The following is a 115,343-nucleotide window of genomic DNA, read 5'->3' as shown; positions in this document are numbered from 1 at the left end:
CGTCTTTACGCGTAAAGAAGTTCAGATGGCCTGGAGGCTGATGCCCAGTCCCCATCGCAATTAAGTCTTCAGCAGACGCTAATCCAGCATGAACGGATGCACTTGGATTTGCGTTGCGGAAATTGATTTCTGCATACAGCAGTTCCCCAGGCGCTGACTGAATTTGAATCGGGTCAAGCGTAATAGCATGAATGTTCTGCGATGCTAAAATGGCTAAAATGGCAAACTTTAATTTGTTGTACACATTCATCTTAATTTTGAGCTCAGGCGATGTTGCATAGCGAAAATGATAGATTAACGGCATGTTGAAGAATTGTAAAATAATTACAAGACCTCTACACAAAAAAGCCGATCAATTGAGATCGGCTTTTCATTTTTTAAATTATCTGCGCAAAATTAAGCACGCTGATCAGGCATTTTTAAAGTCAATGAGGATGCGCAGCATGCGGCGAAGCGGTTCAGCCGCGCCCCAAAGCAGTTGGTCACCCACAGTGAAAGCGCCAAGGTATTCTTTACCCATGTTCAGTTTGCGCAGACGGCCGACTGGAACACTTAGAGTACCTGTTACTGCAACTGGGGTCAGATCAGTCATCGATGCTTCACGCGTGTTTGGAATGACTTTTGACCATTCATTGGCGCTGCGCAGCATGTCTTCGATTTCGTCCAGCGGCACATCTTTTTTCAATTTCAATGTCAATGCTTGAGAGTGGCAGCGCATTGCGCCGATACGCACACAGTGGCCGTCGATAGGCACAATTTGCTGATTGCCGAGAATTTTGTTGGTTTCTACTTGGCCTTTCCATTCTTCTTTCGATTGACCGCTTTCCAGCTGTTTGTCGATGTATGGAATTAAAGAGCCAGCTAAAGGCACGCCAAAGTTTGCAGATGGAAAGCCTTCACCGCGCTGCAGCGCTGCAATTTTAGAGTCGATGTCTAAAATGGGTGAGCGCGGGTCATCCAGCAAATCTTTGGTATTGTTGTACAAGTAGCCCATGCCTGAAATCAATTCACGCATATTTTGCGCGCCTGCACCTGATGCAGCTTGATAAGTCATAGAGGTCGCCCATTCAACTAAGTTGTTTTGGAACAGACCGCCTAAGCCCATCAGCATCAAGGATACTGTGCAGTTACCGCCCACAAACGTTTTTGTGCCTTTGACAAGGCCGTCTTTAATCACGTTCATGTTGACTGGGTCAAGCACGATGATGGCTTCATCATCCATACGCAAAGTCGAAGCAGCGTCAATCCAGTAACCTTTCCAGCCTTCCGCTTTTAATTTAGGGAAAACTTCAGTGGTGTAGTCACCGCCTTGACAGGTAATAATGACATCCATTTGCATCAGACTGTTAATGTCTGATGCATCCATAAGTGCTGGGGCAGTTTTACCGCCAAACGCAGGCGCTTCACCGCCAGCATTACTGGTAGAAAAATAAAATGGCTCAAAATGAGCAAAATCATTTTCTTCAACCATACGTTGCATAAGGACGGAACCAACCATCCCGCGCCAACCGACCAGACCTACTTTCATGTCATTTTGCCTCGGTGCGTTAAAAAGTAAAAAGGGGTTCGAGTGTATCAAAAGAGCGCATAACTGCAAGCGCTGCATAATGAAAACATCAATTATATTGTGCAATATATCTTGTTTATGTTACATGCAAAATTGATATAAATTTATAAATCGATAAAAAATTAAGAATATGAAGCGGAGGCGCGAATGCTTTGGATTCAGGTGTTATCCGTTATGGTCATTTGGCTGAGTGCATGGTCATTAATCCGCCGTGATGAATGGTGGTTCCGCGGTACGGATTTTCCGCGGCTGCAGATTTTAGCAGTGGGCTTTATTGCTCTGGCTTTATTGGTGTTTTGGCCGCAGCCATGGGATCTGCGCCGTGAAATTATTTTGCTGGCGCTGATTGCAGCTGTGGCTTATCAGCTGAAAATGGTGCTGCCCTATACGTTTTTATGGAAGAAGCAGGTGAAAAAAGTCCGTCAGCATCAGCTGAACCCTGAGCGGCAGATTTCCTTGATTGTTTCCAATGTGTTAACACCCAATGACCAATATCATTTGCTGATTGCTGAAATTGAAAAATATCAGCCTGATCTGGTGCTGACGCTAGAGACAGATGCGGTTTGGCAGCAGCAGCTGGCTGTGCTTGAACAGGATTATCCTTACCGCGTGCCCGTGCCGCTGGATAATTTATACGGCATGCATTTATACAGCAGGCTGCCGCTGCAGGACACAGAGGTGAAATTCATTTTAAGCGATGAAATTCCGTCTATTCATACCACCGTGATTCTGCGTTCAGGAGAGCCTGTACAGCTGTATTGCCTGCATCCTAAACCGCCCAGTCTAACCGAAGCCAAAGACTCTACGCTGCGCGATGCAGAATTGTTGATTGTGGGGGATCAGATTAAAGATTTGGATGAAAGCTGTATTGTGATGGGGGACCTGAATGATGTAGCCTGGTCACGCACGACGCGTCTTTTTCAGCGCATCAGCGGGCTGCTTGATCCGCGTGTCGGACGGCACTATGTCAACACCTTTCATGCAGATTATCCGCTGCTGCGCTGGTCTCTGGACCATGTGTTTCACAGCACCGACTTTGCCTTGGTCAAGATGAAGCGCTTGCCGCATGTGGGTTCAGACCATTTTCCTGTATATGTGCATTTACAGACCGGCCGTGTTTTTGAGCAGATTCAGCAAGAGCTGGAACAAACAGATGCAGATGAGCAGGAAGCGCAGGAAGCAATTCAGGACGGCATTGAAAAAGCTGAAAAAGAAGAAAAGCCTGTGACTGATGAAATTACGCAAGATTATCAAACGGGTAGGAAGCAGCAATAAGGCCTCTGAATGAGGCGTGATGGAATTTAAGAGAAAAGTGTAAGAAATGGCTTACACTGATTTCGGCTGATGGCGCATAGGCAAGCGCAGGAAAACAGCCTATTCTACATTCATCGGCAAATGGAAACGGGAACGGATTATCCCACTAAGGAAGATGGCGCTGATGGTAATCATCATGGATATGATGCAGGAAAGGAAAGCCAACCGAAAAGAATAATAAGATTTGTGAAAGCACAACCTCATCAACCCGAGTTTTGCAGGATGCAGAACTCGGGTTTGGTTTATCTGTAGTTTGCAATCATGACTTTGCATTGCGTAAACGGCATTTTAGAGCAGTGCAAGAACAAATAATCTTAAAAAAAATACGTGAGTTTTATGGGCACTTCTATGCTTTTTGAATGGCGCAATACTTTTTTGCAAGTTACCCAATTGTCTGGTGATGCTTTGCTGATTTATGTAGGGTTGCTGCTGTTTTTTATTGCAGCATTCTTCCATCAGCGCCAATTGAAATCACACTATGCGATTTGGACGGTCATCATCTTTGCTATTGCGGTTGAAATGTTTGGCGCACGCCATGATATTTGGGATAGGGGGTATTGGCGAATCGGTGAAAGCCTGCGTGATATCGCCAATATGATTTTACTGCCGCTGATCATTTGGCTGATGGCAAAATATCGGGTTTGGAAAGGCTGAAATGATTATAAATAATGTAAATGAATCACATAAAATTACTGACCAATTAAAAGAATATATCGAATTCTACGAAATGTTATCTATGTCAATAATGAGATTTATTCCATTAGGTACCAAGGCACTTCTTAACTTCGATACTTATGTTTATGAAGCAATGAAAGGAACTTTAGAGTCCATTCTAGTATTAATCGAAAATGGACGAATAAACGATGCTTATGCTTTACTTAGGAAGTTTTTTGATATTTCTTTGATCAATGTGTATGTAAATTTATATTTAAAAAGGGAATGGAATTTAGATAAGTTTATTGTAGAAAAAGTACAAAATTGGTTATCAGGAAAAGAAAAAATTCCAGAATATAAGGAGATCAGAGAATATATAGCATCAAGCTCTTTGAAAGTTATTCAAAAAGAGTTATCAAAGTTTCCATATAAAGTAATTCGAGAAAGATGCAATGATCATATGCATTATAATTTCTTTGGTCATTTATTAATGAATACAAAAGTTATAGATAAAGACAGAAATATAAAGCTAGATCAACTTTCTCAAGATATTAGGTACGTTGTTTTATTGAATTTAAGTTATATATTTTTTCTTAATCCACATTCCATGTCTTCAGCTGATTATTTGGATTATCTAGACTTAGGTGAGAGGCCACCAGAGGGTTTGCAATACGAAGTTGCTCCATTTATCCAAACTATCTTTGAGACGTTGATAAGGGCTGAAGCACCTTCAATTGCAGAATTGATCAAAAATAATAGTGAAATGAAATTAGCCTAATATTTTTTTATATACACCTAAAGTCTGTTCACACATATCTTTCAAGCTGAACGCCTGCACAGGTGCAACCTGCTGCGGTGTATCGATATGCTGTTTTACCGTTTGCAGCAGCGCGCTTTGATCATCTGCTGCAATTAAACCCTGCGGATAAATTTTCGATAAAATTTCGGCTACGCCGCCACGGTTCCAGCCGATGACGGGTGTGCCGACAGACAGCGCTTCTAAAGCTGTACGGCCAAAAGTTTCCGCCTGATTGGATAATGACAGCACGATATCACTGAAAGCCAGCCATTCACGAATGTCAGAACGGTGGCCAACAAAAGTCATGTTTTCACTCAGGCCCTTAGCTTGAATACTGTCCTTCATTTCTTTTAAATAGGCTGCTTTTTTAGGATCTGCACCGCCAACGACTACAGCGTGCAGCTGTGGATATTGCTCTTTGAGCTGCTGTACCAGTGCAATGAGATTTTCATGGCCTTTCAGGCGGGTAATACGCCCTGGCAGGCAGATCAGGAATTTATTTTCCAGCTCAGGGAAATCTTTAAACGTTTGATTGAGCCATTGCGCAGACGGCTGATAGCCATGCGGGAATGCCTGCGGGTCAATGCCGCGGTAAATGCGCACAATATCTTCAGGCGGGCAGTTTTTATAGTGGTCTGTGATGTATTGCACCACGCTGTCCGAAACTGCAATGACTTTTTCCGCTTGGGTCATAATTTGGCTGTAGCGGTTAATGGAATAAAATCCGTGCACCGTGCTGATCAGATGCGGGCGCTGATTGGCGGGAATGCCTTTAAGCGCAAAATGCATGAGCCAGGCTGGAACACGAGAGCGTACATGCACAATGTCAGGGCGATGCTGCAGAATCAATTTGCGCAGCGGGCGGATCTGCCATAGCGATGACAGCGCTTTTTTATGAATCGGCAAGCTGAGGTGGGTCGTGCCTTCAGCTTCCAGCTGCTCCGTCATGCGCCCGCCATTGGAGACGACCAGTGACTCATGCCCCTCGGCAATCAGTGCGCGGGCAATTTCCAGCGTGCCCCGCTCTACGCCGCCGCTGTTCAGTTCGGGCAAAAGCTGCATAATCTTCATGGCATTTCCTCTTTTTGCTTTTGTAGCCAGCACTCAGTAAATTTTGTCGTAGCCTTGCGGGCGTGTTTTAAAACGGCGGTGGAACCACATATATTGCGTAGGCGCAATCCGCAGCTGCTGTTCGATAATTTGATTGCAGCGCGCAGCATCGGCTGCTTCATCTGCAGTTGGGAAGTTTTCTAAAGCGGGGCTGAGTACAACGTGATAATGCGGGTCTTGAATATCGCCGTCGCGGTAAAAATACAGCGGTACGGCAGCTGCATGGCTCATGTTCATTAAACGGCGGTGCGCAGTCACAGTTGCTGCCGGCACGCCAAAAAATGGCGCCATGACCCCTTGTTTTAAACCAAAGTCTTGATCTGGACTGTACCAGATTGCACGGCCATTTTTTAAATTTCGAACCAGTCCGCGCATATCATCATGGTCAATTTGATTGGCATAAATGGTGGCGCGGCAGCGGACAATCAGCATGTCCAGCAGTGGGTTATTCTGCGGGCGGTATACCACATCAGGATCAAAATACTGCGCGCAGAGATAGCCTCCTGCATCCAGCAAGGTAGAGTGCACACCTAATAAAAGCACTCCTTTACCATCCGCCTGCACACTTTGCAGATGCTCTAATCCATTGATGGTGACACGGCCTTTGAACCATTGCGGGGAATACCATGCATTTAAGGTTTCAAAAATACCAAGCATTTGGTCAATAAAGACTTGGCGTGCCTTGTCCTGCACTTGTTCAGGAGTCCATTCAGGAAAGCAGACTTCCAAGTTGCGCACCGCAGTTTTACGGCGTGATTTTAAATGTTTAAACGCGCTGTTGCCGATGGTGGCAGCCAAACGGTGCTGAATAGCCCACGGTAAAATGGCCAAGATCATCATGAATACAATGCCAATCCAAATGCCCCAATATTTAGGCAGTAAAAAAGACCATTGGAATGCGCCCGGCTGATAATCTGGCTTTTGACTCATAAGAACTAAATCAAATTTTAAAAAATAGCGCTCAGTTTAGCATGAAGCGGAATTAAAAAATAAAGTTCAAACCAATCTGAACAGGTGCTCAGCCTTTGACTAGACCGCCGTCTACAATGAGATTCTGACCTGTGACTGCGCGTGAATAAGGCGAGAGGAACATCAGAATGGCTGAGGCAAATTCTTCTGGCGTGGTGACGCGCCGCAGCGGAGTCGAGGCAGCAATCAATTCAAACACCGCATCAGGTGTGGCTTTGCTGGCATCCGTCGTTTGCAGCAGGCCGCCAGAGAGCATGTTGACATTAATGCCGTATTGCCCCAAATCATGCGCTGCAGTGCGGGTAAAGGCCAGCAGTGCGGCTTTAGCAGCCGTATAGTCATGATAGGGAACGACTGGGTTCTGTACTAAGTTTGTACCAATATTCACAATGCGGCCAAAGCCAGCTTGCTTCATATCCGCCAAGCCTGCCTGCATCGTATTGATGGCAGCCAGTACTGTGCCATCAAATTGCTGCAGCATGGTTTCAGCGGTTAAATCTTCAATTTTGGGCCGGGCATCGCCATTAAATTCAAATCGGATCAGTGCATTATTGACCACTGAAGTAATGGCTGCGCCAAAATGGCTTTTGGCCGCGGCAAATAGACGGCTGACTTGCACTTTGTCAGTAATGTCTGCTTGGCAGGCAAAGACTTGCTGCGGATGCAGCTGAGCCAATTGTTCCGCCTGAACTTTGCTGCTGTGATAATTTACGACAACACGCGCGCCTTCAGCAATTAAGCTTTGGCTGATGGCAAGACCTAGGCCGCGGGCGCCGCCAGTCACCAAGACAATTTGATCACGAATCTGCATTTGGATTATCCATATCAATGTACATGTGTATTTGCATAGAATCTTAGCTTGCACAGGCCTTAGCAAGCTTTTATTGCAAAAAACAAGCAGATCCAGGCCGAAGAATGCGAGGTTTTATTATGAGTAAAAAACTGCATGCGCAGTCAGTTTGGTGTTTGATATTTCTTAATTAAATACAGTGATGAATATTCGGCTGCATAGGCGGTTAAGCAGCCAGTGAGGCTCATAGTACAAAATAGGTTTTTTTATCTTTATCGAAAACCACCGCCAGCAGAACAGCAATAATCCTAAAGCAGAGAGTTTTGATCACATAGGCCGTATTGGCAAAGTCTTTTTATGCATGAAAATTATTTTCATGAGGAGAGAGGCATCAACGCAGGCTGTGCTTAGGCGCTGCAGATGGCATAAAGCGCATTTTATAAAATGCGTCAGGCGATGTCATCTAAGGCATAAAAAAATGCCGCAATCAATTGCGGCATTTTAAAATCAGCGTATTCAGCTGTTTAAGGCATTAGCCTTAGCTTAAATTTTCCAGCTCTTCCAGACGCTCCATTTTTTCCAGCATTTGGTCTTCAATTTCTGCCAAACGCTGTGTCGCTTTGGTGGCGGCATCGGCATCAGTCACAAACCATGAACCGTCTGCCAATTTCTCTGAAAGCTGCGCCTGTTCTTGTTCCAATGCGCTAATTTCCAGCGGCAGCTGGTCTAAAGCGCGCTGATCTTTATAGCTCAGTTTAGCTTTTTTCGGCACAGCCGCAGCAGCGCTCGCTTCTGCTTTTGCTAAAGCTTTTTTCACATCACTTTTTTGATCCACAGCAGTCTGATCAGGACGTTGCTCTAAGTAATCTTGGTAACCGCCGATATACTCATCGATCTGGCCTTTACCGTCAAACACCCAAGTTGAAGTCACAACATTGTCCATAAATGCACGGTCATGCGAGATCAAAAGCAAGGTGCCTTTATAGCCACCGAGCATTTCTTCTAACAGTTCAAGTGTCACCATATCCAAGTCATTGGTTGGCTCATCCATCACGATTAGGTTCGATGGTTTAAGCAGTAATTTTGCAAGCAAAATACGGTTGCGCTCACCGCCAGACAATGCTTTAACAGGGGTGCGTGAACGCTCAGGCGAGAACAAGAAATCTTGTAAATAGCTGTAAATATGACGGCGGCCACCATTCACATCAACGAAGTCAGAACCTTCTGATACGTTATCTTTGACTGACTTTTCAAGATCTAATGCATTGCGCAGTTGGTCAAAATAAGCCACTTCCAGCTGTGTGCCTGTTTTGACCTTGCCGCTATGTTCTTGCTCACCTAAGATGGCTTTAATCAGCGTGGTTTTACCCACACCATTATCGCCGACTAAACCAATACGGTCGCCGCGCAGCACAAGTGCAGAGAAGTCCTTAATAATCGGTGCATTATTGCCAAAGGTGACGCTGAGATTGTCGATTTCAAACACGACTTTACCTGAGCGGTTGGCATCTTGCGTTGCCATGCTGACCTTGCCTTGCTGTGAACGGCGCGCGCGTGATTCTTCACGCAATTCTTTTAAAGCACGAACACGGCCTTCGTTACGGGTACGGCGGGCTTTAATCCCTTGACGAATCCACACCTCTTCCTCAGCAAGGCGTTTATCGAATAAGGCATTTTGCTTTTCTTCCGCTTCCATTTGCATGGCTTTGAGCTCAAGGTAACGTGAGTAGTTGCCTTCGTAGCTGCGCAGAACACCGCGGTCCAGTTCCACAATGCGGGTGGCAATGCTGTCGACAAATGAACGGTCATGCGAAATAAACAGCAAGGTTAAATTGTTTTGATCGAGCAGGAATTTTTCCAGCCACTCAATGCTTTCAACATCTAAATGGTTGGTCGGTTCATCCAGCAGCAGGACATCGGGCTGGGTCAGCAATGCGCGGGCAAGCAGCACACGGCGTTTACGCCCGCCTGATAAATCCGCCAAATCCGCTTCTGGGTCGAGGCCCATTTTGCTTAAGATCGAATTGACTTTGGTTTCTAAAGCCCAGCCATCCAGCTGATCCATTTTATGCTGCAGGTTGCCCATGCGGTCACACGCATCCATATCGCCCAGCACACAGGTATCACTGGCTTCGTGATAGGCTCTCAGCACTTCAGAAGCTTCACCTGCGCCATCGGCGACAATGTCGGCAACTTTGCCTGAATCCATAGGCACATCTTGCGCCAGCATTGAAATGGTGATGCCGTTTTGTAAAGAGACTTCACCTGAATCAGGCAATAAGCTTCCCTCAATCAGTTTAAGTAAAGTAGACTTACCTTCACCATTACGGCCGATCAAACACACCCGTTCGCCGCGTTCTAAGCTAAAATTCGCGCCGTCGAGCAGGAACGGTCCACCAAACGCTAGTTGGACATCCCTTAAAGTAATATAGGCCATAATGTTTCCTGAAAATCTCAAATGAGGACTTAAAATGACTAAACAGCAAAATACCGATAATCAGGCGTCATTTTCCGCACCCATTGAAGATTTGCAAGTCCGAATTGCATTTTTAGATGATTTAGTTGATCAGCTGAATGATCAGGTTGCACGTCAAAGTGTTGAAATTGCAGATTTAAAGCAGCAAATGCAGCTGATTTACCAGCGTATTGAATCTGCAGATTTATCTGAAGGTATTGCCGCTTTTGATCCAATGACCAACCGTCCGCCGCATTATTGATGGCTGGATCTGCTATCGGATGAAATAGCTTTTTAGTTATTGACCTTTTCGATTTGACCCGCTGTAATGCACAGCATTCGCTTATTTGCCAAAATCTTCCCCATTTATGACTGCCAAAGCCGTACTGCTCGATCTTGAAAACAATATGCCGACTGCGCAATTGCTCAGAGATATTGTTGAACATTACCCTGTGCTGTATTTATTTAATTGCCAAGGGAAATTTGAATACTCCTTGGACGACTTAACTGAATTTTCCAGCTGGATCAGCAGTGGCCAAGTGGTGATTTTGGATATTCCAGAAACTCCGCAAAAAGAATTTGAATATGCAGTTATTGTTGGACAGCTGATGGCACTGCTTGAAGCGGAAACGCATGTTGAGCTTATTTCCGCAATGGACAGCAGTACGATGCTGCTGGAGATGATGCAGGGTTCAAATATCAGCTGCAGCCTGATTCAAATTCAGGCGGAAACAGAGCAGGCGGAGGAATCTGAGCGCCCAAAATACCGCATTCCAAGTCTGGAGAAAATTAAGCAGACGCCTTATCTGCACATGGTTAAAACATATTGTGATGCCATGGCCAAGGCGTCGGGCAAACCGAATACGCTTGAAACGCTGAAAAACTCGGTTGCTAATATTTTGCAGCTGCTGCCGGAACACGCTCAGCATGTCGTCGGTATGCTGATCAGTCTGAAAATCGTGAAGCGTGAAGAGCAGCGGGTCAATTTCCGCAAAAAAGTGCTGAAGCAATGGGCGCAGCTGAATTTACAGGAAGATGCCGCACCGTCCAGCAGCACAATGCAGGAAGCCTTCGCGCAGTTAGACAAACCGAAGCGTACGGCTGTAGAAGTTGCAGTTTCGGATCAGCATCCGCAGCAGGGACTATTCGCAGATTTTCAGACCATCGATCCTGTACAGCTGGAAGTGATTAAGAAACTGCATGATTTAAAACATGAAAAACCTAAAGATATTTATGCTTTGCGTGATTTGCTGGAACAGCTGTTTCCAAAATCCGACATTCGCCTGTTGCTGAAAGAATTAATCGATAAGGGCTATATTTACTGGAATGGTCACGAAGTTCTGTATAGCCACGAGATGTTCCTCAATTAATTTTTGTCGCGGTAACTTGCCTTTTATATTGAGCTTATGCAACTCTAATAAAGGAACATAAAGGTTGTACTATGGAAAATACTGGAATTTGGGTTGCAGTTGTCATTGTTGTTTTTGTCTTAGGCTCGATTTTCGGACTTCGTGTCAGCCCTAGAGAAAAAGCGCTGGGCATCATGCGCGATAAAGCGCGCAAGATGGGTTTGCATCCGCGTTTAGTGGTCGCGCCCGATTGGACAAAAATTCCGATGGCCACGGAGAGCCGCGCCAGCATGGTGGCGTATTACAGCATTTTACTTCCAGAAGCGCGTTTGCCTTTAATGCGGGCGCGTGTGTCAGAGCAAAAATTGGATCTTGTCTATGGTGATGACAAGTTCAAAGATTTGCCGATTGCATTAAAGGGCATTTATGCTATTGATATGCAGGCAAACTGTGTAGGACTCTATTGGGATGAAGAATCAGACCTTAGAGCCACTCAGCTGGATGATATTAAAGCCTATTTGAATTCTTTGGCTGAACTTTAATTTTAGACCCATTAAAAACAGGATTAACGGTTAATTATGGCGAACGCTCCTCGGTCCACATCCAAAAGCGCGGCAGCAAAATCTGATGCTGGGAAAAAACGTGCCTTAGTGATTGTGGAGTCGCCTGCAAAAGCGAAAACAATCAATAAATATTTGGGCTCAGACTACATTGTAAAATCGTCAGTGGGTCACGTTCGTGACTTGCCTACAGGCGGTTCAAGCAAGACTGCAGAGAAAAAACCCGCAGCCCGCACAAAATTGACCGATGAGCAGAAGGCTGAAAAAGCCCAGCAAGCATTGGTCAACCGTATGGGGGTTGACCCAGAACATGACTGGAAAGCGCATTATGAAGTGCTTCCTGGCAAAGAAAATGTTGTATCAGAACTGAAAAAGCTTGCTTCGCAGGTTGACGAGGTCTATCTCGCAACGGACTTGGACCGCGAAGGAGAAGCCATTGCCTGGCACTTAAAAGAAGTGATTGGCGGTGATGATTCACGCTATCAGCGCGTGGTGTTTAACGAAATTACCAAAAACGCCATTCAGGAAGCCTTTAAGCATCCTTCACGATTAGATACCAATAAAGTCAATGCACAGCAGGCGCGCCGGTTCTTAGACCGTGTGGTCGGCTTTATGATTTCGCCATTGCTGTGGGAGAAAATTGCCCGCGGTTTATCTGCAGGCCGTGTACAGTCGGTAGCAGTGAAATTGGTGGTCGAGCGTGAGCGTGAAATCCGCAAATTTATTCCAGAAGAATACTGGCAGGTTTTTGCAGACACCCAATCTAAAAAAGATGACATCCGCTTAGAAGCGGTGAAGCAGGGCGGTAAAACGCTGAAACTGCGAAATAAGGCTGAAACCGATGCGCTGCTGAACCTGATTCAGGATGCAGAATACAAAGTTTCAGTGCGTGAAGATAAGCCAACCAAGGTGAATCCAAGCGCGCCGTATATTACGTCTACATTGCAGCAGGCAGCCAGCACGCGTTTGGGCTACTCTGTGAAAAAAACCATGATGCTGGCGCAGCGTTTGTACGAAGCGGGTTTCATTACCTATATGCGTACTGACTCGACTTTCTTGAGTGACGATGCGGTGACCATGGTGCGTCATCATATTGAAACTGAGTTTGGCGCTAAATATATACCTGCCAAGCCAAACCGCTATGGCAACAAAGCTGGCGCTCAGGAAGCCCATGAAGCGATCCGTCCTTCGAATGTCGGCTTGAAAGGCGACAGTCTGGTTGGCGTAGAGCGAGATGCCCAGCGTCTGTATGACTTGATTTGGCGTCAGTTTGTCGCATGTCAAATGACACCGGCCGAATATTTGTCTTCAACCATTTTGGTGGATGCGAACGGCGTAGAGCTGAAAGCCAAAGGCCGTACACTGGTATTTGACGGCTTTACTAAAGTCCGCGGTCAAAATAAATCAGATGATGATGTGCTGTTGCCTGCTGTGAAAGTTGGCGAAGTGCTGAAACTGGAAAAACTGGATCCATCACAGCACTTTACCAAGCCACCTGCGCGCTTTACAGAAGCATCTTTGGTCAAAGAACTTGAGAAAAAAGGCATTGGCCGTCCTTCGACCTATGCTGCCATCATCTCAACCATTCAAGACCGTGGTTATGTGAAACTTGAAAACCGCCGCCTGTATGCTGAGAAGATGGGCGAAATCGTGACGGACCGCCTCGATGAAAGCTTCAATAACTTGATGAACTACGACTTTACCGCAGATCTTGAAGGCCAGCTGGATAAAGTGGCGGAAGGCGAGCGCAATTGGAAAGAGCTGCTGAACAGCTTCTATGGCGATTTCAAAACACGCCTGACCAATGCGCAAGGTGAGAACGGCATGCGCCGTAACTTACCAGTAGAAGTGGCGGCGGTTCACTGTAAAGAGTGTGAACGTCCAATGCAGATCCGTACCGGTACAACGGGCGTATTCTTGGGTTGTTCAGGCTATAACTTGCCGCCAAAAGAACGATGCAAAGGCACGCTGAACTTAACGCCAGTGGAATCATTGGCTGCACTGTCTGATGATGATGCTGCGGAAACAGCAGACTTGATGTCTAAAAAGCGCTGTCCAATTTGCGGCACAGCGATGGACAGCTACGTGATTGACGGCGGGCGTAAACTGCATATCTGCGGCAATAACCCAGACTGCAGCGGCTTTGAAGTCGAAGAAGGCGAGTTTAAGATTAAAGGCTATGATGGCCCGACCATTCCATGCGATAAATGCGATGGCGAAATGCAGCTGAAAAATGGCCGTTTTGGTCCATACTTTGCCTGCACCAGCTGTGACAATACCCGCAAAGTTTTAAAGAGTGGCCAGCCAGCGCCGCCGCGTGTTGACCCGATTAAAATGGAACATTTGCGTTCTGCGAAGCATGATGATTTCTTTGTACTGCGTGATGGCGCTGCAGGCCTATTCTTAGCAGCCAGCAAGTTCCCGAAAATTCGTGAAACCCGTGCGCCGAAAGTGGCAGAACTGCGCAGTGTTGCAGAGCAGCTGGATCCAAAATACCAGTTTATTTTGCAGGCGCCGGATACGGACCCTGAAGGCAATCCGTCGTTGGTGAAATTCAGCCGTAAAAACCAAGCGCAGTATATTGGTTCTGAAAATGCTGAAGGCAAGCAAACTAAATGGTCGATGGTGTATCAGGATGGCAAATGGGTTGAAGCTTAAGCTTTGATTTCTGAATCAATTGAAAAATGCTGGCAAATGCCGGCATTTTTTATGGACTGAAGATTAAACGGCATATCAAATGTTATCTGCATTGAAGTATTTCGAATACCGAGTCGTTTAGGTTTGTATTAATATCTTTTTAAATATTCCCAAAAAACGCATTCAGATAGAGAAAATATGTGGAAAAAAATTAGGGTTGCATGTCTGCTGCTGGTGTTGTTGATCGTGGCTGTAAACGCATGGAAAGATAAAAATCAGGATTGGAATAAGCCAGTTTTTGTGCTGCTGCATCCGATCAATGCGGATGGTTTGGCAACGACAGCGCACTACATTCAAAGCCTGACAGTAAGGGATTTAGATGGCGTACAGCAATACTTGCAGCAATCGGCGCAGCTGTACCGCAGCCAGCCAGTTTCTATTTATTTTAATGTCGGTCGTGAGCTGAAGACCTTGCCGCCAAAAGTGCCAGATCAAGCTCAGCTTTGGGATGTCATTGTGTGGAGTTTAAAGTTCCGCTATTACGCATGGCAGCAGCATGAAAAGATTGATGGCGCGCCAAGCCTGACCTTATTTTTAAACTATTATGACCCAGATAAAACCCGTGAGTTGAAGCATTCTACAGCGCTGGAAAATGGACGGATTGGGTCGGTCAATCTCTTTGCATCGAAAAAACAGGCGGCGCAAAATAAAATTGTGCTCACGCATGAAACCCTGCATGCCTTTGGCGCAAGCGATAAGTATGATTTGGCTACAGGCGTACCAATTTATCCAATGGGCTATGCGTATCCAGATCAAAAGCCATTATTTCCACAAGCCAAAGCAGAACTGATGGCGGGTCATATTCCTGAGTCAGAAAGTAAAAGTAAAATGCCGGATAACTTGGAGCAAACTTTAGTTGGCGCGCAAACAGCAAAAGAGATTGGCTGGCTGAAACCTTAAAGATGGGGATAACTTAAAACTTATCCACAAATGAGCCAGCCTATGTTAATAAGTTTGGCACTTTTGCTGTGTGCAGGAACGTGTTAAAACTAAGTTATCCCTATATAAGACTTGAGAATAAGTATGAAAACTGTAGGAAATGATTTAGTGCGCACTCAGCTGCATCAGAACCGAAAATGGTATATCGGCTTGGGTATCCTGCTGACAATTTTCGGGATCGTTTTATTAGCTTCGCTGCCTTTTGCCACACTATCGGTTGTGTTTATTTTTGGCGTGCTGATGATGCTGGGCGGTATTTTACATTTTGTGGCGGCGTTTAAAATTTTTGATGGCAGATTCCGCTGGCTATGGGCGCTGTTTGGTCTGCTGTATTTGGCGGCTGGGTATTATGCATTTACCACGCCGGTAAAAACCGCGATTGTGCTAACCAATCTGCTGGCCATTGTTTTAATCATTGCTGGCGTGATCCGCATTTTTAATGCAATTCTATTCCGTGCGCTGCAGGGCTGGGGCTGGACATTCTTTTCAGGCCTGCTGACCTTAGCAACAGGCATCATTATTTTAAAATCACCCGATGCACCGTTTTGGGTGCTGGGCTTATTCTTAGCAGTGGATATCCTGTTCCAAGGCATTAATTATTTGACCTTTGCGTCTTATATTAAAAAAGAAGTACCGCCAAGTTCTGCGAATGTTTAAAAACCCAAAATGATAAAAAGCCGAAGCATTTGTTTCGGCTTTTTACTGCTTTAATATTCAGCATTAATGTTCTTTAGCTTTTATGTTTTGAGCTTAAGGCTTTACGCTGTAGTGGCTGCTGATGGCAATTCGGTTCCATGCGTTAATTACAATCGCCAGCCATTCCACCGCGCTGATTTGCGCATCGGTCAAAAACGGCAGCGCATCTTCATAGATGGCATCAGGCACTTGATCTGCAGAGATTAAAGTAATGGCTTCCATCAAGCTTAAAGCAGCGCGTTCTGCCTGATCATAATATTCTGTTTCACGCCATGCGCTGAGCAGGGCAATCCGTTCAGCTGTTTCACCAGTTTTCAGCGCATCTTGAGTATGCAGGCGGATGCAGAATGCGCATTGATTAATTTGTGAGGCGCGCAGTTTCAAGAGGTGTGCGAATCCTTCACTCAGCCGAGCTTCCAGTACTTTTTGCATGGCCAGCGCATCCAGTTCGGCTACTTTTTTGTAGAGTTCTGGGGCAGATTGACCAAGATTAATTCGAGACATGAGCATTCTTCTGAAACTAAATTTGATATAAGTCTAAAGGAAAATTGTGCTCAAGCATGCTTAACTGGCAAGAATCAATGAAAAAAATACATCATGAAAACATTTGTTTTAGCGCCGGATTCATTTAAAGAAAGCATGACAGCCGTTCAAGCCTGTATGGCGATGCAGCGCGGTATTTTGCGTGTTTTACCCAATGCACGGTGCATTCATGCGCCGATGGCGGATGGCGGTGAGGGTACAGTGGATGCGCTCATTGCAGCCTTGGCTGGACAGCGGGTGGAATGTGAGGTGACAGGGCCTTTGCCGCAGCAGCGGATCAAGACTTATTTCGGGTTGATTGACGGCGGCAAAACAGCCGTGATTGAAATGGCTCAAGCCAATGGCATTCATTTGCTGCGCCCTGAACAGCGTAATCCCTTGCTGACTTCAACTTTTGGCACAGGTGAAATGATCATGCAGGCGCTGGAGCGAGGTGTAGCTAAAATCATACTGGGTTTGGGTGGCAGCGTGACCAATGACGGCGGTGCAGGTCTGGCAGAGGCGCTAGGCGCAAAGTTTCTCGATGAACAGGGTAATTCAGTACAGGCTTGCGGAGGCAGCTTGAATCAGATCCAGAGCGTGGATTTAAGCGGCTTAGATGCGCGTTTAAAGCAGACAGAGATCATTATTGCCAGTGATGTGAATAACCCGCTCTGCGGGCCAAAGGGCGCGTCTTATGTGTTTGGGCCGCAAAAAGGCGCAGATGCAGAGATGGTGAAAGTTTTAGATCAGAACCTGAGTCATTTTGCAGATGTCGTTGAAACAGAAATCGATGCTTCATATCAGCATATGGCAGGAGCAGGCGCGGCGGGCGGTTTGGGTTTTGGCCTCATGGCATTCGCAGGCGCATCCATTCAATCTGGTGTGGATCTGATTATTGAACAGACACAGCTGGCGGAGAAAATTGCACAGGCGGATTATATACTGACGGGCGAAGGCAAAATTGATTTTCAGACCCAATTCGGCAAAACGCCTTTTGGCGTGGCTCAGCTGGCAAAACGGTTGAATAAGCCTGTGATTGCTTTTGCAGGATTGCTGGGTGAGGGTTTTGATGAACTATACAATTTAGGCTTTGACCAGATCATTGGGATTAACCCGCCAAACTGTCCTTTGCAGGATGCTTTGGACAATGCTGAAAGAAATTTGCAGAAGGCTTGTGAAAATATAGCAGAACGATTGAAGTAATAAGGGATGGAAATCAAATTTGAAAAAAATAATCTTTTTAGCGGCGATGTTCGCTATGCAAAGTTTTGGCTTTGCTCATGCGGACGTCACTCATGAAGTCAAAGACAGATTAAAACAAGGAAATAAAATTTCTTTTCGATTTAATGATAATTCAATTCAAACGGCCGCATATCTCATTCAGCATGAAAAAGGCATTAAGGTCATAATTGATCAAAACGTGGATAAAAAAATGAGTTTTCCCATCAATTTAAGAGATCAAAGTTTTTTAACTTATCTTGATGTTACCACTCAGCGATTGGGGCTGAGGTATGAAGTTATAGACACTAAAACCATCAGGGTGTATCAATAATATTTTATGCTTATTTTTAAAATAAGCATAAACCTATTGAGCTATGACATCTGTCTGTCGAATCGGCTTATGCAAAATGAAATTCAGCCACTTCTGTACAGCTGCTGTTCCTTTACTGCGATATCAGCTGCGCTTTGTTCATCAAGTTTTCTGTGGCCAGCTCTGTTAAACTAGCCATCTCCCTAGCGCGATGAGACACCATGAGTTTAGCCAGCCTGATTGATGAATTAAACCCTCAACAACGACAAGCCGCCATTACAGAAACCCAGCACAGTCTGGTCTTGGCCGGCGCGGGCTGCGGCAAAACCAAAACCATTGTGGCGCGAGCAGCTTATCTTATTGATCAAGGCGTGCCGGCCAATCAAATCCAAATTTTAACCTTTACCCGCCGTGCTGCCAGCGAAATTGTGGCGCGGGTGGAATTGGCTTTAGGCGATCAGGCCAAAGGCCTGCGTGCTTCGACGTTCCATACTTTCTGCATGTATTTGCTGCGCCGCATTCCAAATGCTTTCGGGTTGGACCAGTTTTCGATTATTGACCGTGATGATCAGATGATGCTGTTCCGCCTGATCCGCGGCAAAGACGACAAAAAAAATCCCAATCAATTGCCGAAACCCAAAGAACTCTGCGATCTGTATTCTTTTGCGCGCAATACCCGTCAAAAACTCAGCCTAGCTTTAGAAAAACAGCTGCCTGAATTTTTGGATATGAAAGATGAAATTGCCGAGATCATGAAAGAATATGAGAAGCGCAAGCAGGAGCGCAGTTTCTTAGACTATGACGATATTTTGGCGGTGGTGGCATCGGCTTTGGCGCAGTCCGAAGGCTTAGTCGATTATGTGTCTTCAATTTGCCAGCACATGCTGGTGGATGAAATGCAGGATACCAATCCTTTGCAGTGGGCGTTGCTCGAGCCTTTAAAAGATAAAGTAAATCTATTTTGCGTAGGCGATGACGCTCAGTCGATTTACGGTTTCCGCGGCGCGGATTTTGAAAATATCCATCATTTTAAAGAGCGTGTGCCGAATGCGCAGATCTTTAAACTGGAAAAAAATTACCGTTCAACGCAGGAAATTTTAGACCTGTCGAACTGGCTGCTGGATCAAAGCCCAATCAAATATGATAAGCGTTTAGAAGCTTACCGCGGCGACGGCATCAAGCCGAAAATGCATATCTTTCCAAATGAATTTGATGAAGCCAAATGGATCGCGGTGGATATCAAAGAGCGCCATTACTTAGAAGGCGCCAAGTGGAATGAGCATATGGTGCTGGTGCGCTCCAGTTTTGCCGCGCGCCACATCGAGGCTGCCTGCATAGCCGGCAATGTGCCATACCGCTTTATTGGCGGCATGAAACTGTTGGAAACAGCGCATGTGAAAGACTTGCTCAGCCTGCTGCGTGTCATCGCCAACCCAATGGATGATATTGCGTGGATGCGCTTCTTAACGCTGTGGAATGGCGTGGGTGATGTCGGCGCCAGCAAACTGTCGCATCAGCTGCTGCAGGAACCGGAAATGGAAGCGATTGCGCAGAAGCTGGAAAAATTCGGCAAAGTGCCTGATCAGGCTATTCTGATGATGAAACAGATGATGGTGATCCGCCACGAAGTCAAAGAGTGCGTCAGCCTTGCGATTCAAGCGATTGAAGAGCAATTGTCGGAAAATTACAAAAAAGACTGGAACCGCCGTCAGGGTGATTTTGATCTGGTCAAACAGCTGGCGTCAAAGCATGGCCAGCTCAGTGAGTTTTTGGAAGAGTATGTGCTCGATCCAGTGTCGATTTCCGAAATTGAACGCCAGTCTGACGATGATGTAGTCACGCTGATTACGATTCACTCTGCCAAAGGTACGGAGCAGAAAGTCTGCTATGTCGCGAATGTCTCCGCGGGGCAGTACCCGCATGCGCGGGCGCAGGGCAATTTTGACGATGTGGAAGAAGAGCGCCGTGTATTGTATGTGGCCTTGACCCGCGCGAAAAATGAATTGATTTTAACCAAACAGAATCTCAATATGTGGGCGCGCGATACTGTGGATGAGCAGGGGCGCGATGTGCAGAGTTACTTTCTGAATGATTTGACCCGAAGCTTATGCACCTCAGAAACCCATTATAAACAGCGGGAACAGACGGTAAAAACGGCATTAATTGAGCGTAAGTCGATTAATTTAGATTTTGGCATCGATCTCGATTAAAATAGTTCTTTGACGTGATGTTTCACGCAAGTTCAAAAAGCAAAAATAGGCAAATGCTTTTTGATGACGCAGCCTATTTGGAAACATAAATGAATATTTTAGTACGTAACTTAGAGCGTTCGATTACAGATGCTGAATTGGCTGAATTGTTCAAGCCATTTGGCAAAGTTGAATCTGCTGTAGTTGTCATGGATAAGGAAACCGGCAAGTCGAAAGGTTTTGGCTTTGTTGATATGCCAAATGGACGTGAAGCGATTAAAGCGATTAAAGGCTTAAATACGCTCAAAGTGAAAGGCATGGGTATCCGTGTCAAATCGGCTGAAGATAAGCCTAAAGCTTAACGCCGCAAAAAAAGGAGCAATGATTGCTCCTTTTTTATGTCTAAAGCAGATAGGCTGAAATTTAGTTTTATAAATAGGGTTATTTAAAAATGGCAAAGCAGAATAATCACTATGAAAACTGAATTTCAGGCGCTGTCGATTGTGGCGCCAAGCGGGACACGCATTGCGCAAGGCGTGAAAAGCTTGGAAGTGCGTTCATGGATGCCAAACAGCTGCCGCTACACAACGTGGTCATTGTAGAAAATCAGCATTATTTAAATGATGATGGCGATGAACAGCAAGGGCAGGCTGTTGCAATTGTCGATATTGTCTCAGTGCATCCGTGGCGGCAAGACGAATTTGAAGCGGCATGCGCGAGCTATTGGGCAGAAGGCTATTTTGCGTGGGTGCTGGACAATGTGCGCCGCATTGACCCGCCGCTTGCTGCGCCAGCCAAACGCAAAATCTATTTAATTGAAATCGATCATCCATAATATTTATTGTGATTTAGGCAAAATTAAGTTTAAGCTTGATCCTGTACGAAAAGCCAAAATTTAGGAAATTCAGAATGTCCCGTGTCGCCCGTTTCCATGCTGACCGCACCAATCAAAAACTATATTTTGCCCGCCTTGCTTGCCAGCAGGCTGAGCAGGTTGATCATGTTCAGCAAGCGCAGGGGCTGCGTGAATCGGCAGTATTTCATTTGCATGGCGCAGTTTTGGCTTTTTTACAGGAGCTGGTGCGTTACTACCGCTTAAATGATTTGGCGCCGACTCTAAAGTCTGTTGAAGAAAATATGGCGGCTAAAGGTCAGGTTTCACCAGAAATTTCTGTGATGCAGCAGCTGGCGAAGCAGGGCTTTATTGCAGAATTGAAGCGCGCTTACCGCATGTGCCAGTATGCGCCTGAACCGACTACACCTGAGCCAGAAGATGAAACATCTTCGAATTTAATTATTAAAGTGACACAAACACCGCAAGCATGGCTGCCGGATACCAAAATTTTGCGAGAGTGGCACCGTGACTTAACTCAGCTGATCGATGGCTTTCGTAATGAGATGGTCGAATTTTAAGCTGATATGCGGTGCTTGAAATTGTATTGATGAGTCCCGATATATAATATCTAAGCAATGCAAAGCGCCTGTGCCTTTGCCACCATGTTGTGCATGGAGGAACTATGTCTATAGAGCAATTGAAAGAATTATTCGGAAATCAGGAAGCCATTTTAGAGCTGGTTCAGCTGGAAGGCGGTGAATTGGCATTGCGTAATGCTGGGTCTGAAAAAGCACCCTTGGTCACCATTCAGTTTAATGAAGAAGTGAGAGCTTTATTAGGGGATGAAATGCCTGTGGTTGCGCAGCAGATGATTCAGGCCGCCTTGTTCAGCCTGCTGGAAAAGCAGGTCAATGAATGGCAAGCGGAAGTGGTGGATGAGAAACCGCAGTTTGTGAGTTAAGGCATTAAATAAAAAAACGCGCTGAATAGCGCGTTTTTTATAGTCTGAACAAGATGAAGATTAGTGTGTCGGCGCTTCATGATGTGCAATTTGGATTTGGTTTAAAATATGATTGCTCATGTTTTTAGCCATTTCTTCTTTCGCATAATAGACTTCGCCAATATTATCTCTGCGGATCACTTCCGCTTCTTCTTTGCTTTCTGCACAAACCAATACTTGAATTTTAGGGTTCAGTGTTTTGGCAATATCAACAATCTTATGGATATCTAAAATATCCATAGGCGAGACCACCAGCAGCCGCGCATGCTGAATGTGCGCCTGAATCAATACGCCAGGCTCAGTTGCTATACCGCTGACTGCCGCAATGCCTTTTTCACGCAAGGTTTCAACAATCTCGCGGTTTTCTTCTGCGATGACGACTTTAATATCTTCATCCATCAGGCTGCGTGTAATACGCCGGCCAACCTCACCGTGTCCAATAATCACCACCTGATCACGCAGGTAATCCTGTGAGACCTCATCTGGCAGCATGGCTAATGGGTCACCGCTTCGCTCCAGCAAACGCGCCAAATTCGAGCGCTCACGAATCCATTTTTGAATCGGTTCGACTGCCGCAAAAATAAAGGTATTGAGAGTGATAGAAATTAAGGCACCTGCCAAAATCAAGTTTTGCCCTTCAATCGACAGCAGTTTCAGAGAAACGCCCAGTGCGGCCAAAATAAAGGAGAATTCACCAATTTGCGCCAAGCTTGCGCCTACAGTCAGCGCGGTATTGATTGGGTAGCGGAAGAACAGCACCAGCGCCATGGCTGCAATCGTTTTACCAATCATGATAATGGCAACGACAGCCAAAACATGCAGCGGCTGTTCAATGATAATGCGCGGGTCAAACAGCATGCCGACAGACACAAAGAATAGAATGGCGAAAATTTCACGTAAAGGCAGAGTCTCTTCTTCTGCTCGGTGACTGAAGTCTGACTCTTTCACCACCATGCCGGCAAAGAATGCCCCTAAAGCCATGGAGACGCCAAAGATTTTGTAAGCGCCAAAAGCAATAGAAACGGCTGCAGCAACGACTGTTAAAGTAAAGAGTTCACGCGAACCCAGGCGCGCCACAATCTGCATAATCATCGGCACAAGGCGCTTGCCGATAATCAGCATGAAGGCAATAAATCCGGCTACTTTCAGTAAGGTTGTACCCAGTGTCAGCCATATATTTTCATTGCTGTCTGCGCCTTCCAGCGCTTGGCCGCCCATCAGCACGGCAGTTGCCGGCAAAAGAACTAAAGCTAAGACCATGACCAGGTCTTCGACCAGCAGCCAGCCTACAGCAATTTTACCGTTGACAGAGTTAAGCAGGCCTCTGTCGCCTAAGGCTTTGAGCAGCACGACGGTGCTGGCGCAGGATAAACTCAGGCCAAAAACCAATGCAGAACCCAGACTCCAGCCCCACATCATGGATACGCCCATGCCGAGCAGTGTGGCTACGGCAATTTGCAGGATGGCGCCCGGCAAGGCAATGCGGCGGACTTGCATTAAATCATTCAGAGAGAAATGCATGCCGACGCCGAACATCAAAAACATGACGCCAAGCTCTGCCAGCTGATTGGCAAGGTGAATATCAGCAACGACGCCAGGGGTATTCGGGCTGATAATAATGCCGGCAACTAAATAGCCAATGAGGGGAGGAAGACGTAAGCGGGCTGCGACATAGCCAAAAATTAAGGCTAATCCAAAGCCTACAGCAAGCAATATTATGAGTTCTACATCATGGGGCACAAAAAACTCCTTAAGCCTAGGTTAAGGGTAATAAAAATAAGCACAAAATGCGCCAAAAGACTCAGAAAGTGTACCAAGCAGAGCAAAAAAAATGCAAAAAAAAACGGCCTGAATAGGCCGTTTTTTTCAAAAAGCTAAAATTATTTGATTTTAGCTTCTTTGAAGATTACGTGTTGACGGATTTTTGGATCAAATTTTTTGATTTCCATTTTTTCCGGCATAGTACGTTTGTTCTTAGTTGTGGTATAGAAATAACCTGTACCAGCAGTAGAAACTAGGCGAATTTTATCACGCATGGTTCAGACTCCTTAGATCTTTTGACCTTGAGCACGTAGGTCAGCAACAACCTTTTCGATGCCCAATTTGTCGATAATACGCATACCTTTTGTAGTTAGACGAAGACGTACAAAACGTTTTTCGCTTTCTAACCAGAAACGGTGGTGGTGCAGGTTCGGCTCGAACCGGCGCTTAGTTTTGTTGTTGGCGTGTGAGACGTTGTTACCAACGACTGGACGCTTGCCGGTAACTTGGCAAACCTTAGACATGGTGTAACTCCATTGATTTAGCCAACAGCAAATCTGTATGGCCAGTCAAAATAAACGGATGAATTCATTCAAGGGGCGTTTTATACCAAAAATACGCTTAAAAGACAAGCGATTTAATATAAAACAAAGCATCCACTGGTGTGAATGCTCATGACTTGATCATTTATCGAAGAAGAGTCTTCGAAATCAGTTTGTGAATCGGCTTATTGAACGGCGGAAGAATGAATTTCAAGCTGTATAGCTTTGGATTCGACATCACTGAACGTTCATGCGACAAACTGAAGAAACCTTCGGGACCATGATATTTCCCCATCCCAGATGCGCCGACACCGCCAAATGGCAGATCATCCTGTGCAACATGAGTGAGTACAGTATTTTGTCCAAAATGCCCTGAATGGGTACGCTGTGCGACATAATCTGCACGCGCCTGATCAAAGTCGAAGTAGTATAATGCAAGTGGACGCGGACGGCTATTAATAAACTCAATTACATCGTCTATTTGATCATATTCCATAATCGGAAGGACTGGCCCGAAAATTTCATTCTGCATAATCTGCATGTCAGGACGGATGCCTGTCAGCAGTGTTGGCGCAATTTTACGCACAGCTGCAACATCTTCATTCTTAGGATTGATTTCGATGATCTGCGCGCCTTGCTCACGTGCATCCTCTAAATAGCCTTGCAGACGGCTGTACTGTTTATCATTAATAATCGACGTATAGTCTTGGTTTTGGGCCAAATGCGGGTACATGTTTTCTGCACAGGCTTTAAAACGGTCAATGAATTCAGCAGATTTGCCGCGCGGCAGGAATAAATAGTCAGGCGCGACACAGGTTTGGCCTGCATTCCACAATTTTCCGACAGCAAGGCGTTCGGCCGCATCCTGCAGATCAATAGATGGATGCACCAGAACGGGAGATTTGCCGCCCAGTTCCAAAATAACCGGCACTAAATTTTCAGACGCTGCTGCCATAACAGTTTTACCGACATTGGTGGAGCCAGTGAAAATCATTTTGTCAAAAGGCAGATGGCTGAAGGCATCTGAAATTGGGCCGCCGCCATTAATCACGGCAACCAATTCTTGCGGAAATGCTTCGGCCAAGGCTTTTTCCAGCACTGCGCCAAACGCCGCAGAAGAGCTGGAAATTTTAATCATGGCGTGATTGCCCGCCGCCAATGCGCAAATTAGGGGGCCAATAGACAGTAATAAAGGGTAGTTCCATGGTGCAATAATGCCGACGACACCAAGCGGCTGGTATTGCACCCATGCTTTTGCTGGCTGGTGGATAATGCCGACATGGCGCTTAGACGGTTTCATCCACGCCGTTAAATTCTTGCTGTAATATTTAATGTGTTCCAGACAGGTCAGCAGTTCGCCAATTTTAGTTTCGCTGATCGAACGGTTGCCGTAATCTTGATTAATTGCTTCTGCAAATTGATCTTGATACTTAACTAAGATACGCTTAAGTCGCGCTAAACGGTCAATGCGCTCTTTTGCCGTTGGCAAAGGGTAGCGCAAATAGGCGTGTTTTTGCTGTTCCAATACTTGAGTCAAGTGCTGGATTTCAAAAGAATGTGGTGTCATCGATGTTGTTTTTGTTTGACTATTCATACCGTGCTGCCATTATTTGAATGAGCGATTAAATAATTTTTAGAGTAAATACTCTAATTAGTCAAGTTACTTTATGTGTTAGTTATTTAATGCATTGAATTTATGGTTATTTTAGGATGTCCCAAACTAAGACGCTGAAAACGAAAGAACGTATTCTGCAGCTCAGCCTGCAGCTGTTTAATGAGCGTGGAGAGCGTTCCGTTACGACCAATCATATTGCAGCCGAATTGGGGATGAGCCCTGGGAACCTGTATTATCATTTTCGCAATAAGAGCGAAATCATCAAGGAGCTGATGGAGCAGTATCAAAAGGAAACTTTAGAGATGCTGGCCTTGCCGGATGACCGCAAGCTGGATGCCAATGATAAAATCCGTTATTTTCAGGTGCTGAGCAGCCAGCTGTGGGCGTACCGCTTTCTGCACCGTGATGTTTATCATCTGGTTGAAAACAATATTGATTTCCGCAAGATGTATCCGCGCTTTGCCGGTCAGGTCATGCAGCAGGGGCAAAAAATCTATAGAGCCTTTGTTGAAGCGGGCTTGATGGAAATGACCAATTCGGAAATTGAAGCTTTGGTGATTAACCTGTGGATTGTGCTGACCAACTGGACTAACTTCCTGTATATGTCGGGGCATATTACCGACTCGAATACCTTGGAAGAAAAGTGGGTATGGCAAGCGCTGCGTCAAATGGTGTTCTTGGAAGGCGCTTATCTGCGCGGAGAAAGCCGTCAAACTTATGAAAGCTTGCTTGAAACAATGGGTGAGTCAGAATTGTTTGCCAGTTTGTCTTCGCATAAAGCAGATAATGAGGAAAATGACTGAGTATTCATCGAATACACTTCAGTCAGAGGCACTCCTGCATGATACCGCCAGATTTGGCGGTATTTTTATAGAATCGTGCATTAATAGATGGTCAGATCTATAAAGGGCAGTGCCTGAAAATGGTTTGAGCTGAGGCTGAAAATGATTGTTTTCCATCGGCTATTTAGTCTGGCTGGAAAACGCGTTAGAATGTTCGGCTTATTTTTTAATTTATGAATTTAGCGATACACACCAAAATGAATATGTCGACTGCAAATACTGCACGCTTGCTCATTACCTGCGAAGATAAGCCGGGTATTGTGCAAGCTGTATCGAGCTTTTTGTATCATCATGGAGCAAATATTACCGCACTTGATCAATACGCGACTGAAGCTCAAGGCGGACGCTATTTCATGCGTGTTGAATTTGAGCTGGATAGCCTGCAAAGCCGCAAAGATAACTTATTGCAGACTTTTGAAAACAATGTGGCAGCCCGCTATGGCATGCACTGGCGTTTGGCTTTGGTCAGCGATGTGAAAAAAGTCGGTATTTTAGTGTCTAAAGTGGATCACGCCTTGCTTGAACTGTTATGGCGCCATGCGCGCGGCGGTTTGGCATGTGAAATTACCAAAGTGGTGTCTAACCATGATACTTTGCGCGAAGCGGTTGAAAACTTTGGGATTCCATTTGAAGTGGTGCCGGTCAACAAAGAAAACAAACGCGAAGCGTATGCAAAAATTGATGAATTGATGCAAGGCAACGACCTGCTGGTGCTGGCGCGCTACATGCAGATTCTTGACGAAGAATTTGTACAGAAATGGGAAATGAAGATCATCAACATTCACCATTCATTCTTGCCGGCATTTGTTGGTGCAAACCCATATAAGCAAGCGCATGAAAAAGGCGTGAAGCTGATTGGCGCAACAGCGCATTATGTGACTGCAGATTTAGACCAAGGCCCAATCATTGAACAGGATGTAGAGCGTGTGAGTCATGACTTTACAGTTGAGCAATTGCGTGACTTAGGACAAGATGTAGAGCGCAATGTATTGGCGCGCGCTGTAAAATGGCATTTGGAAGACCGTATTATTGTTGATGGCAATAAAACTGTCGTATTCCAATAAGATTTTGAATACGCAATAGAAAAAGGCATACTAAGAGTATGCCTTTTTTATTTCTGAAATTAGCATTTAAAAAAGCCATTAAAATAGCCAAATTAATAGTTGCAAATGAAAACACTTCTCATTTATCATTATGCCACTTTATTGCGTTAATCGATGAGCTTGATTGCAAATCTGAATTTAGCCGCGGCGCAATTGCTTTTAAGGTAACTGATTTTAATGAGTCAATCTTCTGCTCCAATGATGCCAACTCCAAATCCAATGAAAAAGAAAGTAATCATGGCTTTAGCCGCGGTTGCGATTGGACACATGGGGGTATTGTGGGCAGTGGGCCAGATGAAAACACCTGAACTCAAACCTGTAGAAAAAGATCCGATTCAAGTCCGCTTTGTAAAATTGGAAGAAGCGCCGAAACCGCTTCCGCCAAAGCCAAAACCGCCTGAGCCAAAGAAAGAGCCGCCAAAGCCGAAAGAAGTTAAAATTGTAGATAAACCGCTGCCGCCGCCAAAAAAAGTAGAAAAAGTAGAGCAGGTGAAAAAAGCGGAAAAACCAAGAGCAGTTGAAAAACCGACAGAAACACCAACACCTGTGGTTTCTGCAACCATTTCTGAAACCAAGCGTCCAGTACCGGAAACGCCGGTACAGAAAGCAGAACCGCAGCCAAAAGCAGAACCGCAGCCAAAAGCCGATCCAGCGCCTAAAAACGTCTCTATCGGCGGCGGCGTATCATGGCTGAAAGCGCCAAACATCCGTTTCTCAGCAGGTGAGCTGAAATCTTCATGTTCATTAAATGTGTCGATTTCTGCGGATGAAAATGGTCAAGTGGTTTCAGCTATTGCAAAAAATTCCAGCTGCGGCGCAGCAGTAGACCGCAAAGTGACGGCTGCTGTTAAACGCGCTAAGCTGACAAAATATGTAGAAAATGGCGTGGCTTATCCAACAAAAGTTGAACAGCCATTCGATTTTCAGCTTAAATAACCGGCTAACCCATTAGGAGTTCGTATATGAACTTTTCAATTTATTGGCAGCATGCCGATGCAGTCAGCAAAACGTTGTATTTTGTTCTGCTGGCAATGTCGATTGCGACGTGGACGATCTTTGCTTTACGCATTATGGGCACGCGTCAATTGAAGCAAGTGGCTTATCAGCGCTTGTCAGATGCATTGAATGCATTGAAAGCTAAATTTGCGCCTTTAAACTTTGATCAGCGTAAAGCGGTTGCAGAACAAGCTTTACTGCGCCAAATTTCTGCTGAAAAGGCAAGTGCAGAGAAAGGTGTATCTGTTTTAGGTACGATTGCATCTTTAGCGCCATTTGTGGGTTTATTCGGCACAGTATGGGGTATTTTCCATGCGCTTGTGGCAGTAGGCAAAAGCGGTCAGGCTGGCCTTGCGCAAGTTGCGACTCCTGTGGGTGAAGCGCTGATCATGACGGGTTTAGGCTTAGCGGTCGCGATTCCAGCAGTATTGGCATACAACATTTGTATGCGTTTCAACCGCGGCCTTGCGCACGAACTTCAAGATCAGGCGCATGGCTTATTGATTGACACCATGCTGCAGCAGGATTCAGCAAAAAAGGCTGAAGTGCAGACTGCTCAGCAAGGTTTAGTTGGAGGTCAAGCTTAATGGCTTTTCAATTGGGTGAAGATAACGATTCGGGCATGAATGAGATGAACCTCATTCCGCTCATCGATATTATGCTGGTATTGATGATCATCTTTTTGGTGACAGCGACCGTTGCCAACCCATCAATTCCATTAACCTTGCCTAAAACCACTGCCGATATTGTTGATTTGCCGCCGCAAAAGGTGCAGGTCAGCATCAATGCCAATGGTGAAGTTGCCTGGGATGACCAAGTGATTACACTGGAAGAGCTGGAGAAGCGCTTTGCCGAAGCTGGAAAAGCGCCGCGTCAGCCGACAGTGGTTTTAAAAGCAGATAAAGAATCACGCTATGATACTGTAGCGCAGGTCATGTCTCGTGCGAGCGAAGCCGGACTCAGCGATATTGCCTTTGCAACAGACAATTAATAGATTCTGCAAATAAAAAAAAGTGGCTTAAAAGCCACTTTTTTTATGCCTTGGATTTTGTGCTTTATTCAGCTTTCATCAAGTCCTGAAATTTGCTGCGCAGTTTCATCAGCTTAGGCGGAATAGCAAAATTGCAGTAGCCTTGTGATGGATTGCGGGCAAAAAAGTTCTGATGATAGTCTTCGGCAGGGTAGAAAATTGGCGCAGGACTCAGCTCAGTGACAATATTCAGACCTTCAGCTTTCAATGCCTGAATGGCATGCTCAGCTTGCTGATGCTGCTCTTCATTCAGATAATAAATAACAGAGCGGTATTGCGTTCCGACATCATTGCCCTGACGGTTTAATGTAGTGGGGTCATGGGTTGCGAAGAATACATCCAGCAGCTGCTCGAAGCTGATCTGTGCATCATCATACTGAACTAAAATAACTTCGGCATGCTGCGTATCGCCATTGCAGATCTGTTCATAGGTGGGCTGCTGAACATGTCCTCCTGCATAGCCGCTGGTTACAGTGCTGACGCCTTTTAACTGCAGGAAAACGGCTTCTGTGCACCAGAAACAGCCGCCGCCGAATAATGCATGCTGCATAATTTTTTCCTATGGTTTATTGATGAGAAAGATATCGGGGCATTTTTTTCAGCTGCAATGCTGGAATGCCAAAAAAGCCTGCTTCGAAGCAGGCTTTTAGATGGGGCTAGCGCGGCTGTACGGCACTTTCAAACTGGATCAGCAGATTGCCGTGGTTATCCAGCAGCTTGAGAGTTTTGCCAAAAGTTTGGTAACGGCTCACCTTAGACAGTGCTTCATTAAATTTCACATCGGTATTGTTGGTATCTAAACAGGCCATGCGTGTGCTGACCAATTGGCTCAGCTGAAGGCTGTCTGTGCCAGCTGCATAGGCGCCTGCTAGGCGGTTGCAGCCATCTGAACCTGAAACATGCTGCGTTGCTCCATCAAAACGAATACTTGGAACGCTGTGGCTTGATGGGGATGTTTTAATTTCTGTATTGCCGATTTGTGTCGCAATCCAAGTTTTATTTTGCAGCAGCTGCAGATTGTTCGCGGTTTTTTGTGTGGTTTGAGCGCTTTCACATCCGCTGAATAGCGCTGCTGAAGCAAGGGCGGCAGCCAAAACTATTTTTTTTGACATCGTTGTGTTCTCTTGTTCTTTAATAAACATAGTTGTATATAAACAAATATTTAGAGAAAGCTCCAGCCGAAATTGTATCTTTATTTTTATTTAGAAAAGTTCAGTGCGCATCCCTAGGAAGGCCTTTGCGCGCCAGCTTTGAATAGTCAGCACTGCTGATCTGTTTGTAGCCGCTGACACGCGGGTTGATATGCGCGCGCTGATACCATGTCCTCATATCCCACTGATGCGAAACAGCATGTAAATCATACAGGTAATTTGGCAAATAGCCTGATGCGAATAGGCGGTAATCCATTGGCAGCTGCTGCGGTGAAACCGCCTGCACCATGTCAAAAACCAGCGTTGTGCAGTTACTGGTCAGGGTGTTGTACCATTTAGGATGCGCAGCCAGATGATCGGCTTTATGCAAATACTCTTCAAACAGCGCTTTACGCTCAAACTGCGGCATATTGACTGGGAAAAAGTAAACCTGCTCTCCGCGTATATTGCTGCGGGTATAGACAATATCTTTTTCATCGGCCGCGACTAAGCTGAGTTCATATTTACGGAAGAAACCGCCAATCGCAGAAAAATCTTCATTTTTTTCTTTGCGGATTTCAATCGAAAAGGTCAGCGGCTGGCGGTCTGCAAAATCAAAGCTGACCAGTGTATGGGCAATTTTAGGTCCCATCCAATAGGAGGTAATGATATTGACCCCAGTAATTTTGCTGAGATCAAATTGACGGGTTTCCCAGCGCTCTGTGTAGCTGCCGTCGGCATGCCAGTCAAAATTGCGGATATTGTGCAGGGTGACGAGATCGCCGCGCTGTTCATAATGCAGTATTTTGGAGACTTCAGGCGCCCATTGGCGGTCTTGTCTGGCTTCCAGCCCAAAATACCAAAACAGGCTGCAGGCAAAACCTAAAATATAAATGATGATGTCTTTTTTTCGGCTGAAAAAATGCTGGCTGATATAAATGCCTAAAATACTCAGGGCAAAAGCCAGCCATGTGCCAATGAGGATGCGGCTCCAGAGCCAGTTGACAGGCTCTTGAATCCAAAGCGCCATGCAGAACCAAAGCGAAGACAGAATGACAAATACGCTGAACAGGGAATGCAGCGCGCGGATTCCCCATGTTTTTAAAAATGCTCGTGTACGGTCTTTCTGCATGATTCTGTCTTTATTTAATTATTGCTTATGACGCTGTTCTCAGCATTATTTTTGATAGGTTGCGAACTCAAAAGCAATCCCAGTTTTGTCGTCAATATGCTGCGCTGCTTGAACTTTTTTAAAGTGTTCAGGAATTGCAGGATAATGGGCATCGCCCTGCACATCCAGTTCGACATGGGTCAGTTCTAAACGGTCGGCAATATCGATGGTTTGTTTGAAAATTTCACCGCCGCCGATAATAAAAATACTGTTGGGCTTTTCTGAAGCCAGAACATCTGCTGCCGCTTGGTTCAAGGCATCTTCAATGCTGTGGGCGATTTTCGCGCCTTCATAGCTCCAGCTGGCATCGCGGGTAATCACCCAATTGACACGTTTGGGTAAAATACGGCCCATAGACTCCAACGTTTTGCGGCCCATCACCACTACACCGCCTTGGGTGATTTCTTTAAAGTGTTTAAGGTCTGCAGAAATATGCCATGGCAGATCATTGCCTTTACCGATGCAGCGCTGCTGATCCATTGCAACCACATGAACGACTTCTAAATTTTGAAACGCCATATCACTTACTCAAAACCCAATAAAAAGTGTACCTATTAAAATGCAAAATCCCGCTTTTCGCAAAGCGGGATTTGAGTTTTCAGGGTTGAATCTGAAAATTAAACTGCCACGGGCGCTTTAATGCCAGGATGTGATTCATAACCGACGATTTCGATATCTTCAAATTTAAAGTCGAATAGGTCATTCACAGCTGGATTGAGTTTTAATTGGCACAGCGCCATTGGCTCGCGGCTAAGCTGCAGCTGCGTCTGTTCAAAATGGTTGGCGTACAAATGGGTATCGCCGCCCGTCCAGACAAAATCACCTACGCCCAGGCTGCAGACCTGCGCAATCATATGTGTGAGCAGAGCATAGCTGGCAATATTGAACGGTACGCCTAAGAACACATCTGCGCTGCGCTGATACAGCTGGCAAGACAGCTTGCCGTTTTGTACAAAAAACTGGAACAAAGTATGGCAAGGCGGCAAAGCGACATTGCCTGCTTCATTTGGATTCCAGCCAGAAACGATCAGGCGGCGTGAATTTGGATTGGTTTTAATTTCATTGATGAGCCATGCAATTTGGTCAAAACCGTCTTGATTGTAGGTGCCATCAGCTTTTTTAGTTGCGCCGAAATTACGCCATTGATGGCCGTATACAGGGCCAAGTTCGCCTTCTGGACGGCCAAAACGCGCAGTTTGCTCTGCAGTTGACCATTCATCCCAAATGCTGACTTTATTGTCCTGCAAATATTGCACATTGGTATCGCCTTTTAAAAACCACAGCAGTTCAATCACAATCGAACGGAAATGCACTTTTTTGGTGGTTAATAGAGGGAAGCCTTTAGAAAGGTCAAAGCGCATTTGATGGCCAAATACAGAACGAGTTCCTGTGCCGGTACGGTCGCCTTTGTCGCCGCCGTGATCAAGAATGTGCTGTAAAAGGTCTAAATATTGGCGCATATCGCTCTCATGGAAATTGGTTTTGCTGAGGACACATATTAGCGGTTTTTAGCGGGAGATAAAACAGGTAGATCGTACTGAAAGAGGCTTGAAAATTCAGTGAATAAGGCTGCAATAAACTGCGTTTTTCAATAATGTTTCTATGAATCAATTACATTTTTATAAAGAAGTTTTAAGTTTGGCTTTTTAGTATCAAATGCGTCAAAGCGCTGCTGCTTCATATTCAGCAGCCTATTCTTTACAGGGATTGAGAGGGGCTCGCATGCTGGTCGATATGCATCACACTGAAATTCATCAAAATTATAATCAAGCACCGCTGCAAGTCACTTTGCGCAAGGACATGAACCAGCCGCGCTATGCCAGCCCTAAAAGTTTAGATCCTGCTGTGCTGCAGCCAAACGGTTTAAACAGCACGCAATTCAGCAATGCTGCATATGCCTCCAATTCAGCCGGCTTAGATCAGAACACTTTTAAGCAAAATGGTTTAGATCATCGTGCAATTGCCCATCATCAGGCGAAGCCCAGCAAGCAAGAACAGTATAGCTGGACCGCAGATGATGAAATTATCGATGCAGATACAGAAGATAGCTCGGATTCAGATCAGTCTGGCTTTGACCTCGATAAATTTGTTCAGAAGCTGGATAAGGTTAAGGCGAGAGCCAGTTCTCAACGCTGTGCGCGCAGTATCCGCATTGCGCTGCAAAGTGCAGGCGCTGTGTTTGGCAGCCATCCAGTTGCAGCTTCAGATTGGGGCGGGACTTTGGCGCAAATCGGCTTTAAGCAGATACAGCCTGAATTTGATCATCCGCAAGAGGGGGATATCTATATTATTCGGCGCACCAATAAGCATGTCTATGGTCATATTGCTGGGTTTAATGGTTCGCAGTGGGTGTCTGACTTTAAGCAGAAAAGTTACGATGTGTATAAAGAAGACGGTTTAAAATATGAATATTACCGTTTAAATTTCTAGTTTTGCATTTATTTTATACAAAAATTAAAGATACTTTTTTTGAAAAAAGAACTAAAAAATAATCAGTTGAAAGTAAAAAATAAATGTTTCTAAAATTTTATTACATTTTTTATATGAAATAATTCTCATCTAGGGGTACCATCCTCTACGGTTAAAATTTGTAAACACAGTCAAGAATTGGCTGTAGAGGAGGTTGTGTTAAGAATGGCTTATGATCAAAGCGTGGACATGCAGAATGCGCATGGGCCGGTCAAAGCAGAAATCGTGATCCGTTCACAGCAGCCAAAGTCTCAGCCTACTGCAGTGCGCGCGACTGAAAGCAAAAACAAACCGAAAAGTGTTTTTGGCGCAAGCAATGGTCAGCGTATTGATATTGATAAATTGGCTCAGCGCCTGCGCGGCATTAAAGCGCAAAGCAGCGGTCAAAAATGCGCAAAAAGCGTCCGTATCGCCTTGGAAACTGCTGGCGCAAAGTTCAGCAGCCATCCTGTGGCGGCAGCCGATTGGGGCGGAACACTTCGAAAAATTGGCTATCAGAAAATCAATTTGTCTTTTGACCGTCCGCAAAAAGGCGATATTTATATTATTGACCGCACCCAAAAGCATGTTTATGGGCATATTGCGGCTTTTACTGGCTCAAATTGGGTGTCTGATTATCAGCAGCGTTCGCATGCCGTATATAAAGACCCGAATGTACGCTATGAGTATTACCGCTTAAAAGATTAAGCGCATAGATGCAGCCAGCCCCTAATTTAAATAAACCGCGCCGCGCTATTCAAAGCGTTTGGCGCGGTTTTGGTAAATAAGGGGCAGTAATAATCCAATGATCATAAAACCCAGTGCCTGAACTGTACTATATAGCCAATGCTTTGCAGGCAAAGTAAAAATGATCCATGCAAGGCCCAGCAGCGGCAGCATCACAAGTAAATATTTAAAGCCTTGCGCATAGAGTTGGCTGGCAGGTACTTTCAGGCTCAAAATTCTTAGAATATGCAGGCTGGCGCCAAGCATTAAGCACAGCAAAGTCAGTTCTGTGCTTAATTTTTCAATGCTAGAACAATAATAAATGACAGCACATGTGACGACGGAAACAATCAGTTTGACTTCACGTGTACAGCGTTCGGAATAGAGAAAATTCAGAATCATGGCGCTTCATTTTTTGATTGATGCTGATTCAGCAGTGACAATGGTGAAAAAATACAGATCGACAGCGCCATAAAGCCAAGCCCTTGCGCGCCTGGAATCAAAATTTCACCGTCCTTCATATGCATAAAGACCAGCGCCAGCAGCAGGGCAATTGGAATCCATGTCAGCAGGCGGTACAGCAGCCCAGTGGGATTGCTGTAAGCAAAATGGATTTTGCAGTAGCGGCAGATTAAGAAAATAATGCCTGTACCTAAGAACATGAGAATGGCGTCCAGCTTGAGTGGATCCATCCAGTACAGTCCAGCGGTGACCATTGCAATCACGGCGAAGATCAAGAATTTTTTAAGAACAGAGATTTGCGGGTTGAACCAGAATTCGAGCATGCGTGTCGCGGTTTATGGTTGGTAAGCTAAAACTGTAGCATAGAATGCAGGCAAAATTGCAGTGCAAAAAAAGCGGGGCATGTACCCCGCATCAATTTTACTTTAATCGCCATTCAATGATTTGATTCAGCTGTTTTTGAGCGGGCCCCAATCATAGATTTTTTTCTGATAGGCATACCACATCATCCATAGGCCAATCAAAATCATGGGCACAGTCAGGAACTGGCCTTTGCTCATCCAGCCGATAAACAGCTGGCCATGGTCTGGTTCGCGGAAGAACTCCACCACAAAGCGCGCAATGCCGTAGCCGATTAAGAACAGCGCAGAAACGGCAAAACGCGGACGCGGCTTGGAGCTGAACCACCACAGCACAATAAACAGGATTAAGCCTTCACACAGTGCTTGATAGAGCTGAGATGGATGGCGCACCAGCTGCAGCGGGTCCGTCGGGAAAATCATGCCCAGCGCGAAGTTTGGATCAGACACTTGGCGGCCGTAGAGCTCTCCGCCAATAAAGTTGCCGATACGGCCGAACATCAGGCCTGTCGGTACGCAGGGCGCAATAAAATCTAAAGTTTGGAACCACGTCATTTTATATTTTTTGCACCACAGCAGCATGGCGATCATTACGCCTAAGAAACCGCCGTGGAAGCTCATGCCGCCTGTCCAAACTTGGAACAGCCATAATGGATTTGCCAAGAATTGATCAAAGCCATAGAAGAATACATAGCCAACACGTCCGCCCAGCACAACTCCAAGCGCGCCGTAAAAAATCAGGTCAGAAACCATTTCAGAATTCCAGCCGTCACGCTGTTTAGCACGGTGTGTAGCCAGTCCCCACGCAAATAGAAAGGCCAATAAATACATTAATCCATACCAATGGACTTGCAGCGGCCCCAGCGATACCGCGACAGGGTCAATATTCGGGTAGGTCAGCATTGCTGCTCCTTGTCATTATGTTTTGCACAGATTTTAGCTGAATGTGATGAAAAATGTTGTACATTCAATGTGTAAAGATATCGAGTGACATTTATGTGCATTGTGGCTTTTGCTTGGCAGGTTTTAGATGATACGCCCTTATGCCTGATTTCAAACCGTGATGAGTTTTATCAGCGGCCTACTGCGAGCCTAAAGCAGTGGCAAGACAGTCCGATTATTGCGGGGCAGGATTTGCAGTCTGGCGGCACATGGATGGGCGTCACTGCCGCTGGACGCTGGGCGGTCATTACCAATTTTCGCGATGGCGCAGACCAAAAGCAGTATCCAACCTCGCGCGGTCATTTAATTCAGGCCTTTTTGGAATCCGATCAAACGCCAATCCGTTTTGCGCAGGCGCTGGAGCAGCGCCAGTGTGATTATGCGGGCTTTAATGTATTTTTCGGTGATGCGCATCAGGCGGTGTACATGAGCAACCGCGGTGAAGCGCCGCAGGTTTTGGCCAAAGGTGTTTATGTGGTATCTAACGGCTTGATGACTGAACATTGGGAAAAGACCAGACATTTGCGCAAGCGCTTTACGCAGGAGTTTTTGCCGATGCTGCAGTCGCATCAGCCGCAAGCCGATATTGACGCTGCGGTGTGGGATATTTTAGAAGATGAACGCAAAGTAATTCCAGAACTGCTTCCGAATACCGGCATCAATGCGCAGATGGAGGAGCTGCTGTCTTCGATCTTTATTCAAAGTCCAGTGTATGGCACGCGCTGTTCTAATTTTTTGCAGATGAAAGCGCAGCAGTGGCTGTGGCAGGAAAAAAATCAGCAGGGCGTCTTAAAGGGGAAAATTACGTCCATTGAACAATCGATGAAGCCATAAAAAAATGCCGACATGAAGTCGGCATTTTTGATTTAAATATTGGAATATTTAGTTGGTCGCTTTCTTTTCAACTAAGCCTTCACCTGCAATTTCGCCACCATCTTTACGCGTAATGACTACGGTTGCAGAGCGTGGACGTGTACCGATACCACCACTAACATTGTTAGCTTGATTTGAAGGCCATACGCCGCCTGGATGTTGCACATTGACGAAAATTGCTTTGTAGTCAGGTGTCATTGTAACGCCAGTGATTTCACAACCACTTGGACCTGTTAGGAAGCGGCGTAGTTTAGTGTCACTTAGACTTAAGCCTGCAGGTGTTTTCTTACCCGTTGTTGAAGTTTCAATTGTTCCATCACCTGTTGTGCCTGGTAGTGCGGCTAACATCATGCAGTTGGTTTGGTCTGTCAAAGCACCATCATCTGTTTGAATCCACAATACACCTCGAGGGTCGAACCACATGCCATCTGGGCTAGAGAAGTCATTATTTTGGTTGAGCTTAGAGAGGTTTTCAGGGTTTTGTTGGCCTGCATCATTTAATGCTTGCGCACCAAATAAGAAGATATCCCAAACAAATTTGTTTGCTGTTACTGTATCGCCCTCTTCACGGAAGCGGATGATATGGCCGTTAACGTTACCGTTTTGATCTTTACCTGCTTTTTGGTCGATGTAACTACGTGGGTTAGCCGCATCTGTCGTTTCAGCAGTACGTGATGAGTTATTGGTAAGCGTCACATAGACTTCACCATTGTGCGGGTTGACTGCAACCCACTCAGGGCGGTCCATTTTTGTTGCACCTAAAGCATCTGCTGCTAAGCGTGCATTCACCAATACGTCAGCTTGATCTGCAAAAACGTATTTGCTGTAGCCTGAAATGAGTGGATTTGAAATATTCAATTCCATCCATTCACCCGTCGCTTTTTGAGTCGCTTCATCAAATTGGAATTTGGCAACATACAGTCTGCCTTTATCCATGTATTTATCGCCAGCACTATAGCCTTTGTTTACGTCAGTTGGATCCCATTTGGCATCAGAGATAAATTTGTAGATGTATTCGCCCTGAGAGTCATCGCCCATGTAGAAGGCTAAAGGCTGACCTGCAATTGCACGACTTGCACGGCAGTCTTCATGTGCGAAACGACCAAGTGCAGTACGTTTTACTGGGCGTTCTGTACCATTGAATGGGTCAATTTCAACAATCCAGCCAAAGGTATTGTCAGAATGGCGGAAGTCATCTTTTGCAACGCCATCAGTTGCTTTGACCAGCCAGCGTTCGTAGAGGTCTTGAACATTATCTTTGCTGACTTTGCCATGATTCTTGATGTCAGTAGAAATAGAGTCTTCGGTTGCAACCACTGTATGCCACTTGTAGTTACTGTTGTTCGGAATTTTATAGCGACTCAGAGACACTTTTTTATTGGCACTTTGCTTTGCATCATCGCGAGAGAAATACTGGTTAAAGTTTTCTTCAGTTGTAAGGTATGTGCCCCATGGCGTATAACCATTGCCACAGTTATTGATGGTTCCGAAGCTGAATGTACCTTCTGGGCTTAAGCGGTTGTGTAGAAGGACACTGCCTTTTACTGGACCACGGATGTCCATTGGTGTTGCTGCGGTAATACGGCGGTTTAAAAATGAATCTTTATTGACTGTCACCGATTGCGTTGTCGGGTTTTTATCGACAGCAATTACAGATACGCCGTGACAGTTGATTTCACGAAGTGATTCATCTTCAGAGCGGATCTCATCATTAATGGTGTTGATTGCTGCATGTAGAATTTTTTGGTCATTGATATATTCGTGGTTCATCACCAATAGACCAGTATTTGATGTATTTGCACTGAACTTGTTGCTGGCCATACCAAAGAATGTCATACCATCATGGCATTCACCAGAGCGCAGAGTAAATGAAGCACCTAGTGGAATTTTTGTATCGTTCCATTCAGCCATGTTGGGTGCAATTGGATCACCTAAAGCGAAAAGTACACGTGCATCATAGCCTTCTGGTACGGTAAATTCGTTCTTGATATTTTTATCTACAGCGCTGAATTTAAGGGTCGATTCTTGATCAGGCGCAACAGGAGGCGTTGTATTTTCATTGTTATCATCATCGCTGCAACCGCTGACGGATGCTGCTAAAGTCAGCGCTGCTGCGCCGCCTGCCGTTTTAGTGATTAAATCGCGGCGTGTAATTTTTTTATTAAACAGTTCAGCAAATTCTGCATTGCCAGAGTTGTTGCTATCGTAATCGTCATTAAAAGGTATAAGGTCAGTCATCATTTTTTCCTAGCATAATGGCTTGGTTGTTTTAGTAAGCTACCAACAAACTAAAGGTCAGATGTGACAGCGGCGTGAAGCTTATATTTCATTAAAATTAAATGATTCAAGAATGCTAAAGACAAAAAAAGCAGGCGATTAGCCTGCTTTAGAAGAGTGGATTTAAGTTTTAGACGGTTCTTCTTTTTTCAATGACTTTGCCAAAAAAGAGGCCAAGTTCAAACAAGAGCCACATTGGAACGGCAAGCATGATCATTGAAAGTGCATCTGGCGGTGTGACGAACATCGCTATAAAGAAACAGCCTACGACAATGAATTTACGTTTTTCAATCAGCTGATCTGTACTGACAACACCAATTAGAATCAGCACCAGAGTGATAATCGGTATTTCAAAAGTTAGGCCAAAGACCAAAAATAACTTTAGGCAGAAGCTTAGATAACTGTTGATGTCAGTCATGGGGGCGACTGTTTCAGGTGAAACACTAATAAAAAAATGTAGGATGGATGGCAGGGTGATGAAATAAGCAAATGCCACACCAATGTAAAACAGACTGATACTACTCAGCAGTAAAGGTAGAGCCAGTGTTTTTTCTTTTTCGTATAGAGCAGGCTTCACGAAAGACCAGAGCTGATAAATAATAAAAGGCATGGCGAGCATGAGTGCAACAAAAAAATTCAATTTAAATGGAGCCATAAATGTCGCTGTGACATCCGTTGCAATCATTGTTGAATTGATGGGAAGTTGTGCCCGCAGAGGCTCAGAAAGTAACTGATAGCTTTGGTTTGCAAAAGGAAGCAGACAAAAAAACAATGCAATAATCAGCCCGACGATTTTAAATAGATGACTGCGTAAAATAATCAAATGCTTGGTAATTGGCATTTCTTCCAATAGAAAGTCTGCCTGCGGTTCTTTCGTTTGCGTGCTTAGGATGTCAGGCTTCATACCGCCTCCTGAATAAAGTCAAAAGGCTGCACAGGCGCTGAACCTAATGGTGCTACAAATTTTCTCTTAAAGTTCGAAGCAAATACTTGGGGTATCTTTTGTTCACAATATAAATAAGTAGGGGAGTTATTTTTATTATCAGGTATGGCGTTTTCTGGTTGTTGTTCATTGGCCAATATGGATTGCTGTTGAAGCTGTTGTATTTGAGCTTCCATTTTGAGTTCAAGCTCTTGAATACGTTTCATCTCGCTTTGCATTTGCTCGCGCAGTTCTGACAAGCGTAACTCACGGTCAATGTCATTTTGCACATTGCTGATCATGCGCTTTGCTTTGCTGTACCATTTACCAGCAAAACGCGCAGCTTCAGGTAATTTTTCAGGTCCAAGAACCAATAGTGCGATAATGCCAAACACCAAAAGTTCCGTCATGCCGATATTAAGCATTGCAAAACTCCAAGCTTTTAATTTTTAATAGTTGAATTATTGGTGGTGGTATTTGAATGCTCTAAAGTTCGAGGCTCATTCAACTGTGTAGTTTGCTCTTCTTCTTTAATTGATTTTTTAAAGTCTTTAACCGCACCGCCAACATCCTTACCTAAGTTTTTCAGCTTAGATGTGCCAAACAATAACAGTACGACGATTGCAAAAATCAGTACGTGCCAAATTGATAGTCCTGCCATGAGATCTTCCTCTTTATTTTGAGACTATATCAACAGCTACGCATGACAACCATGTGACACACAGGTTGCAATTTTAAGACAGCAGATATTCTCCAAGAGGGGAAAGCGTCCTTCGCCTGCCCGCAGTGAGGGTGGAGTGTGTTAGCATTTCACTTTTCTGCCCAATGCAATTGCAATCGCCATGGCGCTGATACTTCCGCTTATTTCATTTCTTGTTGGTTTTTTTGGCGCTGAGGCGCTGAAACCTTTCAGATCTTTTTTGGCATCGTTGCTGGCAAAGCTGCTGATTCCTGCTGTGATTGTGTACAACATGGTGTTTTATCAGCAGGGCAGTTTATGGCTGATTGGATTTAGTTTTGCCGCCTCGCTGATTTTTTACAGCCTGTTTTATTTTTTCAGTAAAGATAAGCTCCGCGCACTGTGCTTTAGCTATTTAAATGGCGCTTGGCTGGGTTTTCCTTTTGCTTTGGCGGTATTTGGTCCCAAAGCCAGCTCGACAATTGTTGCGCTGTATATTGGCGGCTCACTATTTGGCAATATTTGCGCAGTGATGGCCGTCAGCAAGGCACAACAGGATCTGCGGTTCATTCTAAAAAATGTGCTGCTGTCGCCTCCCATAATCGCTTTGAGCCTTGCCGCTGTTTTATCAATGTGGGATTTCAGCGCTTATGAGCATCATCCGGTTGTACAGTGGGCGTATACCCTCAATAAAGTACTGGTGACGTTTTCAGGCATGTGCGTTTTGGGGATGTGGCTGAGCAAAGTGCGGATTGGCTGGCAGGATTTAAAGCGCAGTTTGATGCTGATTTGCAGCCGTATGCTGTTGGCAGGAATATTGTGTTTTGGGGCGTATGTACTGCTGCCGATTCCACATGTGCAATTGACCTATGCTGTGATTTTTATGTTCTTCTGCCTGCCGCCCGCAGCTAATATTGTCGCGCTGGAAACGCATTATCAAGGTACAGGACATTCGGCCAAATATATTGCTTCAGGGACCATTGCCAGCGCCATGATTATTTCAATCTATGGCTTTTTACTGCATTTTTTTATGTAGTTTAAATTGCACAGCGCAATCAAAAACATTTTTTTGCATCGTACAGCAGCGTATTTAATCAAAATTGAGTTCTTTGCGGATCTGCCAATCACGGAATAAGGCATAACAGATTGCGATACCAATGATGCCTGGGAAACCCATTTGACCTTGCATAAGGCTGGCAAGCAGCATCATGATCATTAACATGAACAAAACCCGATAGGTTGTGCGAAAGCCAGACGTTAAGGGAAAGGTCATTTTTTCTTGGCAAGTCGGGCAACTGATTTTTTGAAATCCCAAGAAAGATCGAGTTGGTATTTCTGTAAATGTATTTTGACATTCTGGGCATGTGACTCTAAGCGGGGACAGCGCCATATCAATCTCTTTTTATTATCAAAGTCATTAGATCTAAGTGGTTAGGAGGTAACCACTGAAAATATATTACCTCCTGCAGCGTTTATTTCAAGCTGTCTTTAAACAATTTCATCGCCTGACCACGGTGACTGATTTTGTTTTTTTCTTCTTTTGATAATTCCGCGCTAGAGATATTCAGTTCAGGCAGCCAAAACAGTGGATCATAGCCAAAACCATTTTCGCCGCGAGCTTTTTCTAAAATCTCTCCTTGCCAAATACCTTGGAAAATTTGTGGCAGCGGGTCTTCTGCATGCTGTACCAAAGCGAGTACGCAAACAAACATACCTTCAATTGGCGCGTCATCTTTACGCAGCGGTTTCAGTTTGTGCAATAGTTTTTCATTATTGGCCGCATCATTGCCATGTTCACCTGCAAAGCGCGCAGAATAAATACCTGGAGCTCCACCCAATACTGGAACACAAATGCCTGAGTCATCGGCAATCGCTGGCTTGCCTGAAATTTTAGAAGCATGGCGGGCTTTAATAATGGCATTTTCTACAAAGCTCAAACCATCTTCAATCGCATCTTCAATATTCAGTTTGCCTTGAGGAATCACTTCAACTGGAAGTTTTAAGTCTGCAAACATTTTTTCAAATTCGGCAATTTTGCCTTTGTTATTGCTTGCTAAAACAAGGGTGCCTTGGGATAGCCAATCTGTTGAAGACATGCAGAATCACTCTTAGTATTGAATATTGAAAAGTATTTTAACGGATTTAAGGTATCTGGTTGAAGTTAAATACGCTTTAGACGCCTATTACTGTAATACCATCTATTTTATTGATTTGAATATTTTTTAAAAATCCAATGACTTGGTTAATCATAGTGATTACTTCAGTTTTATATTTAGGGAATTTCTTCCTAAATTTTTTTGTTTCTTTTTTAAAGAGAAGATGAACATTATCTTTATAAGTTAAAATTTTTTTTTCATTTAGATCATTTTTATAATGATTTAGTCTTTCAATAATTATAGTGATTTTTTCAGGATAAACATAAGTTGATCCCCAGTGTGACCAAGGACTTTCATGTTCAAAGAAGAATTTTTCGATAAGTGAAAAAGCGAGTTCATCAATAACGATAGAGTTTTGCAAGTTTGGATTTTGCTCAAGATTAAAAGGAATAATCTGTATATTTAATCCAGAATAATACCCACCTGAATATTGAATGACTTCAAAGTTTATTTGCATATATTGCTCTTATAATTTTAAAAATATGGGTTATTTTAGAAGAATATAAATACATTTAAATAAAAAGCACCCGAAGGTGCTTTTTTGAATCAGGCAGAATTACTGCGCTTGAATCCATTTGTCAGCACGGTCACGCGCTTGACGAATTTGATCTTGCGTTAAGTTGGCAGCCAAAGCAGTTTTCTTACCTTCAGATAATGTAATCACTTTATTGTCCAGCATGCCATCACGTGTAGACAGCTCATACCACTGATAAGCGCCAATGTAGTTTTTCTTCTGCTCTTCCATCATCGCTAAGTTAAAGCTCGCGCGGTTGTCGCCGCGGCTCGCTGCTTTTTCAAAGTATTGGCGTGCAAGAGTTTCATCTTTTTTCGTACCCATACCGTCTGCCAGCATACGGCCAACATTCAGCTGTGCAGCAGAAAGTCCTTGGTCAGCAGCGGCTTTAAACCATGCAAAAGCCTGACGTTCGTCTTTTGCAACATCTTTACCGTATTGATACTTCGTGCCTAAGTAAAATTGAGCACCAGCTTGACCTGCTTTGGCTGCTTTGGTCAGGCTGTTAATATCCATAACAGAATACTGAGCAGCTTGGCTCGCAACAGATGGCGCCGGAGCAACATAGTCTGCATGAGCTTGGATGCTAAACAGTCCAGCCAGCAATGTTGAACCTAATAATAATTTTTTCATAAAGCGCTCACTCGATAAATTGCGACTTCACCAAACAGATTCGGGACATGTTTACTGAGTAAACTTCCTTGCTGGTCCCCATTCACGGCAAGCCGGTTAATAATCCGGATATTATTCTCTGCGCATAGCGCTTCAAAATCACGGAATGTACATAAATGAATATTGGGTGTGTTATACCACATATAGGGTAAAGCTTCAGAAACAGGCATTTTCCCTTTCAGCGCCAAGAAAGAACGCGTCTTCCAATGCGCAAAGTTCGGAAAAGTAATAATAGCCTGTTTCCCCACACGCACCATGTCTCTTAAAAGGACATCAGGTGCATCTACAGCTTGCAAAGCTTGTGCCATGACCACGTAATCAAAAGATTGGTCGGCAAAGCGGCTTAAACCTAAATTTAAGTCTTGCTGAATAATATTTAACCCGCGACTGATTGCAATTGCAATCTTTTCTTGGTCGAGTTCAAGGCCATAAGCTCGGATGTTATGCTTTTGACTCATATGTGCAAGCAGTTCGCCATCGCCGCAGCCTAAGTCTAAAACCTTAGAATCCGGCTTGATCCATTTCTCTGCAAGTTGATGATCGATACGCATTAAACAGCCTCCTTCGATGTCGCTTTGAGGTGTTCTTCACCGCCTAAAAATGCACGTAATGATTTGACATATAAAGGAATAGGGAAGAGGAAAGAGTCGTGGCCCTGTTCTGCATCAATGTCTAAATAGCTGACTGGTTTATGGCTGCTAATCAGCGAATCAACAATCTCTTGAGAACGCTGCGGACTGAAGCGCCAATCCGTGGTAAATGAAACGACTAAGAACTTGCATTTGGTATTATCCATCGCTTTTTTCAATGACTGTTCGTATTCACGAGCAGGGTCAAAGTAGTCCAAAGCCTTGGTCATAATTAAATACGTGTTGGCGTCAAAGTTGCGGCTGAACTGTTCACCTTGATAGCGCAGATAGCTTTCCACTTGGAATTCGACATCGAAACCGTACATAAATTTGCCCGATTTCAGGTCGCGTCCAAATTTTTGCTTCATGGCTTCTTCAGACAGGTAAGTAATGTGGCCGACCATGCGCGCTAAGATCAGCCCGCGTTTTGGATAGCTGTCATTTTCTAAATAGCGGCCGTTATGGAAGTCTGGGTCCGATAAAATGGACTGACGAGCAACTTCGTTAAAGGCAATATTCTGTGCAGAGAGTTTTGGCGCACTGGCAATAATGACGCACTTTTGCAGACGGTCAGGGTAATCCACAGACCATTGCAGCGCCTGCATGCCGCCAAGAGAACCGCCAATCACGGCATACCATTGCTGAATGCCCATACGGTCAGACAGCATGGCTTGAGTTTTGACCCAGTCACGCACCGTCACCAATGGAAAATCAGGTCCATAAGGTCGGTTGTCATTTTCAGGGTTTGGCGATGTCGGGCCGGTAGAGCCGCTGCATCCGCCAATATTATTTAATGCCACCACAAAGAATTTAGAGGTATCAATGGCCTTGCCTGGGCCAATGCATGCATCCCACCAGCCTGCTTTTTTATCATCTTCATGGTGATAGCCCGCTGCGTGATGATGGCCAGACAGGGCATGGCAAATCAAAATAGCATTGGATTTATCGGCATTCAGTTCGCCGTAAGTTTCTACCATCAGTTCGAAGCGTGGGAGAATACGGTCGCACTCGAGCGCTAAGGGCTCGTCAAAAGAAAACTTCTGCGGGGTAACTACGCCCACTGAGTCAGCTGGAAAAGACACAGGTAATATTCGCCTTAAATCTTTGGGGTTAAGAAACAAAAGGATACCACTTGGGGTATCCTTTCTAAAGTTTTTTATCAGATAAGATTTTTGCAGATCATATCTGGCCGTATGGCTTAGACAGCAGTGGCAATCGCTTGTTCAGCGCTTAAGACGCCTTGATCAATCAAACGGTTGGCAGCCGCTAAAATCGCTTCAATCGAAGAAGTCACAATGTTGTCATGCACGCCTGCACCAAATGCAGATTTGCCTGTACCCTGAACTTGAAGTTCGATTAATGCCAATGCTTTGGCATGCGCGCCAGAGCTGATGCTGCGCTCTTCATAGTTCACAACGTCAATTGGCAATTGCAATGCATTTAAGATTGCTGAAATCGGACCGTTGCCTTCACCGCGCAAGTGGCGGATTTCACCGTCTATGCTCATATCCAACTCAATGACTTGGTTGCCATTTTCATCAGACAAACGGTAGTTTTTCGCTGAGTAATGTGTATCTTTAACGGCCACATAGGTGTCTTTGAACAAGGTCCAAATTTGCTGTGCAGAAACTTCAACACCTTCTTCATCAGCAACTTGCTGTACCACTTGAGAGAATTCAATTTGCAAGCGGCGCGGCAATACCACGTTGTAGTTTGCTTCTAATAAGTAAGCAATACCGCCTTTACCTGACTGTGAGTTCACACGGATCACGGCATCATAGTCACGGCCTAAGTCTTTCGGGTCGATTGGCAAGTAAGGCATATCCCAAATTTCTTGGTCTTTTTGCTGTTCAAAGCCTTTTTTGATCGCATCCTGATGCGAACCTGAGAATGCGGTAAATACCAAGTCGCCTGCATATGGATGGCGCGGATGGATTGGCAAGCCTGTGCACTCTTCAACAGTTGCAATAATTTCGTTAATGTTGGAGAAGTCTAAGTTAGGCGCCACACCTTGGGTATACATGTTCAATGCAATCGCTGCAACGTCCACGTTACCTGTACGTTCACCATTGCCGAAGACACAGCCTTCAACACGGTCAGCACCAGCCATAATCGCTAATTCAGACGCTGCAATACCACAGCCGCGGTCATTGTGGCAGTGCACAGAAATAATGACACCTTCACGGCGTTCAATATTGCGGTGCATCCATTCAATTTGGTCTGCATAAACGTGCGGGCCAGAAACTTCAACAGTTGCAGGCAAGTTTAAAATCACTTTGTTATCTGCAGATGCTTCCCAAATTTCAGTCACTGCATCACAGACATCTTTCGCAACGTCTAATTCAGTTGCAGAGAAACATTCTGGGCTGTATTGGAAAATAAAATCAGTTTCTGGCTGTTTTGCTGCATATTCTTTAACTTTCGTTGCAGCATTGATCGCCAATTGTTTTGCGCCCGCAATATCCACATTCAAAACTTTTTGACGGAAGGTCGGAGAGTTTGAGTTGTAGATATGCACAATTGCGCGTTTTGCACCCTGCAATGATTCAAATGTACGCTGAATCAAATGATCGCGCGCCTGAACCAAAACTTCGATATATACGTCGTCTGGAATGTGGCCGCCTTCAATCAATAAACGAGTGAAGTCAAAGTCAACTTGAGATGCAGAAGGGAAGCCGATTTCAATGTGCTTGAAGCCAATTTTGACCAACATTTGGAACATTTTGAACTTTTGTTCGATGTTCATTGGCTCAAAAATCGCTTGGTTGCCGTCACGAAGGTCTGTGCTCATCCAAATAGGCGCTTGATTGATTTCTTTATCTGGCCATTGACGGTCAGGCAAATCAACACGCTGGTACATGCGGCGGTATTTTTTACTTGGATCAGCTAACATCATGAGGTAACTCCTTGTGCAGTTCCGGTTGCGCGAGTCTTGGATAAAGGCAACACTACTGCTTGTATAGATTGTGTCTATTGTATCAATTTACAAGTCTAAATTCGGAGGGCTTAGCCTAAAGCATTAAAAAATGGTGTGGTTTTTAAGTGCCTTAGCTTTACCGCAGAGCTTGCAAATCTATAACTAAATATTAATGCACTTATTCCGGAAATAATTTCCTATTTTTGCGTCCTTACTTGGGTTAAAGAAAATATTTTCCTTTGAACTACCTATTTATGAAAAATATATTCTTCTGTGATGTCATTCAGCGTAGCTGTTCCCATTAACGCCATCGTAATCTCAAATTCTTCCTTTAAGATTTTCAGTACATGTGCCACACCCAATGCCCCAGCACTTGCTAGGCCATAAATTGCGGGACGGCCAATGAAAACGGCAGATGCTCCGAGAGCCAGCGCTTTAAACACATCGGAGCCGCGGCGGATGCCGCCATCATATAAAAGTGGAAAATCGGCAGGAACAACTTTTTTGATGAGCTGCAGAGCGATTAGAGGCGCAATGCCAGTATCCAACACCCGTCCGCCGTGATTCGAGACAATAATGCCTTGTACACCATGCTCAATCGCCAATTGCGCATCCAGCGGATGCAGAATACCTTTGAGAATTACGGGCAGGTCTGTTTGCTGTACCAGCCATGCAATATCTTCCCAAGTTGGCGCAATGGCCATCAGGCCATTAAACACAGGATGATCACCTTGTCTTAATTCAGGCAGGGGAATATGCGTAGGTGTATGCGGATGCTGCATGCCTTCTGGCAAATGAAAAAATACCCGGCGCTCACGGTCGCGGATGCCTGTATGCGGAGAGTCCACAGTTACCACAATGGCTTTAAAATTTTGCGCTTCGGCCAGTTTGACCAATGCTAGAGATTTGTCACGTGAGCCTTGCCAATACAGCTGAAACCATTTTCGGGGATTATCCTGCTTTAAAGCCCGCATATCAGTATTGGTAAAGGTGCTCAGCACCATGTTGCTGCCGAGTACTTCTGCTGCCAGCGCACAGGCAGCTTCGCCTTCTGGGTGATATTGCTGTTGATGGCCAATCGGCGCTAAAAAAATGGGATGCTCAAAACGCTGACCTAAAATTTCACATTCGGTGCTGCCATGCGTCAGGTTGCGCAGCATGCGCGGCATGAGCTGAATTTGCGCGAACTGATCTAAATTGCTGCGGACACTGTGCTCTTCCATTGAGCCGCCTTGCAAATACTGCCATACCATGTCAGACAGGTGTTTCTGCGCTTCCTGCTCATAATCTGCAATGGTTTGCAGCTCAGGCGGAATTTGAGTAAGCGGCGCGAGAACAGTTTTGGCAGTCATGGCATTTCCGTTTTTATTGAATCTATTGGATGAATCTAGGGTTGTTTTTAAGTAGAGTTTTGCTCAATGGCGCTGAAAATGCAAAGTTTGAGTTTTTAGATTTCAGCCCATTTACGCAGTAAATTGTGGTACATGCTGGTGAGTTTGACCACTTCTGCATGGGCATCGCCCAGTTGTATACGCAAATTTTGAATGCTTTGATCCAAATTAAACAGCATATGGCGCTCAGCATCATCTCTAATCATGCTTTGCAGCCAGAAAAAAGAAGCCACGCGGCTGCCTTGAGTCACGGGTGTTACTTCATGCACGCTGGTCGATGGATAGAGAATCAGATCGCCAGCAGGCAGTTTAATTTCATGATAGCCATAAGTATCCTCAACCACTAAATCTCCGCCTTCATACTCTTCAGGTTCGCTTAGGAAAATGGTGCAGGACAGATCAGTGCGGATTTTTTGATTGGTGCCTTGTACCCATCGGATGGCATTATCGACATGGAAACCAAATGTTTCGCCCTTTTCGTAGCGGTTAAAATAGGGCGGCAATATATTTAAAGGCAGTGCAGCAGAAGTAAATAAAGGGTTTTGCGCCAAAGCCGCTAAAATAATATCACCTAACTGATGGCTTAAAGGATGATCTTCAGGCAGCTGCTGGTTGCGCTTTACATTTGCAGACATAGACCCTGTGGTTTTTTTGCCATCGACCCATTCCACTTTGTCCATCTCTTGACGGAAGTATTGAACCTGTTCTTTGCTTAACACATTGGGAATATGGTGAATCACGGCAATACCTTTTTAAATATAAAATGGGCGTCTTAAGCATATATAAAAATAGCCTCTATGAAGAGGCTATTTTGAATAAATACCATAAATAAATTATGGGATTTTGTTTTGATTAATATTTGAAGTTTACAGACAATACTGCGCTGCGGCCTTCAGCTTCTGTTGCATAGTGAGATGCATATGCTTTGGTGAAATAGCGTTTGTCAGAAAGGTTGTTTACGTTCAATTGTAAATCAACATTTTTGTTTACGTTGTAACGCGCCATAGCATCGTAGCGTACATAGCCTGAAACAAACTTAGTATTAGCTGCATCACCGTAGACTTTGTCCATAGCGACTGCGCCAGCGCCTAAAGTTAACTGTGGCATAACTTGGTAAGTTGTCCAAAGCGTTGCTGAATTTTTAGGAACGTTTGGTAGCTGTTTGCCTTTGGCGGGGTTTGGATAAGTACAAACACCTGCACGAGTACACGATGGACCTGGATCAGTCTGTTCACTGTCTAAATATGTATAGCCTGCTGATACTGCCCATTTGTCTGTAATGCTGCCATTTAATCCAAGCTCAATACCGTCAACCTTGCTTTCACCGCCATTGGTATAGGTTGTCGAATCAAGCTGAATACGAGTATTTTGCTTTTCTGTGCGGAAAATGGCTGCAGTTAAATTTAACTTGTCATTAAGCAAATCCCATTTCGTACCAACTTCAAATGTACGGCTTTTCTCTGGATCAAGATCTTTAATGTTTGCATTGACAGCCGTTTCAGAACCGTCACCTGCATCAATACCAACAGGGTTGGCAGATGTTGCAACGCTTGCATAAATACTGCCATTTTCAACAGGCTTAAATGTCAAGCCAGCTTGATAAGAGAAAAAGTCTGTATCACTTTCAATTTTGACGCCTGTGGCATTGGTTTTAAGTTCAGTTTCAAACTTGTCCCAGCGAACGCCAATGTCTAATAACCATTGTGGGTTAAATTCAATGCTGTCTAAGAGATAAACGGACGTTGTGTTTGCTGTTGTTGTTGTCACTGCTTTATTTGCTGCAACGTTGCCTAACCACGGATCTTTTGAGTTCGGGTTGAATGCATCAGTACACCAATAGTCAGATGCAGCGCCAATGCCAAGTGAACATGCACCAGTGGCAGGTGAGCCAGTAATTGGTTTGCCTGATTTAGACGTAACAGTATAAGAGCCTTTATCAGACTCTTGATCGCTATACTCCGCGCCAAGATTAAAGCTGTGTTTGATTGCGCCTGTATTAAATTTGCCTGTTAAAGCCAATTGATCGGTAAAAGTATTGGTATCTGTAATACGGGAGTTTACACGGCGCCAAACTTCACCATTTGCAATATTTTTTTGGCTGTCATCTGGCTGAGTCCAGATATAATCATTTTTCGAATTGCTATAAACGGCAGTATTGCTGATGGTTAAGTTATCCGTCAGATCATGCTCTAATTTAATTGTACCGATTTGATTTTCCTGTTTTTGGAAATCACGGTCTAACCAGCCGTAAAAAATGCCTTGTTTTGCATTTAAAGGTTTGCCTGTTGCTGTTTTATCGGCAGCATTCCAATATGGAACACCTGAATCTGGGGTGTCATCAGATTTTAAATAATAGTAGCTAAGTGTTGCTCGGGTAGGCGTATCTAGGCCAAAAGTAATGCTAGGCGCAATACCGACACGCGCATATTCAGCGCCGTCTGCTTGACCTGCTTTTTCATTGTGGTGGCCCATAACGGCTACGCGGGCAGCAATGCCGTTGCCGAAATCTTTATTGCCGTCTAAGGTAATACGTTGGTAGCTATCAGTACCTGCGCCAACAGAACCTTCTAAAGAGTCACCTTTTTTGGCAACTTTCGAAATCATATTGATATTGCCGCCAGTAGAACCACCGCCACTCATGGCAGATGCAGAACCCTTAGTCACTTCAACTTGTTCAACGGCAAACATTTCACGGTTTTGCGAAGTAGAACTGCGGATGCCATCGACATACATCGAGCTTTCAGAGTTGTAGCCGCGGATAAACGGACGGTCGCCATTCGGGTTGCCGCCTTCGCCAGCGCCAAGAGTAATCCCTGGCACAGTACGTAAAGCATCGCTTAGAGTGGTTACCTGTGTGTCTTCAATCAGCTGTTTAGAAATGACAGAGACAGATTTTGGCGTATCTAAAAGTGGCGCAACAAATTTAGTATTTGCTGATTTATCAACTTTCAGGCCTTGCTGTTCTGTTGCAACTTCTTGATGAATCGTTTCAAGCTGAATAGCTTTATCTTCCGCCATCGCATTCCCTGCAATGATTGAAAGAGATGATGCAATCGCTGTTGAAACGATTTTTTTACGTGATTTGATAAATGACATACGGAACCCAAAAGGCTGTCTATATTTGTGTATGCGAATAATAATAATTCTTATTTAAATTAAGTATTCCTTGGTGATAGAAAATGTCTATCTATTATCAAAATGTAAACTGTTTGCACAATGTTACAAGGTATCAATTTAATATTAATATATTGAAATATATATTAAATCTAACAAATCGATTATTTTTTGACTTTAAATTGGGAATGATGATTCTGTAGAAAAAGTGAATGAGATGTAAATGGATTGTGAATCCCTAGCTGTATTGATTTGCATATTTCATCTGCAATTCCTGTCTATTTTCAATTCATCACCAAAAGAATCGCGGTCGATGAATGAGAACACTCCAAAAATAGGTGAAATAGCGTACTTTAATGATGGTTTGTCTACTTCTTAAGCAAAAAACATGGTTAAATCCCGTCGTTTTGTATATCTTTAAATGTTGTCATATAATGTGGCACTTTTTTTTAAACTGTTTATTAACAAAATATCGAGGAAGCCATGCAAGTTACTTCTGAAGCGGTTTCGGGCGTTGCCCGTCGTTTAAATATATCTGTACCGACGAGCCGTATTAACGAGCAATTTGAAGCTCGTTTGAAACGCACTGCCAAAACTGTGAAGATCAACGGCTTCCGTCAAGGTAAAGTGCCAGTAAACGTTGTTCGCCGCGAATATGGTGCGGGCATCTATCAAGAAGTAGTAAACGACATCATTCGTGACACAGTGTTTGAAGCAATTCAGCAAGAAAAAATCAATGCAGTAGGCATGCCTAACATTGAAAAATCTGAAATGAAAGAAGACGCTTTAGTTTATGAAGCAACTGTAGAAGTTTACCCAGAAGTTGAAGTGAAATTCGAAGGTCTGGAAGTTGAACGCAAAGCGTCTGAAGTAAATGACAAAGACGTTGATCAAATGATCGAAAACCTTCAAAAGCAGCGCGCATCTTGGGCTGAAACGAAAGGCATGGCTAAAAAAGACATGCAAGTAACTTTCGATTTCGAAGGTTCAGTTGACGGCGAAAAATTCGAAGGCGGTTCTTCTGAAGACTTTAAACTTGTTTTAGGTTCTGGCCGCATGATCCCGGGCTTCGAAGACGGCATCGTTGGCATGAAGAAAGGCGAAGAGAAAGTTATCGATGTAACTTTCCCTGAAGATTACCAAGCTGAAAACTTAGCGGGTAAAGCTGCGCAATTCAAAATCACTGTTAAGCTTGTTGAAAAACAAAAGCTTCCAGAGATTGATGCTGAATTCTTAAAAGTATTCGGTCTAACTGAAGAAGAAGGCGTAGAAAAACTGAAAGCTGACGTTCGCAAAAATATGGAACGTGAAGTGAAAAACGGTCTTCGCAATCAAGTGAAGGGCGCGACTTTTGATGCGCTTGTTGCTGCAAACGAAGTTGAACTTCCAGAATCAATGGTTGCTCAAGAAATTGACCGTCAACGTCAACAAATGATCCAGCAGTTCACTCAGCAGTTTGGTGCTCAAGGCGCGAAAGCATTTGACTCAAGCATGCTTCCAGATGACCTGTTCAAAGAGCAAGCTGAAAAATCAGTTAAGCTTGGCGTATTGGTAAGCAAAGTTTTAGCTGACGCTAAACTTGAAGTTGATGCTGCACGTGTTGATGCATATATCCAAGACATGGCGTCTTCTTACGAAGATCCTACAGAAGTAATCGAATACTTCAACAACGATAAACAGCAGCGCGCTCAAATCGAATCAGTAATTTTAGAAGACCAAGTTGTAGATCACATCTTAGCTTCTGCTAAAGTAACTGATACAGCTGTTAGCTATGAAGACTTATTGAAAGAGCAGCAAGCTCGTCAGCAAGGCTAATTTTTAGCTTTCAAAAAAAAGGCGCGTTAAGCGCCTTTTTTTATCGGTGCGGCATCATAAAAAATTGTCCTGAATTCACAAAGCTTATGCAAAAAATATCTGTTATTTACTTGGGAACCTTTTGCAATTTCAGCAAATATCCCTCATATTGTGAATTATGAGTTGAGTCACAAAAAATTTAGGAATAAATAAACATATGTATGTTCCAACAATTGAAAACGCGCTAGTGCCAATGGTGGTAGAGCAATCATCTCGCGGCGAGCGCTCTTTTGATATTTATTCACGCCTTTTGCGTGAACGTGTCATTTTCTTAACCGGTGAAGTTGAAGACAACATGGCGAACTTAATTGTTGCGCAAATGCTGTTTCTAGAAGCTGAAAACCCAGATAAAGATATTCATTTATATATCAACTCACCAGGCGGATCTGTGACTGCAGGCATGGCAATTTACGATACCATGCAGTTCATTAAGCCTGATGTTGTGACATACTGCATGGGTCAAGCGGCATCTATGGGCGCTTTCCTTCTGAATGCCGGAGCAAAAGGCAAACGCTACTGCCTTGAAAATGCCCGTGTCATGATTCACCAGCCTTTGGGCGGTTTCCGCGGTCAAGCATCGGATATTGAAATTCATGCACGCGAAATCCTGTTCATTAAAGAGCGTTTGAACCGCTTGATGGCAGAGCACAGCGGCCAAGATTTTGAACGTGTGGCAAAAGATACCGACCGTGACAACTTTATGACTGCGCAGCAGGCGAAAGATTACGGTCTTGTGGACGAAGTATTATCTAAACGTCCATAAGTTTTAAAGATTTAGATATTGGAGTGAATATGTCCGAACATCCTCAAGGACAAAAGCATTGTTCATTTTGCGGTAAAACGCAGTCTGAAGTCGGGAAACTGATTGCAGGTGAGGACGCGTACATCTGTAATGAATGTGTGGACGTATGCTTAGACTTGGTGCAGACCAGCCAGCAAGTTGAATCCAGCGATTGGGCGACTCGCCCATTGCCAAAACCGCATGAAATCCGTGCTGCGCTTGACCAATATGTAATTGGCCAAGACGTTGCGAAGAAAACGCTGTCCGTTGCGGTGTATAACCATTACAAGCGTTTGAAAGTTTCGACTAGCGGAAAAAAGCCGGAAGATGGCGTTGAGATTTCAAAAAGCAACATCATGCTGGTGGGGCCGACAGGTTCGGGTAAAACCTTGCTTGCTCAAACACTTGCGCGTCTTTTAGATGTTCCATTCGCCATGGCGGATGCAACGACACTGACCGAAGCGGGCTATGTGGGTGAAGATGTTGAGAACATTGTTCAAAAACTCCTTCAAAAAGCCGATTACGATGTAGAAAAAGCGCAAAAGGGCATTATCTATATCGATGAAATTGACAAAATTACCCGTAAATCAGAAAACCCGTCTATTACCCGTGATGTATCAGGTGAAGGCGTGCAGCAAGCTTTGCTGAAAATGATTGAAGGCACTGTGGCGTCTATTCCACCGCAAGGCGGCCGTAAGCATCCGCAGCAAGAATTCATTCAAATTGATACTTCAAATATCCTGTTTATCTGCGGCGGCGCATTCTCTGGTTTAGAGAAAATTGTGCAGCAGCGTCAGGAAAAAGGCGGTATTGGTTTTACTGCGGAAGTACGTAAGAAAGACGAAACTAAAAAATTGTCTGACTTATTCCGTCAGGTTGAAGCGACAGATCTAGTGAAATTTGGTTTAATTCCAGAATTCATTGGTCGTTTGCCTGTGGTTGCGACTTTGGATGAGCTGGATGAAGATGCATTGATGCAAATTCTGACTGAACCGAAAAACGCTTTAACCCGTCAATATGAATACCTGTTCAGCATGGAAAATGTAGACTTGGTATTTGAAAAAGACGCATTGCGCGCTGTGGCGAAAAAAGCCTTGGAACGCAATACAGGCGCGCGCGGTTTGCGGACTATTTTGGAAAATTCGCTGCTTGAAACCATGTATGACCTGCCAAGCCGCAGCGATGTGGGTACAGTTGTGGTGACGGAAGCTGTGGTGAACGGCGAAGCGAAACCCGAATTTAAACCAGAGCGTCAGCCGAAAGCTGAAAATGAAGAAGCAGCGCCAAAAGCAGATTTGAAGGTCATTGATTCTAAGTCTGCTTAAGACAGCCGTTATTCGTCAGAAACGTGCGTAAATCTCAGATTTGCGCACGTTTTTTATTTGCAAAAATTAGGCTAAATGTTAATCTCAGCAAAATGGCTGGGATGGCCAGCAGATTTAAATAAAACAACGATTGAAAAGAAGAAAAGACGCAGTGAGGGATAATCATGCGTAGTGTATATATTGCAATATTCAGCAGCATGATACTGTTGGGCTGTCATGGAAAATCAGCGCTTGAACAGGAGCCGCATTTGGCTTCTACGCTAAAAGATGTCAATTTTGAGCATGAACCGGGTGTAATGGAACAGTACCGTCTCGGTGTTTTTACCATTGGCGGCTGGGTCAATCAAACACAAGGGGCGCATTTTCAGCTAGTTAAGCCGCAGCATGATCAAGCTGCCGTCGTCTATTTGTATCGTCCAGACAGTAAATGGAATAGGCAGGAAATTGTTGCCAGCAGCCTGTTTTTAAACAGTGAACGCATTCCAAGTTTATTGAATAATCATTATTACTGGGTGGAGCTGCCAGCGGGTCAATATCGACTTTCCAGCAGCCGTCCGCTGGGCATTAACCATTTTCAAAAGCCGAAGGTTTTAGATTTTACCGTAGAAGCGGGGCAGTCCTATTTTATTAAATATGATGAGGAAAATTTAACGACTCGCCGCAGTGTATCTGGCCCTTTAATGCTGATGCCAGATAATGTCGGGAAAAATGAAATTGCTTTTACCGAAATGAAATCTGCCAGCTATAACTTCGTGGCGGAAAATCAAGATACTGGCAAAGCCCGTAAAAGCACGCAAAAAATTAAGCGGGTGAAATATGATCCTGCAAGTGATGTGCAGCTGGTGAAGCCATTCAAGCTTTGGAATCCGCTGACATGGTAGATCTGTAAATATTACAGCGCTTAGGTACACTGCTGAAGCTAATTATTCAGCAGCAGCAGCAGCGGCTGCAGAATGCTGGCGAGTTTATCATTAAAGCTTTGCTGGCGCTCTGAGTCATTCATTATTGCAGAACTGATGGTCATGCTTTCTTGCAGAATGTTATTCATCAGTCCTGCGCTTTTTTGATTAATTGATTGACCCATTGGTGTGCTGAGAAAAGCAATATAGGCCTGCGCTTCTTCTTCAGTAAACGCTTGCTGAAAGTTTTTGCGGATCATGCTTAAAAATTGCGGATCACTGACAATGCCTTCATTTGTGGATTGAAGCAATGTGCTGATTTGCGCTGCGGCTTTTTTCTGTTGAGCGTTGAGCGCTGTAATCGCTAAATTCATTTTTAAAATTTCTTCAGCCTGCGTATCAAACATGGGGCGCATGTCGCGGCTGGATTTCAGAATCAGGCCGCTTAAATTGGATAGATCGATCAGCTGATTCAGCGTTTTTTCCTGTACGGGCTGTGCAAAGACGGCTGTACTGAAGCAGAGGCTGCAGGAAAGGATGAAAGACTGCCGCCATGTATGTGTTTTTTTCATGATGATGTGCGCTTTAGTTATTTTTGGCGTAATTTTTTATTCAGCGAAAAATAGTAACAGCTCTTTAAATAGAGAAAAAGCATTAAGCGATGTAATGAAAAAAGCACCCAGTTGGGTGCTTTTTCAGTTTTGGCAATTAGCCTGCAGCAGCGTCAACTACTGGGATTTTACCAATTTTTGCTTGCCAGATTTTAGGTGCAGTTGCGTGTACAGAAGTACCGTTCACGTCTACAGCAACAGATACAGGCATGTCTTTTACGACAAATTTGTAGATTGCTTCCATACCTAGGTCAGCAAAAGCAACCACTTCAGCTTCACGGATCGCTTTAGACACGAGGTAAGCCGCGCCGCCTACAGCCATTAAGTAAGTAGCTTTATTGTCTTTAATCGCTTCAACAGCAGCAGGGCCACGGTCAGCTTTACCAATCATGCCGAACATGCCAGTTGCTTCAAGCACTTGACGGGTAAATTTATCCATACGTGTTGCAGTGGTTGGACCAGCAGGGCCAACCACTTCATCGCCTACAGGATCGACAGGGCCGACGTAGTAAATGAACTTGCCTTTCAGATCGACAGGAAGTTCTTCACCGTTGTTCAGCATGTCTACCATGCGTTTGTGCGCAGCATCACGGCCTGTATAGATTGTGCCGTTTAGAAGCAATGTATCACCTGGCTGCCAAGCGTTCATTTCTTCTTGAGTGATGGTATCTAAATCTACACGTTTAGATGTAGATGAATCCCATGTCACTTCTGGGTAGTCTTCAAGTTTAGGCGCAATAATGTGGGCAATACCAGAACCATCAAGTGTGAAGTGCGCATGACGAGTCGCCGCACAGTTCGGAATCATGCCGACTGGTTTGCCTGCAGCATGACATGGGTAATCTTTGATTTTGATGTCTAGAACAGTGGTTAAACCGCCAAGACCTTGCGCGCCAATACCCAAAGCATTTACTTTTTCGAAGATTTCGATACGAAGTTCTTCAAGTTTGCTTTGCGGACCGCGACGAAGCAATTCGTCCATGTCCAGCTCTTCCATCAATGCTTCTTTCGCAAGCATCATGGCTTTTTCTGCAGTACCGCCAATACCGATACCGAGCATACCTGGTGGACACCAGCCTGCACCCATGGTTGGAACAGTCTTGAGTACCCAATCTACAATTGAATCTGATGGATTCAGCATAGCCAGTTTAGATTTGTTTTCTGAACCGCCACCCTTCGCTGCAACAGTGATGTCTACTTTGTTGCCTGGAACAAGCTTGTGGTAGATCACAGCAGGGGTGTTGTCTTTGGTGTTCTTGCGGCCAAATGCAGGGTCAGCAAGTACAGATGCGCGAAGCACGTTAGAGTTTTCTAAATAGCCTTGGCGCACGCCTTCGTTAATCGCGTCGTCTAAGCTCATCGTTAAATCAAATTTAACGTCCATGCCCACTTCAACGAATACGTTTACGATACCAGTATCTTGACAGATCGGGCGGTGGCCTTCTGCACACATACGAGAGTTAATTAAGATCTGCGCGATCGCATCTTTTGCTGCTTTGTTTTCTTCACGGTCGTATGCGCGGCTCATCGCTTGGATGAAGTCTTGCGGGTGATAATACGAAATGAACTGAAGCGCATCCTTAACCGATGTGATCAAGTCATCTTGCTTGATAATAGTGGTCATACAAATATCTCTTGAGCGGGCTGATAGCTAGCGGGCTAAATTATAAGGCAAAATGAGCAGGTTGTGGGTATTTTGAACGGGCTTTGGCCGAAAGTTTAAGATCGTTTTTTATAGCCGCCATAACTGTCATATATGCTGAAATATTCAGCAATATAGGGCGTATTTCATGCAATAAAACTGCGTTAAATCAGGATTTAAATACAATGAAACTTGTTATATTATTGAAAATTAACGATAAATATTAAATTCATAAAAGTGTCATATTGTCATATAGCTGTAATATTTCTTTCGCATAATAAGCTCATTCAAAAATGAGATCGAAAAGATGCTTACAGGTATTTTGATGGCTGCGGGCTTTTGTGTATATATCGCAGCAACTTGGATGTACGGCCAAAAAGAAGATCAAGCCTAAGCTTAATCTTCTTTTTTTATGTCTAAAATTTTGTACCTGCATTCTAAAGCTTCAATTTCTTTTCCTTCTTTCTTTATACTGATCAAAAAACTTCTAGGCATTCGCGATGGATGATCAGGCGCATCTTGCTCAAAATATTATCGAAATCTATAAAAAACATGGGCGCGCTTGGACGGCTCTGCGCGGCGGGCATCTATATGAAAAAAGCTGGCTAGATGCATTTTTAGCTGTCCTGCCGCAGCAGGCCGAAATTTTAGACTTGGGCTGCGGTTCAGGTCGGCCGATTGCGGACTATTTGATTGGGCATGGTCATGCGCTGACCGGTGTAGACAGTTCAGGAGCCATGATTGAGATGGCGCAGCATAATTTTCCCAATCAAGTATGGCATTTGGCAGATATGCGCTGTGTGCATTTGGAACAAAAATTCCATGGCATTTTGGCATGGGACAGTTTCTTTCATTTAACAGCAGATGATCAGCGTCAAATGTTCCAGCAATTTTCAAAGTTTTCAGCTAAAGGCACGGTGCTCATGTTTACGAGCGGTCCAGCAGAAGGTGAGGCGATTGGCGATATGTTTGGTGAAGCTTTGTATCATGCCAGTTTGTCTTTAGAAGAATATCAAGCCTTATTGTCAGCGCATGGTTTTGAGGTGTTAAAGATGATTGCTGAAGATGCCGATTGTACAGGGCATACGGTCTGGTTGGCGCGAAAATCTTAAGTTGGTTGCGCTGTATTTGTGTTCATGATATTTGATGCCATTTTAGCTTAGAACCAAGCATATTGATGATGGCCAGTGTTCAAAATCTTAAATTTTGGGCGGGTGTTTTAAAGCTTAAAATTTAAAGTATCTTTAAGTCAGCTGCAATTCTGAGTGGCAGCATCTGCATTGCACAGAAATTTTAAATTCATCTACACTGTGATGGACGTTTAAAGAGGCAAATACAGATGGCTAAATATTCCACTGAAAAAGATTGGATTTTTAGGGCAGAGGCATCTGAGTATGCTTCGTATCCTAAAATTGAGCGCATCGAAGCTTTTTTTTCTGATCATGCCTATGAGCCGCACCGCCACGATACCTATGCCATAGGCAGAACATTGTCTGGCGTGCAAAGCTTTCATTATAAAGGGGAGAAACAGCATAGCCGTCCAGGCATGACTATGGTGATTCATCCCGATGAAAAGCATGATGGCGAATCTGGCTCAGACTATGGCTTCCGCTACCGCATGGTTTATATAGAGCCTGCCGTGATTCAGCAGATTTTGCAGGGCAAGCCGCTGCCGTTTATTCCGCAGGCTTTGAGTGCCGATCCGCGTTTATTTCATGCGACAGATACTTTTATGCGGCATATGCAGCAGCCCATAGCGCAATTGGAAGAGGACGATGCGCTGTATGATTTGGCGATGGCCTTAAATGAGGTGTCTTCAAAGCATCCAAGTAAAATACATACGTATGATTACCGCGCTGCAGAACGCGCGCGTGAATATATTCTAGATAATTTGCATTTGAACTTAAGCTTGGAAGATTTAGAACAAAATACAGGCCGTGACCGTTGGCGTCTATCACGGGATTTTCGGCTGCTGTTTGGCACCAGTCCGCACCGTTATATGACCATGCGCCGATTGGAGCAGGTCAAGGCAGGACTGATTGCCGGACGCTCAATTGCCGATGCAGCCATGCTGGCAGGTTTTTTTGATCAAAGCCATATGACACGGCATTTTCTGCAGGCTTATGGCTTAAGCCCCGCACAGTGGCGCAGCATCAGCTCTAAACCTTAAAAGCTGTAAATAGACTGTTTCAGATCAGATGTGCGCCTTGTAAAAAATCACGCAGCATGAATAAGCCAGAGGCAATCAGTAAAACCCCCATCACTTTATTGAGGCGGTTGAACCAGATTGGATTTTCAATTTTATTACCCAGCAATTTGCCGGCCACTGCATATGCAAAGGGCGCGCCTGAAGCGCCAATTGAAATCAGCAATGAAACTATGAAAATCATAGCGCCTGTAATCTGCGCTGCAGGGTACATCACGGCAGTCACAGGTAAAATCACCAAGATGGCTTTGGGGTTGAGCAGCTGAATCAATAAGCCATTCCAAAAACTCAGCGCTTGCGTATTCTGCTGGCTGGATTGAATATTGGCTCTCAGCATTTTCCATGCAATATAAAAAGTGTAGAGCGCGCCGATGAGTGCAATATAATGCAGCCATTGGCGCGGAATAATGGCTTGCCCCATATAGCCGAACAGCAGAAATAAAATCAGCATGGCAGAGCCGACACCAGCAAAAAATCCTGCAGTTTTTTTCAGCTGTCCAGTCAGCCCTGAATTCAGACCCATGAAATTGACAGGGCCAGGGCTGTACATCACGCTTAAGGTATAAAGAAAAATTTCCATGCTGTGCTCGCTGAAATTGCGTTAAATTTTACAGGGCACAGCCTAAGGCCAAGATAGGCCAGCTGTATTGTACGTTTGTGCATATTCACAGCCAAAAAAAACCATCCAATCTTTCGATTGGATGGCGCTGAGTATCAACTGTCAAACTAAGCTTTTAAATTATTGCGCTTCCTGCTGTTCAGATTGAATTGCAGTGAGGGCAATGGTAAACACAATGTCATCGACCAATGCGCCGCGCGACAAGTCATTCACAGGCTTGTTAAGACCTTGCAGCATTGGCCCCACGCTGACGACATCGGCAGAGCGTTGAACCGCTTTATAGGTGGTGTTGCCTGTATTCAAATCTGGGAAAATAAATACATTAGCGCGGCCAGCCACTTTTGAATCAGGCGCTTTTGAGCGTCCAACACTTTCCACAGATGCTGCATCGTATTGCAATGGGCCATCGATGAGTAAATCAGGACGGCGTTCTTGCGCAATGCGGGTGGCTTCCGCAACTTTTTCTACATCTGCGCCAGCGCCTGAAGTACCTGTAGAATAAGAAATCATCGCAATGCGCGGGTCAATACCAAATGCTTTGGCAGAGTCTGCAGACTGAATCGCAATTTCCGCCAATTCAACTGCTGTTGGATCTGGATTAATCGCACAGTCGCCGTACACATAGACTTCATCCGGCAGGAGCATAAAGAAGACTGAAGACACCAATGAATATTCAGGAGCAGTTTTAATCAGCTGGAATGCAGGGCGTACAGTATTGGCCGTGGTATGTACGGCACCAGAAACCAAGCCATCGACTTGATCTAGCGCCAGCATCATGGTGCCCAGCACAACGGTATCCTGCAGCTGTTCACGCGCCTGCAGCTCATTGATTTTGCCTTTGCGCAGTTCAACCATTTTTTCGACATAGTTGTCGCGAATCAAGTCTGGGTCAATAATTTCTAAGTCATACGGCAGTTCAATGCCGCGCGCTTTCGCGACTTCAACGACCGCTTCAGGTTTGGCTAAAAGGACACACTGCGCAATGCCGCGGGATTGGCAAATGGCGGCTGCTTGTACGGTACGCGGTTCATCACCCTCTGGCAGCACAATGCGCTTTTTGGCAGCAATTGATTTTTGCACCAGCTCATGACGGAAAGCAGAAGGAGACAGACGCGGTTTGTGTGAGCCATTGATCAGCTGTGTAATCCACTCAGGGTCAATATGGCTGGATACAAAACGGGTCACTTGTTCTGCGCGTTCAGTATCATCTACTGGAATTTCATTGCTGAGATTCGCCAGTTCCTGCGCTGTTTCAAAGGTGCTTAGCGGGGTATGCAAAATTGGTAAACCCTGCTTGATCGCTGTTTGGCAGAAGTTCAGTACATGTTCATTCGGCTGATGGTGTTCTGTTAAGACCAAGCCCGCCAGCGGAATGCCATTGCTGCTTGCTAGGCTGCTTGCCAGCAAGACGTCAATACGGTCTGATGCGCTGATGATCAGCTCGCCAGCTACAAATTTATGCAGTTCATGTTCAATATTGGAAGCGATCAGGCTGCTGTGCAGCACACGGCGCTGTTTCGCTTCGCCTTCGTTAATCCAGTGCGCAGAAATATGCGCGGCCAAATCAGACATGCGCGGCACGCTTAATGTATTGCTGAAGGGTATAAGGCCAATCACTGGGAATTTTTCAGCACCCAGCTGCGCATTGTATTTTTGCAGCTGCTCCGAAAAAATTGCTGTATCGCGGATGAGACGAAGGCTTGGATCTAAGGTTACAGGCACTTGCGCCGAACCTTCAGGCAAGCCTTTGGTCCGCATGAACAGCACACCTGCGGTACGCTCATTGCTGGCGCCGCCAAAGTTGCGCGCGAGGGTTTCAACTTTTTCTGCCGCCGCCGCTGCATTATTCATATCAGCAGTGCTGACAATCACGACTTTGGCATCCAAAGCTTTGGCAAGGTCAGCATTTAAGCCAGCTGCATAGGCATCGCGGCTGTTGGGCAAAACCCCTTCAACAATAATCAGATCATGCTTCTTGGCAATTTCACGGTGCAGGCGGACTGCGTCTTCCAGCAGTTCGTCATTTTCATCTTGGCTCAAACGGCGCAAAACAGCGGCGTGGCTGATCGGTTCAACCGTTTCATTATTAAATAAATGGCGGTACAGCGCCGTGGTGCGGTCAGCAGCCGATTGTGGTTCTTGAGAAAAAGGCTTTAAAAAACCTGCTTTAATGCCTTGGCATTCCAATGCATAAATTAAGCCTAAACATGCAGATGTTAAGCCTACACCTTCCCCAGTGGGCACGAGTAAAATTGTTTTCATAAGGCATCTAAACTAAAAATAAAATATTGAACCCGAAAGGGTGGTGGAAGCTGCAGCTTATGCTACAGCTTCATCTTCCGCTTTAGACTTTTTTGCGGCAGTTACCTCTAGCTCCACCACGTTTTGCGTTTCTTTAGCAATGCGGCCTTCTTCATCGGTCGGAACAACCCAAATTTGCGGGCCAGCGCCGGCATCAATTCGGCCTTCAGTACCGCGTTTTAAGCTGTCATTTTTGTCTTTGCTTAAGTTAAAGCCAAAGTGCGGCAGGTAGGCTAGAGTTTTTTCACGGATCAGCGCAGAGTTTTCGCCAATGCCGCCAGTGAAGAATAAGCCGTCAATGCGCGGCAGGCCACAGCTTAAGGCTGCTAAAGATTTTGCTAAACGGTAGCAGAATACTTCAATGGCCAGCGCGGCATCTTCGTTGCCTTGATCAGCGGCATCAATCAGTGTACGCATGTCATTGGAAAGGTCTGATAGGCCTAATAAGCCAGACTGGCTGTTCAGCATTTTGTCAATTTTGTAAATATCCCAGCCTAAATTAGAAGCCAAGAAACTGTGGATACTTGGGTCTACGTCACCGCTGCGGGTACCCATGACTACGCCTTCCAGCGGAGTTAAGCCCATCGAGGTATCTACCGATTGACCATTCCAAATCGCGCAGGTTGAGCTGCCATTGCCTAAATGCGCTGTGAGCCAGCCGCCTTGCTTGAAGCTGCCAGCCAGCTCTGAACCGCGTTCAGAAACATAGGCATGGCTGGTGCCGTGGAAACCATAACGGCGCACGTTGTGCTGTGTATAAAGGAATTTTGGCAATGCATAGCGGTAAGCATGCGACGGCATGGTTTGATGGAATGCGGTATCAAATACAGCCACCTGCGGCAATTGCGGGAACAGGCGCATTGTTGCGTCAATTCCAACCAGATGCGCAGGGTTGTGCAATGGCGCCAGCGGCGTCGCTGCACGGATGCGGTCAATAATTTCTGGTGTTAATAATTCTGCTTTGGTTAAGGTGCCGCCGTGTACAACGCGGTGGCCGATCGCTTGCGGATTGTAGTGCGACAAGCGTTCTAAAATAATTTCCAAGGCTTTTTCATGGTTCGCGTCAGGAATAGACAGCTCAAGCGGCGCGCCGCCTGCAGTAATACCTTTAATTCGAGCTTCTGGAGAACCTAAGTTTTCTGCCAAACCAAAAATACGGTCTTCTCGACGTTCAGAAACCAACGCATATTTAATTGAAGATGAACCGCAGTTAATTACTAATACTGATGTAGACACGTTTTTTTACCCGAATTCTAATTAAAGTACTTATCCCTCACATGATCTGAATGCATAACTTTTTATTGGTGCAATTTAGATCAGTGATGATGTTTTAACATGCGATGTTTTTCTGTCCTAGATAGACTTTAGGAGATTAGACTTAAGCACTATCGACCCATTTCTCAATAATAATTAAAATTTATCAGTTCATAGTTTTCATTTATTAATGAAATAGTCTAGGCGGATCAGGTGCTTCAGCTGTCAATAATTTACAATAGCATGCAAAAACTGCTCAGTAATAAAACACATACAAAAATTATGGTTTTATTTTTTTCTTTTAGGTGGACACAGGGTCACGAAAGCTAAGCTGCGTTTCAAAAGAATGCGCGCACTTGATATATGCGTTTCAAATGTTCAAAAACGCAAGATGCTTTTGATTAAAATATCAGCGTTTTCATGGCTGTTCTATCTTTATTTTTTATGAATTGAATCAAAAAATTTTACAGTAAAGGCTGAGGCAGATCATTTAGATCAGCAATCGAAATGGCTTTGTGAAGATTTTATTTGGCTCGAAGATGCCTATCTTGAAGTTGACCTTTGTTCCCGGCAGAAAGGTCTTGGAAAAAATAAAGCCCCTGAACGGAGCTTTATTTATGGCAGAATTCAGCTTATTGGCGGATTTGACCATCGCCAAAGACCACCCATTTTTGTGAAGTCAGGCCTTCTAATCCTACAGGGCCGCGGGCATGGATTTTATCGGTTGAAATCCCGATTTCAGCGCCTAAGCCATATTCAAAGCCATCCGCGAAACGGGTAGAGGCGTTGATCATCACTGAGCTGGAGTCTACAGCGGCCAAGAATTTGCGCGCTAAGCTGAAGTTTTCAGTAATGATGGCATCGGTATGGTGTGAACCGTATTTGTTAATATGATCAATGGCTTCATCAATGCCGCTGACCACTTTAACCGCCAAAATAGGCCCCAGATATTCCTCATACCAGTCTTCTTCTGTAGCCGTAACCACATGCCCGCCTAAAATGCGTCGGGTTTCAGCACAGCCGCGCAGTTCAACTTGTTTCTGCGCATACAGCTCCGCAATATTCGGCAGGAACTCTTCAGCGACCTTTTCATCGACCAGTAACGTTTCCATGGCATTGCATACGCCGTAACGGTGTGTTTTTGCGTTTAAAGCGATTGGCAAAGCTTTTTGCAAATCGGCCTGCGCTTCTACATACACGTGACAGTTGCCGTCCAGATGTTTAATCACAGGCACACGCGCTTCTTCGGTAATACGCTCAATCAGGCCTTTGCCGCCGCGGGGCACAATCACATCCACATATTCAGGCATGGTGATCAGCTGACCCACCGCACTGCGGTCTGTGGTATTAATCACCTGAACTGAATTTTCAGGCAAGCCTGCCGCTTTTAAACCGTGCTGAATGGCCGCTGCAATCGCTTGGTTGGATTCCAGCGCTTCTGAGCCGCCGCGCAAAATAATGGCATTGCCAGACTTTAACGCCAAAGAGGCCGCTTCCAACGTGACATTCGGGCGCGACTCATAAATCATGCCGACGACACCTAATGGCACACGCATTTTACCCAGCTGAATGCCTGTGGGGCGGTATGCCATATCGGTAATTTCGCCAATGGGGTCTTTCAATCCAATGACATCTTTTAAGCCTTGCAGCATGCCTTTAAAGCGCGAGGGGGTAAGTTCTAAGCGATCAAGCAGGGCACTGTCCAAGTTGTTGCTGTGCGCCTTGGTCATATCCATTTTGTTGGCTGCTAAAATATCAGCTTCACTGTTTTGCAAAGCGGTATAAATAGCAGAAAGCGCATTGTTTTTAGATTCAGTAGAAGCACTGGCTAACACGCGAGATGCTTGGCGCGCCTGTTGTCCTACCGTTTGCATGTATTGTTCAATAGACTGTTGCATAGCGGTTTGATCACTTAGAAATTTCCATCTGATATTAACAGCCTCAGATCAGACAATGAAGCGTTATGACGCCAGATTTAGCCTTTTAATTCGAAACGCATTCACATTTTGAAATTGTTTTAGACAATAAAGCAGATGAGCGGCGGCATTAGCAGTTGCGTGTAAAATCATCTCCTGTATAGAATGAAACATTACTGACATTGAAGTCATACAAATAACGACAAAAGAGCAGGACGCTAGCTGCAGGCAGCTCTCATTAATTTCTTGCACAATAAAAATAAGGCAGGAAGGATGGAGGAATGAACATGAATTCCATTATCAAAATGGACACGGAAGTACACGGCAATATGGCGCAGTACCACTTTTTTGATTTATACGACCGAGACAGCTTTAAAAAACCGGCGCGAACGACATGGATTGACGGCTGGAAAGTCGAATATATGGCAATTGCGCGCCCAGACACTCTGCATATGACACCTATGGTGATCATTGGCGGCGCATTTCAAAACTTCAATTCTTATAAATACTGTGTCGAACAGTTGTTTACTGCTGGCCCGATTATTCTAATTGATTTGCCCTCTATGGGCTCCAATCAGCAAATTACCAATGTCGACAGCGGCCTTTCCGCAGGTACTTTAGAGCTGGAGGATTTAGCCGGCATGCTTGGTACTTGGCTGGATATTGTGGGCATGCAGAAAGTTGCTGTATTAGGCATGTCATTGGGTTCAGTGGTTGCTTCCTGCTTAGCGCATCAGCGTCCAGAGCTGATTGAACGCATGATTTTAATGGGTGTGATGCAGAAAACCCGTAAGAGCTGGCGCATGCTGCTGGAGGAGTCGCTGTACCTGATGCAGGAGCAGCGCATGGATGAGTTCGGTCAAGCGGTGATTTTATATTTGGTCAACCATGCCAAGATGGATGTCACCCGCATGTCGCCAACAGCGAAGCGACTGTTTTTCCGTCAAATGGCGGAATTTACAGGAACAGAGCAAGAGCGATATGACATCAACTGCAACCGCCTGTTGCGTTTGACCAATGTACCTACCCCAGAATGTGATGTATTGGTGGCTTGCGGTCAGTACGACAGTTTTACCTTGCCGCATGAAAATGCCAATTTTGCACTGCAATGCCCGAATATGCAGTTTGCAATGATCGCGAATGCGGATCATGTGCCGCAGCTGCAGCGCCGAAAAGAAACGATGAACTTATTTGCCACTTATTTGCGCGGTGAGTCAATCCAGAATCTGGAAGGTATTTTGCCAATGAGCCGTGAGCAGATGGCAAAAGTAGACCGGCGCGGTGAAGAGCGCATTCATATTGAGCAGCCTTTCACGCATTTAAGCCATCGCCATTCAGATTTGCGTATAGACGCCGAAGTTACAGATTTGAATTATTTTGGTGTACTGCTGAATCTAGAAAATGCAGCGCTTGCACAAAAGGCGGCTCAATTCCCTCGTGATTTGGCTTTACACCTGCAGGATGAAGAAGGTGAGTTTGAAATTGAATGCCTGATTTTTGAAACGTCAGATACACAATTGCGCGCTTTATTTAAGCATGGCAGCTTTGAAGTCGCGGAACGCTTGCTGAATTTTGTAAAGTGGCAAAAAGCGAAAATGCAGCTTTTAGAAGCGGTATAAAATTATTTTTCCGATAAAAAAAAACAGCGCTATGAGCGCTGTTTTTTTATCGCTGCATGGATGACCCAGACTAAGTCTCCGCCATGTTCTTCATTGTTTTGAAAGGTGATGACATTGCTGCTGTCTTGCGCTTTTAAAGCGTGAGCAGGCTGCAGTACATTGACCTGATTGAATCCTGCATGTCCAAAAAAGCTTTGAACTTCGGCTGGATTCACGAAGTGAAAACTGAAGGCGCTGCGCGACATGACTTTGAGCAGCTTGCTGCTGGTCCAGATAAAGTTGGCGAGTTTATTTTTTACGGGTTCTGGATAGATATCTGTGAGGTAATGCAGTTCTGGAAAATCCTGTGCATATTCTGTCATGCCTTGCAGCAGCTGATTCAGCATGGTTTTATCAAAATAATTAATTAAGCCTTCACTGATCACCGCCAGCGGCCGGGTTGTATCAAAGCTTTGGAAAATCCTTTCGAAATCTTGCGTGAAAATATCGGCAGTCAGCACTTCAGGGGCTGCTGCATCTAATTGCTGCAGGGCTTGAGTTTTGATTTTTGCCATATCGGGCAAATCTAATTCTCGGTAATCAATTTGCGGGAATTTTTGACGGAAGTTCCAGCTGCGCGGCGACAATCCGCAGGCAATCTCAAGAATTTGCAGATCAGGGTGCTGCTCTATCAGCGTATTCAGCTGCTGGTCAATGATGCTATGGCGCTGTTTGAGCGTGGTGCGCATGCTGCCGCCGACATGCTTTTCTGCCCAGCTTTCCAGAGGGTGTAATAGTTTGGCTAAGAACTTTCCTTTGCCCGTGGCAAATACAGGATGAGAGATGCCCATGCTGTACCAAATATAGCCGGTATAGTGTGCTGTAAATGAAATATGACGGTGTTCAGACAAATTTTGAGCCATAAACGCTAAACCTTAGATTTTCTTTTAATTTTACTTTGCTGCAGGGGGGCTGCTGTTTTTATCATCATAATCAAAAAGGAACACGCTGTCGTGTTCCTTTTATCGTTTTTTATTTAAAGCCATTAAGCGCTGAATTGGTTTTTAAAATCGACAATGCGGTCACGGGTATTTGCCCAGTCTGTACCTAAATCCAGCTGCTGTCCCACTTGAAGATGAGGAATTTTACCGCGCATGCGTTCTAAGCGCTGCTGATTTGGCAGCGGAAGATTGGAAATGCCTTCTAAAGCCGTGCAGGCGGATTCTCGGTTGTTGCAGACCAGCCCCATATCACAGCCAGCACTTAATGCGGCCTGAATGCGTGCATCTGCGCCGCCTGCCACACATGCGGCTTGCATGCTGAGGTCGTCAGAGAACAATACGCCGTCAAATTTTAGTTCTTTGCGCAGTACTTGCTGAATCCAATAAGGCGAGAAACCGGCTGGGTTAGGATCAACCTGATCGTAAATCACATGCGCAGGCATCAATGCTTCCAGCTGAGGCATCAGCTGAATAAAACTCTGCATGTCTTTTTGGTAAATTTCATCATAGCTGCGTGAGTCGACCGCTGCCGCCACATGCGAGTCTGCTTTGACTGAACCATGGCCTGGGAAATGTTTGCCTGTAGACGCCATGCCAGCACGTTTCATCCCTTTGAGGAATGCGCTGGCCAGCGGTACGATGTCTTGCATGTTCTGGGCAAAACTGCGGTCGCCAATCACATCACTGATGTCATTTAAGTCTAAAACAGGCGCAAAGCTGAAATCGATGCCCACAGCCAAGACCTCGGCAGCCATGAGCCAGCCGCACTGTTCTGCAAGTTCCAGCGCTTTTTCAGGTTGGCTTAAGTAAACTTCGCCAAACTTGCCCATAGCAGGCAGCAGGGTAAAGCCTTTTTTTAAACGCTGTACACGTCCGCCTTCCTGATCGACAGCAATCAAAATATCGGGACGGACCTGGCGCATATGGTCGGTTAAAGCGCGCACTTGCTCAGGTGATTCAATATTGCGGCCAAATAAAATCATCCCGCCGACTTGCGGAGCCTGCAATAGTTCAATATCTTCTTGAGTAAGTTCTGTGCCGGCTATGTCGAGCATTAATGCGCCAATCATATTGAGGGTCCGTGTTGGAGTTTTTAGGGAAAAACAATACCTGAATTCTGCAATGTTTTGCTACACTTTGTCAGCACAGATTATGATAAAACTACACGACATAAACAGATTAAGTCATTTAAGATTTTGAAAATGTTCAGTTCAAGTCAAAAAATGACACGGCAATTTGGTTAGGAAACCAAGGAAGTACTACATATTTATGAAACTTCAGACAATAGCTTGCGCCGTTGCAGTTGCAACTGGCGGTTTATTTTTCACTCATGTTGTAAATGAAGCGATTGCTGCGGAAAGCACCGCTGCAGTTTCAAATACAATTCAGCCTTCACAAGAGCAAGCTTTGGTTTCCCGTCAATTGGCAACCTTGGTTGACCGTCAGCACTATTTGAATCAGCGCTTGGATGCCAACACGTCTAACCGTATCCTCGATTTTTATATCGACAGTTTAGACCCAGAGCATACGCTGTTTTTAGCTTCGGACGTCGCTGATTATAAAAAGCGTTTTGGCTCAAATTTCGGCGCCAATCTGAAAGCTGGCAATTTAGCTGGGCCATATGAAATTCATGCGCAATACCGCGAGCGCCTAAAACAGTTCTACAGCTTTATGCTGGCAGAATTGAAAAAGCCACAGAATTTAAACCAGCCGAATACTTATATTGAAACGGACCGTGAAAAAGCGCCATTCTTTGCAACAGAGGCAACGCAACGCGCGCATTGGAATAAAATGCTGGTGTCGCAGCTGATTAACCTGACCATCAGCAAAGAAGAAGAGCTGGCGAAGCAAAAGGCGCTGAAAGAGAATCCTGAATTGGCCAATGGCCAGGACTTAACTGGCCCAGAAGATTTAACGCCAGTGCAGACGCTCACCAAGCGCTTTAACCGTCAGCTGGAACGAGTCAGCCGTCTGAAAAGCGATGATGTGTTGGATAAAACCCTCAACGCGATGATGCTGACCTATGATCCGCACAGCAATTATTTCCCGCCTGTGGATGCGATGGAACTGAACCGTCAGACCACGTTGCAGCTGGAAGGGGTTGGGGTGTCGATCCGCCCAGACCGCGGCAATGAAGACTACACTAAAATTGAAACCATTGTAGAAGGCGGGCCTGCGAGCAAGTCAGGACAAGTCAAAGCGGGTGACCGCATTATTGGCGTTGCGCAAGACGGCGACAAAATGGTGGATGTGATTGGCTGGCCGAGCAATGAAATTGTGGGCTTGATCCGCGGTAAGCGCGGTACCAAAGTGACTTTGCGTTTGCTGGGTGCTGGCGCTTCAATGAGCCAAGCGCGCAACGTAACGATTGTACGCGATGTGATTCAGGAAGAAGATGCGGGCGTGCGTTCACGTATTGTGGAAATTGAACGTGACGGCAAAAAACATAAATTCGGTGTCCTTGAAATTCCATCTTTCTATTTGAACTACCGTGCGCGCCGTGAAGGTGCGAATTACCGGTCGGTTTCTGAAGATACCAACAAGGCATTAAAATCTTTAGCAGCTCAAAATGTTGATGGCGTCATTGTTGATTTACGCAACAACCCTGGTGGTTCACTGGAAGAAGTTGCACGTATGCTGGGGCAGGTCATTAAATCTGGACCAGTCGTGCAGATTCGTGACGGCAATGGCAATGTCAGCGTCTTTGAAGATGAAGATGGCGGTGCGCAAACTTATGCAGGCCCAATGGCGGTACTGATTAACTTGGCTTCTGCATCTGCAAGCGAAATTTATTCAGCTGCGATTCAGGACTATGAGCGCGGCATTGTGATTGGCAGTACCACAACAGGTAAGGGGACAGCGCAAGTTCAGCTGGATTCGCTGGCTTATGGCCAAGCAACGCTGACGCAGCGTAAGTTCTACCGTGTTACAGGCGGCAGTACGCAAAACAAAGGCGTTGTGCCGGACATTAAACTGGTCGATATCTACAATGATGAGTTTGGTGAGCGCAAATCAAAGAATGCTTTGAAATGGGATACGATTCCAACAGCGCCATTTAAGCGTGAAGGCTCAATTCAAAGCTATGTGCCTGATTTAGTGAAATCTTCAGAACTGCGTGTAAATGTAGATCCGCAGTTTAAATATCTTAATCAGCGTACAGCGTTAGCCAAAAAAGCCGATGAGCAAAAACAGGTTGTGCTGGATTTGCAAAAGCGTAAAGCGGAACTGCTGGATATGGAGCAGAAAACGCTGACAGCGGAAAATGAGCGCCGTAAAGCGACTGGTTTAAAACCTTATGGCAACTGGGAAAGCTATCAGGCTTCCATGGATGCATTGGTTGAGACACGTGCAAAAATGAAAGCAAATCAGCGTCCAGCGCTGCCAGAAGATGAGGCTTTTGTGAAAGAAGCTGCATCTGTACTGCTGGATTATTCAAAGCTTCAAGGCACGGCAAAAGCTGCACCTTAATGTGATGATTTAAATGCGCTTAAAAACCAGCAGGCTTTGGCCAGCTGGTTTTTTTATGCCTGAAAGATTTATATTTAAAAAAAATAATGAAAATCTGACGAATGAAGTGGAAACAGTGCAATGTTTTCTGTCATTTTAGTGATTGATCTTAAAGTTTTTTTTATAAAAATGACAAGTCGCTGTAAAACATAGAATAAATGCTTGACCAAAGCTAAAGAGTATAAGATTCTAGAATCATTAGTTTTATTTTTTTGCCGATAATTTTTCGTTTATTTTAAGGCAAGCAACTTATAAATATTGGTCATTTAATTTGAACAAAATAACATCAAAGGCTTGTGCGGAATCTATTTTATGACGCATATACATTATGACTACAGTCTTGTGCTCGGTTCTGCCATAGTTGCATTGCTGGCATGTTATTTTGCTGTTTCTTTAGAACAGACACTTTTCAGAGGTTCCAGGCCTAAATATGAATGGCTGATCCTCATCTTAAGCGGCGCCCTGCTTGGCGCGGCAATCTGGTGTATGCATTTTGTGGCCATGATGGCCAGCCACATGCCGGGTGATCAGTCTTTTAATACCTATTTTACGGTGGTTTCCTATCTGATTGCCTTTGCCGCTTCGGTCTTTGCAGTCTGGCTGACTACACGCTTTACCCTGCCATTGATTCGGCTGACTTTAGGTTCAGTGCTTATGGGGCTGGGTATTGCAGGCATGCATTATACAGGCATGATGGCTATGGATATTGAGGGCTATGAAGTCCGTTATGAGCCAGTATTGACCAGCTGCTCAGTGCTTATTGCCATTGGCGGGTCGTGGATCACGTTCCTGCTGGCTTTTCGCAATAAGCATGCGCGGCATTTTAAGCATGTACTTCGAATCGCCGTTGCCTTTACCTTGACCATGACCATTGTTGTCATGCACTACACCGGCATGGCAGCGATGAATTTTGTTCCCGTAGATGCTGCGGCCAAAATTGAGATGGCTAAGGGCTTTGACCTGCAGCTGCTGACGGTCATTTTTGTGACATGTTTGGTTCTTGGTGTGGCATTTTGCGTAGCAATATTGGAGCGGCGTTTAGAAGAACGCAGCCGCCAGCTGACCAAAGCCAATCGTGAACTGGCTAATTTGGCGGTACAGGATAATTTAACCAAACTGCCCAACCGTCTGTTCTTGGCGGAATATGCGCACTTTTTATTTACCGACTACCGTTATCAGAAAGATCAGATCGCCTTTTTATATATCGATTTAGACCGCTTTAAAGCGGTCAATGACGTATTTGGGCATCATGTGGGCGATCAGCTGCTGATTCAGCTGTCTAACCGTTTGCACCGCCTTTTAGATGATCATTCTAAATTGCTGCGCATTGGCGGCGATGAATTTCTGATGGTGCTGGAGTCTTCAACTTCAGAGCGCGCTGCGGCTGTTGCAGAAAAAATTTTAGAGCTGATTCAGGACAGCTTTATGATTGCGGGCAAAGAAATCAATGTTTCAGGCAGTATTGGTATTGCGATGTATCCAGAGCATGGCAGTAATTTGCAGGATTTACTGATTAATGCTGATGCTGCGATGCTGACCTCTAAAGATCAGGGAAGAAACACTTTTTCTCTGTTCTGTTTCAGTTCAGATCAAAATGAGGCAAAGAGCCAAACCAAACTGATCAATGATTTGTACAAAGCTGTGGAAGACCAGCAGTTTACGCTGTTCTATCAGCCAAAATTCAAAGCCTGTGAGCGCGGGATTTGCGGTGTAGAAGCACTGATCCGCTGGAAGCATCCCAATTTGGGCTTACTGACACCCAATATGTTTATCCGTGGTGCAGAAAAAACAGGCCTGATTATCCGCATGGGCTATTGGGCGCTGGAAGAAGCGTGCAGACAGATCAAAATTTGGGAAAAAACCCATCCGCAATTTTTGCCCATTTCCGTTAACTTGTCTGCGATTCAGTTTGAACATAAGCATCTGTTTTCGACCTTGGAAGAATTACTGGCGAAGTATCAAGTTGATCCAAGCTTTATTATGATTGAAATTACAGAATCAACAGCGATGCATCATATTGACAGCAGTATCCGTACATTGGAACGCTTAAGAAAAATGGGCATTAAGCTTGCGATTGATGATTTTGGTACAGGGCATTCCAGCTTTTTATACCTGAAAAATCTGCCAGTTGATGAGCTGAAAATTGATAAAGAATTTATTAACGATTTGTCGACCAATTCTAAAGAAGAAATGATTTTAGAAAGTATTATTCAGTTGGCTATTAAGCTTGGTTTGGTTGTCACGGCTGAGGGGATTGAAACACCGCTGCAGGCTGAGATTTTGACACGTTTAGGCTGTCAGCAGCTGCAAGGTTATTTGTTGGGGTTACCAGTGGGTGTGGCACGTTTGGAAGCGTCTGAGTATTTATAGACTTAAAAATCAGTTGGTATTCAATAGCCATAAAGTGTATTTATGCCTTTGCATCAGTTAATTTTGGCGCGAATGAACTCATTTGGGCATTGCGCTGTTCCAATGATTAAACATGGCTTTTTAGTTCCAACTTTTTTCTTGAAATTGCGCCTGAAAAGGCTCTGCGCGGATGTATCAACAATAGGTAATTCTGCGCTATAAATCTGCTACAATATCGCCAATTTTTAAATTGATCAGATTTGGTCTTTTACGCTGCGTGTCTGCAGCAGGTGTCTTTCCATGAGTTTTAAACAAGAATTAGCGGCGCAGGTCGCTCAGCGTCGTACATTCGCTATTATTTCCCACCCCGATGCCGGTAAAACCACCATGACAGAAAAACTACTGTTATGGGGTCAAGCCATTCAGATTGCAGGGATGGTAAAAAGCCGTAAGTCAGACCGTGCAGCTACATCTGACTGGATGGAAATGGAAAAAGAGCGCGGCATCTCCATTACGACCTCGGTGATGCAGTTCCCTTTTAAAGACAAGATGATCAACCTGCTCGACACCCCAGGGCATGAAGATTTCTCGGAAGATACCTACCGTACATTAACTGCGGTCGACTCTGCGTTGATGGTGATTGACGGCGCAAAAGGTGTCGAAGACCGTACTGTGAAATTGATGGAAGTCTGCCGTATGCGCGACACGCCAATCATTTCATTTGTAAACAAGATGGACCGTGAAATCCGTGAGCCTTTAGAGCTTTTGGATGAAATTGAAAATGTCCTGAAAATTAAATGTGTACCAATAACATGGCCTTTGGGTACTGGCCGTGATTTTGCTGGTGTATTCAATTTAATTGAAGAAAAATTCTACGTTTATAAAGCAGGCTTTGGTTCAACCATTACCGACATTGAAGTGCGTGATGGCTATGACTACCCAGACCTGCGTGAAAAAGTTGGCGAATTGGCATGGGCGGCATTTGAAGAATCTTTAGAATTGGTGCAAATGGCCAATGAGCCTTTAGACCGCGAAGAATTTTTGGCAGGCCGTCAAACTCCTGTACTGTTTGGTACGGCTTTGGGCAACTTTGGTGTAGACCATGTATTGGATGCATTTTCAAACTATGCACCTGAACCGAAAGCGCATCCGACTGAAGTGCGTAAAGTTGAATCGACAGAAGAAGGATTTACGGGCTTCGTCTTTAAAATTCAAGCCAATATGGATCCAAAACACCGTGACCGTATTGCCTTCATGCGTATCTGTTCAGGCAAATATGAACGCGGTTTGAAAATGAAGCATGTGCGTATTGATAAAGAGATCCGCATCAGCGATGCTTTAACATTCCTTGCCGGTGACCGTCAGCATTTAGAAGAAGCATGGCCGGGCGATATTATTGGTTTGCACAACCACGGCACAATTCAAATTGGCGATACGTTTACATCGGGTGAGAAACTGCAATTTACTGGTATTCCTCACTTTGCGCCGGAAATGTTCCGCCGTGTGCGCCTAAAAGATCCGCTGAAATCTAAACAGCTGCAAAAAGGCTTAAAAGAGCTTTCAGAAGAAGGCGCTACGCAGGTCTTCATGCCGCAAAACAGCAATGATTTGATCGTGGGTGCGGTAGGTGTGCTGCAGTTTGAAGTGGTGGCATACCGTTTGAAAGAAGAATACAAAGTCGACTGTATTTATGAGCCTGTGAGCATTAATACTGTGCGCTGGGTGTCATGCGACGATGACAAGAAGTTCAATGAGTTTAAGAAAAAAGCCCATGATCAGCTGTCTGTAGATGGCGGCGGCCACTTGACGTATTTGGCGCCAAGCCGCGTGAATCTGCAATTGATGCAGGAACGCTATCCGGATATTCAGTTCCGCAATACCCGCGAGCACTAAGTCTCCAATCTGATAAAAAATAAGACAGCTTCACATGAAGCTGTTTTGTTTTATGGTAGATTGATTTTAATTTCAGCTTTCCATTTATGCATGATATGAATTTCATCAAGGACACAGTCGCTATTTCAATGCTCGGCGCTGCGCTGCTGCTGAGCGCCTGTGATGATTCTAAAAAACCACAGCCTTCAGAAACAGAAGAAAAGGCATCGGTATTTTCCTTAGATAAAGAGTCATCAGATAACGAAGATTTATTGCCCTATCTGAATACGCAGGAACAGCTGGCAAAAATTGCACAGCCATTTTGTGAAAATAAAAGCTGTATTGATTTGGATATACAGACAATACATACAGCCGATGCATGGCTGAATACCTGGATTGAGCGTAATCAGGCGCTGGCGGTGCAGGACCAAATTGGTCAGAAGCAAAATTTGAGCCTGCAGCAGGCCATTAATGCCTATGTGAAAAAGTCTGATGCATGGCAAGCTGAGCTGAAAAGCAATCAGCCTTATTCTTTGGCGCTGTATACCCGTATTCCTTATCAGCGCAATCAGTATGTGCTGCTGCAAGTAGGCATAGACAGCGCGCAGGAAAATATTAAAGTAAAAGATCGTCATTATTTCTTTGTCGCAGACCGCCGTAGCCAAAAAGGCGTCAGCTTATTGGATATCATTGAACCTAAACAGCAGGCGAATATGAACAATATTGTGCAGGATGCCTACGCCAAATGGCTGAAGGAACAGGACAGCGCAGTACAGGCCAGTGCACCGAAAAAGTTGTACTGGGGACAGTCCGACTGGTTCTTTGATCAGGAAGGCGTAGGCTTGCATTACCGTCCGCATGAAATTGTAAAAGATGCGAAGCAGCTGGACATATATTTAACAAAACAACAAACACAGCAAGTCTTGAAAGCGGATGCATATCAGCATATGTTCTAATGAAGCATTAATGAATGATGCCGCTGGGTCATAGAAGAGAGACAGTTTATTCATGTTAAAGCATCAAAATATTTGGGCCATGAGCCTATTGGCGTCTGCGGTTATGCTGAGCGCTTGCCAGCCGCAAAAAGCAGAGCCGAAGCCGGAAGAAAAAACTGAAGTTAAGCCGGCAGAGAAGCCCGATCAAAGCATGAAGCTGATCGGTGATACTGAAGAGCTGAATTTAAATATGCCTGAATGTGATGGCAACAGCTGCCCGGAAATCTCGATAGAGCGGTTAAGCTCAAATCAGAGTTTTATTGATCAATATATTGATGATGAAATTCTGAAAGAACTGGGCCAAATTTTATCCGTAGAGCCTGCTCAGCAGCAGGAGCCGTCAGCGTCGAGCGAAGCTGATGCAACGTCTGCAGCGCAGTCAGCGCTGGCGCAAGTTGAAACCCCAAAAATTAAGCTGGAAAAACAGACTGCACCGTATATGCAGGCCTTTGGCAAACTGGATCAAGAGCTGAAGGCGCTGAGCTCTGCGCAGAAAATCAGCCTGATGATTAAGCCCAAGATTTTAAATGCTGAATTGCCTTTGGCGACAGTGGTATTGAACAGCAGCAGCTATTTGGGCGGCGCGCACGGTTCGTCGGCACAGCAATATTATAATTTTGATATTCAAGCCAAGAAGCTGGTCACACTGGATCAAATTATTGAGCCGAAACAACGCGGCACGCTGGATAAAAAAGCCCATGAGGCTTTTAAAGTTTGGGTCACTGATTCCAAACTGGCAGACAGTGTTTCAGAATATGAGCAGGCATGGAAGTTTAAGCTTTCAAATAATTATTATTTGGGCAAAGACGGCTTGATCCTGCAATATGCTGAATATGAGATTGGCCCATATGTGGTTGGCCTGCCGCGTTTAACCATTCCTTATGATCAATTAAAAGGCATTTTAAAACCGCAATATTTCCCAGCTGCAGAACAAAAGCCTGCATCTGAAGTTCAAGCGAAGTCTTAATGCCTAAGCTGCCGGCACTGTTTGATACGCATACCCATTTTGATGTGCCTGATTTTGATCCAGATCGGGAAGTGTTGGCGCATGCGGCCAAGCAGGCTGGAGTGGAACGCTTGGTGCTGATTGGCTTTGTGCAGGAGCGTTTTGCTGATTTGCTGCAAACCCATGACTTTTTAAACAGTTTGTCGAATGCGCCGAAGAGTGAATTGGCGCCAGGCTTGCATCCCTTTTATATCGAGCAGCATCAAGAACAGCACTTGCAGGATCTTGAGCAGATACTGCAGTCCGAAGCCTGTACTGCTATTGGTGAAATTGGCTTAGATACGTTTTTAACGCAGCATAAAGCCGCAGAGGCCTTTGCCAAACAGCAGCTTTTTTTTGCCGCGCAGCTGGAACTGGCGAAGCAATATCAAAAGCCAGTGCTGCTGCATATCCGTAAATCCCATGCGGAAACGCTAAAAATGCTGAAAGCACAGCGCTTTGAATTGGGCGGGATTGCGCATGCGTTTAGCGGCGGGGTAGAAGAAGCCAAGGCTTTTGCTAAATTGGGTTTTAAAATTGGCGTGACGGGTCAGATCACCAATCCAAATGCCAAGAAACTGCATGCTGTGGTGCAGGCTTTGGGTGCTGAGCATTTGGTGCTGGAAACCGATTGCCCTGATATGACACCGCTGTGCTGTCAGCACAGCCATGAACAGCGTACCCGCAATACGCCAGTCAATTTGCCTTATGTGCTGCAAGGCTTAGCGCATAGTTTAAAGGCGGATGAGGTGCAGCTGGCAGCCCAGCTGTGGAAAAATTCTTTTGAAGCCTTGCGCTTAACAGCTTGAGATCAGCATTTTTTGATTTGCAGCAAAATAGGCGCATTATGCAATTTCTAAAATGCTCCAGACTTGGCATTATGCATTTAAATTTTATCGAGTGAGATTCACATGGCACAAGGACTATTGGCGGGTAAACGCTTTTTAATTGCCGGCATTGCGAGCAAATTATCAATTGCATTCGGTATTGCACAAGCATTGCACCGTGAAGGCGCTGAATTGGCATTTACATATCCAAATGAAAAATTAAAAAAACGTGTGGATGATTTTGCAGCACAATTCGGTTCAACTCTAGTTTTTCCTTGTGATGTTGCTGTAGATGCTGAAATTGACGCTGCATTTGCTGAATTGGCAAAACATTGGGATGGTTTGGACGGTGTAGTTCATTCAATCGGTTTTGCGCCTGCACATACTTTAGATGGCGACTTTACAGATATTACAGACCGTGAAGGTTTTAATATTGCGCATGACATCAGCGCATACAGCTTTGTTGCAATGGCGCGTGCTGCGAAGCCGCTATTGGTTGCACGTCAAGGCTGCTTACTGACTTTGACTTATCAAGGTTCAGAACGCGTAATGCCAAACTACAACGTAATGGGTATGGCGAAAGCATCTTTAGAAGCAGGCGTGCGCTATTTGGCATCGAGCTTAGGCGCTGAAGGCATTCGTGTAAATGCGATCTCTGCAGGCCCGATCCGTACTTTGGCGGCTTCAGGCATTAAATCTTTCCGTAAAATGCTGGATTTGAATGAAAAAGTTGCACCCCTTAAACGCAATGTAACGATTGAAGATGTAGGCAATGCTGCGCTGTTCCTTTGCTCACCATGGGCAAACGGTATTACTGGCGAAATCATGTATGTCGATGCAGGTTTCAACACTGTCGGCATGAGCGCAGACCTGATGCTGGATGCTGAGTAATTCTCTTTAAGTTCCCTCTACCTTTGGGAGAGGGCTAGGGTGAGGGGAATATTCCTAAATTGAATAAAATCCCCCTCATTCCCCCTTTGTAAAGGGGAGGCGAAGGCAATAAAAAAGACCGCATTTGCGGTCTTTTTTATGTCTGCAGGTTAAGCGATTAAGCTTGGCCTTCAGCTGCAGCTGCTTCAGCACGCTGCATGTTTGCTTCAAATTCTGCATCAAAGTTGATTGGTGTAAGAAGCAATTGCGGGAAGCTGCCCTTAGTAACCATATCATTGACTGCTTCGCGCAGGAATGGGAACAGAATATTCGGGCAGTAAGCGCCAAGAATGTAAGGAAGACGCTCTTCTTCAACAGCATCAATCAAGAAAATGCCAGATTGAGTGACATCAACGATGAATGCTGTGTCGCCGGCATTGTTCGCTTGAACCACAACTTTCAATGATACTTCAAAGTGAGTTGGATCTACTTTTTCGGCAGAAGAAGACAAATTAATGTTTAATTCCGGCTGCCATTCTTTGGTAAATACTTGAGCCCCAGGTACTTCAAAAGAAATATCTTTAGTATAAATGCGTTCTAAAGCCAATTGCGGCTGAACTTGTTCTTCACTCATTCTGTAATCCTTAATATGAAGATGTGATGTTGTTTGGCAATTAAGCCAGTAATTCGTCTAATTTGCCTTCACGTTCTAATGCGTAAAGCTGGTCAAAACCGCCAATGAATTGTTCACCGATAAAAATTTGCGGCACGGTGCGGTGGCTGGTGCGCTGCATCAGCTCTACACGTACTTCAGGCGCTTCATTTGATAGATTAATTTCTTTATATTCTACGCCTTTACGCTCAAGGAGCTGTTTTGCACGAATGCAGTATGGACAAACAGTAGTTGAATAAATCGTTACTTCAGCCATTTAGAATCTCCTCGAATCTTTATTTAGCTTTAACCAAAGGCAAGCCTTGGGCTTTCCAATTGCTGATGCCGCCATCTAAGCGGTAAGCGTCTGCATGGCCCACTTGCTGCAAAGCAGAACCTGCAACTTGACCTAAGTTGCAAATGAATACTAATGGGCGGTCCGAAGTTTTTAATTCTTCAAGATGCTTTGTAATTTGGCTGTAAGGAATGTTGCGGCTGCCGCTGATATGGCCTTCACGGAAGTCTTTGCTGTCACGCAAATCAATCAGCATGGCATTTTTTGCTTTAACCAGAATCCCTAAAGACTGCGGTGAAATTTTGCGGCCATTGCGCTGACCTTCAAGTACAAAGAACAGCACCACTAAAACAGCGAGTGTGCCAAATAAGAAGGGGTGATTCCCCATAAACTCGAACCAACGTTCCACAATTCACCTAATCACAATTCAAAACTGCCAAGAGTATAGCTCATATAAATATGGTGATCAAAATCACCGCTTCAAGGGCCTTACAGAATAAAAACTAATTTTTTTGCTGCGCTTCGGCAATTTCATCAATTAAGCGAAGGTAGCTTTCTAGGCGGCGCGGCAAAATTTCACCTTTCGCAGCTGCCTCACGCAAGGCGCACTGTTTTTCATGTTTATGAGTACAGTTGCGGAATTGGCAGTAGCCTTGCAGGTTGGCAATTTCAATAAAACCGTTCTGCACGCTTTCTGTGGTCAAATGCCATAAGCCAAATTCACGAATCCCTGGGGAATCAATCAAAGCGGCATTTTCACCAAAACCAATGAGGCGGGTAGAGGTGGTGGTGTGCTGTCCCAGCGCAGAGTTTTCGGAAATGACATTGGTCTTTTGCGCAGCTTCTGGAACAATCGTGTTGATCAATGAGCTTTTGCCGACACCCGATTGGCCGACAAAGGCCACGGTTTCACCTGCAAGGCGCGCAGCTAAAACAGAGAGATCACCTGTAGACTGGGTTTGCATCACTTCATAGCCCAGATTTTTATATTCTTGAACAATTGTTAAAATCGGATCATTTTCTTTGACCAAATCCATTTTGTTCAGCACTAAAAGTGCAGGAATATTGGCATCTGCACAGGCCACCAAATAGCGGTCAATCAGGCTAGGGGCAACTTCTGGAAAAGATGCAAACACAATCACAATCAAGCTGACATTGGCAGCCACAGGTTTGACTTTATGATAGCGGTCTGGGCGGGTCAGCAGCGATTTGCGCGGATGAATTGCTGTAATAATGCCTAAGCCAGTATTGGGGTCGGCCTGCCATTTCACGCGGTCACCTGTGACCAGCGCTTCTAAATTGGTGCGGGTATGGCAGCGCCAGACACTGCCCAGTTCAATTTCTTTCCAAGCGGGCTCGGGTTCACCTTCAGCCACCGCCGGTTTTTCAGGATGCACATCTGGAACAGAAAGGGCTTGCACTTCAAGCTGGCGCCCATAGTGCTGCACGACCAAACCTTCAAGATCATTGGATGTATCCATTTCTTCCTGACGGGATTGGTGCTGTTTTTGAATGCGTCGCTGCTGCTGTTCAGTCAGGCGGCGCTTACGGATTAAAGCCATTCAGATCCTAAAAAACCGTGAAATCTAGAAGGCAAAAATAGCATGAAGCGGGGGCTAATTACAGCGCAGGCCCAATTAATTTGCTACTATAGCCCTTTTATAGCCTAATAAGATTGCACATTTATGAGCAGCACACCGGACACCCGCCTGATTTGGATTGACCTTGAAATGACAGGTCTAGACACTGATAACGATCAAATTATTGAAGTTGCAACAATTGTAACGGACGATAACTTAAATATTCTGGCGGAAGGCCCGGTTTTAGCGGTTCATCAATCTGACCGCGTACTGAATGCGATGGATGAGTGGAATACCCGCCAGCATGGCCAGTCTGGCTTAATTGAACGCGTGCGCCGCAGCAAACTGACTGCGCAGGATGCAGAACAGCAGACTTTGGAATTCCTTAAAAAATGGGTGAATCCAAAATCTTCGCCAATGTGCGGCAACTCAATTTGCCAAGACCGCCGTTTTCTGCACCGTTTGATGCCTGAAATGGAGCAGTATTTCCATTACCGCAATTTGGACGTTTCATCAGTCAAAGAATTGGCGAAACGCTGGCGTCCGGAAATCATGAGCGGCTTAAAGAAAAATGCATCGCACTTGGCGATGGATGATATCCGTGATTCAATTGCGGAATTAAAATATTACCGTGAATATTTCTTCATCATGAATAAAGACTAATCATTTGAATTCAAAAAAGAGGCCGAGCGCCTCTTTTTTTAGGCCCGCAGCTTTTCATTTCTGCAGATACATTTCAGTGCTGAATTTGCTAAAATGCGGGCTGTCCAATTGAAGATTTAGCTGCAGCATGACTGATTTACTCCAAGATGATGAATATGAACGCCGTTTTGCGGGTGTTGCCAAAATTTATGGAGAGGACAGCTTTAATCATTATGAGCAAAGCCATGTCATGGTGATTGGTATTGGCGGTGTAGGCTCTTGGGCTGTAGAAGCCTTGGCGCGTACAGGGATTGGCGAGCTGACTCTGGTTGATATGGATGTGGTTGCGGCGTCGAATATTAACCGCCAGCTGCCGGCTATGACATCGACACTGGGCATGGAAAAAATTGAAGTGATGGCCGAGCGCTGCCGTTCGATTAATCCTAAAATTAAAGTTAATTTAATTGACGATTATTTGACGCCAGACAATATCAAAGAACTTTTAGCTCAAACGCCTGATCTGATTTTAGACTGCATAGACGATGTGAAAGCCAAATTGGCGCTCATGCTACATTGCCGTTTTAATAAAATTTCGCTGATTGTGTCTGGCGGCGCGGGTGGTAAACTTGACCCTTTAAAAATCCGTGTAGCGGATTTGTCTAAAACGGAACAAGATCCAATGCTGGCAAAATTGCGTACTCAGTTACGCAGCAAAGGCATCTGCAAAAAACCAAAAGAAAAATTCGGCATAACTTGCGTGTATTCTATTGATAATCCATTTTCCAGCGCCGATGTTTGTCCAAGTGCTGGCCTGCGCTGCGGCGGTTATGGTTCGGCAGTGGTGGTGACATCCAGCTTTGCGATGGTGGCAGTTTCAGAAGTATTGAAAAAACTTGATGCAAAGCGCCCAAAACTTTGAATTGGCGCGCATTTTGAAACAAACTAAGGCACCAAGTACGGTGCTTTTTTTGATGGCTGCATTTAGAATAAAGTCAGGATTTAAAATAAAAAATTAACCGTATGGGGCGGCTATGTGGTTTTTCTTCGTCTTAATTTTGGGGATGGGTGCGCTGGCATTTTGGATGTGGAAGCGCCCAGACCCTGTGCAGCGTGATCAGGCCAATGCAGGCCAAAGTGATTTGTGGCTGGAGCAGATGGATGCGCAGATGAGATATGCTGCGCGTATCAGTGCAGATGCGCAAAATCCGGATTATGCGCGTGCTTATCAGCTATATAGCGATGTGGCTAAACAGCATGAGCTGCCGCAGGCCTATATGCAAATGGGCCTCATGCATATCAAGGGGCTGGGTCGTGCACAAGATCTGCAAAGCGGCATCAGTCTGCTGGAAAAGTCTTTTAAGTTGGGCGGAGATGAGGCTGCTTATCAGCTGGGGCAGATCTTTGAACAGCAGCAGGATGTAGAAAAAGCGCTGTATTGGTACAGACATGCGGTTGCCCGCGGCAATTTAGACGCGCAGTACCGTATTGCAGACTTACAGCCGGACGATCAGCAAAATACGGATCTGCATAAGCTAAAGCTGTTAATCAATAATGCTGAAGCGGGCCATGCCGATTCGCAGTATCAATTGGCGCATTATTATTTGAATGCATCAGCTCAGCAAGATTGCAGTTTAGGCATGGCGTATTTATTTCGCGCCGCGCAGCAGGATCATCTGCAGGCCAATTTAGATTTGGCTCAGTATTATCAGCAGGGCAAATACTTAGCCCAAGATTTGATAAAAGCTTTGCAGTTTAAAAAACGCAGTTTGGTGCTGGGCAATACGCAGGGATTAATGGATTATCAGCTGGCTGTATTGAAAGGTGATTTTGATGCAGATCAGCGCCAGCGGGTGTATCTGGATCTATTAGATCAAGCCAAAGTACAGAAAAATCCGCAAGCCAAAGCCATTTTAGGCACAGCGCATTTTCATGGCTGGTATATCGATCATCAGGAAACTTTAGGCTTCCGTTTTTGGTCAGAAGCAGCCAACGATGGCAATGCTTTTGCACTGCGTCAGATCGCTGCTTTGTATTTTGAGGCGTATTTGGTTGCAGATGAGCCGCAAAAAGCCTTTGAACTGTATCAAGTTGCACACAACATTGAAGCGCATGCCAATAGTCAATTTGGTATGGGGCTGTGCTATTACACAGGCCGCGGCGCGCAAAAGGATGCGGAAAAAGCGCTTCAGCTGATGCAGCAGGCGGCAAAAGCGGCTTGGGATCTCGAGCTCAGTACAGAAGCTGATGTGCTGTATGCGATAGGTCTATTTTACAGTCAGCCGCTTTACCCGCTGCCAAATCATGACCGCGCGTTATCTTATTTGACGATGGCGTCAAGTCAAGGCCATGCAGGCGCACAGTTTTATCTCTGGCAAGTTTATGCCGGCCATATTTTTGCTGATGTACGTGATGATGCTCAGGCGCAGGTGTATTTACAGCAGGCGGCCAGTACAGGTCATGCAGAGGCGCAGTACCTGAGCGCGCTAAAACTGCTGCAGGCCGATGATGAAAAAGGACTGGAGAGTTTACAAGCCTCTGCGCAGCAAGGGCATGCAGGCGCTTTAAACAAATGGGGTGACTTATATGCGCAAGGCAAATGGGTGAAAAAAGATCTGCAGCGGGCGCTGAATTTTTATCAGCAGGCGGCAAATAAATTGAACCCAGATGCTTATGCTAATTTGGCGCATTTATATACGCATGGTTTAGGCATAGAGCGTAATTTGCAAAGCGCCCGCAGCTGGCTGGAAAAGGGCAACCTTATGGGGCATGAGCTGAGTATTGAACGTTTAAATGATATAGATGATTATCTGGATCAGCGCTCTGTACTGTGATGAGCAAGTCAGATTTGGACTAAATAAAAAACCGAAGCTTCAGCTTCGGTTTTTTATTTTAAAAGAGTGTTAAGGCAGCTGTTTAATCGGGCTGCCGCCTAAAGCTTGCATCAATGTGACATAGGCATTGTATTGGCTTTGCTTGGTTTGCACCAAAGACAGGCGCGCATCACGTGTGGTCTTTTGCGCATCAATCAAGTTTTTCAATGCAATCGCGCCGTTACGGTAGCGTACCTCAGTTAAGCTTTCAGTCTTTTCTGCCAATTGCACATTGCGCTCTTCCAGCACAACCTGACGGTCTAATTCGGTACGGTTCGACAATGCATTTTCAACATCAGCAAAAGCTTGATACAGCGTTTGACGGTATTGAATGATGGCTTTTTCATAATCCAGATCACTGATCGCCAAATCTTTTTTCATATCGTTATATTGCAAAAACGGCAGGCTTAAGCTTGCGCCCAGCGCCAAGGCTGGATTTTGCAATAATTGCGTTAATGATGTGCTGGAAGAGCCTAAAGAACCGGTCAGGCTAATCGATGGGTAATAGCTGGCCTTGGTGGCATCTTTATTGGCCAGCGTTTTGCGCAGGCGCAGTTCGCTGGCTTGTAAATCTGGACGGCGTGACAGTAAATCCGCTGGCAGGCCGGCGGCAATATTCGGCATGGCGATGCGTGGCAGATGCTGCGGCTCTGCAATATTCAGCTGTTGAACGGGTTTGTGCAGCAATACCGCTAGAGCTGTACGTGTTTCGACTTTTTGCTGCTCAATTTGGCTCAAAGCCGCTTTTTGGCTTTGCACGGACTGCTCTGCAGAAGTCAGATCTAAACCGGAAACCGCGCCTGCTTTATACTGCACTTTCACCAAGTCATAGGTTTTTTGCGTGCTGGCCAAATTTTGCTGCGCCACACTGTAGCGTTCATTCAAATAGCCCAGCTGCCAATATAAATTGGCTGCTGTGGCAATCAAGCTTTGAGCAGTCGCTTGCAAATCCTGCTCAGTAGCCAAGGCTTCCCATTTGGCGGCTTCAGTCTGGCTGGACAGCTTGCCGAATAAATCCAGTTCATAGCTCACGCCGGCACTCAACGACACCCCTTTAGATGAATCATCGCCAGAGTTTAAGTCAAAATTATGCCCGGTGGATGCGCTTGAGCTGACGCGCGGGCCTTGCTTGTCTTGCGCCAGGCCTGCCTGCAGGCGCGCTTGACGCAAGTTGATCCCCGCAACGGCGAGGTCAGCATTGGCATCTAAAACTTGATTGATCAGCTGATTGAGCTGAGCATCATTAAACAGCGTCCACCATTGATCTGCATAAGCATCGGCATGAATTTTTTGATTCGCGGCTTTACTGTTTTGGAAGCCGCTGGGCATATTTACTGCAGGCTGCTCATATGGCGTGCGAACCATAGCGGCACAGCCCACCAAGCTGCTGCTGAGAAGCAAGGCGCCTGCAAGTTTGGTTAAATTCATTTGCATGTTTATTTCCTTATTCTCGAGACAGGGCATCAACAGGATTCAGCTGCGCAGCATTGCGTGCAGGAATGAAGCCGAAGACGATGCCGATCATGCTGGAGCAGACAAAAGCTGCGATAATCGAGGTCGTTGAATAGGCCATTTGGAATGTGCCGCCAGCAAAATGGCTGATCAGCTGTCCAATGCCTAAAGACAGCAACACACCTAAAATGCCGCCCAAAATACACACCAATACGGCTTCAATCAGGAACTGCTGCAAGATATCGCTTTGACGCGCGCCGACCGCCATGCGTACCCCAATTTCCTGCGTCCGTTCGGTCACAGACACCAGCATAATATTCATTACACCAATGCCGCCTACAATTAAGGAAATCACGGCAATCGCAGAGACCAGCAAGGTCATGGTTTGTGTGGTTTGCTGAATGGTTTCGCGGATGCTGTCAGAGTTTTGGGTAAAGACATCCTGCGCGCCGTGGCGCTGCACCAGCAGATTCAAAATCGCATTTTCCGCCGCTGCGCTTGGGTATTCATCTTTCACCCGCACAATAATGCTGCGCACGTTGGATTGGCCCAGCATGCGGCTCATCACTGTAGAATACGGCAGGTAAACATTGAGGCTGTCATTGCCGCCCATCATGCCAGTTTGCGCTTCAACGACACCAATAATACGGCTTGGCACACTGCCCAATAAAATCACTTGCCCAACGGGGTTGGTGCCATCACTGAAAAAGGTTTTTTTGGTGTTGTCATCAATGACGACGTCCTGCGATTGCTCAGTGACACTTTCCTGATCAAAGGGCTGGCCAGAGGCAAAACTCATACCTTTGACGTAGAAATAATCTTGACCGACGCCATTGACCGTTGCAGAAGCTTCGGTATCTTTAAAACGGGCAGTAACATTGCTGCTGACCGTCGGACTGACGCCATCGACATAAGGCTGCTCGGAGAGGGCGAGACTGTCTGCAGGCACCAAGGTTTTATATTGCGCGGTTTTGGAGTTGTCGCCAAAACCGCGTCCTTGATAAACCGTAATGGTATTGGTGCCGAGACTGCTGATATTTTCTAAAATCTGCTTTTGAGAGCCATTGCCCAGCGCGACCACAGATACAACCGAAGCAATACCAATGATAATGCCCAGCATGGTCAGGAAGGTGCGCATGCGGTGCGCATTCATAGCCAGCAGCGCCATGCGGAAGGCTTCGCTTAAACGGTCAACAGCAGAGCGCCAAGCAGGCGTGTGTTTTTGAATAGCAGGTTCCAGTTCCTGCTTTGGCAGAACTTCGCCGTCGGTTTCAGGTACATTCGCTCGGTCAGAAATAATGTTGCCGTCGCTGATTTCAATAATCCGCGTCGCATTTTTAGCAACATTATGATCGTGCGTCACCAAAATAATGGTATGGCCTTTTGCATTCAGTTCACGCAAAATGCGCATCACTTCAATACCGCTGTTTTTATCCAATGCGCCTGTCGGTTCATCGGCTAAAATCACATCGCCGCCGTTCATCAGCGCGCGGGCAATGGAGACCCGCTGCTGCTGGCCGCCAGAAAGCTGGCTGGGACGGTTTTGGGTTTTCTCTGCCAGTCCTAGGTCACTAAGCAATTGCTTTGCGCGCTGCTGACGTTCCGAAGAATCTATGCCTGCATAGATCGCTGGAACTTCGACGTTGCCGGCAGCATTTAAATCGCCCAGCAAATGATAGCGCTGGAAAATAAAGCCAAAATATTCACGGCGCAGCTGCGCCAGTTCATCGGCTTCTAATTCTCGGGTTTCACGGCCTTTGACTTTATAGCTGCCGCTGGACGGCTGATCCAGACAGCCGAGAATATTCATTAAGGTCGATTTGCCTGAACCGGACTGACCGACAATGGCGACTAATTCTCCAGGATAAATCGAAAGATTCACCCCTTTTAAAATCTGAACCGTGCTTTCGCCTGCAGGGAATTCACGTGTCAGATCTTTGACCTCGAGCAGAGGCTGCTGATGTTGACTCATGATTACATTCTCATTGGGCCGGCGCCGCCGCGGTTGCTGCGTTTAGCGGAATCATTGCTGGTGTCAGAACCGTCAGCAATCACTACTTTTTCGCCTTGTTTCAGGCCTTTTAACACTTGTGCTGTCACGCGGTTATTTAAACCAATCAGCACTGGCTGCGGTTTTGCAGTGCCGTCCGCTTGAACCACACGAACCATTGCCATAGATGCCTTGCCTTGCTGGATTAATGATTTTTCTGCATCCGACAATTCTAAGCGTTTTGGACGGTTGGCTTTCGCTGGATCATTGCTTGCCGCTTGGCTTGCTGCAGCTTCGCCGCCGTTTGCGCCCGTTTTATTTTTGCGTTCTGGGCGGTTGGAGGTTTGAATGGCAGCTGCTGGAATCGTCAGCGCATTTTGAGCTTCATCTAAAATGATGTAAACCTGAGCAGTCATGTCGATACGCAGTTTGCCGTCTTCATTGGGTACATCAAATAAAGCGTTGTAGTACACCGCAGAGCTGGTTGATGATGTTGAGTTGCTGCTGGTTTCATTGTTGATTGATGAAGGCGCAGGCTCAACTTGACGCAGCTTGGCATAGTGTTTGGTTTCGCTGTCGCCCAGCGTTGTGAAATACACGCGCTGGCCTTGCTCAACTTTCATGACATCCGCTTCAGAAATTTCTGCTTTGATGGTCATGGTGTTCAATTTAGCCAATTTGACAATGGTCGGCGCGCTTTGGTTGGCGTTTACTGTTTGACCTTCTTCAGTCACAATCGCGACGATTGTGCCATCCATCGGCGCAACAATTTGGGTGTAGCCTAAATCTTCTTTTGCTGTCGCTAAGGTCAAGCGGGATTGTTCAATCTGCGCATTGATGGCGTCAATATCGGCCTGCGCAGTTTTAAAGCTGGCCAATGCCGATTCCAATTCAGCGCGTGAAGTCGCATCTTGCGCATACATGGCTTTTTGACGGTTATATTCGGCTTCAACTTTGGCTAAGTTTGCATTTTTTACGGCCAGCTGCGCCTGCTGGTTTTTAATGCTGGCTTCTGCTGTTTTGAGATCATTTTCCTGACGGACAGAATCAATTTGCGCAATCAGCTGACCTTGCTTAACTTGGTCACCCAGCTGCACATACATTCTTTTGACCTGACCGGATACCTGCGCGCCGACGCTGACCATTTTCGTTGCTTCCAGCACGCCTGTGGCTAATACAGAGTTTTCTAAATCACCGCGGGAAACTTCAGCAGTAATATATTGCGGCTGTTCTTGCTTCGGTTTAAAAAAATACCAAGCAGTCAGCGCAATCGCCAGCGTGCAGACTACTGCAATGAGAATCTTCGTTGGTTTTATTTTTGGCATTATCGTCGCGCATCAAGAATAGGATTTGTTGATTATAAATTCTAAATGCGGATAAATCGTGAAGTTTTTATACAAAAATAAATGATAATTATTTTTATTAAGAGGGGCTTAGATGCAAATAAGGGTGTCTTTAAGCTTGGAAAAGGGACTTGCCGCATAGACCGGCAATGGCCTGCATCACCAAATGCTCTGGATTTTCATCGCCTAAGCCTTTAATGGCGGCATCTATTCGAAGCAGCAGGGCTGGCCACAGCAAAAAGCTGTTTGCGTCTAAGCGGCGCAAGGCTTGCTGATACAATCCAATTTTATTTTTCCAGATCCCTAATTGCAATGCATTTTGCGGCTGTTCGAACAGCTGCATCAGCAGGCGCATTTCTTTACTGATGCTCCAAAGAATCAGTGACATAGGCTCGCCAGAGGCAATGAGGTATTGGAAGATTTTAACAGATTGCGCCAAATCGCCTTGCAGCAAGGCGTCATTCATATCATAGGTCGTGTAGCGCGACTGATCCTGCAGGCAAGAATACAGGTGATCAATTTGGATGACATCCACTTCTGCAAAGGTATCGCTGACCCGCATCAAGCTGTTTTTAGCAGCTAAGAGGTTGTGCTCATGATGCTGTTCCAGCCATTGCCATGCGTCATTGGCGAGTTTAATGCCCAGCTTTTGCGCTTCGACGGCCAAAATCTGCTGGCGGTCTTTGGGATAGTTCGCAGTTAAGGCGACATTCACGCCATTGGCGTCCAGCACCTGAAAAAAGGCGGTTTTTAGACTGCTGGCGTCCTGCTTGGGCATCACAATCAGCAATAGATTCTGCTCATTGTGCTGCAGATAGTTTTTCAGCTCTTTTAATCCATTGGCATCCGGCTTGATGTTGCCATGCACTTCGATCGCCAGCTGGCTGGAAAACAGCGATAAGCTGTTTAAGGCGTTAAATACAGTTTTCCACTCGCTGACACTGCTGATGTCAAAACGCTGGCGCTCGATATCCTGCTTTTGCCAGCTGGCGCGGAAAGCATCGACCAGATTCTGCTCCAATAACGGTTCTTGTCCATGCAATACCCAAGCGCCGCGGGCTTCATCTACACGTTTTAATGCTTGCAGGTAATCGAGCTTCATTTTATGTATTCAGTTTATTCAGCAGCTTCTGATGTTGACGCTTCAGATGCAGGAATTGCTGTTTGAGGCGCTGCAGTTCGCTGAATGGCCAGCGGCAGGCGGTTCGATGAAATTTGGCGGGCAATCTGCTGCGCGACATCATCAATGATCACTTTTTTCAAGAAGACTTGTTCCTGATCATCGGTGTTTACCGTTGCAACGTCGTATTGATAGGTGCGTGTCGCCATAACGGTACGCGGTTCAGTTACAGGGTTGCCTTGGGCATCTTCAATACGGAAGGTCACGTTTAAGCGCAACAGGGTTTCAACCAGTTTGCCGTTCAGCTCCATACGTCGCGGCGTATAATCTAAAATGCGTAAGGTATAGGCTTGGGCTTCGTTATTGACTTTTACGCCAGCGGCAGCAAGATAAATATTCAGCTTTTCTTCAAGTTCTTCAGTATCTTTAGGCAAAGCCAGTTTCATGTTGGCATAAGTCACAGGCGCAACATTTGGAACAGTGCCTTTTAAATGGAAGCCGCAGCCTGTCAATCCTGCACCTAGACCCAAGGTTAATACGATTGCAGCAGCGCGTTGAACCAAATGCATGCGGTATCCTCTGATAAATGTTCTCTGGGCTTTCGCTCGCCTGAGATAATATTGTTGTGTTCAATGCATGGGATTGTAAAGTCAAAGCCCGCTGACTGGCAACGGGCTTTGTTTGGGAATTGTTTATTCCTTTTAATTCCCCTCTTTACTAAAGAGGGGTTAGGGGAGATTTTTTAATAAAATCCCTCCAAACCTCCCTTTATAAAAGGGAGGCTTAAAGGCCTTAAACCACCAAGTTCACTAATTTATTTGGCACGACAATTTCTTTCTTGGTTGGACCGGTCAAGAATTGCTGTACTTCAGGCAATGCTTTCGCTTGCGCCAAAATGTCATCTTTAGATGCATCTACAGAGACTTCCAGCTTGCCGCGCAGTTTGCCGTTTACTTGCACCACAATGGTTTGTGTGTTGCGTGTAAGGGCAGACTCATCAATCGCTGGGAACAGCGCAGCAGTTAAATCAATACCGAACTGAGCCAATAAAGTTTGACTTAAATGCGGCGCAAATGGTGCAAGTAAAGTCAGCAATGTAGTGATTGATTCACGTGCTACAGCTACGTCATTGTCATCTTTTGCTTCAAACTTGTTATTGGCATTCAGCAATTCCATCATTGCGGCAATGGCTGTGTTGAATGCATGACGGCGCTCAATGTCATCACCCACTTTTTGGATGGTTTCATGCGTTTTGCGGCGTAAGTCTTGCGCTTCTGTAGAAAGCTTAGACGTATCAATTGCTGCTGCGGCATTGCCTTTTTCAAGGAAGCCCGTTGCAAGGCGCCAAACACGTTTTAAGAAACGGTTCGAACCTTCAACACCAGCATCTGACCATTCAAGTGATTGATCAGGCGGTGCAGCGAACATCATGAATACACGTGCAGTATCTGCGCCGTATTGATCAATAATGGCTTGCGGGTCGATACCGTTATTTTTCGATTTCGACATTTTTTCTTGACCGCCAACAGTCACTTCCTGACCATCACCTTGGTATTTTGCAGAAAGAATACGGCCTTTTTCGTCGCGTTCTAAATCGATGTCTGCAGGGTTAAACCAAGTTTTCTTGCCAGACTCAGATTCGCGGTAATAGGTATCCGCAAGCACCATGCCTTGTGTTAACAAGTTGGTGAATGGTTCATTGCCTTGTACTACGCCTTCATCACGCATGAGTTTGTGGAAGAAACGCGCATAAAGTAAATGCAGAATTGCGTGTTCAACACCGCCAATATATTGGTTTACAGGAAGCCAAGTTTGACCCGCTTCAGGTTGAACCATACCGCCAGTGAAATCTGGAGATGCATAACGTGCATAGTACCAAGAAGATTCTACGAAGGTGTCTAGCGTATCTGTTTCACGGCGAGCGTCGCCGCCGCAGCATGGGCAAGTGGTTTGATAGAATTCAGGCATCTTGTTCAGCGGGTTGCCTGAACCATCTGGAACAACGTCTGTTGGCAATACCACTGGCAACTGATCTTCTGGAACCGGTACTTGACCGCATTTATCACAGTTGATCATTGGAATAGGGCAGCCCCAGTAACGCTGACGAGAAACACCCCAATCACGTAAACGGAATTGAACTTTAGAGTTTGCCAATGCTGTTGGTTCTAATTTGGCAAGGAAAGCATCATAAGCCCCTTGTAAATCCAAACCGTCAAACTCACCTGAATTCACCAGTTTACCGTCTTTCGAACCGTACCATTCTTGCCATTGCGCTGCATCAAAGTCTGCATCATCTGCGCCTTTGGCATCAATCACTTGCTTGATGGTTAAACCATATTTATTGGCAAACTCGAAGTCACGCTCATCGTGTGATGGAACCGCCATCACCGCACCTGAACCGTATGACATCAATACGTAGTTTGCAATCCAGACTGGAACTTCTTCACCAGTGACAGGATGCTTCACAGACAGGCCAGTCGCCATGCCTTTTTTCTCTGCAGTGGCAAGATCAGCTTCGGCAACTGAACCCATACGGCATTCTTCAATAAATGCTTTCAGTTCAGGATTATTTTCGGCTGCTTTTAACGCCATTGGGTGTTCTGCAGCAACAGCAACATAAGTCACACCCATTAATGTGTCGGCACGTGTGGTAAATACAGTTAAACCATCTGCATACACTTCAGGATTTGCTGAAGGGAAAGTAATTTCCATCCCTTGTGAGCGGCCGATCCAGTTGCGCTGCATGGTCAACACTTGCTGTGGCCAGCCATCTTTTAATGTTTCTAAGTCGTCCAACAACTCTTGCGCATAATCAGTAATGCGGAAGTAGTACATTGGAATATCACGTTTTTCGACCAATGCGCCCGAACGCCAGCCGCGGCCGTTTTCAACCTGTTCATTCGCTAATACGGTTTGATCCACAGGATCCCAGTTTACTGTAGAGAGCTTGCGGTAGATCAGGCCTTTTTTGTACAGCTGAACAAATAGCCACTGTTCCCAGCGGTAATATTCAGGAGTACAGGTCGCAAATTCACGGTCCCAGTCAATTGAAAGACCTAATTTTTTCAATTGATTACGCATGTAATCAATGTTTTCAAAGGTCCATTTTGCAGGAGCCACTTGATGCGCAATCGCTGCGTTTTCAGCAGGAAGGCCGAAAGCATCCCAACCCATAGGCTGCATCACAGTTTCACCTTTTAAACGGTGAAAACGGCTGATCACATCGCCAATGGTATAGTTACGCACATGACCCATGTGCAGCTTGCCGCTTGGGTAAGGGAACATCGAGAGGATGTAGCGGCGCGGACCTTCTACAGTGTCAGCAACTTTAAAGGCTTTGCGAGTTTCCCAGTCTTGTTGGACTGCAGGTTCAATCGCGCTGGCTTGATATTCAGGGTCAATGTGAGTAGTCATAAACGTAAATTAGGAATAACGGTTAAAAAAATTTGTGATACAGCATAGCGCAAAACACACCTAAAAGTGAATTTTGCGCCGTGCTTTTATTTAATTCGGCTTTTAAAATTCAAAGAATAAAAAATGAGTCATTCTTGAATGGATTATTTACATTATTCGGCAGCTGGGGCCTGAGGCATATTTGCAGGTTTATTTTCTTGCGAAGCCGCAGCTTGAGCCGCTTTTTCAGCTTCTTTGGCAGCGCTTTGCGCGGCAGGGCTGGCCTCATTTGCCGCAGCAGAGGAGTTTTTCCAGCCATAAGTTTCCACTTTACCTTTCTTTTTGGCAGAGTTTGGCGGCGGTGTTGCGGTGTAGTGCGTTGAGCCTTTGACGTCCACCCATTTATAAAAATTTTGCGCCATGCTGCTCTGCGTACCCAAACCAAATACGAGTGCCGAAATCATGGCTCCCAATCTAACTGCAGGCATTTTCATGATGAATTATTTCCCTTGATACTGTGCAAATAACAGTGTCTTACTGCTTAAGCTAAAATTTTGCGCTTTTTTTTATATGGGCGCTATTTATTTTTATGCATCAGCAGATAAGTGGAATATTCGCTGGCCAATTCAAAAAATATTGCTGCAGATGGATTTTTAAGCAGGCGGATGGTGTGTTTAGGTCAATCCGGTTTGGCGGGATATTTGAGAGATGACGCAGGGGCTTTGGATTGATTCAATTTACTTATCTAATATATAAAATAATTTAATGCCTTAGTGAGTTTTTCCTGCAAGTTCAAAGTGAAAGCGCAAATGGGCAAAATATCCAAAGCCTAAAAATTAGACGGTCTGTAAATAATCAGGAAAAAGCTAATTTTTAAACTTGACTTTAATAGTCGAAACAACAAAAATGCTGTTTTAGTTTTAAATGCCTTAGTCGATCACCCTTCGAATAAGTGTCATGTCATGCAATGGACAACTTCTCTAGCCGAGAAGCTGAACAAAGTGAATAAAGTGTGCTTATCCCAGCAGGCTTTTAGATCTCATATTGCTCAAACAGCAGTCGGATCGCAAATTTTTCCTATTGCCATGAAAACTATGAAATATGTGTGCTATAACAGTGCATACAGTTAACAAATGAACTGCCCCAAATGTCTCCCATTTGGCGGTGAAAAAAAGATTAGGGTGAATCACGTTGGAACTTTTATCTGGTGGTGAAATGCTCGTTCGCGCATTGGCGGACGAAGGCGTTGAGCATGTATTTGGATACCCAGGCGGCGCAGTACTGCATATTTACGATGCGCTATTTCAACAAGAACGAATCAATCATTACCTCGTGCGTCATGAACAAGCTGCCGGCCATATGGCAGATGCTTATTCGCGTGTAACAGGTAAAACGGGTGTGGTGCTGGTCACTTCGGGCCCGGGCGCAACCAATACTGTAACTCCAATCGCAACAGCTTATATGGACTCAATCCCAATGGTGATTCTGTCCGGTCAGGTTGCTTCACATTTAATTGGTGAAGATGCGTTCCAGGAAACAGATATGGTGGGTATTTCACGTCCAATCGTGAAACACAGCTTCCAAGTGCGCCATGCCAGTGAAATTCCTGCAATTATCAAAAAAGCATTCTATATCGCATCTTCAGGCCGTCCAGGTCCAGTTGTAGTCGATATTCCGAAAGATGCGACGAATCCTGCAGAAAAATTCGCTTACGAATATCCTGAAAAAGTGAAGATGCGCTCTTACCAGCCGCCTCACCGCGGTCATTCAGGTCAAATCCGCAAAGCGATTGATGAACTGATTAATGCGAAGCGTCCTGTTATTTATTCAGGCGGCGGTGTTGTTCAGGGCAATGCTTCTGAGCAATTGACTGAACTTGCGCATTTGCTGGGCTATCCAGTAACCAATACGTTGATGGGCCTAGGCGCGTTCCCGGGCAATGATCCGCAATTTATCGGTATGCTGGGCATGCATGGTACATACGAAGCTAATATGACGATGCACAATGCAGATGTGATTCTGTGCATAGGCGCGCGTTTTGATGACCGTGTAACCAACAACCCTGCGAAATTCTGTCCAAATGCTAAAGTCATTCATATTGACATTGACCCTGCGACAATTTCGAAAACCATCATGGCGCACATTCCAATTGTGGGCGCAGTAGAACCTGTATTGCAGGAAATGCTGGCGCAGTTGAAACAGCTGAATGTATCTAAGCCAAATCCAGAAATCATTGCGGATTGGTGGAAACAAATTGATGAATGGCGTCAAGTGCATGGCCTGAAGTATGAGAAAACAACTGACGGTACGATGAAGCCGCAGCAAGTCGTTGCCGCTTTAGACAAAATTACCAATAGTCAAGCGATCATTACTTCAGACGTAGGCCAGCATCAAATGTTTGGCGCGCTGTACTACAAATATACGCGTCCACGCCAATGGATCAATTCAGGCGGTCTAGGCACGATGGGTGTGGGCTTGCCCTATGCGATGGCAGCCAAGCTTGCGTTCCCAGATCAGCAAGTGGTATGTATCACGGGCGAAGCTTCAATCCAGATGTGTATTCAAGAGCTGTCTACCTGTAAGCAGTATGGCTTGAATGTCAAAATCCTATGTTTGAACAACCGTGCTTTGGGTATGGTAAAACAATGGCAGGATATGAACTACGAAGGCCGTCATTCAAGCTCTTATGTAGAGTCATTGCCTGACTTTGCAAAACTGATGGAAGCGTATGGTCACGTTGGCATTCAAATTGACCATGCGGATGAGCTTGAGTCTAAGCTGGCTGAAGCCATGGCGATCAATGATAAATGCGTATTTATTAACGTGATGGTTGACCGTTCAGAGCATGTATATCCAATGCTGATTGCTGGCCAGTCAATGAAGGATATGTGGTTAGGCAAAGGGGAGCGTACACAATGAGACACATTATCTCTGTACTCGTAGAAAACGAAGCTGGCGCGCTTTCCCGTTTGGTTGGCCTGTTTTCTCAGCGCAATTACAACATTGAGACTTTAAATGTTGCGCCGACTGAAGATCCGACATTATCCCGTCTTACGCTGACGACTTATGGCGATGACCACAAAATTGAACAAATTACTAAGCAGTTGAATAAGCTGGTAGAAGTTGTAAAAGTTGTGGACTTGTCTGAAGGCGCGCACATTGAGCGTGAGCTGATGCTGATTAAAGTGAAAGCTTTGGGCGCAGCGCGCGCTGAAATTAAACGCACAGCGGATATTTTCCGTGCACAGGTTGTTGATGTTACACCAACAACTTATACCATTCAGATCGCTGGTACGACTGAGAAGATTGATGGCTTTATTGATGCTCTAGCTGAAAATACCATCCTTGAAGTTGTGCGTTCAGGTGTATCAGGTATCGCGCGCGGCGAAAAAGTTTTAACAATCTAACTGATTTAACCCTATACTCCTCTCCTGCAAGGAGAGGGCTTTATTATGTGCTCAAATGATTAGGCACAGGATGAAGCAGAAAAGAAACAAAGCATTTAAGCGGAGACAGCAATGCAAATTTTTTACGATAAAGACACAGACTTATCTATCATCCAAGGCAAAAAAGTAGCGATTATTGGCTACGGTTCACAAGGCCACGCGCATGCGCTTAACCTTAAAGATTCTGGCGTTGACGTAACTGTAGGTCTACGTGCGAACTCTACTTCTTGGAAGAAAGCTGAAAATTCTGGTCTTAAAGTTGCTGAAGTTGCTGCTGCTGTAGCGCAAGCTGACGTAGTAATGATCTTAACTCCAGATGAATTCCAATCTCAACTTTACCGTGACGAGATTGAGCCAAACATCAAGCAAGGCGCTACTTTAGCATTTGCTCATGGTTTCTCTATTCTTTACAACCAAGTTGTGCCGCGTGCTGACTTAGACGTAATCATGGTTGCTCCAAAAGCACCTGGTCACACAGTACGTTCTGAATACCAGCGTGGTTCAGGTGTTCCAGATCTTATCGCAATTCACCAAGATGCTTCTGGTAATGCGCGTAACGTAGCGCTTTCTTATGCTTCTGGCGTAGGTGGCGGCCGTACAGGTATCATCGAAACTTCATTCCGTGAAGAAACTGAAACTGACCTATTTGGTGAGCAAGCAGTTCTTTGTGGCGGTGCTGTTGAATTGGTTAAAATGGGCTTCGAAACTTTGGTTGAAGCTGGCTACGCTCCAGAAATGGCTTACTTCGAATGTCTGCACGAACTTAAATTGATCGTTGACTTAATGTTCGAAGGCGGTATTGCGGACATGAACTACTCTGTATCTAACAACGCTGAATACGGCGAATATGTTACTGGTACTGAAGTAATCAACGAACAATCTCGTGAAGCAATGCGTAATGCACTTAAACGCATTCAATCTGGCGAATATGCGAAAATGTTCATCAGCGAAGGTGCTTTGAACTATCCTTCTATGACTGCTCGCCGCCGTCAAAATGCTGCTCACGGTATCGAAGTGACGGGTAACAAACTTCGTGCGATGATGCCTTGGATTCAAGCGAACAAAATCGTTGATAAAGAAAAGAACTAAGTTCTAATTTCTAAGTTTAAAAGCTCTTGTTTGTAACAGGGGCTTTTTTATGACTTATAAAAAACAGACTAATGTGAGTGTGATCTGCAAGTTGAACTTCGTGCCTGAAGAATGAAAAAAAGCAGTGCTTTCATTCCTTGCGCTTCACTCAGAACAGTGTTCTGAGTTTGCTCATACCTTGGATTCAAGCGAACAAAATCGTTGATAAAGAAAAGAACTAATTTCTAATTTCTAATTTCTAATTTCTAATTTCTAATTTCTAATTTCTAATTTCTAATTTCTAATTTCTAATTTCTAATTTCTAATTTCTAATTTCTAATTTCTAATTTCTAATTTCTAATTTCTAATTTCTAATTTCTAATTTCTAATTTCTAATTTCTAATTTCTAATTTCTAATTTCTAATTTCTAATTTCTAATTTCTAATTTCTAATTTCTAATTTCTAATTTCTAAGTCTAAAAGCCCTTGTTTGTAACAGGGGCTTTTTTAGGACTTATAAAAAACAGACTAATGTGAGTGTGATATGCAAGTTGAACTTCGTGCCTCAAAAATGAAAAAAGCAGTGCTTTCATTTCTTGCGCTTCACTCAGAACAGTGTTCTGAGCTTGCTCATACCTTGGATTCAAGCAAACAAGATTGTAGATAAAGAGAAAAACTAAGTTTTAGTTTTTCTTATATCTATTGCGAGTTGCCTTCAGTTGTAATCAATGTAGTTTTTTCCTCTTTACATTTCCTTCAAAGGGTTGCTTTCATCTTTCATTCACAGCAATATTTTTATTGATTGAATTTAAGCGTATGAAATGCCCAGCAAAAAATAACGGATTGATAAATATTTATTCTGAATTGAAATGCGTTCATTTTATGCTTTAGCTTTTGTTGCGTTATCGAATCGTGCGTGCAGTCTCAACCTGAGGTGAGTTAAGGCTAGGTGTGTTGCTCAACAGTTTCTAAAATCACAACCATTGCTGCAAAACTCCTAAATAGCCAGTGATTCTGCTGTAAATATGTTGTGATACATTATCTGCTATTCATATTTATAATTAAGCGCAGTTAAGCAATGAATAAAAAAATTCTTCTTTGTATTGCCGCATTTCTTGCTTCAAGCATGAGCTTTGCTGAAAGCCCAGCTGTGCCAGTAGAGGGTTCGCAGCTGAAGTCTATAGGCAATGTGCGCGTGTCTATGCAGCGTATGCTGCGCTCAACTGATGGGCGCTATTTTTTGGATCTGTATGCGGGTATTTGGAATCCGCATGGAGTGCTGACAGATGCAGCTGAAAATAAAAGTATTGCTTTTAAGGGGAGTCAAAAAGGAGATTTTATACATCTTAAATCTGTCAGTGTGGACAGTATGGATGAGGCTGTTGCGAAGTATGAGTTCAGCGGTAAATTGGATGCAAATACAGGTCTGATGGCGGCGGAATTGAGTTCCTCTGACCCTAAAGAGCATGCTGCTATTTCATTTGAGCCAGCATTTAAAGCCGCTGATAAACCTGTCATTATTTTTAAATTTTATGGTTCGGAAGGGGCTGATCAGCCTTATGGAAAAGCGCTAAAGCGGCTGGATATTGTGAATAAAACAAACAATAGCTTATTGCAGAGTTTAACGGATTTTACCGCTTTTGCCGGCAGTATCGGCTTCTTGGATATTAATTTTGACGGTTATTACGATGTTGTGCTCGCAGATACATCTGAGAACCGTAAAATTGAAGATAAGCGCTTTATTTATTGGATGTACAACCCTAAAACCAAACTGTTTCAACGCTCTTCACGGCTGGAAAATATTACTGGATTTCCTGCCTTGCATAGTGACAAGCAGCAAATTGATTTTGGCAATGGACAGCTCTATCAAGTGACCAATGGATTATTGAACCGTATTTCACAATAGTTTGTGCGTTATGGTGTGATGGCAAGCTTCGCAGAAAAGCAGATCTTTATGTCTGCTTTTTTTTATTCAAAAAATGAAACGTTCAGATCTAGTCCATAAAAATATTTAGCGCTTTATTTGTTGGCTTTAATAAAAACTAAAAGTTTGGTGAGATTTTAATTATAAAAAATAATGAATAAATATGGTAATTTTCAACTCCTTTTAAGGTTTTAGTTTTTTGAGTTATTCATAGCTGATTTTTATCAATTCTTGAATTTGTTCTTTATCTTTTATTTTATTGTGACGAAGTGTGTAAAATTTAATCGTTGATTGTAACTGTTCTGCATAAGCGCAATCCTTTTTTGGGGATAGTAGTATTCAATAAATTTATCAAAATGATTTGAGTAATTGTTTTTATTGGAAATAATGGTGTAACTTTCAACTAAAATAAAAACTTAAAAAGAAAAAATTGAACAAATCTGAATTTTTAATGTAATTAAATGTAATTTAGTTTAGATCGGCTATTGAATGAAAATCCTCATTTATAAATTTAGAATCTTTGTAAATAGGGCGGAAAAGGTTTTTTAAATTTAGCCGCTGTTATTGTTATTATTGTGAAGTTATGCTTCAAGATGTTAATAAATTGGCATTTTATTTATGAATTGGCAACAAAAACTGGACTGTTCATTTGTTTCGTGAAAAGTGGACTATTAATTATTTTCCTTAAAATTTATTGAACAATGGCTATGCCCTTGGGAGAAATGTGAATTGATTAGTTTAACTAAATAAAAGACTAAACAATCCTATTCGATAAAGTGGTGGCTAGATAATAATTTTATGGAGAATCCATCATGAATAAAATGACGCAGGCTGCTTTAGCAGCGCTAGTACTAGGTGCATGTTCAGCAAGCGCTTTTGCAGATGATTCAGCCAAAGGCGGTGACAATGACCGCTGGCAAGGCTGTACTGAGCTGGGCTGCAGCAAAGATATTCCGATTAAACTTACCGTGCCAAAAAAATGCACCATTTCTGATCCTAAAGATTTAGTGCTGAAAACAGATGCCACTAATGTGTCTTCAAGCTACAGTGTAACAACGAATACACACTATGTTCTGAATTTGAGCACAGCAAACGCCAATACCAATCCAAACACATTTGTTAAAAATGCAAGTGGCGGCACGATTGATACGGTCATTGCGACTGCTAAAACTTCAGGCAGTGCAGGCCCTGCAGCTCCAACTTGGGGCAACAATAATTATGCAGGCATGTCAGTGGATAACTTCACAGTAACTGCCCGCACCAAACTTCCAGTGTCTGCAACTGCAGCAGCTGGTGATTATACCGATACATATAAAATTCGTGTTTACTATTGATAGACCGAATGCTGCAGATGGAACTGCTTAATTAAATTAAAAAAAATAAACAATCTGGCTTGTTGTTCGCAATGAGCCAGATAATTAAATAATAAAAGGGCGCAATCATGAAAAAAAAATTATTGGTTTTTATGATAACTCCGCTATTGATAGCTATTAAGGCGTCAGCAGGGGTTTCAGTCTCGCCGGTTCAGTTGTTTATTGATAATCCAAACAAGCTGAAATCTACAACACTAACTTTAGAATCAGTGGATGAAACGGAAAAACGTGTCTTTGAAGTCAAGGTCTTTAAATGGACGCAAAACGGTCAAGGTGAAAATGTTTTAGAGCCTGACAGCAATATTATTATTAATCCTAAAAATTTTATTCTGCAGCCGAATAAGCAGCAGGCGATACGCGTCGGCTTTCCACAGGCCGCTGCAGCAGCGCTGAATGGTTCGAATGAACAGTCATGGCGGATCATTATTGATGAAATTACGCCAGTAAATAATCAGCTGGCGGTAAAGTTTCTGGTGAATTTTAATTTGCCGCTTTTTGTGGGCAAGCAAGATGATCTTAAGGTTAAATTTGATGTGCAGAACAATAAGCTGGTTCTCAATAATCTGGCAGATTCGCATGTGCAAGTGACAAACTTAAAGCTGTTGAATGAGCAGAAAAAAGTAATTTACAGCAATGAAACTATGGCCTATGCCTTGCCAAAAAATAAATTAATTTATGATTTAAAAGACATCAATATCAATCATGCAGAAAAATACAGTGTAATGCTCGAAACGAATAAGTCCAAGAAAGCGGTTGAAATGAAATTATCTAACTGATATTTGGAGAATCGCTATGACTATAAATAGAAAAATAATAGTCATGATGAATTTTTTCTTGGTCGTCAATGTCTATGCAAATGCACCACCAGATGAAAAGATTATCGCCAACTTGTGGATCAATGACTTAAATCAAAATGTAGATGCAACACTGATTAAACATGATGCAAATTATTATATTGAATGCGCTTTGTTAACAGAGCGCAGAGTTGATGCGGCCAGCTTGATCAAATTGGATGGAGCAGGCGATTTTTGTTTGGTCACGAATGATCAGATGAAAGCTGATTTTGATGAAGCGAGCCAGTCGATCAAGCTGACGATTCCTGGGCATTATTTTACCGTCAGCCGTATAGGCGACTATACGTTTGATCGCCCTGAAAAGGCTGACTTTGGTGGATTTATCAATTATGAAGTGCAATATAATCACTCGGAGTTTCTGACTGGATATAACGGGCTGGTCGATCTCGGAATCTTTAAAAATTACTGGTTCTTTAAAAACTCCATGCTGTACAACAGTGAAGCAACGGAAGAAAAGACAGTGCGCATAGGCACCAGTCTAGATATAGATTTTCCAGATAAATTAACCAAATTAACCTTAGGGGATGCGACAACAGTTTCTAACCCCTTTTTCAACTCATTGCGTTTTGCCGGCATAAACTGGGGTACAAATTATTTAGAAAGGCCTGGATTTGTTTATTGGAACACGCCGCAAATTCAAGGCACTGCGCGGCTGCCGTCCACGGTGGAACTCTATATGAATGGAGTGAAAATCTATAATCAGAAAGTCAGTCCTGGAGATTATGTGCTGCAGACGGGTTCACAGATTAACTATACGGGCAACGCGCAAATGGTTGTTGAAGATGTGCTGGGCAATCGAAGCATTAAAACCTTGCCGATTCTCGTGAACAATAAACTGCTGCGTAAGGGCTTGAGCGAGTACAACCTGTCATTGGGTAAGCTGCGCTACAACTATTACACTTCCAGTGATGATTACCGTGACTTTTTAGCCAATATTTATTACCGCAAAGGGTTGCGTGAAAACACATCTCTAGGCACCAATATCTCTTATACCAAGGACCTGCAAAATGTCGGCCTGACATGGACGCAAGGTTTGCCGCATTTTGTGGTTTTAGACACGCTGCTTCTGAATTCACATGCTGATGAGGGTTCAAAATTTTTATATGGCCTGTCCTTAAGCAAAGAATTTCGCTGGGTATCTTTGGGTATCAGTTCTAAGTATTCGGAAGAGGGTTTCCGTTATGTTGGGGATGATCCCCTGCAGAATAATGCAGTGCCTGAATTTGAAAACTTTGCCTATGTCTCTTTCAGTGAAGTGCCATTTTTTCAAAATGTCAGCATGAGCTATGCAGAGCAGAAATATTATCAAAACAGCGCCAGTCCATTTAATAATGACAAGATTTTCAATGTCGGATTTAACCGGATGATTGGAAACAACCTGTCTTTTGGTTTGAGTTATTTTGAGCGGTTTGGTGAGATCAAAGACAATGGCGGCATTTTAAGTATTACTTATAATTTTGATACTCGAAATAAACTGTACATGAATTATGCAACTGAAAATAACAACGCCAGTTTGCAGTATGTGCATGACAGCGGGCGCCAAGTAGGGCTGGATTATGCAATTGGCGCTAACCGCCGTCAGGGTGAAAATATTGGCAGTTTAAACGTGATTGCTAAAACACGTGTCGGTGACTTGAATCTGCAGCACTATCAGTACGAGCATGCAAGCGACTCGACGATTGGCTATAGCGGCGCTATTGCATTTCTGAATGGCCAGCTGAACTTCACCAAATCAATTAACAATGCTTTTGCGTTGGTTAAAGTCGGCAATTATCCAGATATTGATGTGCTGAGTGCGCTGAATCATGTCGAAAAAACCAATAAAAAAGGCTATGCATTTGTCCACGATATTGTTCCATATATTAAATATGATATTGGTTTTGATGAAAATCAGCTGCCGATCGAAGAGAAATATGATGCATCCACCAAGCCGTTAACAGCGCTCAATCAGCGCGGCTATGTGGTTGATTTTCCAATCCACCACACCTTCATGCTGACCTTGCAGCCGCAGAATGAAAACGGTGAAAACTTTAAACCTGGTTCTGAGCTGCATTTGGCAAATGGCGACATCTATCCAATTACCTCTGATGCATCTGTAACGGTGTATGGCATGACTGTTGGAGCGCATAAGATGTCAGTTCTTTATGGTGATAACGCAACGTGTTCATTTGACTTGAATATTACTGAAAAAGACGCGAAAGAAGCAGCTTTAAGTTCTCAGCCGATGCGTATTGTCTGTAAATAAGGAGTACGTGATGAAAATGAATTATTTATTGGGAGTGGCTGGTGTACTGATTGCGGTCAGCGGCCATGCGCAGCAATGCCAAATTGACCGAATGACCACCAGCCAGCTCCAGTTGAATGCAACGTCGCAAACACGCTCAGCGCTGTCATTTAAAGTAAATTGTGATTTGAAATATGCAATTCAGTTTAGAACACGCAATGCGGAGGGTGTTTCGGGTAGAAGCTATTTGACCAATGGCCGTTTGGGCCGCCTGCAGACACAAATGAATATTTCTGGCGGTTCAGGATCCCGCTGGGGAGCGCCAATGAGCTCATTGGGTTCAGATCAGTACATCGTGACAGTGCAGCTGCTTGAGCGGCCGAATGCGCTGACGCCAGCAGGAGACTACACCGATGATCTGTATATCAGCCTGTTTTTTTAACCGCCTGTTTGTATCGCTGGCGGATTGGAGAATTTAACCGGAACCTCTTTCTGATCAAGCCCTCGTGATCAGTAGCCGCTTATTGGAAACTGCCAATGGCGGCTTTTTTTTTGCGGCATAGAACACGATAAGCTTTGTTGGAGGTGTGAACAGTATTTGAACTGTCATCTAATTATCATCAAAATGAAAGAAAGGCTTTCTATACTGCTGATAAAACTCAAATGATAGGTAAGATATGGAACAGGCGTCTGTATTTGGTCATTTAAAACAACAAAATTTTCCAGAAAACTTTAAGTTTTATATTAAGAATAAAAATGCACACAACATTCAAAATGAACATCGTGTCTTAAACGATTTGGTGCGTCCAAAATTAAAAATAGCGCTGGTGACGGAAACCTGGCCGCCAGAAATTAATGGTGTGGCGCTGTCTTTGCTGCAGTTATGCAAAGGGCTGCAGCAGCAGGGGCATAAAATTTTGCTGATCCGCCCGCAGCAAAAGTCACGCTGCAGCCAATTTTCTCCAAATAAAGAATGCTTGGTGATGGCGCAGGCGATACCTCGCTATCCTTCTTTAAAGTTTGGCTGGCCGCAATTTATGAAAGTCACAAATGCGATCGATGAGTTCGCGCCGGATGTGGTGCATATTGTGACGGAAGGGCCGCTGGGTCTAGCCGCATTGCAGGCTGCGAAAGTGAAAAATATCCCTGTTTCCAGCGGCTTTCATTCTGCTTTTCAAGATTTCAGCCGTTTTTTTGATTTAGCTTTTTTAATTAAACCTGTGCAGCATTATTTACGCTGGTTTCACAATAATACACAACTCACCTGTGTTCCGAGTCGGGATACGGCACAATCTTTGCAGGATTTAGGGGTGCATTGCCCGATGGCTGTGGTTGGGCGCGGTGTGGATGTAGAGTGTTTTCATCCGCAGCATGCATCTCAGGGATTGCGCCAGCAGTGGGGGGCAGATGAGCAAACGAGAGTGTTGTTATATGTGGGCCGCCTGTCTCCTGAAAAAGAACTCAATCTCATTGTAAGCGCTTATGCGGCCATGCATAAAAGCAGTGAGAAAAAAACGCTATTGGTGATTGTGGGTGATGGACCAGAACGTGAAAAATTACAGCGTTTGGGGAACTCATCCAATGTGATTTTTATGGGCAGCCTAAGCGGTATCTCGCTTTCAGAGGCTTATGCCAGCGCAGATGCTTTTGTATTTGCCAGCCAAGTTGAAACATTTGGCAATGTGGTGCTGGAAGCAATGGCCAGCGGTCTGCCTGTAGTGGCTTATGATTATGCCTGCGCCGAACAGCATGTGCGCCATTTGCGTTCTGGCTGGCTGTCTAAGCTGGGTGATGCGCCTGCATTTATCCGCTTTATGCAGCAGCTGCCAGAAAGGCAGGTGCTGAAGCAGATGGGGCACAATGCAAGAGAAGATATTCAGGATGTTGGCTGGCAATATCCCGTTCAGCAATTCGAACAGGCGCTGTACTACGCAGCACAGGCAGTGACTTAATGGCCTGAGCCAAGCGGCAGCACTCGAGGAGAGAACAATGAAATTTAAAAATGCAAAAATAAGAATGCTTGATCTCGATTTAAAAGGCTGTATTTATCTCAACACCTTCTCCCGTTCAGAGCGGGTGACTCACTTCTTTAAAATCATCAGCCGTTTAGGCGATGGCATGTTTTGGTATGTCATGCTCGGAGCAGTGTGGGTTTTGCAAGGGCTGATGTTTGGACTGCAAATGCTGTATATGCTGCTCGGCGGTTCAGTGGGCACCAGTATTTATAAGGTATTGAAAAAGAAAACCGTGCGCCCGCGGCCTTATCAAGTGCATCAGGTCATCCGCCTAGGCGAGCGTCCGCTGGATCATTTCAGTTTTCCATCCGGGCATACTTTGCATGCGGTCATGGCAACAACTGTACTGGGCTATGTGCAGCCGATTCTACTGGTTTTGATGCTGCCGTTCACCGTGCTGGTGGCGTTGTCCCGTATGGTGCTGGGGCTGCATTATCCAAGCGATGTTGCCGTTGGCGCATTAATTGGCGGTACGGTGGCCAGCGCGATTGTATTGTCTGCGCCATTATTAAACATTACGCTGTAAAAGTTTCGTTGTAAAAATTGAACTGTAAAAATCGCGCAGTTTTCGGAAATTTGCTAAAGTACGGCATTATTTAAACGATGTTGGGAAAACCTATGGGTTTACGCTGGACAGATACCATCGATATCGCTATTGAGCTTTATGAAGCGCATCCGGATGTGGATCCACAGTGGATCCGTTTTACGGATTTGCATGCCTGGGTGTGCGCGCTGCCAAATTTTTCAGACAATCCTGAAAAATCGACAGAAGGATTGCTGGAAGCGATTCAAATGGCTTGGATTGACGAAGCCAGCTGACACTGTGTCGAAAAAAGCATTTTTTTTACATCTTAAAAGCAGAAAATAGCGCATTATTCGGTATAATGCGCCAAATTTTTCTGTCAAATTGACTCAAGGAGCCTACCATGGCTATCGAACGTACTTTATCTATCGTAAAACCAGACGCAGTTGCTAAAAACCACATCGGCGACATCTTTGCTCGTTTTGAAAAAGCTGGTCTTAAAATTGTTGCAACTAAAATGAAACATTTGACTCAAGCTGAAGCTGAAGGCTTCTACGCTGAGCACAAAGAACGCGGTTTCTTTGGTGACCTAGTTGCATTCATGACTTCTGGTCCAGTTGTTGTTTCAGTTCTTGAAGGCGAAAACGCAGTTCTTGCTCACCGTGACATTCTTGGCGCGACTAACCCTAAAGAAGCAGCTCCAGGCACAATCCGCGCTGACTTCGCTGTAAGCATCGACGAAAACGCTGCTCACGGTTCTGACTCTGTAGCATCTGCTGACCGTGAAGTTAACTACTTCTTCGCTCAAACTGAGATTGCTCCGCGTACTCGTTAATTCGAAGTATTCAAACCAGATAAGTGTTATCATGCTTATCTGGTTTTTTTATTCCCTGAATAAAACTTTGCTCGTTTATTGAGCTTCTCCTTTCATCTTTAGACATGGTTTAGGTAATTACACATGAGTACTGAAGTAGTCTCTGTCTCTGCGGTTTCGGCTGAACAGCAGCAATCTCCATCCGCTCCTGCGCAGCAAACAGCTGTGGAGAAAGTGAATTTACTCGGCATGTCGCGTCCGCAAATGGAAAAATTCTTCGAAGACATGGGCGAGAAGAAGTTCCGCGCTGGACAGGTGATGAAATGGATTCACCAGTTCTTTGTCACAGATTTTGCTGAAATGACCAATATTTCAGGCAAATTGCGTGAAAAGCTGGAAAAAATTTGCGAAATTAAAGCGCCTGAAGTGGTGCATAAAAATTATTCTAAAGACGGCACCCGTAAATGGGTATTCCGTGTAGGTGAAGGCGAAGGTTCACTGGTTGAAACAGTGCTGATTCCTGCTGAACACCGCAGCGGTTTACGCCGTACTTTGTGTATTTCTTCACAAGTTGGCTGTGCATTAGACTGTTCATTCTGTTCGACAGGTAAACAAGGTTTCCAGCGCGATTTAAGCCAAGCGGAAATTATTGGCCAGCTGTGGATGGCAAACTACTCATACATGGAAGATGTGCCTGTTCTTGAGCGTGAGCGCTCGGTGACCAATGTGGTCATGATGGGTATGGGTGAGCCATTGCTCAACTATGATGCAGTATTGAACTCTATGCGCACCATGCTGGATGATTTCGCTTATGGCATGTCAAAACGCCGTGTAACCTTATCGACTTCGGGTGTAGTGCCTAAAATCGACCAAATGGTTAAAGATATTGATGTGGCTTTGGCCATTTCACTGCATGCGCCAAATGATGAGCTGCGTAATGAACTTGTTCCAATCAATAAAAAATATCCGCTTGAGCAGCTGATCGCTGCGTGTCAGCGTTATATCGCTAAAGACGGTAATGAAAGTTCACGTAAGCATGTGACCATTGAATATGTCATGCTGGATGGTGTGAATGATCATCCTGAACATGCGCAGCAAATGATTAAGCTGCTGAAAAATCTGCCGAGCAAAATCAATTTAATTCCATTTAATCCATTCCCGCATGCGCCATACGGCCGTTCAAGCCGTAACCGGATTATTTCTTTCCAAAAAACTTTGTCTGATGCTGGTTTTGTGTGTACGATTCGTCAGACACGCGGCGATGATATTGACGCTGCGTGCGGACAGCTTGTGGGGCAAGTTGCTGACCGTACCCGCCGTGCGGAACAGTGGAAGAAAAAAGTGGCGCAGCAAAATGAGATTCTGCGCTCGCAAGGATAAAAAGAGGCCGTCAATTGAGAACCTTCGCGTACAAATTTGCGTTCATAACATCTTTATGTTTGACAGCAGCTGCGTTGACAGCATGTCAAACGCCTCAAACTCTGGGGAAAAAAGACCCGGAAAAAGCCGCCAAAGTACGTACTCAATTGGCTGTTGAATATATTAAAGCAGGTGATTTGGATGCCGCTAAGCGTGCATTGGATCAGTCTTTAGAAAATAATCCGCGTGATGCGCAAGCCAATATGATGATGGGCGTCCTGCTTCAGCAGGAAGGCAGCCAGCTGAATATGGATAAAGCGGAAGGCTATTTCCGCCGCGCAATCTCGCTGGATCCGAAAAATGCGCAGGCGCGTAACAACTATGGTACGTATTTGTATCAAGTTGGACGCTATAATGAAGCGCTCGAGCATTTACTGATCGCTGGCGCTACGCTGGGCTATGATCAGCGCGCTCGTTCGTTTGAAAATGCAGGCCGAATTTACTTGAAACTGGGCGATGTTGCGAATGCTGAAAAAACATTCAAACAGGCTTTGCAAGCCAATCGCGGTTCATATGTTTCAATGTTAGAGTTGGCGGAAATCTTTTATTTGAATCAGCAAACTGCTGCCGCGACACAAATGTATGAACAGTTCGTTCGTGCAGTGGGTCAGCAGAACCAGAGTGCTCGAGCGCTTTGGATTGGTATCCGCACTGCACGTGCGAATAGCGACAAACTGGGAATGCAGGAACTGATCAATCAGCTTCGTGCTTTATATCCAGAGAGTCCTGAATACCAGCGTTATTTGCAATTACAGTACAGTACTGAGGCCGTATGGAAGTAAATCCTAATTCACCGCAATCAAATGCTTCGAGCACAGCTCCAAATGCATTAGGAAATGTACAGCGTCCAGGTGAGTACTTGCGTCAGATCCGTATTGCGCAAAAACTTGATTTGAATCAAGTGGTCGCAGAGCTGAACATTCCAGTGAAAACACTGACAGCGCTTGAGCAGGACGATTATAAATCATTGCCGGAAGCGACCTTTATTAAAGGGTATTACCGCACCTATGCCAAATATTTGAAAGTGGATGCCACCAGTATTATTCAGCGTTTTGATGATATCTATGCCAATGATACTGGCTTGATGCCCAATCATGCCTTGAATAATTCTCCGATTAAAATCATGGGCAAGCTCCCAGGCTCAAACCGCGACCGCAACCGTAAATGGCTCAAACGCGGTCTTTTAGCCATTGTGATTCTTGCAATATTGGCGGGTCTTGTATCTTTTATTCAAGGCATGTCAGGCAGTAAAGATGCTGAAAATGTCTCAGAGCCGGAAACGTCAGAAGTGCAGGTTCTTAATGTAGATGGCGCGGCGGCAGTTTCAGGTGATCAGCTGAGTTTGACTTTTAACCGTCCGACCTCAGTCCATATTGTCGATTCTACGGGCAAGGTATTGGCAACAGGCCGTCAAGCTTCTGTTTTAAATTTAAATGGCGAAGCGCCATTTCAAATCCGTTTAGATGATGCTGAAGCGGTGTCATTAAGCTTAAATAATGAAAGTATTTCATTGTCGCCATATACCGTAAACGGCAAAGCTGATTTCCGTTTATCGCGCTAATGGTTAGGGGGAGAGTGAAATCATGTTTGTAAATCCAATTCAACGCCGTCCAACCCGAAAAATCCGTGTAGGTTCGGTGTATGTGGGCGGAGATGCGCCAATCAGCATCCAAAGCATGACCAAT

At 44.7% G+C, this 115,343-nt stretch carries 110 protein-coding genes and 1 pseudogene (2 of these 111 cut by a window edge); 59 read left to right on the top strand and 52 right to left on the bottom strand.

Translation table 11 applies throughout. From position 1 onward, the window contains the following. On the bottom strand, positions 1 to 250 hold the start of the coding sequence (locus tag B9T34_RS09565) for a hypothetical protein (RefSeq protein ID WP_086213002.1). It extends 1,151 nt beyond the left edge of the window; 250 of the gene's 1,401 nt are visible here — the first part of the coding sequence; the start codon lies at positions 248 to 250; its stop codon lies off the left edge, out of view. A 159-nt stretch (positions 251 to 409) separates the two neighbouring features. Then, positions 410 to 1,528, bottom strand: coding sequence for an aspartate-semialdehyde dehydrogenase (gene asd, locus B9T34_RS09560; RefSeq protein WP_086212930.1), 1,119 nt, complete (start codon positions 1,526 to 1,528; stop codon positions 410 to 412). Positions 1,529 to 1,714: 186 nt separating this feature from the next. Here asd and B9T34_RS09555 point away from each other — a divergent pair, with 186 nt between their 5' ends. From B9T34_RS09555 to B9T34_RS09540, 3 genes are all read left to right on the top strand, one after another. Then, positions 1,715 to 2,842, top strand: a complete 1,128-nt coding sequence (locus tag B9T34_RS09555) for an endonuclease/exonuclease/phosphatase family protein (protein ID WP_086212929.1) — start codon at positions 1,715 to 1,717, stop codon at positions 2,840 to 2,842. 387 nt (positions 2,843 to 3,229) lie between these two features. Further along, entirely contained in the window at positions 3,230 to 3,535 is a 306-nt protein-coding gene (locus B9T34_RS09545) for a hypothetical protein (protein ID WP_228147435.1), read from the top strand. A 1-nt stretch (position 3,536) separates the two neighbouring features. Then, positions 3,537 to 4,313, top strand: coding sequence for a hypothetical protein (locus B9T34_RS09540; protein ID WP_086212926.1), 777 nt, complete (start codon positions 3,537 to 3,539; stop codon positions 4,311 to 4,313). Here B9T34_RS09540 and B9T34_RS09535 read toward each other — a convergent pair. The 4 genes from B9T34_RS09535 to B9T34_RS09520 all read right to left on the bottom strand — a co-directional run bounded on the left by B9T34_RS09535 (position 4,305) and on the right by B9T34_RS09520 (position 9,640). Further along, positions 4,305 to 5,405 carry a glycosyltransferase family 4 protein gene (locus B9T34_RS09535; protein ID WP_086212925.1) on the bottom strand — a complete coding sequence of 367 codons (1,101 nt, stop codon included), beginning with the start codon at positions 5,403 to 5,405 and terminating at the stop codon, positions 4,305 to 4,307. The genes B9T34_RS09540 and B9T34_RS09535 overlap by 9 nt on opposite strands. 33 nt (positions 5,406 to 5,438) lie before the next feature. Then, positions 5,439 to 6,374 (bottom strand): lauroyl acyltransferase, encoded by a 936-nt coding sequence (locus B9T34_RS09530; RefSeq protein WP_086212924.1) that lies wholly within the window; start codon positions 6,372 to 6,374, stop codon positions 5,439 to 5,441. A gap of 88 nt (positions 6,375 to 6,462) precedes the next feature. Beyond that, entirely contained in the window at positions 6,463 to 7,224 is a 762-nt protein-coding gene (locus B9T34_RS09525; RefSeq protein WP_086212923.1) for a 3-oxoacyl-ACP reductase, read from the bottom strand. A gap of 517 nt (positions 7,225 to 7,741) precedes the next feature. Then, the gene (locus B9T34_RS09520; RefSeq protein ID WP_086212922.1) at positions 7,742 to 9,640 is read right to left on the bottom strand and encodes an ATP-binding cassette domain-containing protein; all 1,899 of its coding nucleotides are present in this window, start codon (positions 9,638 to 9,640) and stop codon (positions 7,742 to 7,744) included. 34 nt (positions 9,641 to 9,674) lie between these two features. Between B9T34_RS09520 and B9T34_RS09515 the strand changes: the two genes are divergently transcribed. From B9T34_RS09515 to B9T34_RS09490, 6 genes are all read left to right on the top strand, one after another. Further along, on the top strand, positions 9,675 to 9,920 hold the full coding sequence (locus B9T34_RS09515; protein WP_086212921.1) for a SlyX family protein: 246 nt from the start codon (positions 9,675 to 9,677) through the stop codon (positions 9,918 to 9,920). Positions 9,921 to 10,026: 106 nt separating this feature from the next. Continuing rightward, complete coding sequence (locus B9T34_RS09510; protein WP_086212920.1) at positions 10,027 to 11,028, top strand: hypothetical protein; 1,002 nt, start codon at positions 10,027 to 10,029, stop codon at positions 11,026 to 11,028. Between the two features lie 71 nt (positions 11,029 to 11,099). After that, a complete protein-coding gene (locus B9T34_RS09505) occupies positions 11,100 to 11,549 on the top strand; it encodes a hypothetical protein (RefSeq protein ID WP_086212919.1) in 450 nt (149 codons plus the stop codon). 36 nt (positions 11,550 to 11,585) lie between these two features. Next, the gene (topA, locus tag B9T34_RS09500; RefSeq protein WP_086212918.1) at positions 11,586 to 14,225 is read left to right on the top strand and encodes a type I DNA topoisomerase; all 2,640 of its coding nucleotides are present in this window, start codon (positions 11,586 to 11,588) and stop codon (positions 14,223 to 14,225) included. 177 nt (positions 14,226 to 14,402) lie between these two features. Further along, positions 14,403 to 15,164 (top strand): hypothetical protein, encoded by a 762-nt coding sequence (locus tag B9T34_RS09495; protein WP_086212917.1) that lies wholly within the window; start codon positions 14,403 to 14,405, stop codon positions 15,162 to 15,164. A 123-nt stretch (positions 15,165 to 15,287) separates the two neighbouring features. Continuing rightward, positions 15,288 to 15,860, top strand: coding sequence for an HdeD family acid-resistance protein (locus B9T34_RS09490; protein ID WP_086212916.1), 573 nt, complete (start codon positions 15,288 to 15,290; stop codon positions 15,858 to 15,860). Positions 15,861 to 15,953: 93 nt separating this feature from the next. On the opposite strand, the gene B9T34_RS09485 is transcribed toward B9T34_RS09490, so the two are convergent. Next, positions 15,954 to 16,403: a carboxymuconolactone decarboxylase family protein gene (locus tag B9T34_RS09485; protein ID WP_086212915.1), complete on the bottom strand. Its 450-nt coding sequence runs from the start codon at positions 16,401 to 16,403 to the stop codon at positions 15,954 to 15,956. Positions 16,404 to 16,493: 90 nt separating this feature from the next. On the opposite strand from B9T34_RS09485, the gene B9T34_RS09480 reads away from it, so the two are divergent. From B9T34_RS09480 to B9T34_RS09450, 7 genes and pseudogenes are all read left to right on the top strand, one after another. Continuing rightward, positions 16,494 to 17,627 carry a glycerate kinase gene (locus tag B9T34_RS09480; protein ID WP_171265176.1) on the top strand — a complete coding sequence of 378 codons (1,134 nt, stop codon included), beginning with the start codon at positions 16,494 to 16,496 and terminating at the stop codon, positions 17,625 to 17,627. 19 nt (positions 17,628 to 17,646) lie between these two features. Further along, complete coding sequence (locus B9T34_RS09475) at positions 17,647 to 17,976, top strand: hypothetical protein (protein ID WP_086212913.1); 330 nt, start codon at positions 17,647 to 17,649, stop codon at positions 17,974 to 17,976. 200 nt (positions 17,977 to 18,176) lie between these two features. Continuing rightward, on the top strand, positions 18,177 to 20,165 hold the full coding sequence (locus tag B9T34_RS09470; protein WP_086212912.1) for an ATP-dependent helicase: 1,989 nt from the start codon (positions 18,177 to 18,179) through the stop codon (positions 20,163 to 20,165). Between the two features lie 89 nt (positions 20,166 to 20,254). After that, positions 20,255 to 20,506 (top strand): RNA recognition motif domain-containing protein, encoded by a 252-nt coding sequence (locus B9T34_RS09465; protein ID WP_086212911.1) that lies wholly within the window; start codon positions 20,255 to 20,257, stop codon positions 20,504 to 20,506. Between the two features lie 111 nt (positions 20,507 to 20,617). Continuing rightward, positions 20,618 to 20,979: pseudogene (locus B9T34_RS09460) on the top strand (ASCH domain-containing protein). A 74-nt stretch (positions 20,980 to 21,053) separates the two neighbouring features. Further along, the gene (locus B9T34_RS09455) at positions 21,054 to 21,557 is read left to right on the top strand and encodes a DUF6586 family protein (RefSeq protein ID WP_086212910.1); all 504 of its coding nucleotides are present in this window, start codon (positions 21,054 to 21,056) and stop codon (positions 21,555 to 21,557) included. Positions 21,558 to 21,661: 104 nt separating this feature from the next. After that, entirely contained in the window at positions 21,662 to 21,940 is a 279-nt protein-coding gene (locus B9T34_RS09450) for a hypothetical protein (protein WP_086212909.1), read from the top strand. A gap of 60 nt (positions 21,941 to 22,000) precedes the next feature. Here B9T34_RS09450 and B9T34_RS09445 read toward each other — a convergent pair whose 3' ends face one another. The 4 genes from B9T34_RS09445 to B9T34_RS09430 all read right to left on the bottom strand — a co-directional run bounded on the left by B9T34_RS09445 (position 22,001) and on the right by B9T34_RS09430 (position 25,876). Further along, a complete protein-coding gene (locus B9T34_RS09445; protein WP_086212908.1) occupies positions 22,001 to 23,719 on the bottom strand; it encodes a cation:proton antiporter in 1,719 nt (572 codons plus the stop codon). A gap of 140 nt (positions 23,720 to 23,859) precedes the next feature. Continuing rightward, the gene (rpmG, locus tag B9T34_RS09440) at positions 23,860 to 24,015 is read right to left on the bottom strand and encodes a 50S ribosomal protein L33 (protein WP_003654787.1); all 156 of its coding nucleotides are present in this window, start codon (positions 24,013 to 24,015) and stop codon (positions 23,860 to 23,862) included. A 12-nt stretch (positions 24,016 to 24,027) separates the two neighbouring features. After that, entirely contained in the window at positions 24,028 to 24,264 is a 237-nt protein-coding gene (gene rpmB / locus B9T34_RS09435; RefSeq protein ID WP_000048256.1) for a 50S ribosomal protein L28, read from the bottom strand. 163 nt (positions 24,265 to 24,427) lie between these two features. Then, on the bottom strand, positions 24,428 to 25,876 hold the full coding sequence (locus tag B9T34_RS09430) for a coniferyl aldehyde dehydrogenase (RefSeq protein ID WP_086212907.1): 1,449 nt from the start codon (positions 25,874 to 25,876) through the stop codon (positions 24,428 to 24,430). 116 nt (positions 25,877 to 25,992) lie between these two features. Between B9T34_RS09430 and B9T34_RS09425 the strand changes: the two genes are divergently transcribed. The 6 genes from B9T34_RS09425 to B9T34_RS09405 all read left to right on the top strand — a co-directional run bounded on the left by B9T34_RS09425 (position 25,993) and on the right by B9T34_RS09405 (position 29,829). Beyond that, entirely contained in the window at positions 25,993 to 26,700 is a 708-nt protein-coding gene (locus B9T34_RS09425) for a TetR/AcrR family transcriptional regulator (protein ID WP_086212906.1), read from the top strand. Between the two features lie 236 nt (positions 26,701 to 26,936). After that, positions 26,937 to 27,803: a formyltetrahydrofolate deformylase gene (gene purU / locus B9T34_RS09420; protein ID WP_086213001.1), complete on the top strand. Its 867-nt coding sequence runs from the start codon at positions 26,937 to 26,939 to the stop codon at positions 27,801 to 27,803. A 38-nt stretch (positions 27,804 to 27,841) separates the two neighbouring features. Further along, entirely contained in the window at positions 27,842 to 28,150 is a 309-nt protein-coding gene (locus tag B9T34_RS19025) for a hypothetical protein (protein ID WP_228147434.1), read from the top strand. Next, a complete protein-coding gene (locus B9T34_RS09415; RefSeq protein ID WP_228147433.1) occupies positions 28,080 to 28,778 on the top strand; it encodes an energy transducer TonB in 699 nt (232 codons plus the stop codon). The genes B9T34_RS19025 and B9T34_RS09415 overlap by 71 nt, the downstream gene beginning before the upstream one ends. 26 nt (positions 28,779 to 28,804) lie before the next feature. Then, positions 28,805 to 29,425, top strand: coding sequence for a MotA/TolQ/ExbB proton channel family protein (locus B9T34_RS09410; protein WP_086212904.1), 621 nt, complete (start codon positions 28,805 to 28,807; stop codon positions 29,423 to 29,425). Beyond that, positions 29,425 to 29,829: an ExbD/TolR family protein gene (locus B9T34_RS09405; RefSeq protein WP_086212903.1), complete on the top strand. Its 405-nt coding sequence runs from the start codon at positions 29,425 to 29,427 to the stop codon at positions 29,827 to 29,829. Before B9T34_RS09410 ends, B9T34_RS09405 begins: the two co-directional genes overlap by 1 nt. Before the next feature lie 64 nt (positions 29,830 to 29,893). Here B9T34_RS09405 and msrA read toward each other — a convergent pair whose 3' ends face one another. The 5 genes from msrA to thyA form a co-directional block, all read right to left on the bottom strand. After that, entirely contained in the window at positions 29,894 to 30,418 is a 525-nt protein-coding gene (gene msrA / locus B9T34_RS09400; RefSeq protein WP_086212902.1) for a peptide-methionine (S)-S-oxide reductase MsrA, read from the bottom strand. A 106-nt stretch (positions 30,419 to 30,524) separates the two neighbouring features. Then, complete coding sequence (locus tag B9T34_RS09395) at positions 30,525 to 30,980, bottom strand: META domain-containing protein (protein ID WP_086213000.1); 456 nt, start codon at positions 30,978 to 30,980, stop codon at positions 30,525 to 30,527. 100 nt (positions 30,981 to 31,080) lie between these two features. After that, positions 31,081 to 32,130, bottom strand: coding sequence for a DUF4105 domain-containing protein (locus B9T34_RS09390; protein WP_086212901.1), 1,050 nt, complete (start codon positions 32,128 to 32,130; stop codon positions 31,081 to 31,083). 45 nt (positions 32,131 to 32,175) lie between these two features. After that, positions 32,176 to 32,688, bottom strand: coding sequence for a dihydrofolate reductase (locus tag B9T34_RS09385; RefSeq protein ID WP_086212900.1), 513 nt, complete (start codon positions 32,686 to 32,688; stop codon positions 32,176 to 32,178). 98 nt (positions 32,689 to 32,786) lie between these two features. Next, the gene (gene thyA, locus B9T34_RS09380; protein WP_086212899.1) at positions 32,787 to 33,629 is read right to left on the bottom strand and encodes a thymidylate synthase; all 843 of its coding nucleotides are present in this window, start codon (positions 33,627 to 33,629) and stop codon (positions 32,787 to 32,789) included. 499 nt (positions 33,630 to 34,128) lie between these two features. Here thyA and B9T34_RS09375 point away from each other — a divergent pair, with 499 nt between their 5' ends. Together B9T34_RS09375 and B9T34_RS09370 are read left to right on the top strand one after the other, a co-directional pair. Beyond that, positions 34,129 to 34,599 carry a hypothetical protein gene (locus B9T34_RS09375; RefSeq protein ID WP_416202710.1) on the top strand — a complete coding sequence of 157 codons (471 nt, stop codon included), beginning with the start codon at positions 34,129 to 34,131 and terminating at the stop codon, positions 34,597 to 34,599. Positions 34,600 to 34,803: 204 nt separating this feature from the next. Beyond that, positions 34,804 to 35,325 (top strand): CHAP domain-containing protein, encoded by a 522-nt coding sequence (locus tag B9T34_RS09370; protein ID WP_086212898.1) that lies wholly within the window; start codon positions 34,804 to 34,806, stop codon positions 35,323 to 35,325. 45 nt (positions 35,326 to 35,370) lie between these two features. Here B9T34_RS09370 and B9T34_RS09365 read toward each other — a convergent pair whose 3' ends face one another. The 3 genes from B9T34_RS09365 to lgt form a co-directional block, all read right to left on the bottom strand. Further along, the gene (locus B9T34_RS09365; protein WP_228147432.1) at positions 35,371 to 35,745 is read right to left on the bottom strand and encodes a hypothetical protein; all 375 of its coding nucleotides are present in this window, start codon (positions 35,743 to 35,745) and stop codon (positions 35,371 to 35,373) included. Further along, a complete protein-coding gene (locus tag B9T34_RS09360; RefSeq protein WP_086212897.1) occupies positions 35,742 to 36,128 on the bottom strand; it encodes a hypothetical protein in 387 nt (128 codons plus the stop codon). The genes B9T34_RS09365 and B9T34_RS09360 overlap by 4 nt, the downstream gene beginning before the upstream one ends. Before the next feature lie 126 nt (positions 36,129 to 36,254). After that, a complete protein-coding gene (gene lgt / locus B9T34_RS09355) occupies positions 36,255 to 37,067 on the bottom strand; it encodes a prolipoprotein diacylglyceryl transferase (protein ID WP_086212896.1) in 813 nt (270 codons plus the stop codon). 93 nt (positions 37,068 to 37,160) lie between these two features. Here lgt and B9T34_RS09350 point away from each other — a divergent pair, with 93 nt between their 5' ends. Continuing rightward, positions 37,161 to 37,940 (top strand): NRDE family protein, encoded by a 780-nt coding sequence (locus B9T34_RS09350; protein WP_086212895.1) that lies wholly within the window; start codon positions 37,161 to 37,163, stop codon positions 37,938 to 37,940. 48 nt (positions 37,941 to 37,988) lie between these two features. On the opposite strand, the gene B9T34_RS09345 is transcribed toward B9T34_RS09350, so the two are convergent. The 4 genes from B9T34_RS09345 to tatA form a co-directional block, all read right to left on the bottom strand. Continuing rightward, positions 37,989 to 40,217: a PhoX family protein gene (locus B9T34_RS09345; RefSeq protein ID WP_086212894.1), complete on the bottom strand. Its 2,229-nt coding sequence runs from the start codon at positions 40,215 to 40,217 to the stop codon at positions 37,989 to 37,991. A 169-nt stretch (positions 40,218 to 40,386) separates the two neighbouring features. Further along, positions 40,387 to 41,160: a twin-arginine translocase subunit TatC gene (tatC, locus tag B9T34_RS09340; protein ID WP_086212893.1), complete on the bottom strand. Its 774-nt coding sequence runs from the start codon at positions 41,158 to 41,160 to the stop codon at positions 40,387 to 40,389. Further along, positions 41,157 to 41,603, bottom strand: a complete 447-nt coding sequence (tatB, locus tag B9T34_RS09335; protein ID WP_086212892.1) for a Sec-independent protein translocase protein TatB — start codon at positions 41,601 to 41,603, stop codon at positions 41,157 to 41,159. The genes tatC and tatB overlap by 4 nt, the downstream gene beginning before the upstream one ends. Positions 41,604 to 41,620: 17 nt before the next feature. After that, positions 41,621 to 41,839 (bottom strand): Sec-independent protein translocase subunit TatA, encoded by a 219-nt coding sequence (tatA, locus tag B9T34_RS09330; RefSeq protein ID WP_086212891.1) that lies wholly within the window; start codon positions 41,837 to 41,839, stop codon positions 41,621 to 41,623. 181 nt (positions 41,840 to 42,020) lie between these two features. Here tatA and B9T34_RS09325 point away from each other — a divergent pair, with 181 nt between their 5' ends. After that, the gene (locus B9T34_RS09325; RefSeq protein WP_086212890.1) at positions 42,021 to 42,893 is read left to right on the top strand and encodes an AEC family transporter; all 873 of its coding nucleotides are present in this window, start codon (positions 42,021 to 42,023) and stop codon (positions 42,891 to 42,893) included. Between the two features lie 54 nt (positions 42,894 to 42,947). On the opposite strand, the gene B9T34_RS19135 is transcribed toward B9T34_RS09325, so the two are convergent. From B9T34_RS19135 to B9T34_RS09280, 10 genes are all read right to left on the bottom strand, one after another. Further along, entirely contained in the window at positions 42,948 to 43,079 is a 132-nt protein-coding gene (locus tag B9T34_RS19135; RefSeq protein WP_265733480.1) for a hypothetical protein, read from the bottom strand. Between the two features lie 250 nt (positions 43,080 to 43,329). Continuing rightward, positions 43,330 to 43,953 carry an RdgB/HAM1 family non-canonical purine NTP pyrophosphatase gene (rdgB, locus tag B9T34_RS09320; RefSeq protein WP_086212889.1) on the bottom strand — a complete coding sequence of 208 codons (624 nt, stop codon included), beginning with the start codon at positions 43,951 to 43,953 and terminating at the stop codon, positions 43,330 to 43,332. 76 nt (positions 43,954 to 44,029) lie between these two features. Further along, entirely contained in the window at positions 44,030 to 44,470 is a 441-nt protein-coding gene (locus B9T34_RS09315) for a hypothetical protein (protein WP_086212888.1), read from the bottom strand. Between the two features lie 99 nt (positions 44,471 to 44,569). Beyond that, positions 44,570 to 45,160, bottom strand: a complete 591-nt coding sequence (locus B9T34_RS09310; RefSeq protein WP_086212887.1) for a tetratricopeptide repeat protein — start codon at positions 45,158 to 45,160, stop codon at positions 44,570 to 44,572. Continuing rightward, positions 45,157 to 45,750, bottom strand: coding sequence for a methionine biosynthesis protein MetW (gene metW / locus B9T34_RS09305; RefSeq protein ID WP_086212886.1), 594 nt, complete (start codon positions 45,748 to 45,750; stop codon positions 45,157 to 45,159). The genes B9T34_RS09310 and metW overlap by 4 nt, the downstream gene beginning before the upstream one ends. Continuing rightward, positions 45,750 to 46,910, bottom strand: a complete 1,161-nt coding sequence (gene metX, locus B9T34_RS09300; RefSeq protein WP_086212885.1) for a homoserine O-succinyltransferase MetX — start codon at positions 46,908 to 46,910, stop codon at positions 45,750 to 45,752. The genes metW and metX overlap by 1 nt, the downstream gene beginning before the upstream one ends. A 116-nt stretch (positions 46,911 to 47,026) precedes the next feature. Further along, positions 47,027 to 48,724 carry a 2-isopropylmalate synthase gene (gene leuA, locus B9T34_RS09295; protein ID WP_086212884.1) on the bottom strand — a complete coding sequence of 566 codons (1,698 nt, stop codon included), beginning with the start codon at positions 48,722 to 48,724 and terminating at the stop codon, positions 47,027 to 47,029. A 269-nt stretch (positions 48,725 to 48,993) separates the two neighbouring features. Next, positions 48,994 to 50,097 (bottom strand): alpha-hydroxy acid oxidase, encoded by a 1,104-nt coding sequence (locus B9T34_RS09290; RefSeq protein ID WP_086212883.1) that lies wholly within the window; start codon positions 50,095 to 50,097, stop codon positions 48,994 to 48,996. A gap of 95 nt (positions 50,098 to 50,192) precedes the next feature. Next, positions 50,193 to 50,876, bottom strand: a complete 684-nt coding sequence (locus B9T34_RS09285) for a Fe2+-dependent dioxygenase (RefSeq protein WP_086212882.1) — start codon at positions 50,874 to 50,876, stop codon at positions 50,193 to 50,195. A gap of 112 nt (positions 50,877 to 50,988) precedes the next feature. Further along, on the bottom strand, positions 50,989 to 53,232 hold the full coding sequence (locus B9T34_RS09280; RefSeq protein ID WP_086212881.1) for a TonB-dependent receptor: 2,244 nt from the start codon (positions 53,230 to 53,232) through the stop codon (positions 50,989 to 50,991). A 501-nt stretch (positions 53,233 to 53,733) separates the two neighbouring features. Between B9T34_RS09280 and tig the strand changes: the two genes are divergently transcribed. From tig to B9T34_RS09260, 4 genes are all read left to right on the top strand, one after another. Next, entirely contained in the window at positions 53,734 to 55,065 is a 1,332-nt protein-coding gene (tig, locus tag B9T34_RS09275; RefSeq protein WP_086212880.1) for a trigger factor, read from the top strand. A gap of 196 nt (positions 55,066 to 55,261) precedes the next feature. After that, a complete protein-coding gene (clpP, locus tag B9T34_RS09270; protein WP_005007362.1) occupies positions 55,262 to 55,867 on the top strand; it encodes an ATP-dependent Clp endopeptidase proteolytic subunit ClpP in 606 nt (201 codons plus the stop codon). A gap of 29 nt (positions 55,868 to 55,896) precedes the next feature. After that, a complete protein-coding gene (clpX, locus tag B9T34_RS09265) occupies positions 55,897 to 57,210 on the top strand; it encodes an ATP-dependent protease ATP-binding subunit ClpX (RefSeq protein WP_086212879.1) in 1,314 nt (437 codons plus the stop codon). 164 nt (positions 57,211 to 57,374) lie between these two features. Then, a complete protein-coding gene (locus tag B9T34_RS09260; RefSeq protein WP_086212878.1) occupies positions 57,375 to 58,091 on the top strand; it encodes a DUF2846 domain-containing protein in 717 nt (238 codons plus the stop codon). Positions 58,092 to 58,129: 38 nt separating this feature from the next. On the opposite strand, the gene B9T34_RS09255 is transcribed toward B9T34_RS09260, so the two are convergent. Together B9T34_RS09255 and B9T34_RS09250 are read right to left on the bottom strand one after the other, a co-directional pair. Then, on the bottom strand, positions 58,130 to 58,681 hold the full coding sequence (locus B9T34_RS09255) for a DUF2059 domain-containing protein (protein WP_086212877.1): 552 nt from the start codon (positions 58,679 to 58,681) through the stop codon (positions 58,130 to 58,132). A 136-nt stretch (positions 58,682 to 58,817) separates the two neighbouring features. Next, on the bottom strand, positions 58,818 to 60,344 hold the full coding sequence (locus B9T34_RS09250) for a fumarate hydratase (RefSeq protein WP_086212876.1): 1,527 nt from the start codon (positions 60,342 to 60,344) through the stop codon (positions 58,818 to 58,820). A gap of 518 nt (positions 60,345 to 60,862) precedes the next feature. Between B9T34_RS09250 and B9T34_RS09245 the strand changes: the two genes are divergently transcribed. Together B9T34_RS09245 and B9T34_RS09240 are read left to right on the top strand one after the other, a co-directional pair. Further along, positions 60,863 to 61,474, top strand: a complete 612-nt coding sequence (locus B9T34_RS09245; protein WP_086212875.1) for a class I SAM-dependent DNA methyltransferase — start codon at positions 60,863 to 60,865, stop codon at positions 61,472 to 61,474. Between the two features lie 227 nt (positions 61,475 to 61,701). Then, complete coding sequence (locus B9T34_RS09240) at positions 61,702 to 62,532, top strand: AraC family transcriptional regulator (RefSeq protein WP_086212874.1); 831 nt, start codon at positions 61,702 to 61,704, stop codon at positions 62,530 to 62,532. A gap of 19 nt (positions 62,533 to 62,551) precedes the next feature. Here the strand turns inward: B9T34_RS09240 and B9T34_RS09235 are convergent, their stop codons facing one another. The 4 genes from B9T34_RS09235 to B9T34_RS09220 all read right to left on the bottom strand — a co-directional run bounded on the left by B9T34_RS09235 (position 62,552) and on the right by B9T34_RS09220 (position 68,640). After that, entirely contained in the window at positions 62,552 to 63,148 is a 597-nt protein-coding gene (locus B9T34_RS09235) for a LysE family translocator (protein WP_086212873.1), read from the bottom strand. Positions 63,149 to 63,307: 159 nt separating this feature from the next. Then, positions 63,308 to 65,449, bottom strand: a complete 2,142-nt coding sequence (gene pta / locus B9T34_RS09230; protein WP_086212872.1) for a phosphate acetyltransferase — start codon at positions 65,447 to 65,449, stop codon at positions 63,308 to 63,310. A gap of 57 nt (positions 65,450 to 65,506) precedes the next feature. Then, on the bottom strand, positions 65,507 to 66,724 hold the full coding sequence (locus B9T34_RS09225; protein WP_086212871.1) for an acetate/propionate family kinase: 1,218 nt from the start codon (positions 66,722 to 66,724) through the stop codon (positions 65,507 to 65,509). Positions 66,725 to 67,374: 650 nt separating this feature from the next. Next, positions 67,375 to 68,640, bottom strand: a complete 1,266-nt coding sequence (locus B9T34_RS09220; protein WP_086212870.1) for a glutamate-5-semialdehyde dehydrogenase — start codon at positions 68,638 to 68,640, stop codon at positions 67,375 to 67,377. 305 nt (positions 68,641 to 68,945) lie between these two features. Here B9T34_RS09220 and B9T34_RS09215 point away from each other — a divergent pair, with 305 nt between their 5' ends. Continuing rightward, positions 68,946 to 70,277 carry an alpha/beta fold hydrolase gene (locus B9T34_RS09215; protein WP_086212869.1) on the top strand — a complete coding sequence of 444 codons (1,332 nt, stop codon included), beginning with the start codon at positions 68,946 to 68,948 and terminating at the stop codon, positions 70,275 to 70,277. A gap of 29 nt (positions 70,278 to 70,306) precedes the next feature. On the opposite strand, the gene B9T34_RS09210 is transcribed toward B9T34_RS09215, so the two are convergent. Then, positions 70,307 to 71,179 carry a class I SAM-dependent methyltransferase gene (locus tag B9T34_RS09210; RefSeq protein ID WP_086212868.1) on the bottom strand — a complete coding sequence of 291 codons (873 nt, stop codon included), beginning with the start codon at positions 71,177 to 71,179 and terminating at the stop codon, positions 70,307 to 70,309. 122 nt (positions 71,180 to 71,301) lie between these two features. Then, positions 71,302 to 72,327: a beta-N-acetylhexosaminidase gene (gene nagZ / locus B9T34_RS09205; protein WP_086212867.1), complete on the bottom strand. Its 1,026-nt coding sequence runs from the start codon at positions 72,325 to 72,327 to the stop codon at positions 71,302 to 71,304. 199 nt (positions 72,328 to 72,526) lie between these two features. On the opposite strand from nagZ, the gene B9T34_RS09200 reads away from it, so the two are divergent. The 7 genes from B9T34_RS09200 (at position 72,527) to B9T34_RS09170 (ending at position 82,683) form a co-directional block, all read left to right on the top strand. Beyond that, on the top strand, positions 72,527 to 74,725 hold the full coding sequence (locus B9T34_RS09200) for a carboxy terminal-processing peptidase (RefSeq protein ID WP_086212866.1): 2,199 nt from the start codon (positions 72,527 to 72,529) through the stop codon (positions 74,723 to 74,725). 351 nt (positions 74,726 to 75,076) lie between these two features. Then, the gene (locus B9T34_RS09195) at positions 75,077 to 77,134 is read left to right on the top strand and encodes a putative bifunctional diguanylate cyclase/phosphodiesterase (protein ID WP_086212865.1); all 2,058 of its coding nucleotides are present in this window, start codon (positions 75,077 to 75,079) and stop codon (positions 77,132 to 77,134) included. A 279-nt stretch (positions 77,135 to 77,413) separates the two neighbouring features. Further along, positions 77,414 to 79,006 carry a peptide chain release factor 3 gene (locus tag B9T34_RS09190; RefSeq protein WP_086212864.1) on the top strand — a complete coding sequence of 531 codons (1,593 nt, stop codon included), beginning with the start codon at positions 77,414 to 77,416 and terminating at the stop codon, positions 79,004 to 79,006. 95 nt (positions 79,007 to 79,101) lie between these two features. Further along, the gene (locus B9T34_RS09185; RefSeq protein ID WP_086212998.1) at positions 79,102 to 79,941 is read left to right on the top strand and encodes a hypothetical protein; all 840 of its coding nucleotides are present in this window, start codon (positions 79,102 to 79,104) and stop codon (positions 79,939 to 79,941) included. A gap of 52 nt (positions 79,942 to 79,993) precedes the next feature. Further along, a complete protein-coding gene (locus tag B9T34_RS09180) occupies positions 79,994 to 80,947 on the top strand; it encodes an RsiV family protein (protein WP_086212863.1) in 954 nt (317 codons plus the stop codon). Continuing rightward, positions 80,947 to 81,774 carry a TatD family hydrolase gene (locus B9T34_RS09175; protein WP_086212862.1) on the top strand — a complete coding sequence of 276 codons (828 nt, stop codon included), beginning with the start codon at positions 80,947 to 80,949 and terminating at the stop codon, positions 81,772 to 81,774. The genes B9T34_RS09180 and B9T34_RS09175 overlap by 1 nt, the downstream gene beginning before the upstream one ends. Before the next feature lie 102 nt (positions 81,775 to 81,876). Next, positions 81,877 to 82,683 (top strand): enoyl-ACP reductase FabI, encoded by an 807-nt coding sequence (locus B9T34_RS09170; RefSeq protein ID WP_086212861.1) that lies wholly within the window; start codon positions 81,877 to 81,879, stop codon positions 82,681 to 82,683. Positions 82,684 to 82,840: 157 nt separating this feature from the next. Here B9T34_RS09170 and secB read toward each other — a convergent pair whose 3' ends face one another. The 4 genes from secB to rsgA all read right to left on the bottom strand — a co-directional run bounded on the left by secB (position 82,841) and on the right by rsgA (position 85,171). After that, positions 82,841 to 83,296, bottom strand: coding sequence for a protein-export chaperone SecB (gene secB / locus B9T34_RS09165; RefSeq protein ID WP_086212860.1), 456 nt, complete (start codon positions 83,294 to 83,296; stop codon positions 82,841 to 82,843). A gap of 40 nt (positions 83,297 to 83,336) precedes the next feature. Further along, positions 83,337 to 83,591, bottom strand: coding sequence for a glutaredoxin 3 (gene grxC / locus B9T34_RS09160; RefSeq protein WP_086212859.1), 255 nt, complete (start codon positions 83,589 to 83,591; stop codon positions 83,337 to 83,339). 19 nt (positions 83,592 to 83,610) lie between these two features. Then, on the bottom strand, positions 83,611 to 84,018 hold the full coding sequence (locus B9T34_RS09155) for a rhodanese-like domain-containing protein (protein WP_086212858.1): 408 nt from the start codon (positions 84,016 to 84,018) through the stop codon (positions 83,611 to 83,613). 94 nt (positions 84,019 to 84,112) lie between these two features. After that, positions 84,113 to 85,171, bottom strand: coding sequence for a ribosome small subunit-dependent GTPase A (gene rsgA / locus B9T34_RS09150; protein ID WP_086212857.1), 1,059 nt, complete (start codon positions 85,169 to 85,171; stop codon positions 84,113 to 84,115). A gap of 123 nt (positions 85,172 to 85,294) precedes the next feature. On the opposite strand from rsgA, the gene orn reads away from it, so the two are divergent. The 3 genes from orn to B9T34_RS09135 all read left to right on the top strand — a co-directional run bounded on the left by orn (position 85,295) and on the right by B9T34_RS09135 (position 88,662). Next, complete coding sequence (gene orn / locus B9T34_RS09145) at positions 85,295 to 85,852, top strand: oligoribonuclease (RefSeq protein ID WP_086212856.1); 558 nt, start codon at positions 85,295 to 85,297, stop codon at positions 85,850 to 85,852. A 127-nt stretch (positions 85,853 to 85,979) separates the two neighbouring features. Then, complete coding sequence (locus tag B9T34_RS09140; RefSeq protein WP_086212855.1) at positions 85,980 to 86,750, top strand: ThiF family adenylyltransferase; 771 nt, start codon at positions 85,980 to 85,982, stop codon at positions 86,748 to 86,750. 112 nt (positions 86,751 to 86,862) lie between these two features. Next, positions 86,863 to 88,662 carry a tetratricopeptide repeat protein gene (locus B9T34_RS09135; RefSeq protein WP_086212854.1) on the top strand — a complete coding sequence of 600 codons (1,800 nt, stop codon included), beginning with the start codon at positions 86,863 to 86,865 and terminating at the stop codon, positions 88,660 to 88,662. A 69-nt stretch (positions 88,663 to 88,731) separates the two neighbouring features. Here the strand turns inward: B9T34_RS09135 and B9T34_RS09130 are convergent, their stop codons facing one another. From B9T34_RS09130 to B9T34_RS09100, 7 genes are all read right to left on the bottom strand, one after another. Then, entirely contained in the window at positions 88,732 to 90,135 is a 1,404-nt protein-coding gene (locus B9T34_RS09130; protein ID WP_086212853.1) for an efflux transporter outer membrane subunit, read from the bottom strand. 10 nt (positions 90,136 to 90,145) lie between these two features. Beyond that, complete coding sequence (locus B9T34_RS09125; RefSeq protein ID WP_086212852.1) at positions 90,146 to 92,125, bottom strand: MacB family efflux pump subunit; 1,980 nt, start codon at positions 92,123 to 92,125, stop codon at positions 90,146 to 90,148. Positions 92,126 to 92,127: 2 nt separating this feature from the next. Next, positions 92,128 to 93,468, bottom strand: a complete 1,341-nt coding sequence (locus B9T34_RS09120) for a MacA family efflux pump subunit (RefSeq protein WP_086212851.1) — start codon at positions 93,466 to 93,468, stop codon at positions 92,128 to 92,130. A gap of 130 nt (positions 93,469 to 93,598) precedes the next feature. Further along, positions 93,599 to 94,588 carry a DNA polymerase III subunit delta gene (gene holA, locus B9T34_RS09115; RefSeq protein WP_086212850.1) on the bottom strand — a complete coding sequence of 330 codons (990 nt, stop codon included), beginning with the start codon at positions 94,586 to 94,588 and terminating at the stop codon, positions 93,599 to 93,601. A gap of 14 nt (positions 94,589 to 94,602) precedes the next feature. Continuing rightward, positions 94,603 to 95,175, bottom strand: coding sequence for a hypothetical protein (locus B9T34_RS09110; RefSeq protein ID WP_086212849.1), 573 nt, complete (start codon positions 95,173 to 95,175; stop codon positions 94,603 to 94,605). A 223-nt stretch (positions 95,176 to 95,398) separates the two neighbouring features. Beyond that, positions 95,399 to 98,020, bottom strand: a complete 2,622-nt coding sequence (leuS, locus tag B9T34_RS09105) for a leucine--tRNA ligase (protein WP_086212848.1) — start codon at positions 98,018 to 98,020, stop codon at positions 95,399 to 95,401. Between the two features lie 152 nt (positions 98,021 to 98,172). Then, positions 98,173 to 98,463: a DUF4124 domain-containing protein gene (locus tag B9T34_RS09100; protein WP_416202709.1), complete on the bottom strand. Its 291-nt coding sequence runs from the start codon at positions 98,461 to 98,463 to the stop codon at positions 98,173 to 98,175. A 727-nt stretch (positions 98,464 to 99,190) separates the two neighbouring features. Between B9T34_RS09100 and B9T34_RS09095 the strand changes: the two genes are divergently transcribed. The 16 genes from B9T34_RS09095 to ispG form a co-directional block, all read left to right on the top strand. Then, positions 99,191 to 100,918: an acetolactate synthase 3 large subunit gene (locus B9T34_RS09095; protein ID WP_086212846.1), complete on the top strand. Its 1,728-nt coding sequence runs from the start codon at positions 99,191 to 99,193 to the stop codon at positions 100,916 to 100,918. Beyond that, on the top strand, positions 100,915 to 101,406 hold the full coding sequence (gene ilvN, locus B9T34_RS09090) for an acetolactate synthase small subunit (protein WP_005007440.1): 492 nt from the start codon (positions 100,915 to 100,917) through the stop codon (positions 101,404 to 101,406). Before B9T34_RS09095 ends, ilvN begins: the two co-directional genes overlap by 4 nt. Positions 101,407 to 101,517: 111 nt before the next feature. Then, on the top strand, positions 101,518 to 102,534 hold the full coding sequence (gene ilvC / locus B9T34_RS09085; protein WP_086212845.1) for a ketol-acid reductoisomerase: 1,017 nt from the start codon (positions 101,518 to 101,520) through the stop codon (positions 102,532 to 102,534). Positions 102,535 to 103,590: 1,056 nt separating this feature from the next. Then, positions 103,591 to 104,418 (top strand): XAC2610-related protein, encoded by an 828-nt coding sequence (locus B9T34_RS09080; RefSeq protein WP_086212844.1) that lies wholly within the window; start codon positions 103,591 to 103,593, stop codon positions 104,416 to 104,418. 830 nt (positions 104,419 to 105,248) lie between these two features. Then, positions 105,249 to 105,770, top strand: coding sequence for a hypothetical protein (locus B9T34_RS09075; RefSeq protein WP_086212843.1), 522 nt, complete (start codon positions 105,249 to 105,251; stop codon positions 105,768 to 105,770). Positions 105,771 to 105,877: 107 nt separating this feature from the next. After that, positions 105,878 to 106,585, top strand: a complete 708-nt coding sequence (locus B9T34_RS09070; RefSeq protein ID WP_086212842.1) for a molecular chaperone — start codon at positions 105,878 to 105,880, stop codon at positions 106,583 to 106,585. Between the two features lie 43 nt (positions 106,586 to 106,628). Continuing rightward, positions 106,629 to 108,908 carry a fimbria/pilus outer membrane usher protein gene (locus B9T34_RS09065; protein WP_228147431.1) on the top strand — a complete coding sequence of 760 codons (2,280 nt, stop codon included), beginning with the start codon at positions 106,629 to 106,631 and terminating at the stop codon, positions 108,906 to 108,908. 10 nt (positions 108,909 to 108,918) lie between these two features. Further along, positions 108,919 to 109,329 (top strand): hypothetical protein, encoded by a 411-nt coding sequence (locus B9T34_RS09060; protein WP_086212840.1) that lies wholly within the window; start codon positions 108,919 to 108,921, stop codon positions 109,327 to 109,329. Between the two features lie 235 nt (positions 109,330 to 109,564). Continuing rightward, positions 109,565 to 110,839, top strand: a complete 1,275-nt coding sequence (locus B9T34_RS09055) for a glycosyltransferase family 4 protein (RefSeq protein ID WP_086212839.1) — start codon at positions 109,565 to 109,567, stop codon at positions 110,837 to 110,839. Positions 110,840 to 110,876: 37 nt separating this feature from the next. After that, on the top strand, positions 110,877 to 111,428 hold the full coding sequence (locus tag B9T34_RS09050) for a phosphatase PAP2 family protein (protein ID WP_086212838.1): 552 nt from the start codon (positions 110,877 to 110,879) through the stop codon (positions 111,426 to 111,428). A 92-nt stretch (positions 111,429 to 111,520) separates the two neighbouring features. Beyond that, positions 111,521 to 111,721 (top strand): Fe-S cluster assembly protein IscX, encoded by a 201-nt coding sequence (iscX, locus tag B9T34_RS09045; protein WP_086212837.1) that lies wholly within the window; start codon positions 111,521 to 111,523, stop codon positions 111,719 to 111,721. Positions 111,722 to 111,828: 107 nt separating this feature from the next. Next, complete coding sequence (gene ndk, locus B9T34_RS09040) at positions 111,829 to 112,260, top strand: nucleoside-diphosphate kinase (protein WP_086179247.1); 432 nt, start codon at positions 111,829 to 111,831, stop codon at positions 112,258 to 112,260. 123 nt (positions 112,261 to 112,383) lie between these two features. Then, positions 112,384 to 113,619, top strand: a complete 1,236-nt coding sequence (gene rlmN / locus B9T34_RS09035) for a 23S rRNA (adenine(2503)-C(2))-methyltransferase RlmN (RefSeq protein ID WP_086212836.1) — start codon at positions 112,384 to 112,386, stop codon at positions 113,617 to 113,619. Positions 113,620 to 113,663: 44 nt separating this feature from the next. Next, on the top strand, positions 113,664 to 114,440 hold the full coding sequence (gene pilW, locus B9T34_RS09030) for a type IV pilus biogenesis/stability protein PilW (RefSeq protein WP_171265173.1): 777 nt from the start codon (positions 113,664 to 113,666) through the stop codon (positions 114,438 to 114,440). Next, on the top strand, positions 114,431 to 115,219 hold the full coding sequence (locus tag B9T34_RS09025) for a helix-turn-helix domain-containing protein (protein WP_086212834.1): 789 nt from the start codon (positions 114,431 to 114,433) through the stop codon (positions 115,217 to 115,219). The genes pilW and B9T34_RS09025 overlap by 10 nt, the downstream gene beginning before the upstream one ends. A gap of 22 nt (positions 115,220 to 115,241) precedes the next feature. Next, positions 115,242 to 115,343 carry the 5' end (the start) of a flavodoxin-dependent (E)-4-hydroxy-3-methylbut-2-enyl-diphosphate synthase gene (ispG, locus tag B9T34_RS09020; RefSeq protein WP_086212833.1) on the top strand. The gene runs 1,014 nt beyond the window's last position, so only the first 102 of its 1,116 coding nucleotides appear in the window; the start codon lies at positions 115,242 to 115,244; the stop codon falls past the right edge of the window.

Source organism: Acinetobacter sp. ANC 3813 (assembly GCF_002135435.1).
Classification (GTDB): Bacteria; Pseudomonadota; Gammaproteobacteria; order Pseudomonadales; family Moraxellaceae; genus Acinetobacter.
Note: the sequence above shows the minus strand (reverse complement) of the source record. Positions and strands in the feature narration are given on the sequence as shown.

Bases quoted from the DNA above. Each gene is read 5' to 3' on its own strand.
- B9T34_RS09200 (WP_086212866.1), top strand. From the start codon at position 72,527: ATGAAACTTCAGACAATAGCTTGCGCCGTTGCAGTTGCAACTGGCGGT.
- B9T34_RS09220 (WP_086212870.1), bottom strand. From the start codon at position 68,640: ATGCAACAGTCTATTGAACAATACATGCAAACGGTAGGACAACAGGCG.
- orn (WP_086212856.1), top strand. From the start codon at position 85,295: ATGAGCAGCACACCGGACACCCGCCTGATTTGGATTGACCTTGAAATG.
- nagZ (WP_086212867.1), bottom strand. From the start codon at position 72,327: ATGATTGGCGCATTAATGCTCGACATAGCCGGCACAGAACTTACTCAA.
- B9T34_RS09385 (WP_086212900.1), bottom strand. From the start codon at position 32,688: ATGGCGTTTCAAAATTTAGAAGTCGTTCATGTGGTTGCAATGGATCAG.
- B9T34_RS09170 (WP_086212861.1), top strand. From the start codon at position 81,877: ATGGCACAAGGACTATTGGCGGGTAAACGCTTTTTAATTGCCGGCATT.
- B9T34_RS09470 (WP_086212912.1), top strand. From the start codon at position 18,177: ATGAGTTTAGCCAGCCTGATTGATGAATTAAACCCTCAACAACGACAA.
- B9T34_RS09080 (WP_086212844.1), top strand. From the start codon at position 103,591: ATGAATAAAAAAATTCTTCTTTGTATTGCCGCATTTCTTGCTTCAAGC.
- B9T34_RS09315 (WP_086212888.1), bottom strand. From the start codon at position 44,470: ATGCAAATAAACTTTGAAGTCATTCAATATTCAGGTGGGTATTATTCT.
- B9T34_RS09350 (WP_086212895.1), top strand. From the start codon at position 37,161: ATGTGCATTGTGGCTTTTGCTTGGCAGGTTTTAGATGATACGCCCTTA.
- tatC (WP_086212893.1), bottom strand. From the start codon at position 41,160: ATGAAGCCTGACATCCTAAGCACGCAAACGAAAGAACCGCAGGCAGAC.
- B9T34_RS09495 (WP_086212917.1), top strand. From the start codon at position 14,403: ATGTGGAAAAAAATTAGGGTTGCATGTCTGCTGCTGGTGTTGTTGATC.
- B9T34_RS09065 (WP_228147431.1), top strand. From the start codon at position 106,629: ATGATGAATTTTTTCTTGGTCGTCAATGTCTATGCAAATGCACCACCA.
- tatB (WP_086212892.1), bottom strand. From the start codon at position 41,603: ATGCTTAATATCGGCATGACGGAACTTTTGGTGTTTGGCATTATCGCA.
- B9T34_RS09545 (WP_228147435.1), top strand. From the start codon at position 3,230: ATGCTTTTTGAATGGCGCAATACTTTTTTGCAAGTTACCCAATTGTCT.
- B9T34_RS09430 (WP_086212907.1), bottom strand. From the start codon at position 25,876: ATGAATAGTCAAACAAAAACAACATCGATGACACCACATTCTTTTGAA.
- B9T34_RS09345 (WP_086212894.1), bottom strand. From the start codon at position 40,217: ATGACTGACCTTATACCTTTTAATGACGATTACGATAGCAACAACTCT.
- clpP (WP_005007362.1), top strand. From the start codon at position 55,262: ATGTATGTTCCAACAATTGAAAACGCGCTAGTGCCAATGGTGGTAGAG.
- B9T34_RS09290 (WP_086212883.1), bottom strand. From the start codon at position 50,097: ATGACTGCCAAAACTGTTCTCGCGCCGCTTACTCAAATTCCGCCTGAG.
- B9T34_RS09215 (WP_086212869.1), top strand. From the start codon at position 68,946: ATGAATTCCATTATCAAAATGGACACGGAAGTACACGGCAATATGGCG.
- B9T34_RS09250 (WP_086212876.1), bottom strand. From the start codon at position 60,344: ATGACCACTATTATCAAGCAAGATGACTTGATCACATCGGTTAAGGAT.
- B9T34_RS09555 (WP_086212929.1), top strand. From the start codon at position 1,715: ATGCTTTGGATTCAGGTGTTATCCGTTATGGTCATTTGGCTGAGTGCA.
- B9T34_RS09425 (WP_086212906.1), top strand. From the start codon at position 25,993: ATGTCCCAAACTAAGACGCTGAAAACGAAAGAACGTATTCTGCAGCTC.
- B9T34_RS09365 (WP_228147432.1), bottom strand. From the start codon at position 35,745: ATGATTCTGAATTTTCTCTATTCCGAACGCTGTACACGTGAAGTCAAA.
- B9T34_RS09125 (WP_086212852.1), bottom strand. From the start codon at position 92,125: ATGAGTCAACATCAGCAGCCTCTGCTCGAGGTCAAAGATCTGACACGT.
- B9T34_RS09190 (WP_086212864.1), top strand. From the start codon at position 77,414: ATGAGTTTTAAACAAGAATTAGCGGCGCAGGTCGCTCAGCGTCGTACA.
- asd (WP_086212930.1), bottom strand. From the start codon at position 1,528: ATGAAAGTAGGTCTGGTCGGTTGGCGCGGGATGGTTGGTTCCGTCCTT.
- lgt (WP_086212896.1), bottom strand. From the start codon at position 37,067: ATGCTGACCTACCCGAATATTGACCCTGTCGCGGTATCGCTGGGGCCG.
- B9T34_RS09180 (WP_086212863.1), top strand. From the start codon at position 79,994: ATGTTAAAGCATCAAAATATTTGGGCCATGAGCCTATTGGCGTCTGCG.
- B9T34_RS09140 (WP_086212855.1), top strand. From the start codon at position 85,980: ATGACTGATTTACTCCAAGATGATGAATATGAACGCCGTTTTGCGGGT.
- B9T34_RS09525 (WP_086212923.1), bottom strand. From the start codon at position 7,224: ATGCAGATTCGTGATCAAATTGTCTTGGTGACTGGCGGCGCCCGCGGC.
- B9T34_RS09405 (WP_086212903.1), top strand. From the start codon at position 29,425: ATGGCTTTTCAATTGGGTGAAGATAACGATTCGGGCATGAATGAGATG.
- B9T34_RS09515 (WP_086212921.1), top strand. From the start codon at position 9,675: ATGACTAAACAGCAAAATACCGATAATCAGGCGTCATTTTCCGCACCC.
- B9T34_RS09195 (WP_086212865.1), top strand. From the start codon at position 75,077: ATGACGCATATACATTATGACTACAGTCTTGTGCTCGGTTCTGCCATA.
- ilvN (WP_005007440.1), top strand. From the start codon at position 100,915: ATGAGACACATTATCTCTGTACTCGTAGAAAACGAAGCTGGCGCGCTT.
- tatA (WP_086212891.1), bottom strand. From the start codon at position 41,839: ATGGCAGGACTATCAATTTGGCACGTACTGATTTTTGCAATCGTCGTA.
- B9T34_RS09235 (WP_086212873.1), bottom strand. From the start codon at position 63,148: ATGGAAATTTTTCTTTATACCTTAAGCGTGATGTACAGCCCTGGCCCT.
- B9T34_RS09280 (WP_086212881.1), bottom strand. From the start codon at position 53,232: ATGTCATTTATCAAATCACGTAAAAAAATCGTTTCAACAGCGATTGCA.
- B9T34_RS09025 (WP_086212834.1), top strand. From the start codon at position 114,431: ATGGAAGTAAATCCTAATTCACCGCAATCAAATGCTTCGAGCACAGCT.
- pta (WP_086212872.1), bottom strand. From the start codon at position 65,449: ATGAAAACAATTTTACTCGTGCCCACTGGGGAAGGTGTAGGCTTAACA.
- B9T34_RS09185 (WP_086212998.1), top strand. From the start codon at position 79,102: ATGAATTTCATCAAGGACACAGTCGCTATTTCAATGCTCGGCGCTGCG.
- grxC (WP_086212859.1), bottom strand. From the start codon at position 83,591: ATGGCTGAAGTAACGATTTATTCAACTACTGTTTGTCCATACTGCATT.
- B9T34_RS09360 (WP_086212897.1), bottom strand. From the start codon at position 36,128: ATGCTCGAATTCTGGTTCAACCCGCAAATCTCTGTTCTTAAAAAATTC.
- B9T34_RS19025 (WP_228147434.1), top strand. From the start codon at position 27,842: ATGCCTTTTTTATTTCTGAAATTAGCATTTAAAAAAGCCATTAAAATA.
- rpmG (WP_003654787.1), bottom strand. From the start codon at position 24,015: ATGCGTGATAAAATTCGCCTAGTTTCTACTGCTGGTACAGGTTATTTC.
- rpmB (WP_000048256.1), bottom strand. From the start codon at position 24,264: ATGTCTAAGGTTTGCCAAGTTACCGGCAAGCGTCCAGTCGTTGGTAAC.
- B9T34_RS09260 (WP_086212878.1), top strand. From the start codon at position 57,375: ATGCGTAGTGTATATATTGCAATATTCAGCAGCATGATACTGTTGGGC.
- rlmN (WP_086212836.1), top strand. From the start codon at position 112,384: ATGAGTACTGAAGTAGTCTCTGTCTCTGCGGTTTCGGCTGAACAGCAG.
- B9T34_RS09465 (WP_086212911.1), top strand. From the start codon at position 20,255: ATGAATATTTTAGTACGTAACTTAGAGCGTTCGATTACAGATGCTGAA.
- thyA (WP_086212899.1), bottom strand. From the start codon at position 33,629: ATGCGCCAATATTTAGACCTTTTACAGCACATTCTTGATCACGGCGGC.
- B9T34_RS09110 (WP_086212849.1), bottom strand. From the start codon at position 95,175: ATGCATTTGGTTCAACGCGCTGCTGCAATCGTATTAACCTTGGGTCTA.
- B9T34_RS09535 (WP_086212925.1), bottom strand. From the start codon at position 5,405: ATGAAGATTATGCAGCTTTTGCCCGAACTGAACAGCGGCGGCGTAGAG.
- B9T34_RS09540 (WP_086212926.1), top strand. From the start codon at position 3,537: ATGATTATAAATAATGTAAATGAATCACATAAAATTACTGACCAATTA.
- ndk (WP_086179247.1), top strand. From the start codon at position 111,829: ATGGCTATCGAACGTACTTTATCTATCGTAAAACCAGACGCAGTTGCT.
- secB (WP_086212860.1), bottom strand. From the start codon at position 83,296: ATGAGTGAAGAACAAGTTCAGCCGCAATTGGCTTTAGAACGCATTTAT.
- B9T34_RS09450 (WP_086212909.1), top strand. From the start codon at position 21,662: ATGTCTATAGAGCAATTGAAAGAATTATTCGGAAATCAGGAAGCCATT.
- B9T34_RS09255 (WP_086212877.1), bottom strand. From the start codon at position 58,681: ATGAAAAAAACACATACATGGCGGCAGTCTTTCATCCTTTCCTGCAGC.
- holA (WP_086212850.1), bottom strand. From the start codon at position 94,588: ATGAAGCTCGATTACCTGCAAGCATTAAAACGTGTAGATGAAGCCCGC.
- B9T34_RS09390 (WP_086212901.1), bottom strand. From the start codon at position 32,130: ATGCAGAAAGACCGTACACGAGCATTTTTAAAAACATGGGGAATCCGC.
- B9T34_RS09130 (WP_086212853.1), bottom strand. From the start codon at position 90,135: ATGCAAATGAATTTAACCAAACTTGCAGGCGCCTTGCTTCTCAGCAGC.
- B9T34_RS19135 (WP_265733480.1), bottom strand. From the start codon at position 43,079: ATGTTAATGATCATGATGCTGCTTGCCAGCCTTATGCAAGGTCAAATG.
- B9T34_RS09310 (WP_086212887.1), bottom strand. From the start codon at position 45,160: ATGAAAAAATTATTATTAGGTTCAACATTGCTGGCTGGACTGTTTAGC.
- msrA (WP_086212902.1), bottom strand. From the start codon at position 30,418: ATGCAGCATGCATTATTCGGCGGCGGCTGTTTCTGGTGCACAGAAGCC.
- purU (WP_086213001.1), top strand. From the start codon at position 26,937: ATGAATATGTCGACTGCAAATACTGCACGCTTGCTCATTACCTGCGAA.
- ilvC (WP_086212845.1), top strand. From the start codon at position 101,518: ATGCAAATTTTTTACGATAAAGACACAGACTTATCTATCATCCAAGGC.
- rsgA (WP_086212857.1), bottom strand. From the start codon at position 85,171: ATGGCTTTAATCCGTAAGCGCCGCCTGACTGAACAGCAGCAGCGACGC.
- B9T34_RS09395 (WP_086213000.1), bottom strand. From the start codon at position 30,980: ATGTCAAAAAAAATAGTTTTGGCTGCCGCCCTTGCTTCAGCAGCGCTA.
- B9T34_RS09415 (WP_228147433.1), top strand. From the start codon at position 28,080: ATGGCTTTAGCCGCGGTTGCGATTGGACACATGGGGGTATTGTGGGCA.
- iscX (WP_086212837.1), top strand. From the start codon at position 111,521: ATGGGTTTACGCTGGACAGATACCATCGATATCGCTATTGAGCTTTAT.
- B9T34_RS09370 (WP_086212898.1), top strand. From the start codon at position 34,804: ATGGCTTATGATCAAAGCGTGGACATGCAGAATGCGCATGGGCCGGTC.
- B9T34_RS09245 (WP_086212875.1), top strand. From the start codon at position 60,863: ATGGATGATCAGGCGCATCTTGCTCAAAATATTATCGAAATCTATAAA.
- metW (WP_086212886.1), bottom strand. From the start codon at position 45,750: ATGCGTATCGATCATCAACTTGCAGAGAAATGGATCAAGCCGGATTCT.
- clpX (WP_086212879.1), top strand. From the start codon at position 55,897: ATGTCCGAACATCCTCAAGGACAAAAGCATTGTTCATTTTGCGGTAAA.
- topA (WP_086212918.1), top strand. From the start codon at position 11,586: ATGGCGAACGCTCCTCGGTCCACATCCAAAAGCGCGGCAGCAAAATCT.
- B9T34_RS09210 (WP_086212868.1), bottom strand. From the start codon at position 71,179: ATGGCTCAAAATTTGTCTGAACACCGTCATATTTCATTTACAGCACAC.
- B9T34_RS09510 (WP_086212920.1), top strand. From the start codon at position 10,027: ATGACTGCCAAAGCCGTACTGCTCGATCTTGAAAACAATATGCCGACT.
- B9T34_RS09055 (WP_086212839.1), top strand. From the start codon at position 109,565: ATGGAACAGGCGTCTGTATTTGGTCATTTAAAACAACAAAATTTTCCA.
- B9T34_RS09505 (WP_086212919.1), top strand. From the start codon at position 11,100: ATGGAAAATACTGGAATTTGGGTTGCAGTTGTCATTGTTGTTTTTGTC.
- B9T34_RS09325 (WP_086212890.1), top strand. From the start codon at position 42,021: ATGGCGCTGATACTTCCGCTTATTTCATTTCTTGTTGGTTTTTTTGGC.
- B9T34_RS09240 (WP_086212874.1), top strand. From the start codon at position 61,702: ATGGCTAAATATTCCACTGAAAAAGATTGGATTTTTAGGGCAGAGGCA.
- B9T34_RS09410 (WP_086212904.1), top strand. From the start codon at position 28,805: ATGAACTTTTCAATTTATTGGCAGCATGCCGATGCAGTCAGCAAAACG.
- B9T34_RS09120 (WP_086212851.1), bottom strand. From the start codon at position 93,468: ATGCCAAAAATAAAACCAACGAAGATTCTCATTGCAGTAGTCTGCACG.
- leuS (WP_086212848.1), bottom strand. From the start codon at position 98,020: ATGACTACTCACATTGACCCTGAATATCAAGCCAGCGCGATTGAACCT.
- B9T34_RS09075 (WP_086212843.1), top strand. From the start codon at position 105,249: ATGAATAAAATGACGCAGGCTGCTTTAGCAGCGCTAGTACTAGGTGCA.
- rdgB (WP_086212889.1), bottom strand. From the start codon at position 43,953: ATGTCTTCAACAGATTGGCTATCCCAAGGCACCCTTGTTTTAGCAAGC.
- B9T34_RS09455 (WP_086212910.1), top strand. From the start codon at position 21,054: ATGTCCCGTGTCGCCCGTTTCCATGCTGACCGCACCAATCAAAAACTA.
- B9T34_RS09175 (WP_086212862.1), top strand. From the start codon at position 80,947: ATGCCTAAGCTGCCGGCACTGTTTGATACGCATACCCATTTTGATGTG.
- B9T34_RS09520 (WP_086212922.1), bottom strand. From the start codon at position 9,640: ATGGCCTATATTACTTTAAGGGATGTCCAACTAGCGTTTGGTGGACCG.
- leuA (WP_086212884.1), bottom strand. From the start codon at position 48,724: ATGATGTTAGCTGATCCAAGTAAAAAATACCGCCGCATGTACCAGCGT.
- B9T34_RS09490 (WP_086212916.1), top strand. From the start codon at position 15,288: ATGAAAACTGTAGGAAATGATTTAGTGCGCACTCAGCTGCATCAGAAC.
- B9T34_RS09485 (WP_086212915.1), bottom strand. From the start codon at position 16,403: ATGTCTCGAATTAATCTTGGTCAATCTGCCCCAGAACTCTACAAAAAA.
- B9T34_RS09060 (WP_086212840.1), top strand. From the start codon at position 108,919: ATGAAAATGAATTATTTATTGGGAGTGGCTGGTGTACTGATTGCGGTC.
- B9T34_RS09100 (WP_416202709.1), bottom strand. From the start codon at position 98,463: ATGATTTCGGCACTCGTATTTGGTTTGGGTACGCAGAGCAGCATGGCG.
- B9T34_RS09050 (WP_086212838.1), top strand. From the start codon at position 110,877: ATGAAATTTAAAAATGCAAAAATAAGAATGCTTGATCTCGATTTAAAA.
- B9T34_RS09070 (WP_086212842.1), top strand. From the start codon at position 105,878: ATGAAAAAAAAATTATTGGTTTTTATGATAACTCCGCTATTGATAGCT.
- B9T34_RS09530 (WP_086212924.1), bottom strand. From the start codon at position 6,374: ATGAGTCAAAAGCCAGATTATCAGCCGGGCGCATTCCAATGGTCTTTT.
- tig (WP_086212880.1), top strand. From the start codon at position 53,734: ATGCAAGTTACTTCTGAAGCGGTTTCGGGCGTTGCCCGTCGTTTAAAT.
- B9T34_RS09135 (WP_086212854.1), top strand. From the start codon at position 86,863: ATGTGGTTTTTCTTCGTCTTAATTTTGGGGATGGGTGCGCTGGCATTT.